At 61.7% G+C, this 115343-nt stretch carries 81 protein-coding genes, 1 tRNA gene and 4 pseudogenes (1 of these 86 only partly in view); 51 read left to right on the top strand and 35 right to left on the bottom strand.

Annotation, left to right across the window (positions count from 1 at the left end):
- Nucleotides 1-274 carry the 3' portion of a DUF2784 domain-containing protein gene (locus V2B23_RS24865; RefSeq protein ID WP_430952741.1) on the top strand. The gene continues 116 nt to the left of window position 1, outside the view, so 274 of the gene's 390 nt are visible here — the last part of the coding sequence; its start codon lies off the left edge, out of view; it ends in the stop codon at nucleotides 272-274.
- Nucleotides 275-282: 8 nt separating this feature from the next.
- Here V2B23_RS24865 and V2B23_RS24860 read toward each other — a convergent pair whose 3' ends face one another.
- The 3 genes from V2B23_RS24860 to V2B23_RS24850 all read right to left on the bottom strand — a co-directional run bounded on the left by V2B23_RS24860 (nucleotide 283) and on the right by V2B23_RS24850 (nucleotide 2059).
- Nucleotides 283-894 (bottom strand): glyoxalase, encoded by a 612-nt coding sequence (locus V2B23_RS24860; protein WP_430952812.1) that lies wholly within the window; start codon nucleotides 892-894, stop codon nucleotides 283-285.
- 147 nt (nucleotides 895-1041) lie between these two features.
- On the bottom strand, nucleotides 1042-1608 hold the full coding sequence (locus tag V2B23_RS24855) for a DinB family protein (RefSeq protein WP_430952740.1): 567 nt from the start codon (nucleotides 1606-1608) through the stop codon (nucleotides 1042-1044).
- A 25-nt stretch (nucleotides 1609-1633) separates the two neighbouring features.
- On the bottom strand, nucleotides 1634-2059 hold the full coding sequence (locus V2B23_RS24850) for a nitroreductase/quinone reductase family protein (protein ID WP_430952739.1): 426 nt from the start codon (nucleotides 2057-2059) through the stop codon (nucleotides 1634-1636).
- A 102-nt stretch (nucleotides 2060-2161) separates the two neighbouring features.
- On the opposite strand from V2B23_RS24850, the gene V2B23_RS24845 reads away from it, so the two are divergent.
- The 4 genes from V2B23_RS24845 (at nucleotide 2162) to V2B23_RS24830 (ending at nucleotide 8361) form a co-directional block, all read left to right on the top strand.
- Nucleotides 2162-2575: an ArsR/SmtB family transcription factor gene (locus tag V2B23_RS24845; RefSeq protein WP_430952738.1), complete on the top strand. Its 414-nt coding sequence runs from the start codon at nucleotides 2162-2164 to the stop codon at nucleotides 2573-2575.
- Nucleotides 2572-3597, top strand: coding sequence for a cation diffusion facilitator family transporter (locus V2B23_RS24840; RefSeq protein WP_430952737.1), 1026 nt, complete (start codon nucleotides 2572-2574; stop codon nucleotides 3595-3597). The genes V2B23_RS24845 and V2B23_RS24840 overlap by 4 nt, the downstream gene beginning before the upstream one ends.
- 145 nt (nucleotides 3598-3742) lie before the next feature.
- Nucleotides 3743-6841, top strand: a complete 3099-nt coding sequence (locus tag V2B23_RS24835) for a multicopper oxidase family protein (protein ID WP_430952736.1) — start codon at nucleotides 3743-3745, stop codon at nucleotides 6839-6841.
- A gap of 131 nt (nucleotides 6842-6972) precedes the next feature.
- The gene (locus V2B23_RS24830; protein WP_430952735.1) at nucleotides 6973-8361 is read left to right on the top strand and encodes a DUF222 domain-containing protein; all 1389 of its coding nucleotides are present in this window, start codon (nucleotides 6973-6975) and stop codon (nucleotides 8359-8361) included.
- Between the two features lie 371 nt (nucleotides 8362-8732).
- Here the strand turns inward: V2B23_RS24830 and V2B23_RS24825 are convergent, their stop codons facing one another.
- From V2B23_RS24825 to V2B23_RS24815, 3 genes are read right to left on the bottom strand one after another with little or no spacing between them, the layout of a single operon-like run.
- Nucleotides 8733-9704, bottom strand: a complete 972-nt coding sequence (locus tag V2B23_RS24825) for an antibiotic biosynthesis monooxygenase (RefSeq protein WP_430952734.1) — start codon at nucleotides 9702-9704, stop codon at nucleotides 8733-8735.
- Nucleotides 9701-12394 (bottom strand): molybdopterin-dependent oxidoreductase, encoded by a 2694-nt coding sequence (locus tag V2B23_RS24820; protein WP_430952733.1) that lies wholly within the window; start codon nucleotides 12392-12394, stop codon nucleotides 9701-9703. Before V2B23_RS24820 ends, V2B23_RS24825 begins: the two co-directional genes overlap by 4 nt.
- Nucleotides 12391-13215, bottom strand: a complete 825-nt coding sequence (locus tag V2B23_RS24815; RefSeq protein WP_430952732.1) for an FAD binding domain-containing protein — start codon at nucleotides 13213-13215, stop codon at nucleotides 12391-12393. Before V2B23_RS24815 ends, V2B23_RS24820 begins: the two co-directional genes overlap by 4 nt.
- Nucleotides 13216-13411: 196 nt before the next feature.
- Here V2B23_RS24815 and V2B23_RS24810 point away from each other — a divergent pair, with 196 nt between their 5' ends.
- From V2B23_RS24810 to V2B23_RS24800, 3 genes are all read left to right on the top strand, one after another.
- A complete protein-coding gene (locus tag V2B23_RS24810) occupies nucleotides 13412-40345 on the top strand; it encodes a non-ribosomal peptide synthase/polyketide synthase (RefSeq protein ID WP_430952731.1) in 26934 nt (8977 codons plus the stop codon).
- A gap of 113 nt (nucleotides 40346-40458) precedes the next feature.
- On the top strand, nucleotides 40459-41502 hold the full coding sequence (locus tag V2B23_RS24805) for an alpha/beta hydrolase (protein WP_430952730.1): 1044 nt from the start codon (nucleotides 40459-40461) through the stop codon (nucleotides 41500-41502).
- A gap of 101 nt (nucleotides 41503-41603) precedes the next feature.
- Nucleotides 41604-42434 carry a helix-turn-helix domain-containing GNAT family N-acetyltransferase gene (locus tag V2B23_RS24800; RefSeq protein ID WP_430952729.1) on the top strand — a complete coding sequence of 277 codons (831 nt, stop codon included), beginning with the start codon at nucleotides 41604-41606 and terminating at the stop codon, nucleotides 42432-42434.
- Here the strand turns inward: V2B23_RS24800 and V2B23_RS24795 are convergent.
- A complete protein-coding gene (locus V2B23_RS24795; RefSeq protein ID WP_430952728.1) occupies nucleotides 42428-42907 on the bottom strand; it encodes a carboxymuconolactone decarboxylase family protein in 480 nt (159 codons plus the stop codon). The two genes, V2B23_RS24800 and V2B23_RS24795, sit on opposite strands and share 7 nt — an antisense overlap.
- Before the next feature lie 424 nt (nucleotides 42908-43331).
- Nucleotides 43332-43496 (bottom strand): hypothetical protein, encoded by a 165-nt coding sequence (locus V2B23_RS24790; protein WP_430952727.1) that lies wholly within the window; start codon nucleotides 43494-43496, stop codon nucleotides 43332-43334.
- Nucleotides 43497-43741: 245 nt separating this feature from the next.
- Here V2B23_RS24790 and istB point away from each other — a divergent pair.
- Both istB and V2B23_RS24780 read left to right on the top strand, forming a co-directional pair.
- Nucleotides 43742-44559: pseudogene (istB, locus tag V2B23_RS24785) on the top strand (IS21-like element helper ATPase IstB).
- A gap of 142 nt (nucleotides 44560-44701) precedes the next feature.
- Nucleotides 44702-45550 (top strand): DUF5995 family protein, encoded by an 849-nt coding sequence (locus V2B23_RS24780; RefSeq protein ID WP_430952726.1) that lies wholly within the window; start codon nucleotides 44702-44704, stop codon nucleotides 45548-45550.
- A 16-nt stretch (nucleotides 45551-45566) separates the two neighbouring features.
- Here the strand turns inward: V2B23_RS24780 and V2B23_RS24775 are convergent, their stop codons facing one another.
- The gene (locus V2B23_RS24775; RefSeq protein WP_430952725.1) at nucleotides 45567-45869 is read right to left on the bottom strand and encodes a hypothetical protein; all 303 of its coding nucleotides are present in this window, start codon (nucleotides 45867-45869) and stop codon (nucleotides 45567-45569) included.
- Nucleotides 45870-45998: 129 nt separating this feature from the next.
- On the opposite strand from V2B23_RS24775, the pseudogene V2B23_RS24770 reads away from it, so the two are divergent.
- Nucleotides 45999-46398 (top strand): annotated as a pseudogene (locus V2B23_RS24770) (helix-turn-helix domain-containing protein); the annotation flags it as partial.
- A 42-nt stretch (nucleotides 46399-46440) separates the two neighbouring features.
- On the opposite strand, the gene V2B23_RS24765 reads toward V2B23_RS24770, so the two are convergent.
- The 4 genes and pseudogenes from V2B23_RS24765 to V2B23_RS24750 all read right to left on the bottom strand — a co-directional run.
- Nucleotides 46441-46923: a transposase gene (locus tag V2B23_RS24765; RefSeq protein ID WP_430952724.1), complete on the bottom strand. Its 483-nt coding sequence runs from the start codon at nucleotides 46921-46923 to the stop codon at nucleotides 46441-46443.
- Between the two features lie 71 nt (nucleotides 46924-46994).
- Nucleotides 46995-47507 carry a VOC family protein gene (locus V2B23_RS24760; protein ID WP_430952723.1) on the bottom strand — a complete coding sequence of 171 codons (513 nt, stop codon included), beginning with the start codon at nucleotides 47505-47507 and terminating at the stop codon, nucleotides 46995-46997.
- Nucleotides 47504-47974: a nuclear transport factor 2 family protein gene (locus tag V2B23_RS24755; RefSeq protein ID WP_430952722.1), complete on the bottom strand. Its 471-nt coding sequence runs from the start codon at nucleotides 47972-47974 to the stop codon at nucleotides 47504-47506. The genes V2B23_RS24760 and V2B23_RS24755 overlap by 4 nt, the downstream gene beginning before the upstream one ends.
- A gap of 38 nt (nucleotides 47975-48012) precedes the next feature.
- Nucleotides 48013-48179, bottom strand: a pseudogene (locus tag V2B23_RS24750) (SDR family mycofactocin-dependent oxidoreductase); the annotation flags it as partial.
- A gap of 306 nt (nucleotides 48180-48485) precedes the next feature.
- Between V2B23_RS24750 and V2B23_RS24745 the strand changes: the two are divergent.
- The 3 genes and pseudogenes from V2B23_RS24745 (at nucleotide 48486) to V2B23_RS24735 (ending at nucleotide 51120) form a co-directional block, all read left to right on the top strand.
- Entirely contained in the window at nucleotides 48486-49265 is a 780-nt protein-coding gene (locus V2B23_RS24745) for an SDR family NAD(P)-dependent oxidoreductase (protein WP_430952721.1), read from the top strand.
- Nucleotides 49266-49840: 575 nt separating this feature from the next.
- Nucleotides 49841-50668 carry an SDR family NAD(P)-dependent oxidoreductase gene (locus tag V2B23_RS24740; protein WP_430952720.1) on the top strand — a complete coding sequence of 276 codons (828 nt, stop codon included), beginning with the start codon at nucleotides 49841-49843 and terminating at the stop codon, nucleotides 50666-50668.
- Nucleotides 50665-51120: pseudogene (locus tag V2B23_RS24735) on the top strand (AAA family ATPase). Before V2B23_RS24740 ends, V2B23_RS24735 begins: the two are co-directional and overlap by 4 nt.
- On the opposite strand, the gene V2B23_RS24730 reads toward V2B23_RS24735, so the two are convergent.
- Genes V2B23_RS24730 through V2B23_RS24710 form a run of 5 tightly spaced genes read right to left on the bottom strand, consistent with a single transcriptional unit; the run spans nucleotide 51101 to nucleotide 56211 of the window.
- Nucleotides 51101-52585: an FAD-dependent oxidoreductase gene (locus tag V2B23_RS24730; RefSeq protein WP_430952719.1), complete on the bottom strand. Its 1485-nt coding sequence runs from the start codon at nucleotides 52583-52585 to the stop codon at nucleotides 51101-51103. The pseudogene V2B23_RS24735 and the gene V2B23_RS24730 overlap by 20 nt on opposite strands.
- 6 nt (nucleotides 52586-52591) lie before the next feature.
- A complete protein-coding gene (locus V2B23_RS24725; protein ID WP_430952718.1) occupies nucleotides 52592-53023 on the bottom strand; it encodes a carboxymuconolactone decarboxylase family protein in 432 nt (143 codons plus the stop codon).
- A complete protein-coding gene (locus V2B23_RS24720; protein WP_430952717.1) occupies nucleotides 53020-53931 on the bottom strand; it encodes an NAD(P)-dependent oxidoreductase in 912 nt (303 codons plus the stop codon). Before V2B23_RS24720 ends, V2B23_RS24725 begins: the two co-directional genes overlap by 4 nt.
- Nucleotides 53928-54704 (bottom strand): SDR family oxidoreductase, encoded by a 777-nt coding sequence (locus V2B23_RS24715; protein ID WP_430952716.1) that lies wholly within the window; start codon nucleotides 54702-54704, stop codon nucleotides 53928-53930. Before V2B23_RS24715 ends, V2B23_RS24720 begins: the two co-directional genes overlap by 4 nt.
- A 40-nt stretch (nucleotides 54705-54744) precedes the next feature.
- On the bottom strand, nucleotides 54745-56211 hold the full coding sequence (locus V2B23_RS24710; RefSeq protein WP_430952715.1) for an aldehyde dehydrogenase: 1467 nt from the start codon (nucleotides 56209-56211) through the stop codon (nucleotides 54745-54747).
- Nucleotides 56212-56450: 239 nt separating this feature from the next.
- Here V2B23_RS24710 and V2B23_RS24705 point away from each other — a divergent pair, with 239 nt between their 5' ends.
- The 20 genes from V2B23_RS24705 to V2B23_RS24610 all read left to right on the top strand — a co-directional run bounded on the left by V2B23_RS24705 (nucleotide 56451) and on the right by V2B23_RS24610 (nucleotide 75813).
- Entirely contained in the window at nucleotides 56451-57308 is an 858-nt protein-coding gene (locus tag V2B23_RS24705; protein WP_430952714.1) for a mycofactocin-coupled SDR family oxidoreductase, read from the top strand.
- A 101-nt stretch (nucleotides 57309-57409) separates the two neighbouring features.
- Nucleotides 57410-57985: a TetR family transcriptional regulator gene (locus V2B23_RS24700; protein ID WP_430952713.1), complete on the top strand. Its 576-nt coding sequence runs from the start codon at nucleotides 57410-57412 to the stop codon at nucleotides 57983-57985.
- Nucleotides 57982-59187, top strand: coding sequence for a cytochrome P450 (locus V2B23_RS24695; protein ID WP_430952712.1), 1206 nt, complete (start codon nucleotides 57982-57984; stop codon nucleotides 59185-59187). The genes V2B23_RS24700 and V2B23_RS24695 overlap by 4 nt, the downstream gene beginning before the upstream one ends.
- Complete coding sequence (locus V2B23_RS24690) at nucleotides 59187-59993, top strand: SDR family oxidoreductase (RefSeq protein ID WP_430952711.1); 807 nt, start codon at nucleotides 59187-59189, stop codon at nucleotides 59991-59993. Before V2B23_RS24695 ends, V2B23_RS24690 begins: the two co-directional genes overlap by 1 nt.
- Nucleotides 59990-61420: a cytochrome P450 gene (locus tag V2B23_RS24685; protein ID WP_430952710.1), complete on the top strand. Its 1431-nt coding sequence runs from the start codon at nucleotides 59990-59992 to the stop codon at nucleotides 61418-61420. The genes V2B23_RS24690 and V2B23_RS24685 overlap by 4 nt, the downstream gene beginning before the upstream one ends.
- A gap of 3 nt (nucleotides 61421-61423) precedes the next feature.
- Nucleotides 61424-61618 carry a ferredoxin gene (locus V2B23_RS24680; RefSeq protein ID WP_430952709.1) on the top strand — a complete coding sequence of 65 codons (195 nt, stop codon included), beginning with the start codon at nucleotides 61424-61426 and terminating at the stop codon, nucleotides 61616-61618.
- A 16-nt stretch (nucleotides 61619-61634) separates the two neighbouring features.
- Nucleotides 61635-62186 carry a nuclear transport factor 2 family protein gene (locus V2B23_RS24675; protein WP_430952708.1) on the top strand — a complete coding sequence of 184 codons (552 nt, stop codon included), beginning with the start codon at nucleotides 61635-61637 and terminating at the stop codon, nucleotides 62184-62186.
- A 5-nt stretch (nucleotides 62187-62191) separates the two neighbouring features.
- On the top strand, nucleotides 62192-63439 hold the full coding sequence (locus V2B23_RS24670) for a hypothetical protein (protein WP_430952707.1): 1248 nt from the start codon (nucleotides 62192-62194) through the stop codon (nucleotides 63437-63439).
- A 26-nt stretch (nucleotides 63440-63465) separates the two neighbouring features.
- On the top strand, nucleotides 63466-65103 hold the full coding sequence (locus tag V2B23_RS24665) for an acyl-CoA synthetase (RefSeq protein WP_430952706.1): 1638 nt from the start codon (nucleotides 63466-63468) through the stop codon (nucleotides 65101-65103).
- Nucleotides 65104-65150: 47 nt separating this feature from the next.
- Nucleotides 65151-66404: a cytochrome P450 gene (locus V2B23_RS24660; RefSeq protein ID WP_430952705.1), complete on the top strand. Its 1254-nt coding sequence runs from the start codon at nucleotides 65151-65153 to the stop codon at nucleotides 66402-66404.
- 36 nt (nucleotides 66405-66440) lie between these two features.
- Nucleotides 66441-67181: an MlaE family ABC transporter permease gene (locus tag V2B23_RS24655; RefSeq protein ID WP_430952811.1), complete on the top strand. Its 741-nt coding sequence runs from the start codon at nucleotides 66441-66443 to the stop codon at nucleotides 67179-67181.
- A gap of 5 nt (nucleotides 67182-67186) precedes the next feature.
- The gene (locus V2B23_RS24650) at nucleotides 67187-68038 is read left to right on the top strand and encodes an MlaE family ABC transporter permease (protein ID WP_430952704.1); all 852 of its coding nucleotides are present in this window, start codon (nucleotides 67187-67189) and stop codon (nucleotides 68036-68038) included.
- 9 nt (nucleotides 68039-68047) lie between these two features.
- Nucleotides 68048-69217 carry an MCE family protein gene (locus V2B23_RS24645; RefSeq protein ID WP_430952703.1) on the top strand — a complete coding sequence of 390 codons (1170 nt, stop codon included), beginning with the start codon at nucleotides 68048-68050 and terminating at the stop codon, nucleotides 69215-69217.
- Nucleotides 69214-70236 (top strand): MCE family protein, encoded by a 1023-nt coding sequence (locus V2B23_RS24640; protein ID WP_430952702.1) that lies wholly within the window; start codon nucleotides 69214-69216, stop codon nucleotides 70234-70236. The genes V2B23_RS24645 and V2B23_RS24640 overlap by 4 nt, the downstream gene beginning before the upstream one ends.
- Nucleotides 70233-71255, top strand: coding sequence for an MCE family protein (locus V2B23_RS24635; protein ID WP_430952701.1), 1023 nt, complete (start codon nucleotides 70233-70235; stop codon nucleotides 71253-71255). The genes V2B23_RS24640 and V2B23_RS24635 overlap by 4 nt, the downstream gene beginning before the upstream one ends.
- Complete coding sequence (locus tag V2B23_RS24630; RefSeq protein ID WP_430952700.1) at nucleotides 71255-72475, top strand: MCE family protein; 1221 nt, start codon at nucleotides 71255-71257, stop codon at nucleotides 72473-72475. The genes V2B23_RS24635 and V2B23_RS24630 overlap by 1 nt, the downstream gene beginning before the upstream one ends.
- A complete protein-coding gene (locus tag V2B23_RS24625) occupies nucleotides 72472-73557 on the top strand; it encodes an MCE family protein (RefSeq protein ID WP_430952699.1) in 1086 nt (361 codons plus the stop codon). The genes V2B23_RS24630 and V2B23_RS24625 overlap by 4 nt, the downstream gene beginning before the upstream one ends.
- Complete coding sequence (locus V2B23_RS24620; protein WP_430952698.1) at nucleotides 73554-74852, top strand: MCE family protein; 1299 nt, start codon at nucleotides 73554-73556, stop codon at nucleotides 74850-74852. The genes V2B23_RS24625 and V2B23_RS24620 overlap by 4 nt, the downstream gene beginning before the upstream one ends.
- Nucleotides 74819-75349: a hypothetical protein gene (locus tag V2B23_RS24615; RefSeq protein ID WP_430952697.1), complete on the top strand. Its 531-nt coding sequence runs from the start codon at nucleotides 74819-74821 to the stop codon at nucleotides 75347-75349. Before V2B23_RS24620 ends, V2B23_RS24615 begins: the two co-directional genes overlap by 34 nt.
- Nucleotides 75346-75813 carry a hypothetical protein gene (locus tag V2B23_RS24610; protein ID WP_430952696.1) on the top strand — a complete coding sequence of 156 codons (468 nt, stop codon included), beginning with the start codon at nucleotides 75346-75348 and terminating at the stop codon, nucleotides 75811-75813. Before V2B23_RS24615 ends, V2B23_RS24610 begins: the two co-directional genes overlap by 4 nt.
- Before the next feature lie 7 nt (nucleotides 75814-75820).
- On the opposite strand, the gene V2B23_RS24605 is transcribed toward V2B23_RS24610, so the two are convergent.
- Both V2B23_RS24605 and V2B23_RS24600 read right to left on the bottom strand, forming a co-directional pair.
- Nucleotides 75821-76408 carry a TetR/AcrR family transcriptional regulator gene (locus tag V2B23_RS24605; protein ID WP_430952695.1) on the bottom strand — a complete coding sequence of 196 codons (588 nt, stop codon included), beginning with the start codon at nucleotides 76406-76408 and terminating at the stop codon, nucleotides 75821-75823.
- A gap of 53 nt (nucleotides 76409-76461) precedes the next feature.
- On the bottom strand, nucleotides 76462-76971 hold the full coding sequence (locus V2B23_RS24600) for a MarR family winged helix-turn-helix transcriptional regulator (protein ID WP_430952694.1): 510 nt from the start codon (nucleotides 76969-76971) through the stop codon (nucleotides 76462-76464).
- A gap of 160 nt (nucleotides 76972-77131) precedes the next feature.
- Between V2B23_RS24600 and V2B23_RS24595 the strand changes: the two genes are divergently transcribed.
- Nucleotides 77132-77914, top strand: coding sequence for a dioxygenase family protein (locus V2B23_RS24595; protein WP_430952693.1), 783 nt, complete (start codon nucleotides 77132-77134; stop codon nucleotides 77912-77914).
- A gap of 3 nt (nucleotides 77915-77917) precedes the next feature.
- Here the strand turns inward: V2B23_RS24595 and V2B23_RS24590 are convergent, their stop codons facing one another.
- Nucleotides 77918-78376 (bottom strand): peroxiredoxin, encoded by a 459-nt coding sequence (locus V2B23_RS24590; protein ID WP_430952692.1) that lies wholly within the window; start codon nucleotides 78374-78376, stop codon nucleotides 77918-77920.
- Between the two features lie 57 nt (nucleotides 78377-78433).
- On the opposite strand from V2B23_RS24590, the gene V2B23_RS24585 reads away from it, so the two are divergent.
- From V2B23_RS24585 to V2B23_RS24535, 11 genes are all read left to right on the top strand, one after another.
- A complete protein-coding gene (locus V2B23_RS24585) occupies nucleotides 78434-80020 on the top strand; it encodes an anthranilate synthase component I (RefSeq protein WP_430952691.1) in 1587 nt (528 codons plus the stop codon).
- Nucleotides 80021-80082: 62 nt separating this feature from the next.
- Nucleotides 80083-80733 (top strand): TIGR02234 family membrane protein, encoded by a 651-nt coding sequence (locus tag V2B23_RS24580; RefSeq protein WP_430952810.1) that lies wholly within the window; start codon nucleotides 80083-80085, stop codon nucleotides 80731-80733.
- A 131-nt stretch (nucleotides 80734-80864) separates the two neighbouring features.
- Nucleotides 80865-81674: an indole-3-glycerol phosphate synthase TrpC gene (gene trpC, locus V2B23_RS24575; RefSeq protein ID WP_033230856.1), complete on the top strand. Its 810-nt coding sequence runs from the start codon at nucleotides 80865-80867 to the stop codon at nucleotides 81672-81674.
- A gap of 99 nt (nucleotides 81675-81773) precedes the next feature.
- A complete protein-coding gene (gene trpB, locus V2B23_RS24570; RefSeq protein WP_430952690.1) occupies nucleotides 81774-83090 on the top strand; it encodes a tryptophan synthase subunit beta in 1317 nt (438 codons plus the stop codon).
- Nucleotides 83087-83890, top strand: coding sequence for a tryptophan synthase subunit alpha (gene trpA / locus V2B23_RS24565; protein ID WP_430952689.1), 804 nt, complete (start codon nucleotides 83087-83089; stop codon nucleotides 83888-83890). Before trpB ends, trpA begins: the two co-directional genes overlap by 4 nt.
- On the top strand, nucleotides 83887-84906 hold the full coding sequence (gene lgt, locus V2B23_RS24560) for a prolipoprotein diacylglyceryl transferase (RefSeq protein ID WP_430952688.1): 1020 nt from the start codon (nucleotides 83887-83889) through the stop codon (nucleotides 84904-84906). Before trpA ends, lgt begins: the two co-directional genes overlap by 4 nt.
- An 86-nt stretch (nucleotides 84907-84992) precedes the next feature.
- Entirely contained in the window at nucleotides 84993-85814 is an 822-nt protein-coding gene (locus tag V2B23_RS24555; RefSeq protein WP_430952687.1) for an NINE protein, read from the top strand.
- A 138-nt stretch (nucleotides 85815-85952) separates the two neighbouring features.
- Nucleotides 85953-90449, top strand: a complete 4497-nt coding sequence (gene gltB / locus V2B23_RS24550; protein ID WP_430952686.1) for a glutamate synthase large subunit — start codon at nucleotides 85953-85955, stop codon at nucleotides 90447-90449.
- On the top strand, nucleotides 90442-91947 hold the full coding sequence (locus V2B23_RS24545; RefSeq protein WP_430952685.1) for a glutamate synthase subunit beta: 1506 nt from the start codon (nucleotides 90442-90444) through the stop codon (nucleotides 91945-91947). Before gltB ends, V2B23_RS24545 begins: the two co-directional genes overlap by 8 nt.
- A 74-nt stretch (nucleotides 91948-92021) precedes the next feature.
- The gene (gene pyk / locus V2B23_RS24540; protein WP_430952684.1) at nucleotides 92022-93440 is read left to right on the top strand and encodes a pyruvate kinase; all 1419 of its coding nucleotides are present in this window, start codon (nucleotides 92022-92024) and stop codon (nucleotides 93438-93440) included.
- A gap of 1 nt (nucleotide 93441) precedes the next feature.
- The gene (locus tag V2B23_RS24535) at nucleotides 93442-94323 is read left to right on the top strand and encodes an acyl-CoA thioesterase (RefSeq protein ID WP_430952683.1); all 882 of its coding nucleotides are present in this window, start codon (nucleotides 93442-93444) and stop codon (nucleotides 94321-94323) included.
- Between the two features lie 52 nt (nucleotides 94324-94375).
- Here the strand turns inward: V2B23_RS24535 and V2B23_RS24530 are convergent, their stop codons facing one another.
- A complete protein-coding gene (locus V2B23_RS24530) occupies nucleotides 94376-94879 on the bottom strand; it encodes an SRPBCC domain-containing protein (RefSeq protein WP_430952682.1) in 504 nt (167 codons plus the stop codon).
- Nucleotides 94880-95180: 301 nt separating this feature from the next.
- On the opposite strand from V2B23_RS24530, the gene V2B23_RS24525 reads away from it, so the two are divergent.
- Nucleotides 95181-96323, top strand: coding sequence for a GNAT family N-acetyltransferase (locus tag V2B23_RS24525; protein WP_430952681.1), 1143 nt, complete (start codon nucleotides 95181-95183; stop codon nucleotides 96321-96323).
- Nucleotides 96324-96343: 20 nt separating this feature from the next.
- Here V2B23_RS24525 and V2B23_RS24520 read toward each other — a convergent pair whose 3' ends face one another.
- From V2B23_RS24520 to V2B23_RS24490, 7 genes are all read right to left on the bottom strand, one after another.
- The gene (locus tag V2B23_RS24520; protein ID WP_430952680.1) at nucleotides 96344-97594 is read right to left on the bottom strand and encodes an amidohydrolase; all 1251 of its coding nucleotides are present in this window, start codon (nucleotides 97592-97594) and stop codon (nucleotides 96344-96346) included.
- Nucleotides 97595-97729: 135 nt separating this feature from the next.
- The gene (locus V2B23_RS24515; protein ID WP_430952679.1) at nucleotides 97730-98182 is read right to left on the bottom strand and encodes an AMIN-like domain-containing (lipo)protein; all 453 of its coding nucleotides are present in this window, start codon (nucleotides 98180-98182) and stop codon (nucleotides 97730-97732) included.
- Between the two features lie 208 nt (nucleotides 98183-98390).
- Complete coding sequence (locus V2B23_RS24510) at nucleotides 98391-98558, bottom strand: hypothetical protein (protein WP_430952678.1); 168 nt, start codon at nucleotides 98556-98558, stop codon at nucleotides 98391-98393.
- Between the two features lie 54 nt (nucleotides 98559-98612).
- Entirely contained in the window at nucleotides 98613-99215 is a 603-nt protein-coding gene (locus tag V2B23_RS24505; protein WP_430952677.1) for a methyltransferase family protein, read from the bottom strand.
- 30 nt (nucleotides 99216-99245) lie between these two features.
- On the bottom strand, nucleotides 99246-99938 hold the full coding sequence (locus tag V2B23_RS24500; protein ID WP_430952676.1) for a cation transporter: 693 nt from the start codon (nucleotides 99936-99938) through the stop codon (nucleotides 99246-99248).
- Complete coding sequence (locus V2B23_RS24495; RefSeq protein ID WP_430952675.1) at nucleotides 99938-100267, bottom strand: ArsR/SmtB family transcription factor; 330 nt, start codon at nucleotides 100265-100267, stop codon at nucleotides 99938-99940. The genes V2B23_RS24500 and V2B23_RS24495 overlap by 1 nt, the downstream gene beginning before the upstream one ends.
- A gap of 438 nt (nucleotides 100268-100705) precedes the next feature.
- Nucleotides 100706-100779 (bottom strand) — tRNA-Leu (locus tag V2B23_RS24490).
- 107 nt (nucleotides 100780-100886) lie between these two features.
- Here V2B23_RS24490 and V2B23_RS24485 point away from each other — a divergent pair.
- The gene (locus tag V2B23_RS24485) at nucleotides 100887-101504 is read left to right on the top strand and encodes an ANTAR domain-containing response regulator (RefSeq protein ID WP_138868910.1); all 618 of its coding nucleotides are present in this window, start codon (nucleotides 100887-100889) and stop codon (nucleotides 101502-101504) included.
- 195 nt (nucleotides 101505-101699) lie between these two features.
- Nucleotides 101700-103028, top strand: coding sequence for an ABC transporter substrate-binding protein (locus V2B23_RS24480; RefSeq protein WP_430952674.1), 1329 nt, complete (start codon nucleotides 101700-101702; stop codon nucleotides 103026-103028).
- A gap of 62 nt (nucleotides 103029-103090) precedes the next feature.
- Here V2B23_RS24480 and V2B23_RS24475 read toward each other — a convergent pair whose 3' ends face one another.
- From V2B23_RS24475 to V2B23_RS24460, 4 genes are read right to left on the bottom strand one after another with little or no spacing between them, the layout of a single operon-like run.
- Entirely contained in the window at nucleotides 103091-103897 is an 807-nt protein-coding gene (locus V2B23_RS24475; protein ID WP_430952673.1) for an ABC transporter ATP-binding protein, read from the bottom strand.
- Entirely contained in the window at nucleotides 103894-104922 is a 1029-nt protein-coding gene (locus V2B23_RS24470) for an ABC transporter ATP-binding protein (RefSeq protein ID WP_430952672.1), read from the bottom strand. Before V2B23_RS24470 ends, V2B23_RS24475 begins: the two co-directional genes overlap by 4 nt.
- Nucleotides 104915-105904, bottom strand: a complete 990-nt coding sequence (locus V2B23_RS24465) for a branched-chain amino acid ABC transporter permease (RefSeq protein WP_430952671.1) — start codon at nucleotides 105902-105904, stop codon at nucleotides 104915-104917. Before V2B23_RS24465 ends, V2B23_RS24470 begins: the two co-directional genes overlap by 8 nt.
- Nucleotides 105905-105910: 6 nt before the next feature.
- Nucleotides 105911-107221, bottom strand: a complete 1311-nt coding sequence (locus tag V2B23_RS24460) for a branched-chain amino acid ABC transporter permease (protein ID WP_430952670.1) — start codon at nucleotides 107219-107221, stop codon at nucleotides 105911-105913.
- Between the two features lie 280 nt (nucleotides 107222-107501).
- Between V2B23_RS24460 and polA the strand changes: the two genes are divergently transcribed.
- Complete coding sequence (polA, locus tag V2B23_RS24455; protein WP_430952669.1) at nucleotides 107502-110249, top strand: DNA polymerase I; 2748 nt, start codon at nucleotides 107502-107504, stop codon at nucleotides 110247-110249.
- A gap of 67 nt (nucleotides 110250-110316) precedes the next feature.
- Here polA and trxA read toward each other — a convergent pair whose 3' ends face one another.
- On the bottom strand, nucleotides 110317-110688 hold the full coding sequence (gene trxA, locus V2B23_RS24450; protein WP_430952668.1) for a thioredoxin: 372 nt from the start codon (nucleotides 110686-110688) through the stop codon (nucleotides 110317-110319).
- A gap of 422 nt (nucleotides 110689-111110) precedes the next feature.
- Here trxA and V2B23_RS24445 point away from each other — a divergent pair, with 422 nt between their 5' ends.
- Nucleotides 111111-111629, top strand: coding sequence for a C40 family peptidase (locus V2B23_RS24445; protein WP_430952667.1), 519 nt, complete (start codon nucleotides 111111-111113; stop codon nucleotides 111627-111629).
- Nucleotides 111630-112007: 378 nt separating this feature from the next.
- Here the strand turns inward: V2B23_RS24445 and V2B23_RS24440 are convergent, their stop codons facing one another.
- Nucleotides 112008-115322, bottom strand: a complete 3315-nt coding sequence (locus V2B23_RS24440; RefSeq protein ID WP_430952666.1) for a protein kinase domain-containing protein — start codon at nucleotides 115320-115322, stop codon at nucleotides 112008-112010.
- Nucleotides 115323-115343 lie beyond the last annotated feature (21 nt).

Genomic DNA, 115343 nt, shown 5'->3' with positions numbered 1-115343 from the left:
CGTCGCAGTCGTGTGGGGTGCAGGTTCGGTCCTGGTCGGATATGACTGCCCGCTCACCCATCTCGAGAACTGGGCCCGTCGGATGGCGGGAATTTCCGAATTACCGTCCGCAGGGTTCATTTCCCACTACATCGCCGGCGTTTTCTATCCGGTCGGCATCGAAGCGATTGTCCAGGGCGTTGCCGCGGCAATGGTCGTGGGTTCCTGGGTGGGATACGTGCTGCTCGGACGGCATGTGCGGTCTGCGTCGGTGAGGGCGCAGCCGCGCCGTTGACGGTGTTTTCAGGCGAGGCTGTTCTCCCATGCGAAGCCGTCCGGATCGGTGAACGGGGCACCGTCGCCCGTGATGATGATTCGACTCGATCCGCTGCCTTCGGGCGCGACGCCCCCATCCTTGGCCAGAGCCTTTCGGCCGTACAGGGCAACCGTGAGCTTTTTCGGGGGAGCTGTGAACTGGACGTACTTGCGTCCGTAGCTTTTCGACACCTCGAGACCGTGATCGACGTAGTACTGCTTACTGGCCTTGACGTCCTCGACACCGAGCAACAGCACGAGATCCTCGATCTCCCGGGTCGCTGGGCCAGTGTTCTTCTTTGACGACGTTGCCACTTTCCAGATTGCGCCGTCCGGAGCCTGTACAACACCGCCGTAGCCCCAGAAAGACTTCTTGACGGGCTTCAACACGGTGGCGCCGGCTGCGAGTGCCGCATCGACGAAGGAGTCGACGATGTTCGGCTGCGACACAACAAGCGACAGCGTATAGCCGCGGAACCCCGTTGTCGGTGTCTGCGACGCTCGTACGCTCACGCGGTCTCCGACGCCGAAGGCATCGTAAAAGGACTGGGCGGCTGCGGTGTCGGGGACTTCGAGGATCACGGACTCTGCGGTGGTCATCTTGGCACTTCTCGTTGATGTGCGAGCGGACTGGGGATCACGTGGTGAATTCATGTCTGTAACGGTAGTTTCGGCGCGGCAACCGACGCTTCTCGATTCCTGATCGGTTTTGTGTGCGCTCCGGGGTGCTACGGGTTTGCCTGGAAATCAACAGATCTGGTGTGTGTAGAGGTCGCGCAACAGGGCGACCTCGGAAAGATGATGGATCAGCTCGCGGTGGATGTGCAGCACCAGATCGGCCATCGCCAATTCGGGGTATGGCTCCTTCGCTCCCACTGGTTCCCGTAGACCGCTCTCGCCGAGATTCCGCACTCCGGCGAGCCAGATATCGAGCTGCGTCTCGAGTTGCTCGAGCGCCTCGGCCCCAGTTCCGGCGTACTCCCAAGTCTCGTACGACGCGGCAGCAGCGCCGAAGTGTGAAGCATTGCGCGCAGCAAGCACACCGACAATGACGTGACCGAGTCGCCACGCGATTGTCGTGAAAGGTGGCGGAACCGGCTCGGGAAAGGCGTAGTCGATCGTGAACTCTCCAGCGCCGACGTGCATCGGTGCGGTGGACTGGCCGCGAGGAAGGACACTCCAGGCATTGGGTACCGGGGACCAGAAGTACTCGTCATCGGTGAGACCGTCGAGTCGAGATTTGATCTGGTGGTTCCAATGGAATTCCCACTGCTCGCGGAGTGTTCGATTCCAGTCGATATCACTTGCGTCCATGTACCCACTCTGCCAGCGTCGCTAGCTACGTGCGTCGGAGAGCAATCACGGGAATGGTGCGGATTCCAGCCGTCTTCTCTGCGTACTCTGCAAATCCGGGGTACCGCTGGGCTTGCTCGTTGAAGATCTTGTCACGTTTGTCGCCGGTCACTTCGCTGACGGCAACCGAGTACTTTTCGGTGCCGACTTCGATTTCGGCGTGGTCCGTTGCAGTGAGGTTGTAGTACCAATCCGGATTGGTGGGAGCGCCGGCTTTGGACGCAAAGACGTAGATGGTATCGGGATCTTGCTCATCCGCCAGGTACATCATCGGGCTGACGAATTCGCGTCCGGACTTTCGGCCCCGATGGTGGACCAACACCATCGGCGCGCCTTCGAAGGGGCCGCCCACATGACCTTGGTTTTCTCGGAATTGGGCAATGATGTCTGCGTTCCAGTCGTCAGTACTCATCGTCGTCTCCTGGTTGAGTCTGTGGGGTTCCGGCACCAAAATCTTGGCACATCTCGGAGTGCGCGGGGTTACGTTCGGAGATAGTTGATCTATTATCTACGCATGAACGCAGATAGTCAGATTTGCAGGCGGAAGCTTCCCGACGATCAGGTGGACCTTGTCGTAGAGGTGTTTCGGATGCTCGCTGACGCGACGCGTGTACAGATTCTGTGGGCGTTGGTCGATCGAGAGTGCTCGGTGAATGAACTGGCGGAGCGCGTCGGAAAGCCAACACCGTCAGTGTCGCAGCACCTGGCAAAACTACGGATGGCTCGATTGGTGCGCACCCGTCGTGAAGGCACTACCGTGTTCTACCGCCTCGAGAACGACCATGTGCGCCAACTGGTTACCGACGCAGTCTTCAATGCCGAGCACGCCGGTCCAGGCTTGCCGGGGCATCACCGTACTGCCGGAGAACTCCGCGAGATACACCCTGAGCGCGTCCCGCCTGGTAGTGCGGAGGAGGGGGCGTCATGACGCACGAACCCACTGTCGGTCACGCGCATGGTCACGGCCACGGTCATGGCCATTCTCGCGGTGGATTCCGGTCTGCTGTGCGGGATGTGTTCGCCCCACACAGCCATGACACGGCCGACAGTGTCGACGACGCTCTCGAATCGAGCAAGATGGGTATCCGAGCAGTCAAGATCAGCTTGGTGGCGTTGGGAATCACTGCTGCGGTGCAAGTGGCGATCGTTGCGATCTCCGGATCGGTGGCGCTGCTGGCGGACACCATTCACAACTTTTCCGATGCGCTCACCGCGATCCCGCTGTGGATTGCCTTTGCACTTGGACGACGAGCGGCAACGCGTCGGTACACGTACGGATTTGGCCGTGCCGAGGACTTGGCGGGCCTGTTGGTCCTGGCCATGATGGCCCTGTCTGCAGTGATTGCCGGTGTCGAGGCGGTCAGGCGGCTCATCAACCCGATCGAGATCGATCATCTGGGATGGGTCGCTGCCGCAGGTCTGGTGGGCTTCATCGGTAACGAACTTGTGGCGTTGTACCGCATCAGGGTCGGTCGGCAGATCGGATCCGCGGCTCTCGTCGCCGACGGATTACATGCTCGGACAGACGGATTCACGTCGTTGGCCGTCCTGCTCGGGGCCGGGGGAGTTGCGTTGGGGTTCCCGCTCGCAGACCCGATCATCGGACTTGTCATCACCGCTGCCATCGTTGCCGTGCTCCGCAGCGCTGCGCGTGACGTGTTGCGGCGTCTCATGGACGGCGTCGAACCGAAGTTGGTGGACGATGCTGAAACCGCTTTGCGTGCGGAACCCGGCGTTCTCGGGGTTCGCGGCTTGAAGATGCGGTGGATCGGTCATCGATTACACGCAGATGCAGAACTCGATATCGATCCTTCTGCCAGTCTTGCGGAGGCCCACGCGATTGCGCACAGCGCCGAACACACATTGACGCACGCGGTTCCGAAGCTGTCGTCAGCGTTGGTCCATGCCTACCCCGCCCACACGACGCTCGACAGGCACACAACAACATGACCACTTTGTTCTGAATATCCTGTTCACTAGGGGTTTCCTCGGTACGCTACGAAGCGTCGATCGGACGTATCTCACGCCGCACGGAACGGGGAAACCAGTGATCGCTCGGTGCAGAAGGTCGCTCGTCGCCCTGGTAGTGGTGTCAATGACGGTGGCTTTGGCTGCCTGCGCAACTGGTGATCCGGTATCCGGTGCAGGCGGTAATTACGGATCGGACGGGGCTCCGGCCGACTTCAGGGAGCCGGTCAAACTCAGTAGCGTCGACGGTGTTCTCGAGGTGCGTTTGTCTGCGCATCAGGGATCGGTGCCGCTCGATACAGCGTCGGGGACTGTGTCAGACTTTCTGCTCTTCGGATACGACGTCATCCGTGGCGCAGCGTCCGACGGGTCGAGTTCCGGAACCGATGTGTATCCGGCGCCGACATTGCGAGTCAATCCTGGCGAGCGCTTGATCGTCCACTACGACAACGACTTGCACGATCTCACAATCGAGGACTTCTACGATCCCGCGTTCACTCCGGCGGGTGGTGATGTTCCGATCTATCCACCGGCGCTGACGTCAGCGCCGCTCAATCTGCACACTCATGGCGTGCACGTCAGTCCCGACGGTAATGCCGACAACGTGTTGCTCAACATTCCCGCTGGGCAGGGGAATGTCTACGACTACGCAATTCCTGGGTCCATGCCCAACGGTTTGTACTGGTACCACAGCCACCGTCACACGCTCACTGCTCAACAGACATACATGGGACTCGCGGGACTGCTGGAAATCGGCCGACCCGATGGGAATCTGCCGATCGTGACGGCCAACGACATACCGGTGCGCGATATGGCGCTGCAGTACAACTTCGTCTTCGACCGCAAAGGCCAAGGCCGGAAACTCAATGACGCGATGTGGCCACAATTTGTCAGCACTTTGGATCCGCCGACAGGTCCGGACCTTGTCGACGGCACCTACCGCCCGAGTCTCGCGCCGGTGAATTTCTCGGAAACTACGGAAGGCTCACAGTACTTCACCAACTGGTACAGCGGGCCGTTGTCGCCGGCCAACCATCGTGGGCAAAATCAATTTGTCCCCGCTAATTTGCAGAGCTTCGTGGGCGAATCGACCAGCGTTCCGGCCGATCCGTCGCTGCCGGACAATCAACGCGATGTGCAGTACACCGTGAACGGGCAGTTCCAGCCTTCGCTGAAACTGAAGCCGGGCCAGACCGAAATCTGGGTGCTCGCCAATATCAGTGACTTCGCGTACATGCCGGTTACGTTGACGGAAACCGCGACAGGCAACCATCCGCGCTTCGCGATAGTGGGTCAGGACGGAAACCCGTTCTCCGAGGTCAGGCCGCCGGTAGACGGTGACGGAACCAGGCTCGTAATTCCTCCGGCGTCTCGATACGCGATCGCGGTGACTATGCCGGAGTCCGGTGATCTGGTGCTGGAAATGCCACCGCTCGACGGCGCAAAACCGGTGAGCAATCCTGGCATTCTCTACACCAACAACGGCACCGATAATCCGCCTGCTGAACTGGGAACCGTCACCGTCGATCCGTCGGTGATCAGTTACGCCGACGGATTCTTCACCTTCCCGACCCAGCAGTTGATCCGAGCAACGCCGGACGAAGGTGAAGGCAAGACAACACCTTTCGAGTTCGGTCAGAAGCTTGATGCTTATACGTCATTCGTGGATACCGCAGCAGTGAGTCCCGATGTGACCCGCAACCTCACTGTCTCTGGTGGATTCGGAAACAACAAGGCCAGCAGCAGTGACCCGAAAGCCTTCACGTATGAGTTCGCCGACAACACTTTCCCGAATATTCCCCTGATTCAGCCCCGGCTGAACTCGGTCGAGGAATGGACAATTACCAACCTCAATAATGACGAGCATCCAATGCACATCCACGTCAATGACTTCCAAGTGATGGAGGTTGTGGATCCTGTTGCCGGGACCACAACTGGGGTGCAGCAGTGGGGGATCGACAACGTCAACGTGCCTGCGCCGGTTACAGACGAGAATGAGAACGCGCTCGTACCGGCATCGGTGACACTGCGAACCAAGTTCACCGAATACACGGGGACCTTTGTGATCCACTGCCATCGGCTCAATCACGAGGACAACGGGTTGATGGCGACGGTGAACGTGATTCCCGAAATGTCGACGTACGCGGTTGCCGTGCCTGGCTCGTCCGGCGTGCCTGCGACAGTGCAGATCTTCGACGCGAACGGCGATACGTTGCTCACAACCGTGACACCATTCCCGTCGTTCGAGGGAACTCCCAGCGTGGCGATGGCAGACGTCAACGGTGACATGGTGCTCGACCTGATCGCTGGAACCGGCGGTGGCGTGGCACCAGAAGTGGTGGCGTACAACGCGGTCGACGGGCCAGCGTTCACCGACGAACTGGCACGATTTGCTCCCTTCGATGCGGGTTTCCGTGGTGGCGTCAACGTCGCCGGCGTCGATATCGACGGAAATGCTTTGGCGGACAACATTATCGTTGCCTCCGGCCCGGGTATGGAATCGAAGGTCAAGATCTACTCCACCGTGTTGCCGACTGACAAGAAATCGGCGCCGGCAGAATTCGGATCGTTTGCTCCGTATCCGGGATCGAGTAGCGGAGTGACAATCGCGACGGGGATGGTCGACGCGCACTCTGGCCGGGCGAGCATCGTGACTGCTCCGGGACCCGGCGACGAGCCGTGGGTGAAGACGTTCCGATACGACCTGTACGCGCCCACAGCAGCTGCCGGAAAGACCGACGAACATGCAGGTCACGCTGATGGGCCGGTGACGACCTCGCAGTTCTTGGCGTTCGATCAGAGCTATCGAGGTGGGGTATCACTGTCAACCGGTTGGGTGGCCGGTGCGGAAGGCGGCGCGAAATCCATAGTTGCCGGGATGAGCGGAGGAGACGGATTGGTGCGAATCTTCTCGAGCGGATCACGACTCGACGGATCGCCGGAGATGTATCTCGAAAGCCCCGACCACCACTCGACCGATGTTGCATTTCGGGAGATCGCGTCCTTCGACCCGTTCGAGGGTCCCGCCGGCGTGGGTGTTGCGACTACCAGCACCACAACGGGGGCGGATTTGCTGATCAGCGGTAGCAGCGGAACCAGTGCCGACGTTCGGAAGTTTTTTTTGGGGCGTGCAGATCCGTCTGCGACGACGCTGACGCCGACCCTGATCGGAACATTGCCGCCCTATGTGAATGGGATCGGAGTGTTGCAGATAGGAGGTCGTTAGTACCTGTCTTGAACGTTGAATGTTGTTGTATGTCAGAAGTTCTCGAGCATTATTCTTCGGAATCCTGTCTGAAATGCCCCTTGAATCGAATAGATGTTCGAGTATAATTCAGTCAGGGTGGGGAGGCCTTGATGACTACGGTGAGCGATTTCGTTTCGGTAGGGGATGTTGTAGCCGGTCCGGCTGTGGGTGTGCGCGGCGGGTTGTGGCGGTTGCGCCCGTCCGACGTTCGGGACGTCGCAGTCAATGTGTCTGCGGAAATCCTTCGATTGGAAGCGATTCGGGTTGCCGCGGTCGACGCGTTGGCACTCAATCCGGATGAGCAGGTGCTCTGCTACCGCGGTGTGGGGCGCTGGTTAGCGGCAAACACGATGCTGCAGAACGCGGCCGGTAACAAGATCGCGGCCCTCGGTGCCGCACTGCGAGGTTTTCCGGACATAGCTGCTCAATTCGAGGCCGGTGACCTCTCGGTCGATCATGCGGCAATAATCGTCGCGTTCTGCGAATCACCGCCAAAAGGTATGCCTACGACTGCTTTACCGTCGTGCGTGGCAACACTGCTCGCTGCCGCGTCGGGGGTGGAGGCCACCACTATCAAACTGCGGTATGCGATTGCGGTTTTGGAGCGGATTTTCGAATCGGATGAGACCCCAGCTGGTGAGGACGACGATCTCAATGTCTTGCGGATTTCGCCGACGCTCAATGGTCGGGTTGCAATCAAGGGCGATTTCGACGCGTTGACCGGCGAAATGTTGTTGTCGGCGCTCTCGAAGTTGTCGATGCCGAAGCCAGCCGCTGACGGAACCCCCGATCAGCGCTCGGCAGCTAAACGCACCGCCGACGCCTTCACCGAACTGATTCGCCGGTATCTCGATAATGCTGTTACCGGTGTTGATGGTGGTCAGCGTCCGCATGTGAACGTGCACATCACCGCGAAAGATCTTGCCGAGCATCGGGAATGCGCCACCACGCGCAGCGATACCGCATCAGGTAGCGATGCCAACGTCAGCGATGCCGAGTTCTACGGCAGTGCGTTCGATGACGACGAGCCTGATATCGAGGACCTTGACGTCGGCTACATGCCGTGGATGGGGCCGCTCAGTGTGAGCCTGACCCGGATGCTCGCGTGCGATTGCATGCTCTGGACCGTTTTGATGGACGGCAACGGTGCACCGCTCGATGCAACTCCACACAAGCGATTGGTGACGGCAGAACAGCGGACGGCGCTGATCGCCCGGGACAAGGGTTGCGCGTTCCCGAACTGCGATGCGTTACCCGCTTGGTGCGACGCGCACCATATTCAACCGTGGTCGGTCGGCGGGCTGACGGTGATGGACAACCTCACCCTCCTGTGCCGGAATCATCACCGGTTGATTCACAGCACCAGTGGGTTCCGCGGCATCTGGGAAATCAAGATGGGCGATGATCACAAACCGTGGTTCATCCCACCGACGGCGATCGATCCGAAACAACGACGCCGCCGCTCCACCACCCGGCAGGGCCCAGTCCACCGAGACTGAAACCGGCTGCGCCGGAACTACATACCGTGTGAGAGCTTCGCATCACCAGCAAGACGATGCGAGGCCCACACGCATGCGCGGGTCCTGAAGCAAACATGCACGGGTTCGCACGGCATAGTCGCAGCGATCAGTGCGGTTGGGTGGTGTTGTGCGTTTGCCACGTTGCATGTCTTCTGGGCTCTTGGCGGTTCGCTAGGTTTGGCGTCGTCGGCGGGGAGTGACCTGGCAGAACGACGACCGGATGGGACTCGAGTCGCCTAGCTTCGATGCGAGGTAGCAGGAAGATGCACAGAATCAGATTTCTTGCCCGACACAATAATCGGACCCTGACATCTCGAACCGGAACCTACTCCAGCAGAATGAACCTCGAATCAGGGCAGCGACCAGATCTGTGTAGTGACCAGATAGAAGACCACAACCCAGAACACCGTCACCGCTGCGACAATCGCCAAACCTCGAGCATTTGTCCTTGCCGCGGGAACGTCGGCCGGCGGACGCAACCAGCGACTCAGTAGGCGGTTCACGTAGTAGGGCATCGTGAAGAAACTCATGATGAAGCTCGAGAGAAGGTTTCCGACCAGCAAACCTAGCCAGAGTGGCATTTTCAGTGGTGACAAAACCAAGGTCAGCAGAACGACAGTCGGGTACAGGCCAACCCACACCGCGATTGCCGTCTTGGTGTCCGACGGTGGTGGGGCTTCGTTGCCGTTCTCGTCGAACGCAAACCAACTGCCGAACGAATTGTCGACGGTGCGCAATTCGAAGTCGTGGAACCGACGCCCTTCGGCGAGGAGTTCCTGACGTTCGGGGGAGGTCAGCCAGGTATCGAGATGGGCGGCGCTGTCGAAGCGGTAGAGAGTGGTCCATTCGTCCTGAACACCGTCGACGGGTCGGAAAAGTTCGGTGCCGCGGAATCCCTCGAATGTGCTTTCCACCTCGCGAAGGCGGTCCTGCCAGGCAAGGAATTCCTCGATGTTGTCATCACTGACCCGGTGTGACACAACAACGGTGAGGAGTGGATCGGGTGGTTTGATTCCGCCACTCACTACTTGTTGGGTGCCGGGTCCGTCGAAGAATTGGCGTCCTCGTTCCAGGAAATCCTGACGTGTCGCGCTGTTGATCCAGGCCTGAACATGGGCAATGGAGTCGAAGCGATACACGATGACCCACTCCGGGTGGATGGCCGTCGGCGCGGACACTTCGGTGCCCAGAAATCCGGCGTAGCCGGCGGCAGCCCGGTTGAGGTCCTTCTGCCAGACTTCGAACTGCTCTGCCATTCCGGGGTGTACCCGTTGACCGATGATGACTGTGGCGATGTTGTCGGCGGATGTTTCCGCGGTCATCGGTTCAACCCCGTGTAGATCCGTTCAGGAGTGAGGGGTAGTGAACGGAATCGGGTGCCGGTTGCGTTCTGCAGAGCGTTCGCCAGCGCGGGGGCCACCGGGTTGATGCAGCACTCCGCCATGCCTTTCGAGCGGAGTGGGCCGACGGAATCAGCCGAGTCAACGAGTATCACCTCGGTGCGAGGCACATCTGCATACGTGGGAATGCGATAGTTTCGCAAGTTCGGGTTCATCATTGCGCCGGCAGCGTCCACATGAAAGTTCTCGGTGAGAGCAAAGCCGATTCCCTGTGCGACACCACCTTCGATCTGCCCTCGAACTTGTGCGGGATTGATGATCACACCCGCGTCGGTCGCATGAACACTGGAGAGTATCCGGATTTCGCCGGTTATCCGGTGCACCGCGATTCGGAAGCCGTGAGTGTTGGACACCACGCTGCGCGGAGATCCGTAGGCCTTGCGGGCCACGGTAAATCGGATCCCGCGTTGCCTCGCTGCGCCGAGAAGTTCCTGCAGAGTCAACCGTGTACTTGCACAGACGATCTTGTCGTCATCCATCGAGCACTGATCGACGGCAACGCCGGTGTGGTGAGCGGCAAAGGCAAGTAGGCGATCTCGCAACGCATTCGATGCTCGCAAGACGGCGTTTCCGGCAACAAACAGGCCGGCGCTGGCAAAAGCCCCTGTGTCGAAACCGGTACGGTCGGTGTCCGACTGGATGATTCGTACCCGGGACGGTGTGGTTCCCAACTGATTTGCGGCGATCTGGACGTGAGCGGTGGACGTTCCTTCTCCGAATTCGACTGTGCCGATTGCAAGTTCGTATATACAGTCGTCGCCGAGCGTGAGCCAGGCCTCCGAGATGTGCTCAGTGGGTGGGGCGGTTTCGTGTAATGAGCTGGCTGTACCGGTGCCGATGAGCCACTCTTCGCCCAGAGTTGGGACCGGCGCGCGGCCCAGAGCGGTGTCCACCAGATCGATGCACTGGCCGAGCCCGTCTTCGGTGAAAATGACGTCATCGGGTCCGTCCTCGAGCGCCACAAGTGAATCGCCTGGCCGCACGATATTGCGTCGACGCAGTTCCAGCGGGTCCATGTTCAACGCGAGAGCGAGTTCGGTCATCGCGGACTCCACGGCAAACGCGGGCTGAGTCATCCCGTAACCGCGCAAGGCTCCACTCGGAACGTTGTTCGTGTAGACGGAATACGCGTCGAACTTCTTGTTTGCGCATCGGTACAGCGAGACTGCAGCCCCGCCGGCGAACAACGTTTCACCGCCGTGGTTTCCGTAGGCGCCGGTGTTGGAGATGTTTCGGTACTGAAATGCGGTCAGCGTCCCGTCCGCGGTGGCGCCCAATTTGATAGTCAATTTCATCGGATGGCGCGGCGACGCGGTGGTGAACTCCTCCTCGCGCGTGAACTCGAGGCTGACGGGTCGTCCCGTGTCCAGTGTTGCCAGTGCAACGAGGTCTTCCGTGATCACCTCTTGTTTTCCGCCGAATCCGCCGCCTACCCGTTTGCAGAACACGCGAAGCTGATCCGGGCGCAGATCGAAGAGGTGGGAGAGTTTGACCTTGGCAATCGACGGGGATTGCGAACTGGTGCGCACGTGCAGGCGTTCGCCGTCCATCCAGGCGATGGAACCGTGTGTCTCGAGGTGCGCATGTTGGACCCGGGGCGAGAAGTATGTGCCTTCGTGGATAACGTCCGCCGCTGCGAACCCCGCGTCGACGTCGCCGACATGCCCATGGATCTCGAGCAGGATGTTGTGCTCGGGGTCGCGGACAAACGGGTCGTCCGATCCGTGCAACGCAGGGGCGCCATCGGCCATCGCCTCCTCTGGATCGAAGACAGCCGGGAGAACCTCGTACTCGACCACAACTTTGCGACGACCTTCCTCGGCTGCGGCAATGGTGTCGGCCAGCACGGCCACCACACGTTGTCCGACGAAGCGCACCACATTGTCGAGAATGTAGGTGTCATCGGGATCCACAAGGTGGTCGGTATGGATAGCCGTCGTGAAACGCTTGCGCGGCACGTCTTTCCAGGTATAGACGCGGTGCACTCCGGGAACGGCGAGGGCAGCGGAAGTATCGATCGAGACGATGCGCGCGTGGGCGTGCGGTGAATGCAGCACCTTCAGATGCAGCGTTCCCTCGATCGTTGTATCCATTGTGAACTCGGCGCGGCCGGTCACGACATCGGTAGCGGCGGGTGCGCCGACGCTTGTCCCCACTGCTTGCCCGGGTAGTGCAACCTCGATCGCGCTGACTCCGTTGACCGCGTCCTCGATCGATCGATAACCGGTGCAGCGGCACAGGTTTCCTTTCAGGGCGCGCGGCAGGTCGTCCTTCTGAGCGTCGGTCAACGCTGCCGACGTCATGATCATGCCGGCGGTGCAGAAGCCACACTGAAACCCTGGAGCATCGCGGAACTGCGCCTGCATCGGGTGCAGATTCTCTGGAGTGCCGAGGCCTTCGATAGTCGTGACATCCCGACCTTCGGCTCGAAAGGCGGGGGTGATGCAGCTGTGAATCGGTGCGCCGTCAAGCCAGACGGTGCAGGCTCCACAATCGCCCCCGTCGCATCCCTTCTTGACGCCGTGATGACCGAGCGTCCGGAGGAATGTGCGTAGACACTGCCCGGCAAAGGGCTGTTCACTGAAGTTCCTGCCGTTCACCACGTAGCTCATGACCGGTCCTCGCTCAGTTCCAGGCGCAGCTCCTCGGCGTAGTGCCGGGCGAGGTGAAGGCGGTGGTCAGGGGTGCCGTTCGGGTCGTCGAACCAGGCAGCTTCAGGAATGGCATTGATGACGTGCTGCAGCGAGGCGCGGTCCGGGAGGGTGGCAAATGACAGTTGGATCGGTCGGGTTGTTCCGGCGGTGATGGTGAGCAGGAGATCAGTAGTGCCCGGTGTCTGAGTGGCGATCATGAAGATGGTGGAACGGCCTAGATGCGTGAGACTGAATCGGCGGTGGGCGTGACGCTTTGTGAGCGCGTGAAGCGGAATGTCGATGCTACGAAGCACCTCGCCCGGTTCAAGGATGTTCTGGTGGTCTCCGATCACAAAATCGGCGGCGTCGACGGTTCGCAGAGTTCCGTCGGTGGACCACAGCGTGTATGTCGCCTCGAGTGCGACGGACAGCGTGATCATCGGGCCTGCGGGCAGCGACATGCAGATGTTGCCGCCCACGGTTGCGCTGTTCCAGATCTTGAATGAGGACAGGAAGTACTCACAACTGATACGAAAGAGTTGGGCGCCCGGCCAATCACCTGGCGCTACAAACGTATACAGGTCATGGATCGTGCAAGTGGCTCCGATAGTGAGACCGGTCGCGTGAGTTTCCAGCGGCGTCCAGCCCAGTGTTGTCAGGTCCAGAAGGCGATCCAGATCGGGCTGTTCCGCTGAAAACAGCCATGTCCCACCGGCAAGCCACGCGTCGCCGACCCGCCAGATCGCACCGGGGCGTTCCGGTGGTCGCCGAACTACGTCACTGATGGTGGTGAGGTCCATGCGTCGTGCTCCCCTCGGGGAAGTGACATACCGGACTGCGACGTTACCGAGTACACGAAGCGCATTCACATGTTTCGCCTATTTCCGACAAATTGGAATTAAGTCCAACTGGTCGGTGCATGTGATTTCAGATTTTGGGTACGTCTGAGTACGGGGCGGGTTCCGCCTCTTGCATTTTGCGAGCTCGGATATGGACGTGGCTACGCATTCGGCGGCTGCGGAGACCCAACAGGGTGGCACTATTGTGAAACGCTTCGATGTCAGGCAACAGCCCACTCGAGTTTCGGACGTAGAGCTGTTTCCTCTCTCCGCTGCGCAGCGTGCGACCTGGTTCGCGCAGCAACTCGAGCCGAAGGTGCCGATTTCGATAGCCCACTACGTCGAGTTGCGTGGAGCTCTCGATGTTGACCTGCTGCGCAGGGAAACCCGGACGGTCGCGCGGGAGTTTCAGTCGCCCTTGCTCAGAGTGCTCGAGGTCGACGGTCAGCCGATGCAGTACGTCGACAACTCGATGGAGATCCCGGTCGAGCTCATCGATTTCCGTGGCTACGACGATCCGATGGTCGCTGCGCACGAGTGGATGCAGCGGGATTATCAGACCACACTTGATCTCGGAATTGATCGACTGGTCGAGACCTCGGTGCTCTGCGTGGGTGAGCTGCACTACTTGTGGTACAGCCGAATTCATCATGTCGCACTCGACGGATTTGGTGCGATGACGCTGATGAATCGTATTGCGCACCGATACTCGGCAGCGGTGTCCGGGAGTGAACCGGATCCGAATCGCGCTGCGCCACTGCGCAAGCTGTACGACATCGACAGTCGCTACCGGTCGTCGGACCGGTTTGCCACCGATCGAGAATACTGGGCGGAGAGGAACTCAGGCGGCACCGGTTCGACCTTGGCGGCCGGACACGAACCCGCAGTCGCTGCGAGCAAACTCCAGAGTGCTGTGCTGTCAGGGGAATCGTCTGCCGGTCTCCTGGAATCCGAAGGTCAGGCGGCTACGATCATCGGAGCGCTGGCTTGCTATCTGGCACGACTCACCGCGAAAAACACTGTACTGGTGCAAGTTCCGATGTCGGGCCGGACGACGGCGGTACTGCGCGAGTCCGGCGGAATGATGGTCAACGTTGCGCCGCTGTCCATTTCGGTCGACGAAGGGGATACCGTCACCGAACTCGTGTCCCGGGTTCAGCGTGAGTTGATGGGCGCACTACGGCATCAGCGCTGCAGCCTTGAAGACATTCGCCGCGACATCGGCGTGATCAACGGTGTCAGTACAAGTGGTTCCAGTACAACCGGTGTCAGCAGCGACGACGCATTGGCCGGGCCGATGGTCAACGTCATGATGTTCCGACAAGAAGTCGAGCTCGGCGCGATGGTGGGTGAATACCACATCGTCACCTCGGGACCGGTGGAAGATCTCCTGGTCAATGTGTATCCGAGCGCGGATCAACTGTTCGTCGACTTCCGGGCGAATCCGAACAGGTACGAGGATTCGGGCTTGCGTACGCACCACGGTCAGTTCGTCGAACTGCTGGAAGAACTGATCGCGGCGGCTCCGGACGCGCGGCTTGCCACCATTCACGACCGCTCATTCCGCGCCGGCATGAAACTGCGTCGTGAAGCCGGGCAAGTCGAGTACTGGAAGAACCAGCTCGCGGGGATGCCCGAATTGCTGAGTCTCCCGTCCGACCGAATTCGACCCGCGGCGCAGTCGTTGAACGCCGATCGCGTTGACGTTCGGATCAGTGCTGACACACATCAGCACCTGATCGCGCTGGCCCAGGAACACAACACCACCACGCTTGAGGTATTGCACGCCGGGTTCGCGCTCGTGACGAGCCGTCTGTCCGGTGTGCTCGACGTAGCGGTCGGGACGCCGGTGTTGGCAGGATCGAACATCGTCGTGCTGCGCAACCAGGTGGAACCGGATAAGTCCTTCACACGACTGTTGGGCCACGTTGTCGGGGTCGACGCGGAAGCGTTCGAGCGCGCCGATATACCGTTTGATCGGTTGGTGGGGGAGCTGGAGGTCAAGCAATCCCCTGCGTATTCGCCTGTTGTCCAGGTGTTGTTCGAGGCCGGCCTCGAGAGCGGCGCTGTTGCGGAGGGGACTGGCAACGGTATCGGCCGATTCGACCTTCGGGTATCTGCGGAAGAAATGTTCAGCGACGACGCCGCGCCGTCCGGCATCAATGTGACGCTGGGGTTTGCCACCGATCTGTTCGATGCCGACTCTGTGGCTCGTCTCGGAATTCGATACCGAACAATTCTGGAGGCTGTCACCGCTGACCCCGAGCGGGTAGTCGGCGACATCGATATTCTCTCCGACGACGAACGGGGAGCGCTCCTTCCGGTCCACACCGCGCCGGGACGTTCGCAGCTCACCCTGCCGGAGTTGTTCGATGCGGCTGCGCGGGCACATCCCGACGGTATTGCGCTCTCATATCAGGGCGCCTCGGTGACCTATCGAGAACTCGACGAACGTTCGAACCAGTTGGCGCACGTGTTGGCAGCCCGCGGCATCGGATCGGAAGATCGTGTGGCGCTGGGTATGACACGCTCGGTGGAGTCGGTCCTGGCCATGCTCGCCGTGACGAAGTCCGGTGCGGCATTTGTTCCCGTGGATCCGACGTATCCGGCTGAACGAATCCAACACATGCTGGTGGACTCCGGCGCTGTCGTGGGGCTGACAGTTTCCGCTGAGCAATCGTCATTGCCGAATTCGATTCCGTGGATGACTCTCGATGACAACAGTTTTCGTGATCATTACGCGGCAATGCCGATTTCGGCAGTCACCGACTCCGAGCGAGCGCGTCCACTCCGCCGCGAGAATCCCGCGTACGTGGTCTACACCTCGGGTTCCACGGGGCGACCGAAAGGCGTGTCGGTCTCCCACAGTGGACTGGACGGCTTTGCTGCTGAGCAACTCTCACGGTTCGGGGCCACACCGAACTCTCGGACGCTACATTTCTCGACCCCGAGCTTCGACGCGTCGATCTTCGAGTATCTGCAGGCGTTCGGGGCCGCAGCCACCATGGTGATCGCGCCACGGACGATCTACGGCGGCGAGGAGTTGGCCCACTTCCTGAAAACCGAACGGGTCACCCACGGATTCATCACCACCGCCGCACTCGGATCAACACCCGCCGACGGCCTTCCCGACTTTCGAGATGTTGTGTTCGGCGGCGAGGCATGCCCGCCGGAGCTTGTGCAGCGGTGGGCCCCTGGTCGCAGGTTGTGCAATGCCTACGGGCCGACCGAGGCCACCGTCATGGCGAATATCAGTACGCCGATGTCGTCGGCGGGACCGATCACTCTGGGTGGCCCGCTTCGCGGGTGTGTCGAAGTTGTCCTCGATTCGAGATTGAATCCCGTCCCGGACGGTGTTGCCGGTGAGCTCTACATTTCCGGTGAATCCCTCGCTCGCGGGTATCACGGAAAATCGGCATTGACCACAGAACGGTTTGTGGCCAACCCCTTTGGCCATCCTGGTGACCGGATGTACCGAACTGGAGATGTGGTGCGCCGCCGCGGCGGCACGCTCGAATACGTCGGTCGCAGCGACTTCCAGGTGAAGGTCCGCGGGTTCCGCATCGAACTGGGTGAAATCGACGCTCTCCTGCTTGCTCATCCGCGGGTGCGGACTGCTGTAACCGTGGCACGAACCGCGCCGTCAGGCGATACCGTGCTCGTCTCGTATGTAGTGCCCGCCGACGGGCAGGTGCTGTCGCCCGCCGACTTGACGGAATACGTGGGGGAACATCTGCCCACGTATATGGTGCCGGCGGCGATCGTGTTGCGCGACGAGTTGCCGATGACGCCGGTGGGGAAGCTTGATCGTGCGGCGTTGCCTGCGCCACAATTTCTGCGCGCCGCCGGCGAATTCCGTGCTCCGCTCGACCCGCTCGAGCAGGTTGTTGCACAGATATTCTCCGATGTCCTCGGGATTGAACGGATTGGATTGGGCGACAGCTTCTTTGATCTCGGCGGAAACTCCCTTGTGGCAACCAGGCTGATCGCTCGGGTCAACGCGGCAGAGGGGGTCGACCTTGGCGTACGGAGTCTGTTCGAGGCGCCCACCGTTGACGCGTTGGCCGTGGAAATTCGCAGTGCGCGGAGCGCCGCTCGCTCCGGCCGTCCGAATCTGAACGTGCAACCGCGTCCCAGCAGAGTCCCTGTTTCGCTTGCACAACAACGTATGTGGTTCGTCAATCAGTTCGACGTATCGTCGGCCGCGTACAACATTCCGATGGTGGTGCGGCTGGCTGGAACGTTGGATGTAGATGCGCTCCGGGCCGCAATGACAGATGTGATCAACCGCCACGAGTCGCTCCGCACCGTGTATCCGGCGTCGGTGAACGGTCCTCTTCAAGTTATTGTTCCGCCGGCGCCGGTGATCCCGGATTTGATTCCGCTTGTCGACGCCACGCGCTCGACGTTGGATGCACGGATTTCCGAACTTGCCAGTCGGGGTTTCGACGTGAGTGCCGATGTGCCCGTTCGCAGTGCGTTGTTCCGGATCAGTCCCGATGAGCATGTCCTGGTTCTTGTGGTACACCATATTTCGGCGGACGGAGCGTCATTGGCGCCTCTCGCCCGCGACCTCACGGCGGCATACGCGGCGCGAGCGGCGAATCAGGATCCGAATTGGCTCCCACTACCGGTGCAGTACGCGGACTACAGCCTGTGGCAACAGGGCGTTCTCGGCCTCGCCGAAGATCCGGGCAGCGTCATGGCCGCGCAGTTGGGGTACTGGAAGTCGAAGCTGTCCGGCGTTCCCGCTGTTGTCGACTTACCGCTGGATCGGCCGAGGCCGGCGCAGCGATCGCTGCGCGGTGAGACCGTCGAGTTCTCGGTTCCCGCCGAATTGCACAGTGATGTCCTGGGGCTTGCTCGTCGGTATAACGCCACAGTGTTCATGGTGATGCACGCGGTGCTTGCGGTGATGTCGGCGCGGATGAGCGGATCGGCCGACATAGCAATCGGCACACCGACCGGAGGGCGTGGTGAGGAGGCACTCGACGACTTGGTCGGGATGTTCGTCAACACACTGGTGCTGCGGACGGCTGTACATTCTGCCGCGACTTTCGAAGAAACACTGGCGGGCGTCCGTGAGGTGGATCTAGCGGCGTTCGGCCACACCGAGGTGCCCTTCGAGAGTGTCGTCGAAGCATTGGCGCCGGAACGCTCGACGTCGTATTCACCGCTCTTCCAGATCCTGTTGGAATTCCAGAACACGGTCGCGCCTCACCTGGAGCTGCCCGGCCTCTCAGTGGACGTTGTACCGGTAGATTCCGGTGTCGCCAAATTCGATCTGCAGTTGACGCTTGCGGAACGCCGTGACGACATGGGCGCGGCAGCAGGATTCGCGGCGTCGTTCACGTACGCGTCGGACATCTTCGATCGGGATACGGTCGCCGGCTTCGGGGAGCAGTTCGTTCGAATTCTGAGCGCGGTAGTCGCGGATTCGAACACCCCCGTCGGTGACCTGGAGGTGGTCGATTCGCGTGAGCGTGATGTGGTTGTGGGGGTGTGGAACGAGACGAATCGACCGATTCCGCCGGTGACTTTGGTCGATCTGTTCGATCGGCAGGTGTCACGGACACCGGATGCGCCAGCTGTTGTGTGCGATGGAGCGGTGTTGTCGTATCGGGAGTTCGATGCGCGGGTGAATCGGCTGGCCAGATTCCTGATTTCGGTGGGTGTTGGTCCGGAATCGCGAGTGGGTGTCGCCATTTCTCGTTCGGTGGAGTTGTTGGTAGCGGTGTATGCCGTGCTCGAAGCGGGTGGGGCGTACGTCGCGATCGATCCGGATCAGCCTCCGGACCGGGTCGGGTTTGTGGTGGGCGCCGCGGATCCCGTGGTGGTACTGACAACTTCGAGTGAAGGTTCGGTATTGCCCGCTGGTGTGTCCGTGGTCGAGCTGGATCATGTTGATGTGAGTGAGTTTTCGAGTTCGCCGCTGACGGATTATGACCGGCTCACTCCACTGCGGCCGGAACATGCGGCCTATGTCATGTTCACGTCAGGATCGACGGGTCGGCCTAAGGGTGTGGTGGTTCCGCACGCGGGCGTAGTCAATCGTTTGCTGTGGATGCAGGATCGCTACCCGTTGGATGCCAGCGACGTGGTGCTACAGAAGACGCCGGTGACGTTCGACGTCTCGGTGTGGGAGTTGCTGTGGCCGTTGCAAGTTGGTGCTCGGTTGGTCATCGCAGAATCGGGTGGGCATCGTGATCCGGCCTATCTCGCGGACGTGATTGTCGACCAGTCGGTGACGGTTGTGCATTTTGTTCCGTCGATGTTGGAGGTGTTTGTTGCCGAGGCGTCGGCGGCGCGGTGCCGCGGTATCCGGCGAGTGTTTGTTTCGGGTGAGGCGCTGCCGCCGGGAACTGCGCGGCGGATGCGTGAGTTGATTCCCGGTGCCGGGCTGCACAACTTGTACGGTCCGACGGAGGCGTCGGTGGATGTGACGTTCCATGAGGTCGGACCGGACGATGTCGGGTCCGACGCAACCGGTGTGCCGATCGGTTCGCCGGTGTGGAACACCAGGGTTTACGTGCTGGACGGGCGCTTGCATCCGGTTCCGGTGGGGGTTGTGGGGGAGTTGTATCTCGGTGGTGTGCAGTTGGCTCGGGGGTATTTGGGTCGGGCGGATTTGACTGCGGATCGGTTTGTGGCGGATCCGTTCGGGGCGACTGGTGAGCGGTTGTATCGGACTGGGGATTTGGTGCGGTGGGTGCGGAGTGGTAGTGCGGGGTCGAGCGGAGTGAGGGGGAATGTTGCGGGGTCGAGCGGAGTGAGGGGGAATGTTGCTGCTTTGGGTGAGTTGGAGTATGTCGGGCGCAGTGATTTCCAGGTGAAGGTGCGGGGCCAGCGGGTAGAACTCGGAGAGGTCGAGGTAACGCTGGCCCGGTACGACGGGGTGGCGCAGGTGGTCGTGGTACTTCGGCCGGGTGCCGCGGGCGACTATCTCGCTGGGTTTGTGGTTCCCCAGCCAGGGGCGACGGTGGACGAGCGAGTGATTTTGGAGCGGGCCGCGGCCGAGCTTCCTGGGTTCATGGTGCCGTCCGTGCTGGTGGTGATGGACGAGCTGCCGGTGACGCCAAATGGAAAGTTGGATCGGAAAGCGCTGCCGGATACAGATTTCGAATCCGGTGCTGCCGAATATCTTGCGCCTCGCAATCCGATCGAGGACATTGTTGCCACTGTTTTTGCCGATCTACTCGGAGTCGCGAAAGTAGGTACGCACGACAATTTCTTCGACCTCGGCGGGAACTCGCTGATCGCCACGAGGTTGGTCGCGAGGATCAATGCCGTTGTCGGGGACAGGATAGGTGTGCGGGACGTATTCGACGCTCCGACCGTCGCGGATTTGGCGGCATTGGCGCACTCGAATGACGGAGTGGAATCCAGACCGCCGTTGAAGCCACGGGGTGGCACTGCGGAAGTTCCACTGTCGCTGGCGCAGCAGAGGATGTGGTTTGTCAATCAGTTCGACACGTCGTCGTCGGCGTACAACGTCGCGTTTGCGTTGAGATTGGACGGCGCGCTCGATATCAGTGCGCTGCAGGCGGCATTTGGTGACGTCGTCGAACGACATGAGGCAGTGCGCACAATCTTTCCGCTCACCGATGACGGCCCACACCAAGTAGTCGTGCCTACCGCCAGTGCAGTGCCTGATCTTGATCCCATCGCTGTGTCCGGTGACGCAGAGTTTCGCGAGAAGTGTGTGCAGGTGCTGGCCGAAGGCTTCGACGTGACAGAGCAGGTCCCGCTGCGTGCCGGTTTGTTCCGGCTCGAAGGAAAGGTGGCCTCTCATGTCCTGGCAGTAGTGGTGCACCACATTGCTGCCGACGGTTTCTCGATGGCGCCGCTGGCCCGAGATGTCATGGGCGCGTATTCGTCACGTGTGCAGGGTTCGGCACCGGGCTGGGCGCCACTCGACGTTCAGTACGCCGACTACACGTTGTGGCAACGCGAGTGGTTGGGTTCGGAATCCGATGAGCAGTCGCTGATGTCGACGCAGTTGGCGTATTGGGGCACCACACTCTCTGGTCTACCCGAGGTGTTGGAGATACCCACCGACCGCCCGCGTCCCGCTGTTCGTTCGCTTCGCGGCGGACACGTCCCCTTCTCGATAGATCCCGAGGTTCATGCGCGCGTGGTGGCCCTGTCACGGGAATACAACGTCACGGTCTTCATGGTTGTGCATGCGGTGTTGGCGGCGATGTTGGCGCGGTTGAGTGATTCCAACGATATCGCCGTGGGCACGCCGATCGCGGGCCGTGGTGAGCGGGAGCTCGACGACGTCGTGGGCATGTTCGTCAACACGCTTGTCCTGCGCACCGCAATCGACGCGGACGCGACGTTCGCCGAGTTGCTCCACACCGTCCGGGAAGCTGATCTGGGTGCATTTACGCATGCGGAAGTTCCTTTCGAACGTGTTGTGGAAGTGGTGAATCCGTCACGTTCGACCGCACATTCTCCGCTCTTCCAGGTCATGTTGGAGTTCCAAGACATCGAGCGTCCGACGTTGGAGTTGCCCGATCTGCAGGTGACCAGTGTCGATGTCGAGATCGATACCACCAATTTCGATCTGCAATTGACAGTGTCGGAGCGTGTGGACGCGGACGGTAACCCGGCCGGCATGGATGCAGAATTCGGTTATGCTACAGACCTTTTCGACAGTGACTCTGCCTTGACGTGTGCGCGGCGGCTGCAGCGAATCCTCGAGTGTGTCACCGCTGATCCATATGTGATGGTCGGAGATATTGATATCCTCGGCGCCGGTGAACGCGACGACCTTACCCCGGTTCGAGGTAAGGAGGGAGCGGCCCCAAGCGCGCTGCCGGATCTGTTGGCAGCCGCAACCGCTCACGATCCGAATGCTGTTGCGCTGATCTACGGCACGCGTGAGGTCCAGTACCACGAACTCGACAGGCGCTCGAATCAATTGGCCCGCATGCTGATCGAGTACGGTATCGGGCCCGAGAATGTAGTTGCGCTGTGCGTGCCGCGATCCGTCGAGTCCATTCTGGCGCTGTGGGCCGTGGCCAAGACAGGGGCCGCATTTCTGCCTGTCGATCCACATCATCCCTCTGCGCGCATCGAATACATGCTCACCGACTCCGGCGCAGTGTGGGGCGTGACCGGAGCAGCGCACCACGCCACACTTCCTGCGGTAGTGCCGTGGTTGGTACTCGATGAACCGGGCTTCGGCGAACGACTGTCGTCCTACCCGTCGACGGGGATCACCGATGAGGAGCGGACATCGACGCTTCGGATCGATAATCCGGCGTACCTGATCTATACCTCCGGGTCGACCGGCACACCCAAGGGCGTCGTCACGACACATCGCGGTCTGCACAACTTTGCCCTTCAGGAGCGCGAAACATTCGGAACCACAACGGGATCGCGGACACTGCACTTTGCGTCACCCAGCTTTGACGCATCTATTCTCGAATTGTTGTTGGCGACTGGTGCCGGCGCCACGATGGTGATTGCGCCGCCGTCCGTGTACGGCGGATCCGCCTTGGCGGACCTGCTCGAATCGGAGCGGATCACGCATTGTTTTGTCACTCCGGCGGCACTGGCGTCGGTTGAACCGGCAGGTCTGTCTTCGCTCGAATGCGTGGTGACGGGTGGGGAGGCCTGCCCACCCGAATTGGTGGCACGATGGGCGCCGGGCCGGCGGATGTTCAACGCCTACGGACCGACCGAGACGACAGTGGTGTCGAGTATCAGTGCGCCCCTTGCGCCCTCGGACCCGGTCACCATCGGTGCGCCCACCCGCGGTTTCACTGAAGTTGTGCTCGACTCTCGGCTACAGCCGGTACCGGTTGGTGTCGCCGGCGAGTTGTATCTTGCCGGTCCGGCTCTTGCACGTGGTTATCACGGGCGGTTCCGCCTGAGTGCCGAACGTTTTGTGGCCGACCCCTTCGGCCCGGGCGGAACGCGCATGTACCGCACCGGTGATCGGGTGCGGTGGTCGTCAGACGGGCAGTTGGAGTACCTCGGGCGTACTGATTCACAGGTGAAGATCCGTGGTTTCCGCATCGAACTCGGCGAAGTCGAATCGGCTCTCAGTGCACACGGCGACGTTGCTCAGGCGGTTGCACACGTATGGAACGGTGACGGTAGTGGTGACCGGTTGATCGGTTACGTGGTGCCCGAACCTGGCGCGATAATCGACTCGAGAGACGTTCTCGATGTTGCCGCTGCGCGACTGGCGTCGTACATGGTGCCGGCGACGCTGGTGATACTCGAATCTCTTCCGCTCACGGTTCACGGGAAACTTGATCGCGCGGCGCTGCCTGCGCCTGACTTCTCTGCCGCGGTGACACCGGATCGACCACCGCGAACCGAGACCGAGGCGTTGCTTGCCGGACTGTTCAGCGAGGTACTCGGACTGGAATCGGTGGGCGTCCACGATTCGTTCTTTGCGCTCGGAGGGGACAGCATCATGTCGATTCAGTTGGTTGCCCGCGCAAAGGCTGCCGGTGTGATTCTGAGTCCCCGAGACGTTTTCGATCACAGAACCGTTGCGGCGCTTGCCGAATCGGCGCGCTTCGACGGTGACGACGTGGACACCCTCGACGAGTTGCCCGGTGGCGGTGTCGGTTTCCTGCCCGTGACCCCGGTCGCGTCGTGGATGCTCGAACGCAGCGGCGGCCAACTCGATCGGTTCTCTCAGGCCTTGCTACTGGCAGCACCCGCCAGCCTCACGCCGGACGTTCTTGCTCTCGCAGTCCAGGAAGTGCTGGACCACCACGATATGCTTCGGGCGCGTCTGATCGTGGACAACAGTGCACACCGGGACATGGCAAGCCCTGGCATGGACGTGCTGCCGCCAGGTTCGATCCCAGCGGATACGGTGATCAGTCGGGTGCCTGTCGACACGGTTGACGGGGATAATTTTGCCGCGTTGGCATCCGCGGAACTCGAGGCCGCTGCCGACCTTTTGGATCCGGCCGCCGGCGGGCTGGTGCGCATCATCTGGTTCGACGCCCCGAATACCAACGGCCGACTCCTTGTGGTGATTCATCACCTCGCTGTGGACGGCGTCTCGTGGCGCATCCTCGTCTCGGATCTTGCGTCGGCAGTGGGACAAGTCCAGGCCGGTGAGATTCCTTCGCTCGCACCGGTCGGAACGTCGATGCGTCGCTGGTCCCACGGCTTGCGTGAGAGCGTGCGAAGCAGTGAACTCGACCTGTGGCGAAGCATCCTGGCCGGCCCCGATCCGTTGATCGGTTCACGGCCACTGGATCCCACGATCGACGTCGACGCGAGTGTCGGCACCGTCACCGTCGATGTACCGCCAGCCGTTACCAGCAGTCTGCTCACCACGTTGCCCGCGGCTGTTCACGGAAGTGTGGGCGACGGGTTGCTTGCCGCCGCGGCGCTGGCTCTCGTCAGTTGGCGTCGTCAACGGGGAACTGATGCGGCAGACGCCCTGATTACGCTCGAGGGACACGGCCGCGAGGAAAATGCAGTCCCCGGCGCAGACCTCTCCCGCACAATCGGGTGGTTCACCACCGTGTATCCGGTCCGGCTGGATCTCACCGGAATCGATGTCGACGATGCGCTGGAAGGTGGTCGTGCTGCAGGGCAGTCGGTCAAAGCCGTCAAGGAGCAGCTGCGTGCGATCCCGGATCACGGCATCGGCTACGGAATGCTGCGATACCTCGATGACGAGGGATCGTCGCTTAGCCAATACGGTTCTCCTCAAGTCAGTTTCAATTATCTGGGACGAGTGAGCACCTCTGACGGAACGCAAGACTGGCTACCGGTTGCGGGCAGCCGAGAGCTCGGTGGGACACAGAACCACGCCATGCCGGTCGCCTCCGTGATCGACATAAACGCTGCCGTCGAGGACGGTCCGGACGGTCCGCATCTGACCGCGACGTTCACCTACCCGGCCGGTGTCATCGATGAGGACGATGTCGCGGCGTTTGCCGATCTGTGGAGTCGTGGCCTCGAAGGACTTTCCACCTACACGTGGCTGCCGGGTGCGGGTGGGCTCACCCCGTCCGACGTTCCACTCGTGTCGGTGAGCCAGCAGCAGATCGAATCGTGGGAGGAGCGATTCCCAGCAGTGCGCGACGTATGGTCGCTCTCGCCGCTGCAAGAGGGGTTGCTCTTTCACGCCGCGGTGGCAGCAGAAACCGTGGACGTGTATACCGCGCAGCTGTGCATCGAGTTGGAAGGTTCCGTCGATGCAGGACGCATGCGTTCCGCTGCAGCAGGTTTGGTTGCCCGTCACCCGAATCTGCGTACCGCGTTTGTCTACGGAAGCGACGGCGCTGCCGCTCAGGTAGTTGTCGATGACGTGGAGATTCCCTGGCGGGAGGTGGATCTGACCGGATACAGCTCGGCTGCCGACGAGGAATTGCGACGCTACCTCGACGAGGATCGCAGCGCCAAATTCAATCTCGACTCACCTCCGTTGTTGCGTCTGACACTGCTGCGAACTGCACCCGGGCGATCTGTGCTGGCGGTGACAAACCATCACATCGTCCTCGACGGGTGGTCGATGCCCCTGCTGGTGCGCGAACTTCTGACGCGGTACGCCGCCGACGGAACCCCAGTGGATCTTCCGGAATCGCCGCCGTACCGCAATTACCTGACCTGGTTGGCGCATCGGGATTCCGAAGCGTCAGCCCAGGCCTGGGAACGCTCGCTGGGCGGTGTTACCGAGCCGACCGTGCTGGCGCCTTCCGCGCCTGGCGCACACCGGGCTGTGCCGGCCGAAGTTGACATCGACCTGCCCGCTTCGGTGCTCGATGCCCTCACTGCCACGGCCCAGCGCAGCGGGGTCACGATGAACACGGTGATTCAGGTGGCGTGGGGTGTTCTACTGTCCCGCTTGCTTTCTCGTGACGATATCGTATTCGGCGCCACTGTCTCGGGGCGATCACCGGAACTGCCCGGTGTGGAAAACATGCTGGGGTTGTTCATCAACACGTTGCCCGTGCGAGTGCAGATCGATCCGGACGAGACGTGCGCGCAGTTGCTGGTTCGGATACAGGAGGAGCAGGCCGCTCTCCTCGATCATCACGAGCTGGGACTCGGTGAGATTCAGGCCCGTGTCGGAGTGGGAAACCTGTTCGACACGTTGTCGGTATTCGAGTCGTACCCGGTCGATACGTCAGGGCTGGACGACGATGTAGATATCGCCGGTATGCGGGTGAGGGGTCTCGATGCTCGCGACGCGACGCACTACCCACTGACCCTGCTCTCGATCCTCGAACCCCGGTTGCGTCTGAGCGTGCGTTATCAACCGTCGATCTTCGATGCCGCGACAGTCCACCTGTATGCCGATCGGTTGACGCGGATTCTCGAAACGATTGCTCTCGACGCCTCGACGCCGGTCACTGAAGTCGACATCTTTGCCGACGGTGAGCGCGAGTTGGTGCTGGATTCGTGGAACGCGACGGGTCACCGCGTACCCGCTACGACTGTGGTGGATCTGTTCGATGCGCAGGTGGCGCGCACTCCGGAAGCCGGCGCGGTGGTCGTAGACGGTGTTGTGTTGACGTACGCGGAGTTCGATGCGCGCGTGAACCGACTAGCGCATCTGCTGATCAGTGCGGGCGTGGGTCCGGAGTCGCGGGTGGGTGTTGCGGTTTCTCGGTCGCTCGAGATGCTGGTGGCAATCTACGCCGTGGTGAAGGCCGGCGGGGCGTACGTTCCGATCGACCCCGATCAGCCTGCAGAGCGCGTCGCCTATGTGGTGGGAGCGGTCGACCCGGTGCTGGTGCTGTCCACGGCTGCCGAGCGGGCTGTGCTGCCCGGGGGTGTGGCGGTAGTGGAAATGGATCATGTTGACGTATCGGAATATTCGTCGGGTCCGGTGCGCAACTGCGAGCGGATCGCGCCACTACGGCCGGAGCATCCCGCGTATGTGATGTTCACGTCGGGTTCCACGGGTCGGCCGAAGGGTGTGGTGGTTCCGCACGCGGGTGTGGTCAATCGTTTGCTGTGGATGCAGGATCGCTACCCGTTGGATGCCAGTGACGTGGTGCTACAGAAGACGCCGGTGACGTTCGACGTCTCGGTGTGGGAGTTGCTGTGGCCGTTGCAGGTTGGTGCTCGACTGGTGATTGCGGAACCTGGTGGGCATCGTGATCCGGTGTATCTCGACCGGGTGATCCGCGACGAGTCGGTCACGACGGTGCATTTTGTGCCGTCGATGCTGGAGGCGTTTCTTGCCGGCACAGATGTCGGCGGTTGTGACTCTCTGCGGCGGGTGTTCACCAGTGGAGAGGCGCTGGCAGCATCGACGGCGGCGCGTCTGCTGCGGTGCAGTGATGCAGAATTGCACAACTTGTACGGTCCGACGGAGGCGTCGGTGGATGTGACGTTCCACGAGGTTGTTCCAGCCGATGTCGGGTCCGACGTAACCGGTGTGCCTATCGGCGCGCCCGTGTGGAACACCCGCACCTATGTCCTGGACGGGCGCTTGCATCCGGTTCCGGTGGGGGTTGTGGGGGAGTTGTATCTCGGTGGTGTGCAGTTGGCTCGGGGGTATCTGGGTCGGGCGGATTTGACTGCGGATCGGTTTGTGGCGAATCCGTTCGGGGCGACTGGGGAGCGGTTGTATCGGACCGGGGATCTGGTGCGGTGGGTGCGGAGTGGCAGTGCGGGGTCGAGCGGAGTGAGGGGGAATGTTGCTCCTTTGGGTGAGTTGGAGTATGTCGGGCGCAGTGATTTCCAGGTGAAGTTACGGGGCCAGCGCATCGAGTTGGGGGAGATCGAGGCAGTATTGGCGCGCCAGGATGGGGTGGCGCAGGCAGTGGTGGTTCTCCGAAGCGGGGCCGCCGGTGATTTCCTGGCTGCATATGTTGTGGCCGCGGAAGGGATAACGGTGGTCGAGCGAGAAGTGCTCGACTCGGCAGCGCAGGATCTGCCCGAGTACATGGTTCCGTCGGTAGTGACGGTGTTGGCGGCATTGCCGGTGACCGAGAACGGCAAGCTGGACCGAAAAGCCCTGCCGGAACCGGAATTTGCCGCAGCGGTATATCGAGCCCCGAGTACACCGGTACAGGAAGTGGTCGCGCAGGCATTTGCCGATGTGATCGGTGTTGATCGCGTCGGCGTCGACGACAGTTTCTTTGCGCTCGGCGGCGACTCGCTCAGTGCTACCCGTGCAGTGGGACGGATCAACAGTGCCTTGAACACCGATTTGGGTGTAGCCGGGCTGTTCGACACACCGGTGGTGTCCGCGCTTGCCGCCAGGCTCGAGTCGGCTGCAGGAACAGAACTCACCCAACCCGCACTCGCAGCGAGGCCGCGGCCCGATCGAATCCCGCTGTCCCTTGCCCAGGCCCGCATGTGGTTCGTCAACCAGTTCGACACGTCCTCATCGGCTTACAACATTCCGGTTGTAATGCAGTTGGACGGAGCACTGGATGTGGCGGCCCTGCGTGAGGCGCTCGGCGATGTGCTGGACCGGCATGAGTCCTTGCGGACGGTGTTCCCGGGCTCGGCAGACGGACCGCGTCAGCTGATTCTCGAACCCTCGGATGTCGCGCCGGACCTTCGTCCGATTCCCGCACTCGATCAGGAACTTCACGATGTGATCGAGGGCTTCATCGGCACCGGATTTGACGTCACCACGGACCTTCCGATCCGCGCGCAGCTGCTGAGACTGGCTCCTGAGCGACACGTTCTTGCCATTGTCGCTCACCACATCTCGGCTGACGGATTCTCGATGACACCGCTTGCGCGGGATGTCATGCACGCGTACACCGCCCGCGCGCACCATCAGAGTCCCGCGTGGGCGCCGTTGCCGGTGCAGTATGCCGACTACAGCCTGTGGCAGCGGGAGGTTCTGGGCACGGAGCAACAACCGGAGTCGGTGGTCGCCGATCAGCTCGAGTATTGGACGGCAGCGTTGTCCGGCATCCCCGAGGTCCTGCCGTTGCCGTTGGATCGCCCGAGGCCGATTCAGCGGTCCACCGAAGGTTCGGTGGTCCCATTCGACATCTCGCTCAGCTTGCACCGTGAACTGGCCGAGATTGCGCGCCAGAGTAATTCGACGTTGTTCATGGTGATGCATGCTGCGCTGGCAGTGCTGTTGGCACGTTTGTCGGGCTCGGGTGACGTCACGGTGGGCACGCCGGTCGCAGGCCGGGGTGAAGCGTTACTCGACGACGTGGTGGGGATGTTCGTCAATACGCTGGTGCTTCGAACACCGGTATCGCCGGGAGCCACTTTTACGGACGTGTTGAATGCGGTGCGGTCGGTGGATCTCGGTGCCTTCGGGCATGCGGATATCCCTTTCGAACGGTTGGTGGACGAGCTTGCACCAGAACGGTCTACGTCGCACACACCTCTGTTTCAGGTGGTCATCGAATTCCAGAACGCCAGCCACCTGCGACTCGAACTACCTGAGCTGACTGTCCGCGAACTCGACGTCGATCTGGACGTGGCAAAATTCGACCTGCAATTGAGTCTCATCGAGCGGGTCGACGAGAACGGTTCGCCGGCCGGAATCAGCGCCGGGTTCCGCTATGCGAGTGATGTTTTCGATCACACATCGATTGAACATCTGGCGAAGCGATTTGCGCGCGTGATCGAGTCGGTGGCCACGGACCCGTCGGTGTCGGTGGGTGATATCGACGTATTGCTCCCGACAGAACGTGAGCGTGTGCTCCTTGAACCGAACCGGCCGGGCGTTGATGTCGAACCGATGTCGCTGGTGGATCTGTTCGATCAGTCGGTGGCGTCTGCGGGTGACGCCGTTGCGGTGAGCGACGGCGGCAGTGCGGTGACATATCGGGAACTGGACGAGCGGGCGAACCGCCTCGCGAGACTGCTGGTGGCGCGAGGAGTGGGTGCGGAAACTCTGGTCGCCGTGGCTATGACGCGTTCCGTCGATCTTGTTGTGGCGCTGGTGGCTGTAGTGAAGGCGGGTGCGGGCTATCTCCCGGTGGACGTGGCTTCTCCGGCGCAGCGACTGGAATTCCTGCTGAGCGATGCCGCGCCGGCCTGCGCGCTCACCACGGTCGAAGACAGCGATGCACTGGAGTCTTCGATTGTCCCCACGATCGTGGTCGACAGTGAAGAAACTGTGACTGCGCTGCACCGGTTCTCGCCACTTCCGGTAACGGATGCCGACCGCCTTCGTCCGCTGCACCCCGATTCGGTGGCATATGTGATCTATACGTCGGGTTCTACCGGACGGCCGAAGGGCGTGCAGGTAGCGCACCGCAACGTGGTCACATTGCTCGCAAACACCCAGGCGCTGTACAAATTCGGCGAAAATGACGTGTGGACGATGTTCCATTCCGCCGCGTTCGATTTCTCGGTCTGGGAAATGTGGGGTGCCCTTGCCCACGGTGGCCGCTTGGTATTGGTCGACTACTTCACCGCCCGTTCACCCGAGGCATTCCTCCAACTCCTGCAGCGCGAGCGCGTGACCGTGCTCAATCAAACTCCGACGGCCTTCTACCAACTGGCCCAGGCCGACCGCCTGGCCGGCGAACCCGACTTGTGGTTGCGGTATGTGATCTTCGGCGGGGAAGCCCTCGACTTCGGGCAGTTGGAGCGCTGGTACTCGCGACGTGGCGACAGTGCCCCGACCCTGGTCAACATGTATGGCATCACGGAAACAACGGTGCATGTCAGCTACCTACCGCTGGATCACGACCTTGTGTGCGACGAATCCGCATCGGTGATCGGCCCGGCATTGCCCGGCCTCCGCGTTTACGTGCTCGATGATCGGCTTCATCCGGTGCCGCCGGGTGTGGCCGGAGAGATGTACGTCTCGGGCACGCAGATCTCGCGCGGGTATCTCGGCCGGTTCGGGCTCACGTCGGCACGATTTGTGCCGGACCCCTTCACCCCCGGGGCACGGATGTACCGGTCCGGCGACCTGGCGCGATGGAATGCGCAGGGCCAGTTGGAGTATCTCGGCCGCAACGACCAACAGGTACAGGTGAAGGGCTATCGAATCGAACTCGGCGAGGTCGAGTCGGCTTTGCTCGCCGGCGCGCGGGTGGCGCAGTCTGCCGCGGTGGCACGCGGTGACCGGTTGGTGGGTTACGTGGTGCCGGAGGCCGGCGCGGTCATCGATCCTGTTGCGCTCCTCGACGAGGTCGGTGAGGGTTTGGCATCTCACATGGTGCCGTCGGTCGTTGTTGTCCTCGGCGAACTACCCTTAACCGGGAACGGGAAGCTCGACCGAAAAGCGCTACCGGAACCAGACTTCGGTGGACAGGTCAGAGTGAGTCGAGCTCCGGTTTCCGAGAACGAACGCATTCTCGTCGACCTGTTTGCCGAGGTTCTGGGACTGGGCACAGTAGGCGTCGACGATTCGTTCTTCACCTTGGGCGGCGACAGCATCATGTCGATCCAGTTGGTGACGCGGGCCAAGGCAGCCGGAGTTCTGATCACACCGCGAGATGTGTTCGAGCGTAAAACCGTTGCGGCGCTGGCGCAGACTGCGCGAACGAGCGGCGGCGAAGTTGTTCTGGACGAGCTGCCAGGCGGTGGCGTCGGTGAGATTGCGTTGACACCGATCGCTGTGTGGATGTTCGATCGTGGCGGTGATTTCCGCCGTTACTCGCAGTCTGCACTCTTCACGGTTCCGGGCAACATGGATGAAGACACTCTGACGACGGCCGTGCAGGTAGTCCTTGACCGGCACGACGTATTGCGGTCGCGGCTTCATCACACCGAGCACGGCTATTCACTAGAGGTGACGGGCCAAGGTTCGGTAAAGGCATCCGCCGTGGTGCGGCGGGTTCCGATCGTCACCGATAACAGCACGACGGATACCGCAAGGGAACTTGATGCGGCAGTAGGGCGGTTGGACCCGGAGTCGGGCGTCATGGTGCAGATTGTGTGGCTCGACGCCGGTCCGGATCGAGAGGGCCGCTTGTTGTTTGCTGTTCATCATCTGGTGATGGACGGCGTGTCCTGGCGAATATTGATCCCCGATCTTGCCCTGGCTTGTGCTCAGGTTCAGGCCGGTGTCGAGCCGGCCGCAGCGCCGGTGGGAACGTCGATGCGTCGGTGGTCGCACGCACTGGTCGACGCGGCCCACGATCCGCACCGCGCGGCTGAACTCGACTTCTGGCGGCAGACGCTCACCGGTCCCGATCCGGCGCTGGGTACGCGGGCACTGACGCCCACCGACACCGGAGCCTCTGCAGTGGACATCGAGGTGCGAGTTCCCACCGCGTTGACCGAGAACCTGCTCGTGGCAGTGCCGCGGGCATTTCACGGCAGTGTTGCCGACGGACTGTTGACTGCGCTGAGCCTGGCGTTGGTCCGGTGGCGGCGTGATCGCGGGATCGATCATGCGGACGCATTGCTGAATCTCGAGGGTCACGGCCGCGAAGAGCAGGTCGTGCTCGGTGCAGATCTTGCCCGCACTATCGGATGGTTCACGACGATCTTCCCGGTTCGTGTGGATCTGAACGGCGTGGATCTAGACGACGCGTTTGCCGGCGGTCCGTCCATGGGCAATGCGATCAAGACGGTGAAGGAGCAGCTTCGCGCAATTCCCGAGCGCGGTATCGGTTTTGGGTTGCTCCGATATCTGAACAGTGAAACGGCGCGTCAGCTTTCTCCGCTACCCGATCCGCAGATCAGCTTCAACTACCACGGACGGCTGGGCAGTGCCGGCATGGACAGTTCAGCGGGTTGGGCGCCGATCGACGATGGTGGACTGCGCGACGCTACAACGGCAGACCTGCCGCTCGCTGTTGTCGTCGATATCAATGCCATGACGATCGACACCGATGACGGTCCGGTACTGAGCTCCACATGGACGTACCCCCCTGGTGTTCTCACCAGCGAAGACGCGCAACAGCTTGCCCAGCTGTGGTTGGAAGCGCTTGCAGCGCTCGGCGCGTACGCGCAATCACGTGGTGGGTTCACGCCGTCCGACTTCGATCTGGTCGACCTTCGGCAGGATGCGATCGAAGACCTCGAAAGCCGTTTCGCGGATCTGGCTGACGTCTGGCCGCTCTCACCATTGCAGTCGGGCCTCCTGTTCCATGCCGAACTGGCGGACGAGTCTGCCCACGACCACGAATCTGTCGATGCCTACCTAGTGCAAGTGGCGCTCGACCTTGTCGGAGACGTGGATTCCGATCGGTTGCACCTCGCCGCTGCCACACTGGTCGACAGGCACGCCAACCTTCGCACCGCTTTTCTGCACGACGTGGACGGCCAAGCAGTGCAGGTTGTCAGGCGCCATGTGTCCCCGCCGTGGCGAGAGGTTGATCTCACGGCCGGTGGCGAGCAGAACGTCGACCAGGTTCTGGCGCAAGACAGGTCGACGCCGTTCGACATGACACAACCGCCGCTGATCCGGTTCACACTGATCAAAATCACGGCGAGCACGTACACGCTCGTGGTCACCAACCATCACATCCTGCTCGACGGCTGGTCGATGCCGTTGCTGGTCAAGGAACTGTTGACGTTGTACGCCGTCGACGGTGACGCGTCGGTACTGCCACGTACCCGCGGGTACCGTGATTACCTCGAGTGGATGAGTCGCCGCGATCACGGTGACGCCCGAGACGCCTGGGCCCGGGCTCTCTCCGGGGTGGACGGCCCGACCCTGCTCGCTCCTGTGGATCGGGCGCGTCGGCTGTCCACCATTACGGCGGAGTGGGAGTTCGATGTCGGCGAAGAGGGGACTACGCGTCTGCGAGATGTTGCGCGTTCGCGCGGACTGACAGTAAACACGCTGGTGCAGGTGTCGTGGGGGATCGTGCTCGCCGCGATGACCGGTCGTGACGACGTGCTGTTCGGCGCCACAGTGTCGGGCCGACCACCCGAATTGGGTGGCATCGAAACGATGATCGGACTGTTCATCAACACACTTCCTGTCCGGATCAGTCTGCGCACCGATGAGACGTTGGGTGAATTGCTCGATCGGGTTCAGGTTGAGCAGGCGGCGTTGTTGGATCATCACTACCTCGGACTCGCGGAGATCCAGGATGTCGGTGGTCCGGAGATCGGATTCGACACGTTGACCGTGTTCGAGTCGTATCCGGTTGACCGCGAAGGATTGTCGACCGACACCGACATCGCCGGAATGAGAGTCGCCGGTGTAAACGCCAAGGACGCCGCTCACTATCCGCTGAGTCTGGTGGCCTCGGTCGACACCGGGTTGCACCTCAAATTCGAATATCTTCCCGACGTTTTCGGTGCGGGCGCAGTCGAATCCATGGCGCGGCGCCTGCACCAGGTGCTCGACGCGTGTGTTCGCCCAGACCTACCTCTGGCCGCCGTGTCGTTGTTGTCCGACAGCGAGCGCCGCGAACTGGCGCCGGTCCGTGGCCCCAGCGGCGGTTCGACTCGCACTTTGCCCGAGATCTTCGACGACGCCGCAACGCGTGATCCGGACGCGATCGCCGTCGTCTCGGAGGACGGCGACATGAGCTTCGGGGAGTTGGACCGGCGATCGAATCGAATTGCCCGAGTGCTGATCTCGCGCGGCGTGGGCCCGGAGAATTCTGTGGCGGTGGGGATTTCGCGCTCTCTCGATTCGGTGCTGTCGATAGTGGCGGTGGCAAAAACCGGCGCCGCGTTTGTGCCGATCGATCCGAACTATCCGGACCAGCGCATCTCCCACATGCTGGCAGATTCGGGAGTAATCCTCGGAATCACCACAACCGATCACCACGATCGTCTCCCGGGAACCGCGCGTTGGCTGGTTCTCGACCACCCCGATTTCGTGGGCGAATGCGAGGAACACTCCGGGGCGCCGGTGAGCGATGACGACCGAATCCGTCCGATCAGGATGGATAGCGCCGCGTACGTCGTGTACACCTCAGGTTCCACGGGCCTGCCCAAAGGCGTGGTGGTCACGCACCGGGGTCTCGACAACTTCGCCCGTGATCAGATCGACAGGTTCTCGGCGAGCGCCCGATCTCGAACCTTGCACTTCTCCACACCGAGTTTCGACGGGTCGCTTTTCGAATATCTGCAGGCGTTCGGCGCCGGCGCGACGATGGTGATTGCGCCACCAGACGTGTACGGCGGCGAGGAACTCGCCCGTCTGTTGCGCGAGCAGGACGTCAGCCACGCATTCATCACCACCGCGGCGCTGGCATCCCTCGATCCGGCTGGGCTCGAAGATCTTTCGGACCTCGTGGTCGGCGGCGAGGCGTGCCCGCCCGATCTGGTCACCCGTTGGGCGCCGGGGCGCCGGTTGCACAACGCGTACGGGCCGACCGAAACGACGATCATGTCCAACATCAGCGCACCGATGATTCCTGGCGACCCGATCACCATCGGTGGGCCTATCCGCGGCGTCAGCGAACTCGTACTCGATGCTCGGCTGCAACCGGTGCCGGTCGGCGTGCCCGGTGAGCTCTACCTGGCCGGGGCCGGGTTGGCGCGTGGATATCACCGCCGGCCCGGGCTGAGCGCCGAACGCTTTGTTGCCAATCCCGCCGTTCCGGGAGCGCGCATGTACCGCACCGGGGACATCGTGCGTTGGACTCCGCAGAAGCGCATCGAGTACGTGGGTCGCAGTGACTTCCAGGTCAAGGTTCGTGGTTTCCGCATCGAACCCGGTGAGATCGACAGTGCTCTCATGGCGCAGCCCAATGTCGGGTTTTCGGCCACGATCGCTCACCGTGGCCCAGCCGGCGACACCTTGCTCGCGTCCTACGTCGTACCTGCGGCAGGAGGAGTGCTCGACGGCGAGGAGCTCACGAGCGCGTTGTCTGCGCGCTTGCCCTCGCACCTGGTTCCCTCCTCGATCACTGTGCTGGAGCGCATTCCGCTGACAGCAGTGGGCAAGCTCGACCGTTCGGCGTTGCCTATCCCCGACGTACTGTCACGGACCCGTCCTTTCCGAGAGCCGACGGGGCTGGTTGCTCAATCAGTCGCAGAGGTCTTTATCGATGTATTAGGCCTCGAACGGGTAGGCGCCGACGACGATTTCTTCGAACTCGGCGGCAATTCGCTCAGTGCAACTCGGGTCACAGCCAGACTCCGGACTGTACTCGGTGTCGAGTGCGCAGTGCGGGATCTCTTCGAGGCGTCGACCGTCGACGGCCTGGCCTCGCGCATCGAGCAACTGCGCACAACAGAGAAACTGGGTAGAACAGAGAAACTGGGGACAACAGAGCAACCCGGTACCGGAGAATCCGGGCGTTCGCCCCTCGCTGCCCGCACCCGGCCGGAAGACATTCCACTCTCGTTCGCTCAACAGAGAATGTGGTTTGTCAATCAGCTAGACACCAGCTCTCCCGCGTACAACATTCCGATCGTGGTGCGGTTGAGTGGCAAACTCGATGTGGCGGCGCTGGATTCGGCGGTGTCCGATCTGGTCGCCCGGCACGAGTCGCTGCGAACGATGTTCCCCATCCGCGGGGCTGCACCCGTCCAGCAGATACTCCCGACCGAGAGTGCGGTGGAATCTCTGCTGCCTCATCGTGTTGCGGACGAGCACGAACTGCATGACGAGCTTGCCCGACTGGTCTCGGCGGGTTTCGATGTCACCGCGCGTATTCCGTTGCGAGTCGCGCTGTTTGCGCTCTCCGACACCGAACACGTTCTGGCTGTTGTGGTACATCACATTTCGGCTGACGGTTTCTCGATGTCCCCGCTTGTTCGGGATGTGATGACGGCGTATCAGGCGCGTACCAGCGGCGCCGCGCCGGACTGGGCGCCGTTGCCGGTGCAGTACGCCGATTACGCGTTGTGGCAACGAGAGGTACTCGGTGACGATGACGACCCGGAGTCGGTGATCGGAGAACAGCTTGCCTACTGGCGCGACGCGCTGGCCGGTACTCCGGATCTTCTCGAACTGCCGCTCGATCGGGACCGGCCGGCGCAGCAGACCTTCCACGGCGCTCGTGTGCACTTCAGTGTTGGACGTGACCTTCATCGCCGGATCCGGGAACTGTCGCGTCGGCATCACTCCACCGAGTTCATGACCGTGCACGCCGCGCTCGCGATTCTGCTGGCGCGTCTCGGCAGCACTGACGACGTGGTGATCGGGACGCCCATCGCCGGCCGGGGGGATCGCGCTCTCGACGACCTGATCGGCATGTTTGTCGGCACGCTGGCCCTGCGAACGAGAGTCGAACCGGCACACTCGTTCCGCGCGCTGGCGGAGCATTGCCGCGAGGTTGATCTCGGGGCCTTTGCCCATGCCGATGTCCCCTTCGAGCGAGTGGTCGACACGATCGGTCCGAACAGGTCGACGGCGTATGCGCCGATAGCCTCGGTGTCGCTCGAATTCCAGAACAACGATCGGCCGGTGCTGACACTGCCGGAGTTGGAAGTCGGAGGACTCGACCCTGAACTCGACGTAGTCAAGGTAGACCTCGAATTCCTGCTGGCGGAGGAATTCGATGACGATGGTGCGCCGGCGGGGATGAGCGGTGCCGTCGACTTCGCCACAGACCTTTTCGACACGGAGACAGTTGCCGGGTTTGCCGACATGTTCGTGCGCGTTCTCGAATCCGTCACCGAGAACCCCGAGCGGCCGATCGGCGACATTCCGCTGCTGGGCGAGATGGATCGTCGCACGATGGTGCCGGCGCTCGGAGAGCCGGCAGTGCAACCTGAGTTGTGGCCCGAGTTGCTCACGAGCGCCGCGGCGTTCGACCCGGATTCGGTGGCGTTGACCTACGAAGGTCGCCACGTCAGCTATCGCGAACTCGACGAATGGTCCAACAGAGTGGCCAGGGTCTTGCGAGCGCGTGGAGTTGGTCCGGAAACCTTTGTGGCATTGGGGATGCCGCGGTCGATCGAATCCGTCGTGTCGATCTGGTCGGTCACAAAGGCAGGGGCAGCGTTTGTGCCTGTCGATCCCGCATACCCGCGCGAGCGGATCGACTACATGCTCGCAGATTGCCGTGCTTCGGTCGGGCTCACCGTAACGGGCAGTCGAGGTCAATTACCCGATACGGTTCCTTGGCTGGTACTGGACGACGTGGATTTTGCGGAGCGGGTGGCCGCGGAGTCGGCGGCCGAGGTCACCGACCAGGATCGGACGTGCCCACTGCATCTCGAACATCCGGCCTACCTCATTTACACCTCGGGTTCGACCGGAAAGCCGAAGGGTGTCAACGTCACTCATCGTGGGTTGGCGAACCTCACCGCGGAAACGCGCGAACGATTCGACGTCACTCACGATTCGCGGGTATCGCAATTGGCTTCCCCGAGCTTCGACGCGTCGGTGTTCGAGTTGATGATGGCGTTCAGTGCGTCGGCGCGTGTGGTGATCGTTCCGCCCGCAGTGTACGGCGGCAGTGAATTGGCCGACCTGCTTCGCGACGAGCAGGTCACCCATGCCACCATCACACCCACGGCGCTGGCGGCATTGGGTGACAACGGATTCGAGTCGCTGCACGTCCTCGATTTGGTGGGGGAGGCCTGCCCACCGGATGTGGTGGCGCAATGGGCGCCGGGGCGTAGCCTGCACAACGGGTACGGACCGACGGAAACCACAGTTCAGGCCAGTGTCAGCGCACCGATGCGGCCCGGAGAAGGGGTGAACATCGGGGCGCCGGCGCTAGGGTTCGGCTTCCTTGTCCTCGACGAGCGACTGCAGCCCGTTCCGTTGGGTGTTCACGGCGAGTTGTACATCATCGGTCCCGGCATGGCGCGCGGTTACCACAATCGAATGGTCCTGACTTCGGAACGGTTTGTCGCGTGCCCGTACGGCGAGCCGGGGCGCCGGATGTACCGAACCGGCGACGTGGTCCGGTGGCGCGAGTCGGCAAACAGCGGGACGGGAAATAGCGTTGGCCACACGCTCGAGTACATCGGACGTAGCGACTTCCAGGTCAAGGTCCGTGGTTTCCGTATCGAACTCGGCGAAATCGACGCCGTTCTCGTTCGGCATCCGTCGGTGGACTTTGCCGCTACCATCGGCCATACCGCTCCATCGGGTGACACTGTTCTCGCGTCGTACGTGCGAGCAGTGGACGGAAACAAGGTGGAGCCCGCGGACCTACGCGCTTTCACGGCGGAGCGGTTGCCTTCGCACATGGTGCCGGCAGCAGTGGTGGTACTCGATCGCATCCCGATGACACCGGTAGGTAAGCTCGATCGAAAAGCTTTGCCTGCACCCGAATTCGGGTCGATCGGTGCGGAATATCACGCGCCAACCACCAAAACCGAACATGCTGTCGTGGACGCTTTTGTCGAAGTTCTCGGAGTAGATCGGGTAGGCACCGCCGACAGTTTCTTCGACCTCGGTGGCAATTCGCTCATCGCGACCAGAATAGTTACCGCCCTCCATGCCCGATTGGATCGGAGGATTCCGCTTCAATGGATGTTCCTCGACCCCACGCCGGCGGGAATCGCCAGGCGCCTCGACATCCCGACAGCGAGCAGCGATCTGGAAGAGGCTCTTGCCGTGGTTATTCCGCTACGCGCCGAGGGGAGCGGACGGCCGTTGTTCTGTGTGCATCCGGGAATCGGATTATCTTGGGGTTACGCGGGTTTGGTGCAGTACTTACCACCAGATCGGCCCGTGTACGGGTTGCAGTTACCGACGATCAGTGACGACGGCGACTACCGGTCGATCGAACAACTCGCGAACCGCTATGTGGAAGAAATCGAGGCCATCGCGCCTAACGGTCCGTACGATTTGCTCGGCTGGTCGCTCGGCGGCGTCATCGCACACGCCATGGCTGTCGAACTTCAATTGTCTGGTCGTGAGGTCGCCACATTGGCTGTCATGGACAGTTATCCGGACAACGGTGAGGCAGCACCGCAGGGCGGACTCGACGTTCGAGATCTGTTGCGAGGACTCGGATTGGAGATCGAATCGGGAGGTGAGATGACCTTCGAACACGCCGCTGCACTGCTCGACGAATCCCTCGGGACCGAGACCGGGATAAGGGGGAAAGACCTCGAACGGATTGCTGCGGGATACGAGAACTCGCAGCGGATCGGTCACCAATTCGTTCCGCAAGTATATGACGGGAACCTGCTCATATTCCCGGCCACACGCGACGGGGACAGCGATACTCGGGAGCGGTCACCGCAAGAGTGGAAACCACTCGTGACCGGGAGGGTCGATGAGATACCCGTCGACTGCGCCCATAACGAGATGATCGAACCGCAGGCTATGACCATCATCGGACCGGCACTTGCGCGCGCGCTGTCCACTGACTTCTGAACCTGTGTGCACACGGTACCGATCAGGTGATGTTTTCGGATTGGACTGTGGGGGAATGACACAAGAGCGACCATCCCGTTTTCGGGCACCGCAATCGAGCACGAGGAGCGGCAATGAGAAGGATCAGACACAGTCGGGCGCTACTGGTTGGCGCCCTCATCGCGTCGACGGGATTGTTCGGTGAAGTAGCGCTGGCGTCTGCCGATCAGTCTCGATCTCTTCCCCCCGGCACACCGACATCGGCGGACGGATCCGCGCTCGATCGCATCGAAGTTGTCAACGATCGCCAACTGACGATGTACGTCCGCTCGGCGGCGATGAACAAAGTGATACCGCTCGAAGTGATCCTCCCAGCAGATGCGAGCGCGCCGCGGCCGACGCTCTATCTGCTCAACGGCGCCGGCGGCGGCGAAGACTCGGCAACGTGGCAGACCCGGACAGACGTCGTCAATTTCTTCGGTGACAAGAACGTGAACGTCGTCAATCCCATCGGTGGTGCATACAGTTACTACACCGACTGGCAGCAACCCGATCCCGTTCTCGGACTCAATAAATGGACTACCTTCCTGACCGAGGAGCTTCCTCCGATCGTCGACGCGACGCTCGGGACAACAGGGGAGAACGCCGTCGCCGGTCTGTCCATGGCCGGCACATCGGTTTTGAGTCTGGCCGAAGCGGCGCCGTCGGTGTATCGCGCTGTGGGAGCGTTCAGTGGATGCGCTGAGACGAGCACCCAACCGGGTCAGGACTATGTGACCTTCGTGGTCAGCTTCCGCGGCGGCGACGTCAACAACATGTGGGGTCCGCCCGGCAGTCCGGCCTGGGTGGCCAACGATCCGGTTGTCAACGCGGAGAAGTTGCGCGGCATCGACCTGTACATCAGCAACGGAACCGGTCTGCCTGGCCCGCACGAAACCCTGGCGGGGCCGATGGTGAACGGAGATCCGGGTGTCCTCGCCAATCAGGTGATCGTGGGCGGCGTGATCGAGGCGGGGACAAATCAGTGCACGCAGCGCCTTGCGGATCGCCTCAATACCTTGGGAATTCCGGCTACGTTCGACTTCCGGCCGACCGGCACTCACTCGTGGGGTTATTGGCAGGACGATCTTCACAACTCCTGGCCCATGATCGCCGACGCGATCGGTACCCAGCGATAGGTGTGGCAAACGCGATGTGCCGGTGAGTTATTGCTCACGTCGCACGCATCGACCGATATCTGACTAACCTAGATGCTGGTCAGCGCGGTTATCATCACCGGGTGAGTTCCGAAACGCGTGGCGCCGCCGCAGCCGAAGACACCGATGTTCTTGCCCGTCGATTTGCCTGTCTGGGAGATCCGGCAAGGCTCCGAGTGTTGCAACTCGCCGCAGTGGGACCAGTCGAGATTGCGGCACTTGCCGGTGAAACCGGCATCGAACCGTCGACACTCGGAACTCATCTCGAGGCGCTCGTGAACGTGGGCTTCATCGATGTCGATGTCCAAGGCGGGACCTCCGTGGTCCGCGTCTCGGGCTCGGCGTATGCCGACCTCGTGGACGCGGCAAAGATCGTCTCGCCGCCGGCGCAGGTGCGCGACACACTGGGTGCCTTGCCGACAGACGTCACGCTGCGCCGTATGGCCGAGGGTGACTGGGACGGCGTGCGATCGATCTACCGCGAGGGAATCGACACCGGTACAGCAACATTCACCACGTCGGTGCCTTCCGTGCAGAAGCTGGACGAGCAATGGTTGCCCGATCATCGGTGGGTAGCCGAGATCGACGGCCATGTCGTGGGTTGGGCGACCCTCAGCCCCACGTCATCGCGTGACTGCTACCGGGGCGTTGCCGAGAACTCCATTTATGTCGGCGGCGCAGCGCGTGGCCGTGGCGTCGGGAAACTGCTCCTTCGTCAGCAAGTTGAGGCCGCTGACGCCAGTGAGATCTGGACAGTCCAATCATCGATTTTCCCCGAGAATCGGGCGAGCGTTGCTCTTCATCAGGCCGTCGGATTCCGGGTTGTCGGCACCCGCTCACGGATCGCCCAGTTGGGTGGACAGTGGCGTGACACGCTGTTTCTGGAACGACGCCGTGAGTCCCAGCTTCACTGACCGGGGAGTGCGCAGACCGTGTCGAGTCCGAGAACGTGATTGAGCCGACCGGACGTGATCCACGATCCGATGCTGATCGAGAGTTCGACGATCTCCGCTTGGCTGTACTGCGCGCTCATCCGTTCCCAGAATGCGTCGTCGAGGCCGTGATGGTCCAATGCGTACCGCTGCGCGTATTCGGCGGCCAGGCGGGTGCGGTCGTCGAAAGCGTCAGTGGTGTCCCAGTTTTCAACGGATTCGGCAAAAGTATCTTCAACTTTTACACCGTCGCGTTCGGTGCGCCAGTCCATGCACACGATGCAGCCGTTGATTTGTGCGATCCGCAACCGTGCGGCCTCGAACTCGCGTAAGCCGAGAGTCGACTTCGTGGTGACTGCGTGGGACAGTCTCGACGCCGCGCGCCCGATCTCGGGAACCAGGTCACCCCACACGTATTCGATGGGATCTTTGCCCTCGGGCACAGTGATGTTCATCGTCGACTCCATCTCGTGTGGTTTCTTTCTCCGACGATAGCGGCGCGAACCTGCCAGTCCGCTGACCGAGTCCCACTGGTCGGCATGAGAACCATGTTGTGAGCATGTGCCCGTTAACCCTTGGCTGCACTGATCCCGGCGCGGCGGCGTGGAGGTATGCCACTTCGTTGGGGCTCGATCGCCGCAGTCGATGCTCGAGGCGGGTGATGTGTGGGGGTGAGATCCAGTTCACGGGGTGTGCGGAGAGTATCGCCAGGGCGGCCCAGGCGACGTTGCCGTTCCAGGGGGCAGCTTCGGTGTCGGGTGGTGTGTGCCATGCGGGGCACCGAGGCGGCGCCGAGGAGTACCGACGAGGAGGATCAGAGTCTGCCCAGGATCTGCCTGTACTGCGTATCGCCCGAGGCTTCCTCGAACTTTTGTAACCTCAACTCTCACCGGTGGACGGGTCTTCGGGGAGGACGACCTCGAGCGGTCCGCAGCCGGGAGCCGACCTCGAGCGGTCCGCAGCCGGGAGCCGACCTCGAGCGGTCCGCAGCCGGGAGCCGATCTCAGATTGGTAGTTCATGACCATCAGCGCTCTGCGTGACATCGCCTGCACTATCGATACGACCCCGGGTACGAGACCGATACACGCGGGCGTTTTCGTCGACATCGCTGACCGTCACCGATCCACTACACGTGAAATCAGCCGCCAGGCTGCGAGAACAATTCCAACACCCCGATGCCGGCTGCCGCCGGCGAGGACCGGTTGATGCGGGACCTAGGCGACTACGACCGAGCATTCGGAGTTGAATTCCCTTGTACTGCATCATGTAATGATGATTGGGTGCAGTGATGGGCGCTGTGGATCCACTCAAGGACATCGAGCACTACGCCCAGGCAATGAAGGCGCCGCGCATACGGGAATCGGCGCCGCGGCTAGCCGAGCAGGCCCGCAGCGACGGATGGAGCCACGAGGACTACCTCGCCGCCGTGCTGTCGCGAGAAGTCACGGCGAGGGAATCGTCCGGCACTCAGAACCGGATCCGATTGGGCGAGTTCCCGACACCAAAATTGTTGGAGGAGTTCAACTTCGACTATCAACCGTCACTCAGTCGAGAAATGGTGGCATATCTGGGAACTGGAGTCTTCTTGACGCAGGCACGCAATGTGGTGCTTCTGGGGCCGCCGGGCACTGGCAAAACGCATCTGGCGATCGGGTTGGGGATCAAGGCCGCTCAGTCCGGACATCGGGTTGCATTTGCGACGGCGGTTGATTGGACCGCCAGACTCAAAGCCGCGCACGCCGTAGGAAAGCTACCAGCAGAGTTGGCGCGACTACGGCAAATAGGGTTGATTCTCGTCGACGAAGTTCGGCTACATCCCGTTCGAACAGGACGCCGCGAACGGGGGTCCCTCCCTGCAGGCAGTGCTTGGGGGCGTTTTCCAGTTGGTGTCGAGTCGCTACGAGCATGCCTCACTGATTCTGACATCGAATCTGCCGTTCGGCCGATGGGGTGACGTGTTCGGCGATCAGGCAGTCGCCGCCGCGATGATCGACCGAATCGTCCATCACGGAAGAGGTTTTGACATTGAAAGGGGCGAGTTACCGACTCAGAAACACCGGGATCGATACATTGCCGTCCGTGAGAGCAGACAACGCGGCACAATGAATACATCGGCGTGGTCTAGTTTCCGTCCGTCGGGAATGGACTAGGTTTCGACCGTCGTTCACATGGAGCAGCAGCGTGAACTCCTGGAACCGGTCCACCTTCTGCCTTGCTGACAGCGCACAGCACGCGTTAGTGTCCGGCTGTGATTCTCACTACGACACTTCGAGCCGCAGTCGTGACGGCTGCGCTGGTTCTCGGGTCCGCGACGTTGACCGCTCCCGCCGTCGGCGCGGCACCTGCGGCGTCGGCGTGTGTACCCCTTTCGACACCTGAGTTCGACGGCACACTCGCCGCCCTGACGGACCCCACCGGTATCGACACCTTCGAGCAGGCTCGAGATCGCATCGCCGCCCTGCGTGGCGAACTCACCCACTCCGACGACTATCGGGGCACCTTCCCGTTGGCGTTCGACGAGATCCTGAGTCTCGTCGGCCCGAGTATCGATTCGGGGGTGTACGACGATCCGGTGTGGGCCGGCGATCTTGCCGTGGAGGTGGTCCGGTTGTACCTGACCGACCTGCACAAGTTCGTCACCGGCGGGACTCCGTCACCACACTGGGCCGCTGCGCTGGCGCTCACCGAGGACTGCGACCGTAGCCCCGGACGGGTTGTCACGGGCGCCATCTTTGCGCACCTGATCATCGATTTCCCCAAAGCGCTGGTCAACATCGGCACCACCGCGGACAACACCAAGGATTTCTACACCTTCGGTGGTGCGTTGGTGGACGCGACACCCGGGATCGTCTCTGGCTTCGAGAAGACCTACGGCACCGACCTCGAGGGGTTGTTCACGGGCTGGTTCGTCGGCGACATCTTCGGCGATGAGTTGGCCACCACGTTGATGTTCCAGTCGGTACGGACTGTGGCGTTGGTCAACAGCTTCGGTTTGCAAAATCCTGCCACCCACGACGCCACGGTCGGTGAGATGAACCTGCTGCTGGGTACGGCCAACGTCGCCCTGGACGGACTCGAGGTGACCGGCCTCATCTGATCGCCGAACCCCCCGTCTACTGGGGCGTGTGTCGTTGGCCGGGGGCCGGAGCATCATCGACGTGCCGGGCCGGTTCTTCGCCCCGTGAGACGTTGCCGCCGCGGACCGGATTATCGGAGTGGACCGGATTGCCGTCGTCTCCGTGGCGCTCATGTCGGCCGGCGTGCGGCACGTCGGGATCGATTTTGTCGGCGTGTTCGAACTCGGCCTGCAATTCCTCACGTGAGGACGCTGCGACACCATGATGGGTCTGGGCTTCGTGCGACAGGCGCTTGGTCTCGGACGCCGATGCTCTCCAGTGAGAATTGGGGTGAGGCATCGAGATTCAGATAGCGATCGAATGTCGACGGCAGGTGAAAACTGATCAAGGTACGGCACGGCGGTTTCTATCGATCGTCGCAACACTTCTCCCTAGAATCTGGAGGTTGTGTTGTCGTCATCTCGTCGTGTGAAGAAGGGGCCGGGGCGTCGTCCGCAGTCGGCCAAGCGTCAGCGGTTCATGGAGCTCCGCGGCCGCGGGTGGAGCATTCTCGCGGCTGCCCGCTAGGTCGGCGTATCCGAAAACCACCGGTAACAACTGGTCGCGCGGCTACAAGACGTACCGCAACGGTGCGGCCGCTGCCTTGGAGCAGCTGGCGGTACGTGAGATCAGTGCCCGGTTTCTGTCCCAAGACGAACGCATCGAGATCGCCGATCTACGCCGTGCGGGACTGAGTATCCGAGCGATCGCAGGCCGGTTGGGGCGGTCGCCCTCGACGATCTCGCGCGAACTTCGCCGGAACGCAGTCACGGGCAACGATTATCGGCCGTTCGAGGCCCACCGACGTGCCACGGCCCGGCGAGCCCGACGGAATCGACCGATTGGTGACGCTATGGGTTGCATGATGCTCCTATGGTGTCAAATCGGTGTTTCGGAGCCATGTTTCGTAGGTGGTGAGGAAGGTAGCGTCGTGGACTCGTCCGTTTTCCGCGAGTGAAATTTGGGCGATGCTGACGCCCAGGGCTGCGGCTGCCTGGAGTTGGATGAGTCCGCGTTCTTGGCGGAGCGGTCGAAGCTCTCGGTGATCGACAACGGGGATGGGGTTGGTGATGAGTGTGAAGACTTCTCGAGCGATCGCGCGTTTGAGGCAGCGGAGGATTTCCTTGGTTCCCTTGCCTTCCTGCTGCTTACGTTGAATGTAGTCGCGGGTTCGTTGGTCGTAGGTCATTCGAGAGAGGGCGATTTGATGGAGGGCGGAGTTTCCATGCCGGTCGCCGCCGCGACCCCGTCGGTGACGAGTGGTCTTGCCACTGGAAGTCGGAAGAGGGCTTGTCCCGCAGAGTGCTGCGAAAGACGCTTCCGACTTCAGTCGATCGGTGTTTCCACCGGCCATGTCCAACCTCCGCAGAGTGCATCGCGCTCCCAGTAAATGAGAACCGTCGTCCAGGGGAAGTGTTCCTACATTCAACGAATCAGATTGAGGCCATTCCAGTTTCGAGTGAACTCCACGCCCTCGGCCAGCATCGCCGGCATGCTCGGATTCTTGATGTACTCGATGATCGTGCCCGGCATAGCCGCGGACTCGATGTAGGCCACGCTCGTGGATGACGTAGCCCCGGTGAAAACCACGGACAATCCACGCTCGGTGGCTTGGGTCAACTCCGCATCCAAGTCGTCGGTCAATCGCGCAACATGATGCAAGCCGATAAATTTCGTACCGTCGGCATTGTGGTAGGGCGAGGGACCTTCGCTGAGTACCTCGATCAACTCGACCTGAGTGCTTCCCGAGTACGCGAAGGCCGCGTTGATGACGATGTCGATATCTTGACCGCGATGGTTGCCTGCCATGTCGAGGTTGCGATAGATCTGCCATGGTCCGACACCGCTCTCTTCGAACCACGCGTGTACCGCTTCGTCCAGGTTCGACACGAGATACCCAATTTGCATGAACGGTTCGATCGCCTTGTCTTGTGTCATAGCGAGCCACCTTCGTGCCCTTCCTGGTTTGCCGGTGCGGTCATGAGATGGCCCCTGAAATCGCCGACCAAATCGAGCAGCGAGTAGTCGCGGGACGTGAAACGCCATATCCCGCCTGTGCGCTCGAACTCGTCGTGGTACCGCCCGGCGGCGACTACCTGCAGCGGCAGTGTCGAAGTTGCTTGCAGCACAGTGTAATAGGAACGGCACGTCGCACGCCCGGCCTCGTCGTCGATCTCGAGGATGGGATTGGTGATGACATGTTTGGTGCGCGGCGTACCGTCGGCATGGATCTTTATGTTGGTACGCCACAGGTTCAGCAGGCCGGACTCGTCGAGTGCGTCGCCGCTACGGGTACGTATGGTCGCGTGCTGGAATAGCGCCGCGGCTTCTTCGAGGCGACCCCGGTCGATGTTCTCGGCGTATCGGTACAAGAGGTTCGTTATCTCAGTGGCGGAGTTACTCAATTTCCAGCCAGCTCTCTGGTGCAGTGTTGATGGTGTCAGTCGAGGTCCTCGACTGTTGCCATCGGGTACGTGACGGTCTCAAGGTTTTCGCACCGATCGACAATGATGATGTCGGCACCTCTTCGGCAAAAGACACTGCGTGAGACCGTCCTTGGTCTCGTGTGGCTCCGGCGATCAGTGCAACTTTGCCCTCGAATTCGTCCATGAAGTTCCCTCTTTGTCGTGTGTGGCAGTGAGCCGTACTCGAATCAGTAAGCCAAAGGCTGTGGTTGGAGAGTCGGTGCATCTCGACTATCGAGATTGAGCAGAGGGGCGTCGACCCGTGCCGTGGTCATGGGGATCAAGGCCCATCGGAACCGTTGCCACGGGTTTAACCCGTTTGGGCAGACGCAGTGCAGGCGCACATGTTGATGCGAGTCCCCGATGCGATATCTCGTTCATCGAGATGGCGCGTCTGGCCGTTCAGTTGCGGGCCCAGTATGTCGTAATCAGCTGAACCGGCCGAGAGGACATGATGGACCTGAGTGTGGAGCAATTTCGACTCGATGGGCGCACTGCTTTGGTGACCGGTTCGGGCCGAGGGGTAGGAGAAGGTATCGCCCGCGTTCTCGGGGCCTGCGGAGCAACAGTCATAGTGAACGATTTACACGCCGACAGGGCTCAGTCGGTCGCCGATGCCATCATCGCCAGCGGAGGATCGGCATTTTCGTCGGTGTTTGACGTGACAGACGCCGCCGCAGTGGAGCAGGCGATAACTGCGCTGGCCGACGACGGGGCCTCCGTCGATATTCTTGTTCACAATGCGGGCATCCCTGACATCGGCGCACGCCCGAATCAATTTGTCGACATGCCGGAGGCGGATTGGCAGCGACAGATCGACCTCAACCTGTCCGCAATGATGCGAGTCGTCCAGGCGGTACTCCCTGGTCAACTCGCGAACGAGTGGGGCCGCATCATTCAGATATCCTCGGGTGCATCAACGCGAGGTCTTTCCATCGGGGTCTCCGCGTACGGTGCCGCCAAGGCAGGTTCGGAAGCGTTGATTCGACACCTCAGTGTCGAGTGTGGTTCGCGCGGAGTAACTGCGAATGCGTTGGCGTTGGGGATGATGGAGGGGCTCGGTGATGTTGACGACCCCGCGCTGGAGAGGATGATCCGTCAGATTCCGATCGGCAGGCTCGGTCGTGGCGCCGATGTCGGTGCAGCGATCCTCTGGCTTTGCAGCGAGGCAGGGGGCCTGGTCAACGGGCAGGTTATCCACCTTAACGGTGGAACGGTATTTGGACGTTAAACGCATCGTCCGTTCGTTAGGCGAAGTAGTGCGCGTCACGTCGCCGGCCGTAGCGCGCCGGACCTGTTCGGCAGCAACAAGTCCGGTCGCTTCTTTCATGACGTAATCGGCGTTGGGACAGCGGCGACGATTTCATTGTGAACCTATGTCGTCCGAAGTTCGAGTCCTCTGCGCTGGGTGTAGTTTACGGCGTTGTGCAGCTCGAGAAATCTGGGAGTGAACTGCAATACGCATAGGGCCACTTTGGGGTCTGCACTGCGGCGTACGAGCTGATGCTGAGTTCTTCGGTATGCCCGTGGAAGTCGAGGGGCTCGATACCGCGTGGTGGGCCGACCCGTCATGTTCAGGAGGGTGCGTCTTTCACCGCCGGGACATGTAAGAAGTCATCGAGGCTCACAGTATCGACAGGCGAATCGGGGTCGGCAGCCCGCAAAGGGAAGCGCCGCCAATCAGGCGACCTCATATGTCGTTAGTCATGGCTTGCGCGACGACGAAGTGCTCGGGTTACGGCGCCATCGTTTCGCCGTGAAATGGAACGAAATATTTACCCTGCCAATGAAATGAAGGAGAGCGAGATGCCAAGACGGTTCGAAGGCAAGCGTGCAATCGTCACTGGATCCAGCCGAGGAATCGGGGCGGGTGTTGCCGAACGGCTGGCAGCGGAGGGTGCCGACGTGGTTCTCACGGCCCGCACGCTCAACCCAGGCGGGCAACTTCCTGGCAGTTTGGAGCAAACCGCGGAGCGGATCAGGAAGTACGGGACCACAGTCGAGATCGTAGTTGCGGATCTTACCGATGAGGAGCAGCGGAATCAGGTTGTGGTGCAGGCTGTGGAGAAGCTTGGTGGGACTATCGACATCCTGGTCAATAATGCTGCCGCAGCGATCTATCAACCTTTATCCGGTTATCCACTGCGTCGAAGGCGACTCATTTTCGAGGCAAACGTCCACGCCCCGCTCGATTTGATGCAAGATGTGGCACCGGCGATGATCGCATCGGGAGGCGGATGGATCGTCAACATCTCGAGCGGAACCACCAAGCCTTGGCAGGGGCCACCATTCACTGTGATCGAACCGGGTACCTCGATGAGTGTGTACGGTGCCTCGAAGGCTGCCTTGAACAGGATCAGCAATGGAATGGGGGTCGAACTCTACGGCCGGGGCGTTCGCGTCAACACGATCGAGCCCCGGGCAGCGGTGCTCAGCGAAGGCGCTGCCGCACTTGTCGGCGATACTATTCGCCCTGATCAGGTGGAATCGATGGAAGAGATGGTGGAAGCTGTTGTTGCGCTATGCGACTGCTCACCCAACATTACCGCGCAAAGCTATGTCAGCCTCGATCTGATCGACGAATGGGCTCTGGCCGTTTACGGATTGGACGGACTGCCCATGATGGTCCTGTGAGACGCATCGATCTAGTCGTCGGACCGAGTGGTGCCGGCAAGTCGACATTCGTCGAGCAACGCCTCGCGCCCCTGCCGACGAACAACGTTGTAGTCAACGCCGATGTGATCGCCAAGGATCTATGGCCCGAGGCGGTCGAAGAACACTCCTACGCGGCAGCCGGATCGCAGGGACCATTCGAGACGCCCTAATCGAACAGGCTGCGTCGTCCTGGTGCGAGTCGAGGTTGTCGGTTGCTCATGTCACCGAGCGGGTTATCGAGGGTGGGCATTCGGTGCCGGGGAAGAAGATCCGCGAGCGATTTATGGCCGCTGGTCGTCGACGCGATCGACCGAGCCGACCGCGCAACCGTCTACGACGACACCGCCGCGGACGTCACATCGATCGTCGCAGGGTTCGTCGACCGGGACGCGGTCGGTGAGAGTGCCCCCGCTAACCCTTGGCTGCGCTGATCCCGGCGCGTCGACCGTAAAAACTGCCGTCACCGAGTGAGGTTCCCGACGCATATCCGCCGGCACAGACTCCGGCAGTACAGCGGCCCGCAGCAAACAATCCGGGGATCGGTTCGCCGGAAACGTGCAGTACCTCCGACTGGATCGACGTTCGCAGGCCGCCGAGGGTGAAGCCTGCCGTGAAGCCCCGAAGGTCCAGGGCGGCAATCGGGGATCCGATCGGCTTGACCCATTCGGATTTCTTGCCGAGCACTGGATCCTCGCCCCGTTCGGCGTGGCGGTTGTAGACCTCGACCGTGGACTGCAGGGTGCCCTCGGGCAAACCCATGTCCGATTCGAGTTCCGCGGCGGTCTCGGCCACCCACTTGGGGCGGAAACGGAAGAACGGTGTGGAACTGTCTGCGCCGGCGCCTTCGTCGTACGCGGCTTCGTCGATGATCAGATAGGCCTCATTGTTGTTGCGGAGCAACGTTTCCTGGCCGATGCGCCCCGGGTAGGTGTCCTCGTTGACGTAGCGTTGTCCGCGGCCGTTGACCAGGATTCCGCGCACCATCAGCTGCGGATCGCCGAAAAACGCGACCTCGGTGGCGTCCATGTGCGCGAGGTCGGCGCCCAGAGCTTGAGCCATCCGGATGGCAGTACCGTCGTGCTCCTCGATCGCGGCACCTGGCCGCCCGATCAGGCGCGGCGCATACGACGCGACCATCGACTCGTTGTAGGCAAAGCTGCCCATTGCGAGAACCACACCGGTGCGAGCGCGGACAGCTACTTCCTTGCCGTATCGCTTCGCGATGATCCCGACCACTCGATCACCGTCGACGACGAGGCGTTGCACCCGCATGTCGTGCTCGGCCCGCACTCCGAGTTTCTCGGCCGTTTCGACGAGCGGCTTCATCAGCATGAACCCGCCGCCCTTCTCGCCGGTGCGTTTGCCGCTCATCTGCGGCACGTGCCCGCGCGGGGCGGGGGTGGCGATGGTGTTGAACGGTGCGGAGTTCTCGCCGCCGGAGTACATGAGACCGTCGTCGTACGGAGTTTCCCAGCCGGGCTGGCCGTAGAAACTCTCCTTGAACGGCACTCCGTTGTCGACGAGCCAGTTGTAGTGCTCGACACTGCCGTCGCAGTAGTCGGTGATCTTTTCCTCGTCGGCACCTGGGCCGAGAGCGGCCATCATGAATGTCTTCATGTTCTCGGGGGTGTCTTCGAAACCGAGTGCTTTCTGCAGCGGTGTACCGCCGCCGAGGTAGATGAACCCGCCGGCGAGCGCGGCGGCCCCGCCCCACCCGCTGGTGCGTTCGAGGACGAGCACGTCCGCACCGGTTCGGGCGGCTTCGATGGCGGCGCTGACTCCGGCAATTCCATATCCGGCGACAACGACGTCGGCCTCGAGATGCCAGGTGTCGACATCGTCTACCGCGGTGGGCCGAATCGAGTGCGCCGATCCGGTGGAGTTCGCTGGGGCCATCGCGGGTCAGTCCTTTGCAGGAGTTGGTTCGGTTGCGGCCTTTTCGGCAGCTCGGGCAGCCTTACGCCGGTCGGCCTTGACCGAGATCAAGGCATTGTTGAGGCCGGTTGCCAATGGCCACCCCGTGTAGTGACACAGGAAGATGGCAGCCTCTTCGATCTGCTGCTCGGTGAGTTCTTCGTTGAGGATCGCCGCATTGATCTGGATTTTTGCGACGTCGGTTTGCCCTTGGGCGGTGATCGCGCCGAGGAGGAGCAGCCGTCGATCACGCATCGACAACCCTGGCCGAGTCCAGATATCGGCAAACAGATGATCGGCTGTGACCGCAAAAAAATCTCCGGGAACGTCGGCAGGCAATTCCCAGCCGTACACCTCGTTCATTTTCGACACCCCACGTGCGCGCGCCTCGGAAATGGAGTGTCCGTTCTGGTCGGTCATGATGGCTCCTTCGTGGATGACCCGGAGAGCGTGGTGTGTTCCGACTGGCCGCCAACCCCGAGGCCGGGGCCGAGTCCGGTCAGCGCAAGGTGCGCGAGGGGGAGTTCGACGCCAAGGCGGTCACCCAGATCGAGCGCCAGGCTCAGATCTTTCTCGCCCAGGTTGCGAACGTGACCGAGGATCGAGAACCAAGGATCACCCTCGTCAACTGGCGCGGTGGTTGTCCGCAGCATGATGGCGCCGGCCCCACCGGTAATGGCGTCGGTGTGGCGCACGACCTTGCCGAGAGTGCGGATGTCGAGTCCGGCCGCTTCGGCCAACCTCGAGGCTTCGGTTGCAGCGGTGAAGGATACAAAGTGAAGAAGGTTGCGTGCCAGCTTCATTCGGGTCCCGGCGCCGATGTCTCCGGCGTGGACCACCAGTTCTGCCCAACATTCGAACGGCTCACGGACCCGTTCGAATGCTTCCTTCGGGCCGCCGATCATCACGGCGAGCTTGCCCTGTGTGGCGCCGGGAGCCCCGCCACTGACGGGCGCGTCGATCAAGGACACACTGCGCTCTTCGCAGATCCGGGCCAACTCCACAGCCGTGGTGTCTGAGATAGTCGAGTGAACGGCGATGACGGTTCCGGGCCGAGCTGTCGTGAGAATGCCATCCGGCCCGTTGATGACGTCACGCACTTGAGCGTCGTCGAGCACGGTCACCGAGATGACACTTGCCGTGGCTGCGACGTCGGCCGGCGTTCGTGCTGCACGTGCGCCCGCCGCGGTGAACGGTTCGAGCGCTTCGGCTCGCGCATCGCACACCACGAGTCCGGCCGGCCAATCGAGGAGACGAGTTGCCATGGGCGCTCCCATATTGCCCAGTCCGATGTAGCCGAGCGTGGGCTTGTCGGCATTCTCGGTCACGATCGGAACACCTGCCCGCCGTCGACGTTGAAGATCTGGCCGGTCACCCAACCAGCGTCGTCGGAGAGGAGGAACAGGCACATCCCCACCAAGTCTTCCGGTGTTCCCATGCGCTGCAGCGGAATCCGTTTGACCATGTCCTTGACGATGTTGCCTGGTGTGACCGTGCGGGTGGCCTCGGTGTCGATCGGTCCTGGGGCAATCGCGTTGATCCGGATCTTGGACCAGCCGAGTTCGGTGGCCAATTGCTGAGTCAAACCGTTGATCCCCACCTTGGCGAGGCCGTAGAAACCCGAGTACAGCCAGGCGGCAGTGGACGATTGATTCACGATCGAACCACCGTTGGCGCGCATGTGAGGCACCACTGCTCGGCACACCTGCAGTGCGCCGTCCATGTTCACACTCATGAACGTGCGGTAGTACTCCCAGTCGACAGTGAGTAGCGAGTCGATTTTCATGCCGCCGTAGATGGCAGCATTGTTGACCAGGTGTTCGATACTTCCGAATTGCTCGATCGTGAAGTCGGCAAGCGACTGAGTGGAAGCGCCGTCGGCAACGTCGACCGCCTTGAACACCGCGCTGCCACCATCGGCCGAGATCTGCTTGGCCACCGATTCGCCGAGTTCGTGATTGAGGTCGGCGACAACAACATTGGCACCCTCGGCTGCGAGTGCGCGGGCGTACGCCTCGCCGATTCCCTGAGCAGCGCCGGTGACGATTGCAGTGCGTCCCCTAAAGCGTTCGGTACGTTCTGTAGGTTCTGTACGTCCCATGTCGATCCTGCTTTCGTGGTGACGGAGGTGTATGGGGTGCTTATGCGGGGGATGCGACGAGCTTTGTCTCGAGGTACTCCTCGAAACCCGCCAGGCCCATCTCTCGGCCGATCCCGGATTGTTTGTAGCCACCGAACGGGGCGTCGGCGGAGTACCACACTCCGCCGTTGACACTCAAGGTTCCGGTCCGTACGCCAGCGACGACGCGGTTGACGCGATCGGGATCGGTGCCCCACACCGAACCTGACAGGCCGTACGGAGAGTCGTTGGCGATGCGCACGGCATCGTCGTCATCGTCGAACGGGATGATAACCAGTACCGGTCCGAAGATCTCCTCCTGGGCCACTCGTGACGAGTTATCCAGTCCGGCAATCAAAGTGGGTTCGATGAAGTACCCGATCGGCTGATCGTCCGGTCGGCCGCCGCCGGTTACTACTGTGCCCCCTTCGATCTGGGCCAGCTTCAGATAGCTTTCGACGCGTTCGCGTTGACGTGCGGAACTCAACGGACCGCAGATAGTTCCGGCACCCGACGGATCAGCAGCGCGAATGCCGGCCATGGTACGGGTGGCGGCGGCAAGCGCTTCGTCGTATCGGCTACGCGGCACCAGTAGTCGCGTGCTCAAGGCGCAACCCTGCCCGGCGTGAACGCACACCGAGAAGGCAGCGACGGAACTGGCGGATTTGATGTCGGCATCGTCGAGGACGATGAAGGCAGATTTGCCTCCAAGTTCCAGGAACACCTTTTTCAGGGTTTCCGACGCGGTCGACATCACCGCGCGCCCGGTTGCGGTGGAACCGGTGAAGGAAATCAGGTCGACGCGGGGGTCCGCGCACAGTTGTGTGCCGAGCGAGTGGTCCGTGGAGGTGACGATGTTGACGACCCCGGCGGGGATGTCCGTCTCCTCGGCGATCACCTTGCCTACCAGTGCGGCACACCACGGTGTGTCCGGTGCGGGTTTGAGAACAACGGTGTTGCCCGCGGCAAGGGCCGGTCCCAGTTTCGCAAAGTTGATCTGGTGCGGGAAATTCCACGGCGTGATGGCGCCGACCACTCCCACGGCTTCCTTGAGTAGCCGGCGGTGGGTGGGGACTCCCATCGGCGACGCGTTCCCGAGATCCTGTTGCCACGAATAGGATTCGATCAATTGTGCCCAATATCGGAGGTCGTCGATCGGTCCTTCGAGTTGGGGGCCGCCGGTCAGCATCCGCGGTGCCCCGACCTCGGCGATCGTGATGTCGCGTAGCTCTTCGATGTGAGACTCGAGAGCGTCGCACAGTTGGCGAAGGCAGTGTGCGCGAAATGTGTGATTCCGAGCCCAGTCGGTGGTGTCGAAGGCGCGTCGGGCCGCGGCAATTGCGGCGTCCATGTCGACGGATGTGCCTTCGGCTGCTTGGCCGAGCACTTCCTCGGTGGCGGGATTGAGGATGTCGAAGGTGCCGCCGGAACCGGGGACAAGTTTGCCGTCGACAAGAAGGGCGGAACTGTCTGTGGGTCGAAGGTTCATAGCGTGAACTCTTCCTTTCTGGACATATGTCTGGACTGTAGTTCACGCAATCGTCCATGGCAATAAGTTTCGGGCATAAGCGATTTGGGTACCGAGAATTCGAAAACTGTCCTGGTTGGTCGGTTCGGGCGCTACGGTTCTCCACCAGATATCCCCGATCCGGCGTCCCGATGTTCGGTGACTTTGTGTGGGCCTGGGCGGTTCCCTTCGTGTGTCGATCCGAGTGCAGGAGTATTCCGATGAACAGAGTTGCTGGAAAAGTTGTCCTGGTAACGGGCGCCGCCCGCGGCCAGGGGCGCAGTCATGCGGTGCGTCTGGCTCAGGAAGGTGCGGATGTCATCGCGTTCGACATCTGTGCCGACATCGCATCCAATGAGTACCCACTGGCAACTCGAGATGATTTGGAAGAGACGGCGAGGCTGGTCAAGGAAACCGGGCGCCGCGTCGTTACGGCGCAGGTGGACGTTCGTGATCGGGCCGGTATCGAAGATGCCCTGGCAGAGGGGGTCGGCACGCTCGGTGGGCTACATGTGGTTGTTGCCAATGCCGGGATCTGCCCCCTGGGTAAGCACGTGTCCAATTCCGGCTTCGTCGACGCGTTCGACGTGAACTTTCTTGGTGTCGTGAACACCGTCCATGCGGGTTTGGAATACCTGGGCGAGGGCGGATCGATCATTGCGATCGGTTCCGTGGCCGGCCTGGTTCCGCAGACTGGATTCAACGGTCAACAGGCGCTGCAAGGGCCGGGCGGTGACGGATACGGCTTGGCCAAGAAGATGATTCAGACGTACACCATGTCGTTGGCATTGACACTGGGGCCGAGTTCGATTCGGGTCAATGCGATCCATCCGACCAATGTGAACACGAACATGCTGCAGAGCCTGCCCATGTATCGGACCTTTCGTCCGGATTTGGAAAACCCAACTGCCGAAGACGCCGCTGTGACGTTTCCCTTCATGCAAGCAATGCCGACCCCCTGGGTGGAACCGGAGGACATCTCGCACGCGGTGGTGTATTTGTCGTCGGACGAGTCGCGATTTGTCACGGGCCAGCAGCTTCGGGTTGATGCGGGCGCGGGTATGAAGATCGGCCTCTGAGGTGCGATTTTCGGCTGTGACCGGCGTGAATGACTGGCTCGTTAACACTGAAATTTCGAATTCATTGCCCTGGACAGGTACCTGTAGTAACGTCCAGACATGTGTCCAGTCATGGTTACGAATCGACTCGCCGACGCCTCAACGGTAAGCAGGCAGACACTGTCTCCAAGCTCACCGAAGCCGCCGTTGTCGTACTTCGTGAGCATGAATATTCAGGGTTGACTGTGCGAGCCGTCGCTGCCGAGGCCGGGGTGGGAGCAGCAACCGCCTATACCTACTTCTCGTCGAAGGAGCATCTTGTTGCCGAGGTCTTCTGGCGCCGGCTCCGAGCGTTCCCGAGTCCGGACGGCACCGGTTCGGACTCCACCGACCGAGTGCTGGCCGTATTGCGGAACATTGCGTTGCTGCTGGCCGACGAACCGCAGGTGTCGGCGGCCGTGACCAACGCGTTGCTGGGCACCGATCCCGAGGTGGAGCATCTTCGTGACCGGATCGGATTCGAGATTCACAGCAGGTTGGTCGCGGCAATGGATCCGGTGGTAAATCCACATCGGATCGAGGCAATTGAAATGCTCTATGCCGGTGCACTTTTGCGGGCCGGAATGGGATATGGGACTTACGAGTACATTGCCGGACGCCTGGAGGCTTCCGCACGACTGATCTTGGAGCATCCATGACCGAAGCATTGATCGAACCGGTGATGTTCAATCCGTACGACTATCACTTTCACGAAGACCCGTATCCGACCTACGCGCGATTGCGGAATGAAGCTCCGATCTACCACAACGACGACGTCGGATTCTGGGCGCTGTCACGGTATTCGGACGTTCTAGGTGCATTCAAGGACAACAAGCGACTCTCCAGTGCAAACGGGGTTTCGCTCGACCCGGCAGCATACGGGCCCCATGCGCACTACGTGATGTCCTTTCTTGCCATGGACGATCCGCGGCATATGCGTCTGCGGCAGTTGGTGTCTCGCGGTTTCACACCCCGCCGTGTTGCCGAACTCGATGCACAGATTCTCGAACTCACCACGGCGCACCTGATTCCGGCCCTTGCCGCCGGAGGATTCGACTGGATCTCCGAAGTGGCCGGCAAACTGCCGATGGACGTGATCTCCGAGTTGATGGGCGTTCCCGAACCGGACCGCGCGGAACTGCGAAGAAAAGCAGACCTGGTGGTGCACCGCGAAGACGGCGTCCTCGACGTACCGCCGGCGGCCGTGGAAGCGTCGATCAGCCTCATGAACTACTACAAGGACATGATCGCCGAGCGTCGTCGCTCATCTACAGACGATTTGACATCAGCACTGCTCGAGGCCGAAATCGACGGAGACAAACTGTCGGATGCCGAGATTCTGGGCTTCATGTTCCTGATGGTCGTGGCCGGAAACGAAACCACCACCAAACTTCTCGGGAACGCCCTGTACTGGGGTTCGCACAATCGCAACGAGATTGCAGCGGTTCTTCGTGATCCGGATCTGGCATCGGAGTGGGTGGAGGAAACGCTGCGCTACGACACGTCGAGTCAGATTGTGGCTCGCACGACGACCGTCGATCTCGAGTACTACGGCACTACCGTTCCGGCGGGGGAGAAGATGCTGCTCCTGATCGGTTCGGCTAATCGAGACCCGGACGTCTTCGACGATGCAGACGTGTTTCGCCTCGGACGTAATTCCGCCAACAAGTTGGCCAGTTTCGGTGCGGGCGTTCACTTTTGCCTTGGCGCTCACCTCGCGCGACTCGAAGCGAAGATCGCTCTTGCCGAATTTGCCCGCCACGTGCGCGATTACGAGGTGGACGAGGCGGGTATCGAAAGAGTTCATTCGACTAATGTGCGGGGCTTCGCGGCCCTGCCGGTGAAGGTGCAGGTGCGCTGATGCCTCGTTTCGAACCCAACCCAGCCCGGCGGACGGCATTGATCAGCGGCGCATCGTCTGGGATCGGCACCGCTACCGCCTATGCCCTGGCTGAGCTCGGACACCCCGTCGTTCTCGGGGCCAGGCGCGAAGCCGAGTGCGAGGCGATTGCCGAGAAGATCCGCAGCAACGGCGGCGAAGCCCTGGCTCATTTCCTCGATGTCACCGACGGCAGTTCGGTGGATGCGTGTGTCACTGCCGCCGAAAAAGCAATGGGACCAGTGGAAATCGTCGTATCCGGTGCGGGTGATCTCGAATTCGGTGCCGCCGATCAAATGGAACCCGAACGGTTCCTGCGTCAGGTCGAAGTCCATCTTGTGGGTGCGCAACGGCTTGCTCACCGAATCCTGCCCGGTATGCGTGAGCGGCAACGGGGCGATTTTGTGCTGATCGGATCGGACTGCGCCGACCGGCAACGTCCGCTCATGGGTGCATACGACGCGTCGAAAGCCGGCCTCGAAGCAATGGGTCGTCAGATGCGAATGGAACTCGAAGGCACCGGCATTCGCGCCTCGATAGTGCGGCCGGGACCGACTTTGACCGGGATGGGAATGGACACGACGCCGGAGATCATCGGCCCCGTCGGCGAATCGTGGACCAGGTGGGGCTTCGCGCGGCACGGCTACATGCTGCGGCCATCCGACATCGCAAACGCCATTGTGACCGTCGTGACCGTGCCCCGAGGCGCGCACCTCGTACTGGTGGAGGTTCAGCCCGAAGCTCCACTCGATCCTCGTCCCACTCACACTTCACAGGAGACGACATGACTCACGGTGTACAGGAGAATCCGCGCACGCTGCCGCAGCCTCCGCGGGTGTCCGGCGGCGAACTCGAACACGGGCATCTGGAAGAACTGCGCACCGACCCGATCGCGTTGATGCGTCGGGTCCGCGGCGAGTGCGGTGACGTGGGATCCTTCCAGCTAGCCGATCGCACGGTGATCCTGCTGTCCGGCGCCGAAGCAAATGAATTCTTCTTCCGCTCCAACGACGAGGATCTCGACCAGCAAGCTGCGTACCCGTTCATGAAGCCGATCTTCGGTGAGGGGGTGGTGTTCGACGCCAGTCCCGAGCGGCGCAAGGAAATGCTGCATAATTCGGCACTGCGCGGCGAGCAGATGAAGGGCCATGCGTCGACAATCGGCACGGAAGTCGAAGCGTTGGTGGCAGAATGGGGCGACGAGGGCGAGATTGATCTGCTCGATTTCTTTGCCGAGTTGACCATCTACACGTCGTCGGCCTGCCTGATCGGAAAGAAATTCCGCGACGAACTCGACGACAGTTTTGCCAAGCTCTATCACGAACTCGAACAGGGCACTGACGCGCTCGCCTTTGTCGATCCGTACGCGCCGATCGAGAGCTTTCGCCGACGCGACGAAGCGAGACTGGCTTTGGTTGCACTCGTTCAGGAGATCATGAACGGGCGGATTGCGAATCCTCCCCACGGCAAGGACGACCGGGACATGCTCGACATCCTGGTTTCGGTCAAGGACGAGAACGGTGAACTGCGCTTCAGTGCGGACGAGATCACCGGAATTTTCATTTCGATGATGTTTGCCGGTCACCACACGACGTCCGGGACGGCCGCGTGGTCGTTGATCGAGTTGCTTCGTCATCCCGCCGTCATGACCGAGGTCGTCGAGGAACTCGACAGTTTGTACGCAGACGGTGCCGACATCAGTTTTCATGCACTGCGCCAGATCCCGGTTCTCGAAGCCGTGGTGAAGGAAACGCTGCGACTGCACCCGCCGCTCATTATCTTGCTTCGGGTGGCGCGGGGAGACTTCGAGGTGGGTGGTTTCGAGATTTGCGAAGGTGACCTGGTGGCGGCCACCCCGGCAATTTCCAATCGCATTCCCGAAGACTTCCCGAATCCCGACGAATTCGATCCGGGCCGCTACATCGACCCTCGCCAGGAAGACATCGTCAATCGGTGGACGTGGATTCCGTTCGGAGCGGGCAGGCATCGATGCGTGGGCGCGGCGTTTGCTCAGATGCAGCTCAAGGCGATATTTTCGATTCTGCTGCGCGACTTCGAATTCGAGATGACCCAACCGCCCGAAAGTTATCGCAACGATCACAGCAAGATGGTCGTGCAATTGGAGCAACCGTGCTCGGTCAGATATCGGCGTCGATCCGGTACGAGCAGTCGATCCGGTACAAGCAGTCGATCCGGTAAGAGCAGCGGGGCGTGAGTCATGCGTGTCGAGGTCGACCTGGATCTGTGTCAGGGCCACGCCGCGTGCGAATTGGAAGCGCCGGACGTTTTTGCGGTTCCGAAAAGGGGCAAGGTCGAAGTGTCCGATCAGCCGCTGCCGGACAAGCAGCGACACGAGGTGGAAATGGCAGTGCGTTACTGCCCGACAGGCGCACTGAAAATTGTCGAGGACTGACCAGGGAGAGGTTCACATGACCGGATTCGACCGCGCCGAGCTCGACGACATGGTGCAACGCTGGATTGACGCGAACAAGAAGGCCGAGGCCGCCGGCGACTGGAAGCCGTTGGCGGACATGTACACCGAGGACGCGACCTACGGCTGGAACTACGGCCCCAAACAGGATTTCATGGCGATCGGACGGGAAGAGATCCGCACCGTCGCGCTGGGTCTCGAGATGAACGGCCTCGAAGGCTGGGAGTATCCCTATCAAGACTTTGTGATCGATGAGCGCAGTGGCAACGTCATCGGACTGTGGAAACAGATCTCCGACGCCAAACGAGACGACGGCAGTAACTACTCCGTCTACGGCATCGGCGGTAGTTGGTTCCGGTACGGCGGAGATTTCCAATGGTCCTGGCAGCGTGACTTCTTCGATTTCGGAAATGTCTCGGCACTGTTCATGGAGATGATCCAGAACAACGCGCTGTCCAAGGGTATGCAGGCACGCATTCAGCGATCGATCTCCGGCGAACCACTGCCAGGTTGGTATCGCGTCGGTACCTCGCCGGTTCCGTTGTGGTGAGTCCGGTGACCGTCGGTGGATCCTTCGAGACGCTCTCGCGCGGCGACCTTGCTGTGTTGGTGCCCGAACTCCTGCTCTGTGGTCAGCTGATCGACAGATCCGGGATGGCGCACCTGATCGTGGAGTACGGGCGCGAAGGGATGGCGGAGGTTGCGATCGCGGAATGGGAATCCGCCAGTCCTTGGTACACCCGCCGGATGCAGAAGGCGCTGGGTTATCAGGGCGATGACGTCGTGACCATTTTCAAAGGACTGCAACTCGACATCGGAGCGCCGCCGCAGTTCATGGATTTCCGCTATCGCGTCGACGACCCGCAACACGGTGAGTTCTGGCTCGACCATTGTGGCGCTCTGACGGACGTCGAACCGCTGGGGGACGAGTTTGTCACCACCATGTGTCATGACATCGAAGACCCGACATTCGACGCGACGGCGATAGCAACCAATGCGCATGCGCAGATCCGTCCGATCCATCGGCCGCCGCGCAAACCTGCTGACAGGCACCCACACTGTGCCTGGACAGTCGTAATCGACCCATCGCATGTCCCGCCGGTCATGACGGCCCACACCGAGCAGATCGGCCGAACCGCTGCGGTGTCGGTGGAGTTGAGTCCGATCGACGGCAGCGACGACGGGGCGGCCGACTATTCGGGACCGCTGCTCTCGGATCTTCGTTTCTCCGACTTCTCGCACTCCGCGCTGGTTCGCATCGCGCAGGAAGTGTGCCTGCAACACCACCTCCTTGCACTGGGGTTTCTGCTCGCGGTGCGCGGGCGCAGTGATGCGGACAAAGCGCGAGAAATTACGCTCAAGCAACTCACCGGAATTGCGGGCGTCGCTGCGCAGCGCATCCGCGACGCATTGGGTCTGCCGCCGGATCTGGAAGGCCTGTCGGTGGTGCTGGAGCTACATCCGTTGCTCAATCCGAAGCAGTATGTCGAGCGTGAAATTCGCTGGGACGGAGAGAGTCTCGAGATCTTGATTTCGAGGACCGGTCTGGTTGACGCCGACGGTGGTTGGCCCACTCTGATCGACGGTGGGCATCTGGATCCGCTTCAGGCACTGGTACGCGGCGTGAATCCACATTTCACAGCCCGGGTGCTCGACGATACCGAGGCCGGGCTTCTGATCACGGTCGATACGACGGCGGAGGCTGCGCCGGAATGTGTCGAGGTCGCCATCACCAAAGTGAGCAGCGGCGCAGCATTTGCTTTCGAAGATCGTGGAATTCCGTTGCCTCTCTTCGTGGTTTGAGTGGCTGACCCTGAATAGGATCGTTCATGGCCTACACCTTTGCAGACCTGTTCGAGCATTCCGTCGATGCGATGCCTGATCGACGTGCGCTGATCGTGTCGGGGGAGGAAGTGACGTATCGCGAACTCGACTCGCGGGCCAACCGTCTGGCACATCACTTCTTATCGGTGGGTTTCGGGCACGGCACCCATATCGGAATCCAGATGCACAATTCGATCGAGACGATGGTTGCGGTCCTCGCGTCGTTCAAGATTCGCGCCGTTCCGATTACCGTGAACTACCGGTACACCACCGACGAGTTGGTGTACCTCTACGACAACGCGGATCTCGAGGCGCTCGTGTTCCATCGGGGGTACTCCGCGCGAGTAGCTGAGGCCCTGGAATCCACGCCTCGGGTGAAGCATGCGGTGATCGTGCCGGACGAGCTTGCCTCAGGCGGCGGACCGCCCGTGCCAGGGGCGTTGGCGTACGAGGACGCACTGTCGCTGCAATCTCCGGAACGCGTCGGCGGCGACGCGTTCGACGAGCGGAGCGGAGACGACCTGTACATCCTGTACACGGGCGGAACCACCGGACGACCCAAGGGCGTGGTGTGGCGTCAAGAGGACATCTGGCGAGTTCTGGCCGGTGGCTACGATTTCTACACCGGTGAGCCTATCGCCGACGAATACCAGCAATCCCGTGGCGGCGCAGCAGCTGCGGAACCTATGCGATGGTGCATGCTGCCACCACTCATCCACACGTCGGCGTTGATGCCGACGTTCAACGCACTGTTCTCGGGTAACACCGTGATCTTCGAGCCACGGTTCGATGCGGCACACGTTTGGACAGTTGTTGCCGAATACCGGCCACAGGTCATGGTGATCACCGGCGACGCGATGGGGCGGCCTCTGGTGGAAGCGCACCGCGAACTCCAACCAGATGCGTCCAGCTTGGCGGTTCTCGCGTCCGGGGCGGCACTGTTCTCCGGTTCGGTGAAGGACGCCTTCTTCGAGGTGTTTCCGAATCTGATGATCTCCGATTCGGTGGGATCTTCCGAAACAGGCTTCGGCGGTATCGGATTCGCAGCCAAAGGGTTGAAGCAGCGCGGTGGACCCAGGGTGGGTTCCAACCGGTTCACGGTGGTAGTCGACGATGACAACCGGATTCTTCCACCGGGTTCCGGCGCCGAGGGGTGGCTGGCAAAACTCGGCAACGTCCCGCTCGGCTATTACAAGGATCCGGTGAAGTCGGCGGAAATCTTCCGAACGGTGGACGGCGGACGGGCAGTGGTCACCGGAGACCGCGCCCGGATCGAGGACGACGGTTCCATCACGCTGCTCGGCCGGGGCAACATGGTGGTCAATACCGGTGGCGAGAAAGTGTTTGTGGAAGAGGTCGAGGCCGTCGTCAAGGCCCATCCGGATATTTACGACGCCACCGTGATCGGGCTACCGGACGAACGCTGGGGAAGCCGAGTTTCGGCCGTGGTTCGGGTGCGCGATGGCGTTGTTCCGGATTTCGAGTCCATCGAGAAACACACTCGGAGCCAGCTGGCCGGGTACAAGATTCCGCGTGCGTTCTGGATTGCACCCGAGGTGGTGCGCGCACCCAGCGGAAAACCCGACTACCGCTGGGCGAAGGAGTATGCGCTGGGTACGGAGCCGGTTCACCGCATCGATTAGTCCGTCTCGGCGCGCGCGGCGCCTTGCCTGTTAGAGGAGCAACCGAAATGCCCGAGCTGAACCTTCCTGACGGCTTCGACGTCACCGACCCTCAGATGTACGGCAAGCGCGTTCCCCTTGCCGAGTTCGCGGAACTACGCCGCTGCGCTCCGGTGTGGTGGAACGCGCAGGAGCCGGGAACCGGCGGTTTCCACGATGGCGGCGCCTGGGTAGTGTCGCGGCACGCGGACGTGCGTGACGTGTCGTTGCGTTCGGAGGAGTTCTCCAACAACGTCAACGGGTGCGTCCCGCGCCATGAGGACAACATCACGGCAGAAGAACTGGAAGTCAGTAAATATGTTCTGATCAACAAGGACGCGCCCGAGCACACCCAGTTGCGCAAGTTGGTGGCGCGCTTGTTCACACCAAGATCCGTCGAAGCGATGCGAGCCGGACTCGAAGAGCGAGCCGAAGAAATCGCGAAAGCCGCAGCGGCGTCGGGTACCGGTGATTTTGTCCAGCAGGTTGCGAGTGAGCTACCGATGCAGGCGATCTCGGACCTGATCGGCGTTCCGCAGGAGGCTCGGCGGCAGCTCTACGAATGGTCGAATCAGATGACCGGATACGACGACGAATCCATGGCCGGGGAGTCCAGAATGGCGTCGGCTCAGATTCTCGGATACGCCTATCAGCTTGCCGAGGCGCGCCGCGACGAACCGCTCGACGACATCATTTCGCGATTGGTCCAGGCCGACATGGACGGTGAGGCTCTCACACCGGAACAGTTCGGCTTCTTTGTCATCATGTTGGCGGTTGCGGGCAACGAGACAACGCGTAATGCAACAACACTCGGGATGATGGCGTTCCTGCAGTACCCAGATCAGTGGGAACGCTACAAGCGTGAGCGTCCACGCACGGCGGCCGACGAGATCATTCGTTGGGCGTCGCCGCTGACGTCGTTCCAGCGGACGGCGTTGGTGGACACGCAGATTGCCGGAACTCCGATCAAGAAGGGGCAGCGTGTTGTGCTGCTGTACGGATCGGCGAACTTCGATGAATCTGCGTTCGAGAACCCGGACGTCTTCGATATTCTTCGTGATCCCAATCCACACTTGGCTTTTGGTGGTACCGGGCCGCACTACTGCGTTGGCGCCAACCTGGCCCGGATGGAGATCGACCTGATTTTCAACAAGATTGCCGACCACATGCCGGACATCAGCAAACTTGGTGATCCCAGCCGGTTGGCATCCGGATGGATCAACGGAATCAAGGAGTTCACGGTCGATTACGGCAACAACGCCACGTGTCCCGTGGAGCACTGAACCGTGTACACCGGGAGGGTCTCGCTGGCAGCGCCGATGCGTCAACTCGGTCAGTTCTACAGAATGGGCGCCGATGTTGCGGTGGGCCTGGTACGCACACGCTTTCAGGTGCAGGAGTTTCTCGAACAAAGCTGGATGATCGCGCGGGTGTCGCTGGTACCGACGGTTCTGGTGGCAGTGCCGTTCACGGTTCTGGTGAGCTTCACTCTCAACATCCTGCTGCGCGAGATCGGTGCTGCCGACCTCAGCGGAGCCGGCGCGGCACTCGGCGCCGTCACCCAGGTCGGGCCAGTGGTCACGGTCCTCATCGTGGCGGGTGCGGGCGCCACCGCGATAGCTGCAGATCTCGGGTCTCGGACCATTCGCGAGGAGATCGACGCGATGGAAGTGCTCGGGATCGATCCGATCAATCGCCTGGTGATTCCCCGGGTGGTCGCGTCGACGGTGGTTGCGTTGCTGCTCAACGGACTTGTGTGCGTCATCGGCATCACCGGCGGCTACATCTTCTCGGTGTTCCTTCAAGGCGTGAATCCCGGTGCGTTTGTCGACGGCATCACGTTGCTCACCGGATTACCCGAAGTTGCCTTGTCGATGGTGAAGGCCGCACTGTTCGGCATGCTCGCCGGACTGGTCGCGTGTTACCGGGGACTGTCCGTCCGTGGCGGTCCGAAAGGTGTAGGCGAGGCCGTCAACGAGACAGTGGTCTACGCATTCATGGCGCTCTTCGTGGTCAACACCATCGTGACCGCGGTGGGCATCAGGCTGACGGCGGGGTGAGCGGCGTGGCACTGGCGGAACTCGGAAAATTCGGGGCGACCCGAGCACGGATGGCGCGAGTGTCGCGAGCCGTCGACGATGTCGGACGGCAAGCGGTGTTCTTCGTCAGAGCTATTGCCTTCATTCCGTGGGCACTGCGCAAACACCCGAAAGAAGTCTTGCGTCTAGTCGCCGAGATCAGCATGGGAACAGGTGCGTTGGCGTTGATCGGCGGCACCGTCGCGGTCGTCGGCTTCCTGACGCTGGCATCAGGCGGAACCATCGCGATTCAAGGTTTCAGTTCGCTCGGAAACATCGGTGTCGAGGCTCTCACCGGGTTCTTCTCCGCGTTCATCAATGTGCGCATTGCTGCGCCGGTCATTGCGGGAATCGGGCTGTCCGCGACCATCGGAGCGGGCTCGACGGCGCAGATCGGGGCAATGCGCATCAGCGAGGAAATCGACGCACTCGAATCGATGGCGATCAGTTCTGTTCCGTACGTGGTGAGTACGCGCATCGTGGCCGGGATGCTCGCCATTCTGCCGCTGTACTCGTTGGCGCTCGTCGGATCGTTTCTCGCGGGACGGTTCACCACGGTGGTGCTGTTCGGTCAATCGTCCGGACTCTACGACCACTACTTCACGACCTTTCTCGATCCCGTCGACGTCGCGTGGTCCTTTGTGCAGGTACTGGTAATGGCGTTGCTCGTCATGCTGATTCACACGTACTACGGCTACAGCGCCGTAGGCGGACCCTCGGGGGTGGGCACAGCTGTCGGGCGCGGCGTCCGACTGTCACTGATCTGTGTTGTAGCGGTGACCCTTCTGGTCTCGCTGGCGCTGTACGGCGGTTCCGGCAACTTCAACCTGTCCGGATAGGGGGAGCGAGTGGAGCGATACGGATACAAGCTTGCGGCATTAGGCTTGGCGTGCGCGATTATTGCCGTGGTGGCGCTGGCGGTCGCGTCGTTCAATCAGTCGTTCACCACCCGCGTTCCGATCACAGTTGTTGCCGAGCGGGCCGGGCTTGTGATGGATCCGGGTGCGCGAGTGAAGATGGCCGGTGTCACCGTCGGGTCCGTCGAGTCGATCACACCGACCGACGATTCCACCGCGGCGTTGTCACTACTCCTCGATCCTGATGCGCTCGAGTCGATTCCCGCCAATGTCGATGTCGCGATCACTTCGAACACCGCCTTTGGAGCGAAGTTCGTCAGTATGTCGCTGCCTGCGAAGCCGAGCGCCGAGCGGTTGACGGCCGGTGCCACCATCGACGCGAATCACGTGACCGTCGAAATCGATACGGTATTCGAGAAGCTGACGGCCGTCCTGCGGACAGTTGATCCCGGAAAGCTCGATCAGACGCTCGGAGCGATTTCCACCGCGCTGCAGGGTCGTGGGGAAAGGTTGGGTGTCGCACTCGGGAAGGCCGATGCATCACTGGCCGAATTCAACAGTGCTGGCGACGCTTTCGACGAGGTTCTCACCGACCTCCCGGTGGTGTCCGGGACGTATCGGGCGGCGGTACTCGATTTGATGGATACCCTCGGCTCGCTCACTGTCACCGGCACGACCGTCCTCGACCAGCACGAGAATCTGGATCTGCTGCTACTCGACGTCATCGGATTGGCGCGCACCGGAGAAGATGTCCTCGGAACCAATGCCGACGGCGTCGACACAGTCCTGTCGCTCATGCGCCCCACCACCGAACTTCTCGAGGAGTACTCGCCGGTGATTCCGTGCATGTTCCACGGACTCGAGGAAAGTAAGGCAATCGGCGACGGCGCGTACAACGGGCAACCGGGAATCAAGATGTCGATCGGATTGATCGCAGGCACCGAACCGTATCGCTATCCGGATGATCTGCCGAAGGTCGCAGCAACGGGCGGACCCCAGTGCATGGGACTTCCGTTGCGCGATCCGAATGTCAACGCGCCCTACCTGGTGACGGACACGGGTGTGAATCCCTTCGAACCGGAACGTCAGTGGAACGGCGGCCAGCCGATAGACGACATGCCGAGTCTGCTCAGCTACCTGTTCGGAACGGAGATTCGATGAAGCGTCGCGGCTACGGCGTCAAATTCGGCATCTTCGTGGCGGTGATGCTGGTGGTCAATGCAGGACTCGTTCTTGTCTTCGGGCAGATGCGGGGCGGCGACGAGCACAGTTACGCAGCCCAATTCGTCAATGTGTCCGGGCTGAAATCCGGTGACAAGGTGCGGATCGCCGGGGTGCCCGTGGGAACGGTGAGCACCGTCGAATTCGGCGACGACCACTTAGCTCACGTGAGATTCAGTGTCGATTCGGTGGAAACTCTGACGGAGCAGACCCGGGCGGCGGTGCGCTATCAGGATCTAGTGGGTAACCGCTATCTCGAATTGCTCGACAGTCCGGGCGCCGCGCAACCTTTGGCCGTAGGTGCGACCATCCCCACCACCAGAACTGCGCCGGCCCTGGACCTCGACGCGCTGCTCGGCGGCTTCAAGCCGCTGTTCCAGGCGCTCGACCCGGCTCAGGTCAACGCGCTGTCCCTGTCGCTGCTCGAGGTATTTCAAGGGCAGTCGGGGACAGTGGCGTCGGTGCTCGCTCATACCGGATCGATTACCAACACACTTGCCGATCGTGATGTGCTCATCGGCCGGGTCATCAACAACCTTGACGGCGTATTGAGTGAATTACGTGGGCGAGGTGGACAGTTCACCGACACGCTCGACCATCTGCAACAACTGGTCAGCGGACTTGCGTCGGACAAGGAACTGATCGGCACTTCGGTGACGAGCATCGATACCGCTGCACAGACTTTCGCAGATCTCTTGGCCGGGGTCAGACCCGACATCAGTGGCACACTGTCACAACTGGACCAGAGCTTGGACCCGTTGGTCGAGCAACAAGGGGAGCTCGACCGAATCCTCGCGTCGATGCCGTCGAACTATCGACAACTGATCCGAGTTGGTGCCTACGGGTCCTTCTTCAACTTCTATCTCTGCGGTATCGCGCTCAAAGTCGACGGAGCCGACGGCATGCCGATGACGGTCGACCTGATCGACCAGACGACCGGAAGGTGCGCACCACGATGAGAGAGATGGCGCAGAAGCAGGCGGTGCGAGTAGGCGTTGTGGGCATGGTGATGACCGCATCGGTAGTGCTCGCGTCACTGCAGTATCAAGATCTGCAGTTCGTGAAGAACGGGGTGAGCTACAGCGCTGTATTTACCGACGCGAGTGGTGTGACTGCCGGCGACGAGGTAAACGCGGCCGGGGTGAAGATCGGTACCGTCGACAAAATCGCTGTCGAAAAAGGCCGTGCTCGAGTTGATTTCACGCTCGACGGTTCCGTCGCTCTCGGTGAGAGTACGTCGGCGGCGATCACCACGATGTCTCTGCTCGGTAAACGTGCGCTCTCGCTCGACCTGGGTGGAAACGGACGGATTCCCGTCGGCGGACAGATCCCACTCGAACGCACCCGATCGGCGTATTCGTTGCCCGACGTACTCGGCGACCTCACCACCACGGTCGAGGACATCAACCTCGACCAATTGTCCGCGTCGTTGGACGAAGTCGGTGCAGTGATGACGGACAGCGCACCTTCGCTGCGGCCCGCGCTCGACGGGGTAGCCCGCCTGTCGGACAGTATCAATCGCCGCGACGAGACACTGAAGCTTCTGCTCGCCGACGCGAACCACGTGGCCGGTCTCCTTGCGGAACGGGGACCGCAGGTCAACGCGCTTCTTGTCGACGGCGATGCCCTTCTCGGTGAATTGGTCCGCAGGCAGGATGCATTGGGCAACGTCATCACCGACATCTCGGCTGTCTCCACTCAACTCAGTGGGTTGGTGCACGACAACGAGGCGCAACTGGGCCCGGTCCTGAGCAAGCTCGACACGGTGCTCGGGATACTCCAGAAGAACAAGGACAACCTGGCCCAGGGCATCGACGGACTCGGAACGTACGTGGGGACGCTCGGCGATACCGTCGCGAGCGGACCGTTCTACTACTCGTACATCCAGAACCTTCTTCCCGCCCAGTACACCCAACCGTTGATCAACGCGATTGTCGGGCTTCCGCCTGCGCCGCTACCGATACCGGAGGTTCGCTGATGGTCGCGAAACGTATTGTCGCCGCGGTCGTGGTACTCGCGGTGGCTGTGGCGGGATACTTTGTCGTACAACACTTTCGGTACTACTCGGTGACTGCCTATTTTGCATCGACGACGGGACTCTACGTCGGCGACGACGTCCGTGTTGTGGGCGTCGACGTCGGGAAGGTCACCTCGATAACCCCGCAGGGGGAGAAAGTGCGAGTCGAACTCGAGCTTGCCCGATCCGTGCCCGTCGCAGCGGATGCGCACGCGGTGATCGTTGCTCAGTCCTTGGTCTCCGCCAGGTTTGTCCAGCTGACCCCGGCCTTGACGGAGGACGGGGGAGACGCGTTGGCGCAGGGAGCTGAGATCGGAATCGAGCGGACCGCGGTGCCCGTGGAGTGGGATCAGATCAAGGAGCAATTGGGCCGGGCGGCAGACGCTTTGGGGCCGTCCGAGGGGACCCGCGGGTCGGCGGCCGAATTCCTCGACGGCGCAGGGACGGCCTTGAACGGGAACGGCGAGGCGCTGGGACGTTCGATCGCCGAACTGTCCTCGGCCATGAGCACTTTGAACGAGGGAGGTGAGGATCTTTTCGGAACGATCCGAGGACTGCAGACTTTCACTACGGCGTTGGCGGCAAGCAACGAACAAATAGTGAGCTTCCAGGGCCGCCTGGCAACAGTGACAAGTCTGTTGGCGGACAGTCGGACACAATTGGCGCCTGCCCTGGTTGATCTGGATGCGGCGATCGGCGATGTCCACCGATTTGTCGAACAGAATCGCAGCGGGCTTACCGCGCAGGTAAACACTCTGGCTGATGTCTCCCAAGTGCTGGTGGACAAACGCGATGGCATCGAAAAGCTTCTGCATCTGGCGCCGACGGCGTTGTCCAACTACTACAACGTGTACCGCCCTGCCCAAGGCGCGATGGTCGGGGTGCCTGCCTTCCAGAACATCGGCAACCCCATCGACTTCATCTGCGGCGGAATCGCGGGACTGGCAAACGAAACCTCTGCGAAAGGTGCGGAATTGTGCGCCGAGTACCTCGGGCCGTACCTGAACACCATCAGAGCGAACTATCCGGATCTGAACATCAATCCGACCCGCGCGCTTGGTGCGGCGCCGGATCAGTTGGTGTACAGCGAACCGGATCTGAAGCCGGCTCCCTCCCTCCCGAGCGTGAGCGTTCCCGCAGGGCTGGGTCAGTTGCTGATGCCGGAGGTGGGGACACGATGATCCGGAGAATCTGTTGCGTCGGTGTTGTTGTGCTTGTGTCGGGCTGCGGGTGGAACGGCCTGAATTCGGTGCCCCTGCCCGGTGCTGCCGGCCGCGGTGCCGACAGTTTTTCAGTAGTCATCGAGATGCCGGACGTCGCGTCGATCAGTCCCAACTCCCCGGTGATGGTGAACGATGTGACGGTCGGCAGTATCAGTGCCATCGACTCTGATAACTGGCACGCGAAAGTGACAGTGTCCTTGGATGGCTCGGTAGTGTTGCCCGCCAATTCCACGGCCAAGATCGGACAGACCAGCCTGTTGGGTTCCAAGCATGTTGCCCTGGCGCCGCCGGTCGGTGTCGAACCGGAAGGGACGCTCGCTGAGGGCTCGGTCATTCCACTGGCGTCGGCGGGCGTGTACCCGACTACGGAGGAAACACTGACAGCGCTGTCCATAGTGCTCAACGGCGGTGGACTCGCGCAAATTCACACCATCACCACCGAGTTGAACAATGCACTCGGCGGACGCACCGGATCAGCACGTGACCTACTCACGCAGATGGACACATTGACCGAGACTTTGGACCGGCAACGCACCGCCATGGTGACCACGATGGAGAACCTGGATGTGTTTGCGGGGGAGATCAACGCCCAACGTGACGTGTTGGGGCAGGCGCTCGACGTGCTGGCTCCGGCCTTGGCGGAACTGGAAGATCAGCGAGTGACCTTGACCACCGCGCTCGATTCGGTGGGCCGATTCGGAGACGTCGGCACCGACCTGGTCAATCGCACGCGAGATGATCTGAGCGCAAATCTCGCGGCGATCGAGCCGACATTGCAGCAGGTTGTCGCGGCAGGTCCGGACCTGATCAACAATCTCGGAAACCTGACCACCTTCCCGTTCCCGCAGACCACCATCGACGACGGGATGCGTGGCGACTACACCAATCTGTGGGCGCTGATCGACCTGACCACCAACCGATTGCAGTCCGGACTCGGTTTCGGCACCCCGTTCGGTGCTCCGCAAGCGGGCGGCGGCCCGGTCGACCCGATGACTGCGCCGCTGACCGCAACGGGCAATGCAGGGGAGGGAGGACGATGATCCTCACCAAGCTTGTTCGCCGGCAGTTGGTGATCTTTGCGATCCTTGCGGTCATCGGAATGACGGTGGCCGCGATCGCGTACCTCCGCGTTCCCACGATGCTGGGTATCGGGCGATACACGGTGACGCTGGAACTGCCCAACGCCGGTGGTCTGTACCGAAACGCGAATGTGACGTACCGCGGCGACACCATCGGTCAAGTACGGTCGGTGCAGCTCCACCCCGACGTCGTGAAAGCCGAATTGTCTTTGCAGAGTTCAGTTCCCGTGCCCAGTACCGAGCTGGTGGCGGCTGTGCGCAGCGTATCGGCGATAGGTGAGCAGTATGTCGATCTGCAACCGACCACCTCTGACGGTCCGTTTCTGGCCGACGGCGACGTGATCGACACCGAGTCTGTGGTGATATCTCAGGAGATCGGACCCGTTCTCGATCAGGCGCAGGCGCTGCTCGCCTCCGTCCCACAGGACAAACTGCGCGCGGTGATCGACGAGTCCGCCGCTGCGTTTGCCGGTGGCGGCGAAGATCTTGCGAGACTGCTGGATTCGACCACATCGTTTGTCGATCAGTTGTCCGACGCCACCACTCCCGCGACAACTCTTGTGCAACAACTCGCCCCGCTCCTCGAGACCCAAGTTGTGACGGGGGATCAAATCCGATTGTGGGCGTCGAGCGTCGCCCGGGTGAGCGGGCAATTGGAGATCGCGGACGGCACGATTCGCAACATCATCGACACGGGGCCGGGGTTCGCCACCGAAGCGGAGCTCTTGTTCCAGGATCTGCGTCCAACCCTGCCGATTCTCCTGGCAAACCTGACCAGTGTCGGGCAGGTTGCGCTCACCTACAACGCGTCACTCGAACAGGTACTGGTGGTACTGCCGCCGCTTGTTGCCGCTCAGGAAACCGTCGTGCAGCGCGGGCAGGCCGACGGCGCCGCCAACGTCAATTTCCATCTGCAGGCCCAAGACCCGGCTGCCTGCTCCACCGGATACCTGCCGGCGGATCAGCGCCGGGACCCCACGGTGACCAGTGTTCCGGACACGCCGCCTGATCTGTTCTGCAAAGTGCCGGCGGATTCGGTTTTTGCCGTGCGTGGTTCGCGGAACATTCCGTGCATGGAAGTTCCGGGCAAGCGGGCGCCGGACCCGGTGACGTGCCGGAGCCCGGAACCCTACGTGCCGTCGGGAACCAACGCTCCCGACGAGTTGTACACCGGGCCGGACGGGATTGCCTACGGGCACACCGATATCGGAAAGGGGGATTCGTGGCAGCAGTTGTTGACGACACCGAATCCCTGACAACCGAGGATGTTTCGCGGCATGTGGTCACGCGTGAACGCGTGCTTGTCGCGGTGGTCATTGCAGGTTTGGCGGCAGTCGTGGTGACCGGCGCTGTGTCGATGCGCGGCGATAATGCCCGCGACGCGCATCGGCAGGAACTGGTGGACGGGGCGGCGGCGGGAGCGCTGGCATTGGTCGACATTCACGTCGATACCGTGGACGAGGATGTGGCCCAGTTGCGAGCGCTCAGCACGGGCGAGTTCGCAGAGGAGCTGGTTGGTGATCAGTCCGGGTTCGTCGACGCGATCCGTTCCGCCTCGGTCAACTCCGACGCAAGGATCGATGCTGCTGCACTGTCGTCGGAGACAGGGTCGTCGGGAGTAGTTCTGATTGCGGCGTCTGCGCAGGTCGCCAATTCTGCGGGCGAGCCGACGTCGCGGACATATCGACTGCGCGTCGGTGTCGAGGATGTCGACGGGAAAATCCTGATGTCGAGTGTGGAGTTCGTACCGTGAGGCGGGCGATCTCTGTCGTGCTGGTTGCGGTTCTCGCGATTGCCGCGTGTGCACTGCTGTGGATCCGCCGCGACACCGCTGCACTCGAATCGGTGCGAGCGGATGCGATGGCACAGGCACCCGCGTTGGTGGAGGACTTGCTCACGTACACCAGTGAAATGGTGGACAGAGACCTCGCTGCCGGAGCTGGCGGTGCCACCGGAACATTCAGGGACGAATTCGTCGAGTTTTCCGCGACAACCGTTGCGCCCCAATCGAAAGTGCAAGGAATCAGTACCAGCGCCCGGGTTGTGGATGTCGGGTTGCTCGATACCACGCGCGATCGCGTCGAATTGCTGATGTTCGTCGATCAGATCACCACCAGTTTTGCGCAGCCGGCACCGGCGTCGAGTTCGAGTCGCGTGCAGGTCGCCGTCGAACGCGTCGGCGATCGGTGGTTGGTGAGTGAACTGACACCGATCTGAGTTCTGCTCAGCCCTTGTCGTGCCCCGCCATGATCAGCTTCGCCGTGATCTCGAGGCGATCCGCGATCTGCGAGTAGGACTCGTACCCCATTCCAGCCCGCACCAATGCACCTGACCAGGCAATTTCAAGGGCTTCGAGGACGTCGGCGTCGTGTTCCGGTCCCAATGCCTCGACAAGGCGTTCGCGAATGTTCTTCCCGATCCGGGCGCGGAGGTGTTCGACATCCGGGTCGTCGGCCATCATCGCGGTGGTGACTGCGGCGGCGAGTTCAGGTTCATCGGACACCAGGAGTGCCACACTGCGCAGGACCGAACAGACCTGAGTCTCGCGGTCCTGCTCTGCGTTGGCCTCATGAGGGAGCGCGTCGAGGCGTCGCCAGAACAGTTCTGCGACAAGGTGACTCTTGGACGAGAAGTAGGTGTACGCGGTTGCCGGCGCGACCCCTGCTTCGCCTGCGACCATGCGAATGGTCAGGGTCGAAAACCCATGCGTACGCAGAATGGCCACAGCTGCGGTGGTCAAACGATCGACAGTTTCGGCCTGTTGCCCCGACAGGCGCCGGCGGGTGGACTCGAAGTTGGCCTTACCAGACATGTGTCCAGACACTACGGGAGCCGGGGAAGTTGTGCGCGGTGTGGGTCGTCGAGTCAGGCTTTCCCGAGTCCGCCGGCAATTCCCTTGTCGAGTTGGTCGACCATGGCGGCGCCCAATGCGGAGAGTTGGGCGACCTGGCTGTCGTCGAGGCCTTCGAACACCAAGGCTTGGACCAGCCGAACGTGGCCTGGCGATGCCTCGATGACTTTTGCCATTCCGGCATCGGTGAGTACCGCGTTGGAGCCTCGGCTACCACGGATCACTTCACGCTTGACCCAGCCGGCCTTCTCCATCTTCGTGACGACGTGGGAGAGGCGTGACAGAGACGCATTGGCTTGCTGTGCCAGGAGGGAGAGTTGCAGCTTGTGGTCGGGTACTTCCGACAGCGCCGACAGTACGAAGTACTCGAAATGTGTTAGTGCTGAATCGCGTTGGAGCTGGGTGTCGAGAGCCGCCGGTAGGCGGGTCACCAAGGAGATGAGGGTGCGCCAGGCCTGCTGCTCCTCGGTGGTGAGCCACTTGGTCTGAACCGGCGACTCGGCCTGGCCGTTCGATGCACTCATCGGTCATTACCCCTTCGAAGCACTGTGCGGTACCACTACAGGGTTGCAGACGAGTGTCCAGTCGGTGCAGGCAGGGAATAGTTGCGCGTTTCACGCGTTGAGTTCTATATTAGCTTGAAGCTTCAACTTAAACCGCTCGGTGAACTCACGAGGAGCCGCTATGTCCGCCACCACAATGCCCGCGCTGTATCTCAGCCACGGTGCCCCGCCGTTGGTGGACAGCGCTCTCTGGGTGAAGCAACTCGGCGCGTGGGCCGGTGACCTGCCACGGCCGACGGCAATCCTGATCGTGTCGGCGCATTGGGAATCAGCACCGCTGACGATCGGGTCGACGACCACGGGAACCCCGCTGATCTACGACTTCGGCGGATTCCCCGAGCGGTTCTATCGAGCTCAGTACAACTCGCCGGGCGCGCCGGACTTGGCCGCGCAGGTGGCAGCGTTGATGCCCGACAACGAGCAAGTTGTCCAGCAACCCAACCGTGGCCTCGATCACGGCGCCTACGTTCCGTTGACGGTGATGTACCCGGACGCGGACATCCCCGTGCTGCAGATCTCCCTGCCGACTCTGGACCCCGAACGTCTGCTGCACCTCGGCCAACGATTGCGTCCACTGCGCGAGCAGGGTGTGTTGATCGTGGGATCCGGATTTACCACCCATGGTCTGCCATTTCTGCGTGACCCGTCGCCCGAGGCAAAGGCGCCAGGATGGTCTGCCGAATTCGACGCCTGGGCCGGGGAGCGGTTCGCAGCCGGCGATATCGATTCGCTCATCGATTTCCGGGCGCAGGCTCCCGGTATGCCGTACGCACACCCGACCATCGAGCACTTCGCGCCGCTGTTCGTGACTCTCGGTGCGTCGTCCGATCCGGAGCAGGTGCCCACCCAGGTCATCGACGGTTTCTGGATGGGACTTGCGAAGCGCTCGATTCAGGTCGCGTAGCGGTCAGGTGCGGCTGCGGAGAAACTCGAGTGCCTGATCGCCATGAGTGCTCGCGCGGAATTCGCTCGAGATGACCTTCAATACGGTTCGATCCGTGTCGATCACGAACGTGGAACGTTTGACCGGCATCAACTTGCCGAGCAGTCCGCGTTTGACGCCGAACTGCTCGGCAACGGTGCCGTCGGTGTCGGCGAGCAGGGGATAGTCGAAGGACTGGGCAGTGGCAAACGTCGACTGCGCTTCGACGGTGTCGGTGCTGATGCCCGCACGAGCGGCGCCTACCTCCGCAAAATCCTTGCCGAGGTCGCGGAAGTGGCACGCTTCCGCGGTGCACACCGGCGTGGAGGCTGCCGGATAGAAGAACAGTACGAGGGGCCCCTTCTCCAGCAGGCTGGTCAGCGAACGGGGCGTTCCGTCCTGATCGGGCAGAGTGAAATCGGGAGCAAGCTGACCTGGTTTCATTCGGCTGAGGTTACCCGCGAACGCGGCCCGCACGGGTGAGCCTGGGATGATGGAGTCATGCACGGCGAGCCCACCTCCAAGTCCGCACCCTCGTCCGACACCGCGATCGTCGATGCGGCGTCCGATTCCACCACCACGCGAGAGCAGTTCCGTGCTCTCGCCGCCGAGCATCGGGTAGTTCCGGTGACGCGAAAAGTGCTGGCGGACTCCGAAACCCCGCTCTCCGCCTATGAGAAGTTGGCCGGAAACCGTCCGGGAACCTTCCTTCTCGAGTCTGCGGAGAACGGCCGGTCGTGGTCACGATGGTCCTTCATCGGCGTCGGCAGTCCCGCGGCGCTGACCGTCATCGACGGTGAAGCTGCCTGGTACGGCAACGTCCCCGCCGGCGCACCGTCCGGTGGCAACCCCGTCGACGCGCTCGGTGCCACTCTCGAACTGTTGCGCTCGGAGCGTCTGCCCGACCTGCCGCCTCTTACCGGCGGGATGGTCGGATTCCTCGGATACGACGCCGTCCGGCGGCTCGAAAACGTGGGCAACTCGGCAGTCGACGACCTGCAGATCCCCGAGATGGTCATGCTGCTGGCCGCGGACATCGCCGCCGTCGATCATCACGAGGGTGCGATCACGCTTATCGCCAACGCGGTCAACTGGGACGGTACCGAGGAGCGTGTCGAGGAGGCATACGACGACGCTGTCGCGCGACTCGACGCCATGACGCGGGCGCTTTCGGCACCAGCCAAGTCGACGGTCTCCACGTTTGCCAAGGTCACCCCGAGCTATCGCCGTCAGCGCACGACGGAGAGCTTCGGCGTCGATGTGAAGAAGCTGATCGGCGATATCGAAGCGGGCGAGGCATTCCAGGTCGTGCTCTCCCAACGATTCGAGATCGACTGCACCGCAGCACCTATCGATGTGTACCGAATGTTGCGGGCCTCGAACCCCAGTCCGTACATGTATCTGCTCAACGTCCCGAACGGTGACGGCGAGACCGCTTTCTCCATTGTCGGCTCCAGCCCCGAAGCGTTGGTTACCGTCTCGGAAGGTGTCGCAACCACCCACCCGATCGCCGGAACCCGGTGGCGCGGTGCAACCGAGGAAGACGACATCCTCCTCGAGAAGGACCTCCTCGCGGACGAGAAGGAAAACTCCGAGCACCTGATGTTGGTCGACCTCGGACGCAACGACCTCGGTCGTGTCTGCCGACCCGGCACGGTCAAGGTGCACGATTACCGCCACATCGAGCGATACAGCCACGTGATGCACCTGGTTTCTACTGTGACCGGGCACCTCGCGGAGGGCAAGCACGCGCTCGACGCAGTCACGGCCTGTTTCCCGGCCGGCACGCTCTCGGGCGCTCCCAAGGTCCGGGCAATGCAGTTGATCGAAGAACTCGAACCCACCCGCCGCGGGGTCTACGGCGGCATTGTCGGGTACCTCGACTTCGCCGGTGATGCCGACACTGCGATCGCGATTCGCACCGCACTCATCAAGGACGGCATCGGATACGTCCAAGCCGGGGCGGGCGTGGTCGCCGACTCCGATCCGGTCTACGAGGACACCGAGGCGCGGAACAAGGCGATGGCCGTGCTCAGCGCGATCGCATCGGCACACACGTTGCGCACCATCGGAGGTGAAGGTAAGTGAGCGAACAGGCTTCGGGCACCGGCGCGGACTCGCCGACACCACGTTCGGGCCGCAGCACCACGATGCTGACCACGCTCTTGCTGGGTCTCGCTGCCATTGCGCTGTGGGGAAGCTCGCGGATGACGTGGGTACAAGTAACCTCCAGTGACGGTAAGACATTGGCGCGCACCACGGATCTCGACGGTGGCACGTGGGCTGCGGCGATGACTCCGCTCGCTCTCACGCTTCTTGCTGCTGTTGCGGCGTCGTTCGCGGTCCGTGGGTGGGCGCTCCGAGTTGTGGGCCTGCTGGTGGGATTGGTCGGCATCGGAGTCGCAGTTCCAGCTGTCCAGCTGCTGGTTTCGGGAGCAGATGACGGCCGCGCGGCAGATCTTGCCGAACTGTCCTCGCACCTCGAAGAAGTGTCAGCTGAGGCATCGGTGTTACCGCCGCTGCTCGCGCTCGCCGGAGCCGTTGCTGCGCTCGCTGCCGGTGTTCTGCTCATGCGAAAGCCCAAGGCGCGTGCCGGTCTCTCGTCGAAGTACGACAACCCTGCGGCTCGCCGGGAGGCAGCGGCCAAGCTCGGACAGGGAAGCAAGGATGCGCCCGACGAGCCTGTGACACAACGGATGCTGTGGGACGCGCTCGACGCCGGGGAAGATCCGACGCTCGATTCCGATGGCGCTAAACCTGACGCGGACGGCAATGAGCCGGGCAAGGATTCACGATCGTGACCTCGATTGCGTCCGAACTCCCACGCGCGTGGGTACCCGGGCGGAGTAGCAAAAAATCGCCCAACTAGGCTGACACCACCCCGATGACGTATCTCACATCGGGCACTTGCCCAGAAAGGATTCGGGCCACGATGACCGTACTCGACTCGATTCTCGACGGGGTGCGCGCTGATGTCGCCGCCCGCGAAGCCGTACTCGACTTCGCTGCAGTCAAGGCTGCCGCGGCCACTGCACCGCCCGCCCTCGATGCTGTAGCGGCACTTCTGGAACCGAGCATCGGCGTCATCGCCGAGGTGAAGCGAGCCAGCCCGTCCAAGGGTGCACTAGCCGACATCGCAGACCCCGCCGAGTTGGCAGCTGCCTACCAAGCGGGCGGCGCTCGAATCATCAGTGTTCTCACCGAAGAGCGTCGCTTCCACGGATCGCTTGCCGATCTCGATGCCGTCCGCAAAGCCGTCACTATTCCGGTGTTGCGCAAGGACTTCATCGTGGGTCCGTACCAGATTCACGAGGCACGCGCGCACGGTGCCGATGTCATCCTCCTGATTGTCGCGGCACTCGAACAGCAGGCACTTGCCTCACTGATCGATCGCACCGAATCCTTGGGGATGACTGCACTTGTCGAGGTGCACACCGAGGAAGAGGCCAACCGCGCGCTCGAGGCAGGCGCCAAGGTCATCGGAGTCAACGCTCGCAACCTCAAGACTCTCGAGGTCGACAAGAACACCTTCGGTCAGATCGCCCCCGGACTTCCGACAGAAACCATCAAGATCGCCGAGTCCGGCGTTCGTGGCACCGCTGATCTGCTGGCGTACGCCGGCGCAGGCGCAGACGCAGTTCTGGTTGGCGAAGGCCTCGTGACCAGCGGTGATCCGCGTAAGGCCGTTGCGGATCTGGTCAACGCCGGAGCGCATCCGTCCTGCCCTAAACCGTCACGCTGAATCGCATCACCGCTCGGGAGCAATTTGCCCGCACCCGAGCGGTGACAATTGCCCGTACCCGGGCGGTGACAGGCGACACGCTTGGGGCAGACTGGTGGAGTGACTTCACGTACTCAGGGACCAGTCTTCAAGGGCGGCAATCTGCCGCCGGCCAGTGCCGGACTTGCCGAGCGCACCACTCATGATCCGGACGCCGGAGGGCACTTCGGTGTCTACGGCGGACGGCATGTGCCCGAGGCGCTCATGGCGGTTATCGAGGAAGTTACCGCCGAATACGAGAAGGCCCGCAGCGACGACGCTTTCCTGAACGAACTCGACCGACTGCAGCGCGACTACACCGGACGCCCGTCGCCGATTTTCGAAGCAACGCGCATGAGCGAATACGCGGGCGGCGCTCGCATCATCCTCAAGCGTGAAGATCTGAACCACACCGGTTCTCACAAGATCAACAACGTCCTCGGTCAGGTGCTTCTGGCCAAGCGAATGGGCAAGACGCGCATCATCGCCGAGACCGGAGCGGGACAGCACGGCGTCGCCTCGGCCACCGCCTGCGCGTTGCTCGGCCTCGAGTGTGTCATTTACATGGGTGCGGTCGACACCGAGCGTCAGGCGTTGAACGTCGCCCGGATGCGTCTGCTGGGCGCCGAGGTCGTCTCGGTCGAAACCGGTTCGCGCACACTCAAGGATGCGATCAACGAAGCTCTCCGCGATTGGGTTTCCCACGCTGACGATACCTACTACTGCTTCGGCACCGCTGCCGGTCCGCATCCGTTCCCGACCATCGTTCGCGATTTCCAGCGGGTCATCGGTCTCGAGGCCCGCGCTCAGGTTCAGGCATTGACCGGTCGGCTTCCCGACGCCGTCACGGCTTGCGTCGGTGGCGGTTCCAACGCCATCGGTATTTTCCACCCGTTCATCGACGATCTGTCCGTGCGGTTGGTCGGTTACGAGGCAGCGGGCGACGGCGTCGAAACCGGTAGGCATGCAGCAACATTCGCAGGCGGAACGCCAGGCGCATTCCAGGGTGCGTACTCGTACCTGCTGCAGGACGAAGATGGTCAGACCATCGAATCGCATTCCATCTCCGCAGGTTTGGACTATCCGGGTGTCGGACCGGAACATGCGTATCTCAACGACATCGGTCGGGCCACCTACGAGCCCGTCACCGACTCCGAGGCAATGGATGCCCTCCTGCTGCTCTCGCGGCGCGAAGGCATCATCCCGGCCATCGAGTCCGCGCACGCGATTGCCGGCGCGCTGCGCCTGGGCAAGGAACTCGGCGAAGGCGCCATCATCCTCGTCAACCTGTCCGGTCGTGGCGACAAGGACATGGATACTGCCGCGAGTTGGTTCGGTCTGTTCGACAACGCAGACCAGCCCGCAGACCAGAACAACACGGAAGGCTCGGACAAGTGAGCGAACGACCATCACGCCTCGCATCCACGTTTGCGGCATGCAAGGCGGAAAACCGAGCTGCGCTCGTCGGATACCTGCCCGCAGGCTACCCAACGGTGTCCGAATCCATCGACGTCTTCAAGACGATGGTCGACGGCGGCTGCGACATCATCGAGGTCGGGGTCGCGTACTCCGACCCCGTGATGGACGGACCGACCATTCAGCGTGCCGCTGAAACTGCCCTGAGCAACGGCGTCCGCTTGCACGACATCTTCACCGTCGTCGAGCAGATCAGCTCGGTCGGCGGCAAGGCCGTAGTCATGACGTACTGGAACCCGGTCATGCAATACGGCATCGACAAGTTCTCCCGCGACCTTGCTGCCGCAGGCGGACTCGGACTGATCACCCCCAACCTCATCCCAGACGAGGCCGCCGACTGGATGGAGGCGTCCGAGAAGCACCACCTCGATCGGATCTTCCTCGTGGCACCGTCGTCTACCGAAGAGCGTCTGGCAATGACACTTGAGGCAAGCAGCGGGTTCGTGTACGCGGCCTCCACGATGGGTGTCACCGGAGCGCGCGACGCAGTGTCGTCGATGGCGCCGGAACTCACCGCACGGATCCGCGCGCATTCCGATATCCCGGTCGGTGTCGGGTTGGGCGTTCGCTCCGGCGCCCAGGCAGCAGAAATTGCCGGCTATGCCGACGCAGTGATCGTCGGGTCTGCGCTGGTCTCGGCGGTGGAAAACGGACTCGGAGCTGTCCGCGCCCTCACCGAAGAACTCGCTGAAGGTGTCCGCTCGGCTAACGTGGCGTCGTGACGTCAACTGTTGAACTACTGGCCTACATTCCCAGTCCTCCACAAGGTGTCTGGTACATCGGGCCCGTAGCACTGCGCGCCTACGCGCTCTGCATCATCGCCGGAATCATCGTCGCCATCGTCTGGGGCGACCGGCGGTGGGTCGCGCGAGGCGGCGAGAAGGGCACCGTTCTCGATATCGCAGTCTGGGCCGTGCCGTTCGGATTGATCGGTGGCCGGCTGTACCACGTGCTCACCGACTGGCCGCAGTATTTCGGTGAAGGCGGCACACCGATCGACGCACTCAAAGTGTGGAACGGTGGCCTCGGAATCTGGGGCGCAGTCTTCCTCGGCGGTGTCGGCGCATGGATCGGGTGCCGCAGGCGTGGGATCCCCGTCGCGGCGCTGGGCGACGCCATCGCGCCTGGTGTGCTGCTTGCGCAGGCGATAGGCCGGTTCGGCAACTACTTCAACCAGGAGTTGTACGGGCGCGAAACGACAGTGCCGTGGGGCTTGGAAATCTTCCAGCGTGTGAACTCGTCAGGTCAGACTGATGCGTTGTCCGGTGTATCGACCGGCGTCGTCGAGAAGGTCGTGCACCCCACCTTCCTGTACGAGGCCGTGTGGAACGTCCTCATCGTCGTCCTGCTTGTCGTGGTCGACCGTCGATTCAAGATCGGCCATGGGCGTCTGTTCGCCCTCTATGTGGCGGGCTACTGCGCCGGTCGGTTCTTCGTCGAACTCATGCGCGACGATCCGGCGTACGAACTTGCAGGCATTCGCGTCAACTCCTTCACCTCGGTGATCGTGTTCGTGGCGGCAGTTGCGTACTTCCTGCTGGCCAAGAAAGGTCGTGAAGATCCTTCCGAATTGAAGTCCAAGGACTACGTCGAGAACGCGTCTGTCGAGAACTCAGCTTCGGGGGCCACCGACAGTGATACCGACTCGGATGACGGTGTCGCAACGGCAAAGGCAGCCGATTCAACCGGCGTGGACGCAAAGCAGGACGTTGATCTGAAGAAGCCGGACAAGCCATGACTGGTCCGTATCGCACCCAGTTCGAGGTATAAAGATCACTTGCCTCAACGATTTGCCGGACCGTCGTCGACCCGAAGGAATGCACGTTGCCTGACTTGAACAAGTATCCGGATCCAGCAGAGTCGGGGGACTCCTCGAACTCTCAGTCCCCGGTTCCCCCACAGTTCGGTTCGCCCTTCGATTACGAGGCAACCGCTGATGCTTCCCTGAGTGAAACCTCGGCGCCCACGGAGAAGACTCCGTCAACCGAAACGACGGGCACCGGTCCTGGCTGGGACACGTATGCGGGAATGGGTAACGGCCCGGGCTGGGGAAGTCATCCGATTTACCCGCCGCCGGCGGGGTCAGAGCCCACCACTGCTTTCCCGGCCTCATCTGATCCCACGGCTGCAAACCCCACGGCCGCCTATCCGCTCTCGGAGCCCGCGCCGCCGAACTACCAGCCGCCGAGCAACGAGCAGCCGACTTATCAGCAGTCGTACCAGCAGCAGAGCTATCCGCCTCCCGCGGATGGTCCGGTGTACGGAGTCCCAGCCGATCAGAGCGCAAATCCGTATGCAGCGCCACCGGTTCAGGGGTACACCGCTCCGCCGCAGAACCCTGGTTACGGGCAGCAGCCCTATGCCCAGCCTTTCGGTTATGTCGATCCTTCGGCGCCGTTCGGTCGTGATCCGATCACCGGGCAGCCGTTCTCCGACAAGTCGAAGGTGACGGCCGGCCTGCTCGGCATTCTGCTCGGCGGATTCGGAGCCGGCCGGTTCTATCTCAATCAGCCCGGTACCGCGATCGCACAGATTGCGGTGACCTGGTTGACGTGTGGAATCGGTGGAATCTGGCCGTTGGTCGACGGCATCATGATGCTCACGGGAAGTGTGAAGGACAAGTACGGGCGACCACTCCGCAGCTGACCCGCTCGCTCGTCTCACCGTGGCACCTCGATACCGGGGTGCCACGGTTTTTTCTTTCGCAACCTGCACATACCGGCTGTAAACTGACCCTTGCCGGTTGCGGGTTCGTGTGGCGGCCCCGCATGGTGGAGGGCACGCATGCTGTTTTCTCAGATGCCTGGTCCACAGGGGCTGTACAACCCCGATCAGGAAGCAGATTCGTGTGGTGTCGCCGTTGTCGCTGACATCTACGGCAGACGCTCTCATTCGATCGTGCGAGACGGCTTGTCTGCACTGCGCAAGCTGTCCCATCGCGGCGCCATCGGAGCAGATTCCACTACAGGCGACGGAGCGGGGATACTTCTTCAGTTGCCCGTCGAACTACTGAGGGCGGCCACCGACTTCGTGTTACCGGATGTAAACGGGCGTGGTGAGAGTAGGTTTGCGGCCGGTATCTGCTTCCTTCCCCGAACTGCGCAGCCCCGGCGGAATGCGATCGAGCGGATCGAGCGGTGTGCGAGTTCTGCGGGATTGGCGGTACTCGGCTGGCGAGAAGTTCCTGTCGATTCGGAGGTCTTGGGTACATCGGCTACGGAATGCGCGCCGTTCATCAGTCAGTGCTTTGTCGCGGACATACGTGGGGGCTCGGCGGGTATCGCTTTGGATCGCCGTGTCCTCGAACTACGTAAGCAGGCCGAACGGATCACCCCAGATGTTGTGGACGAGGGTTCCGGCGCCTACTTTCCATCGTTGTCCGCGCGAACGATGGTGTACAAGGCGATGGTGACGCCGTGTCAGTTGCCGCTGTTCTACCCGGACCTGCAGGACGAGCGGATGCGTAGCGCACTGGCCGTCGTACACAGCAGGTTCTCGACCAACACCTTTCCGTCGTGGACGTTGGCGCAACCGTTCAGATTTGTTGCACACAACGGCGAGTTCAATACCATTGTGGGAAACAGAAATTGGATGCGCGCGCGCGAGCCGCAACTTCGGAGCGAGCTCTTCGGCGGCAACCTCGACGGGCTGACGCCGATCTGCACGTCCGGGGTGTCGGATTCTGCGTCGTTCGACGAGGCGCTCGAGCTCTTGTCCCTCGGTGGGCGCAGTGTGCCCCATGCTGTGGCGATGATGATTCCCGCTGCCTGGGAACAGGATTCGGCCATGTCGGCCGAGTTGCGTGCATTTTATCAATTTCATGCATGCCTGATGGAGGCATGGGACGGGCCTGCTTCAGTGACGTTCACTGACGGCACCGTGGTAGGAGCTGTCCTCGACCGCAACGGGCTTCGGCCGGGGCGCTGGTGGCGCACCCGGGCGGGTCTGGTCGTATTGTCCAGCGAGAGCGGTGTGTTCGATGTGCCGCCGGCCGACGTGATTGCAAAGGGACGACTCGAACCCGGTCGAATGTTCCTGCTGGACACGTCGCAACAGCGCATTGTTCCAGACGACGAGGTCAAGTCCGAGTTGGCCGGAGCGGCGCCCTATCAGCGCTGGCTCGACGCGAACCTCACGCTGGTCGGCAACACACCTGATCCGCCCAGATCCCGTGGTGACCCGGCGGTATTGGTGCGGCATCAGCAGGTCTTCGGGTACACCGAGGAAGAGTTGAGTGTAGTTCTGACGCCGATGGCCGCCACCGGTCACGAGCCGGTGGGATCGATGGGAACCGATACTCCGCTGGCAGTGCTCTCGGCGCGTCCCAGGTTGCTGTACGACTACTTCGTTCAACTGTTCGCGCAGGTCACCAATCCACCGTCGGATGCGATTCGAGAAGAAGTTGTCACCACGTTGTCGGTAGTTCTGGGCTCCGAACAGAATCTCCTCGACCCGGACGAATCATCGTGTAGGCGAACCCTGGTGCACAGGCCCGTGGTGTCCCGGGCTGAACTGGCGGAGATCGTCCGCGTATCCGGCGCTGGTTGTGTGACGACACTGCACGGTGTGTTCGACATTGCCGCCGGCGCAGAAGGTCTGGAAGCGGCGCTCGACGAGCTACGCGACGAAGCCGGTGCAGCAGTAGACGCCGGGCGCCACATCCTGGTCATCTCCGATCGACCGTGGGACCGTGACCACGCGCCGATTCCGTCGTTGCTCGCAGTTGGCGCAGTCCATCACCACCTCGTACGGAAGCGTCGGCGCAGCAAGGTCTCGTTGATCGTCGAGACCGGCGACGCTCGGGAGATTCACCACTGCGCATTGCTGCTCGGATACGGCGCTGCCGTTGTCCACCCGTATCTGGCACTCGAGTCGGTTGCGGAATGTGGCCTGGACGGGGTGGATTCGGAAACTGCGGCGACGCGTTACCTGGACGCGGCCAATCAGGGCGTGCTCAAGGTGATGTCGAAGATGGGAATCTCGACTGTCCAATCCTATACCGGTGCACAGGTATTCGAGGCCTTCGGACTGAGTGCACGGCTTGTCGACGAGTACTTCTGTGGCACCACGAGCAAGCTCGGCGGCATAGGTATCGCGGAGCTTGCCGAGGACGTGTTGGTGCGCCATTCCGCCGCGCATGCCGGTCGACGTCAACTCGACTTCGGCGGTGAGTACCACTATCGCCGGGATGGTGAGATGCATGTTTTCACACCGGAATCGGTGTTCTTCCTCCAGCACGCCACACGGTCCGGCCGTGCGGACGTGTTCCGTCGGTACAGCGACGAGGTCGATCGAAGCAGCGCGCAGGGCGGAACACTGCGGGGGCTACTCGGTTTCCGAAGCGGAATTCGGCCTGCAATCAGCGTCGACGACGTGGAACCTGCCGAGGCGATTCTGCGCCGATTCAACACCGGAGCCATGAGCTACGGCTCCTTGTCCGCGGAAGCCCACGAGACGATGGCGATTGCGATGAATTCCATGGGCGGGCGATCCAATTCGGGAGAGGGCGGCGAGGAACGGGATCGCCTGTACGACCGTGCGCGTCGTAGCGCCGTGAAACAAGTTGCCAGTGGCCGGTTCGGCGTGACCAGCGATTATCTGGTCAGTGCAAGCGATATTCAGATCAAGATGGCGCAGGGAGCCAAGCCGGGCGAAGGTGGGCAACTACCGGGCAGCAAGGTGTATCCGTGGATTGCCCGGACGCGATATTCGACGCCGGGTGTCGGTCTCATCTCGCCGCCGCAGCATCACGACATCTACTCGATCGAGGACCTCGCACAACTGATCTACGATCTGCGCCAAGCCAACAACAAGGCCCGGATTCACGTCAAACTTGTCAGCGCTGTCGGCGTCGGAACCGTTGCAGCAGGCGTGGTCAAAGCGCATGCTGACGTGGTGCTGATCTCCGGTCACGACGGCGGTACCGGTGCGGCCGCGTTGACATCGATCGAACACGCCGGGACGCCGTGGGAGCTCGGGCTCGCGGAAACTCAGCAGACATTGGTGCTCAATGGGTTACGGGAAAGAGTTGTGCTGCAATGCGACGGTGGGATGCGCACGGCCCGTGATGTTGTCGTGGCAGCGTTACTCGGCGCGCAGGAATACGGTTTCTCGACGGCGCCGTTGATCGCCTCCGGTTGCGTCATGATGCGAGTGTGCCATCTCGACACCTGCCCGGTCGGGGTGGCGACGCAGAATCCGCAGTTGCGGGCGCGGTTCACCGGACGCCCCGAGTACGTCACCAGTTTCTTCCGGTTCATCGCCGACGGTGTGCGGGAGATACTGGCCGACATCGGTTTTCGAAGCCTCGACGAGGCGGTGGGGCGTGCTGACATGTTGGTGCCCTGCACCGAAAGTGGTAATCGGAAGAGTCGCCACCTGGACTTGGCGCCACTCCTGTCGGTTCCGGTCGCGGCAAGGCGCGGCGCCTCTGGTCCGGCGCGGCCCGGCATCGGTGATCTCAACAGGATGCTTGTCGAGCGCGCTACCGACGCACTCCACAATGCGACACTCGTTCGGATCGACTGCCACGTCCATACCGGGGACAGGGCAGTGGGTACAGCCCTCGGCGCCGAGGTGACCCGGAGATACGGGGCACCAGGGTTGCCGGACAACACCATTCTGGTGCGGCTCCACGGAACAGCCGGTCAATCGCTCGGTGCATTCCTACCGCGAGGGATCACGCTCGACTTGACCGGCGACGCCAATGATTATGTGGGAAAGGGGCTTTCGGGAGGTCGGATAGCCCTCCGTCCCGACGCTGACGTCGGCTTTCGCCCCGAGGAGCAGGTGATTGCCGGCAACACACTCTTGTACGGGGCCACTGCAGGGGAACTGTTTGCGCGCGGCCGGGTGGGGGAGCGCTGTGCTGTGCGCAATTCCGGCGCCGACGCAGTTGTCGAAGGGGCAGGTGATCACGCGTGTGAGTACATGACCGGCGGGCGGGTGGTGATCCTCGGTGCAACCGGTCGAAATCTCGCAGCGGGGATGTCCGGCGGTATCGCATTTGTTCTCGACGTCGATCCGAACAACGTGAACCTGACGTCGGTCACGTTGCAGGAACCGACGCCCGACGATCTCCAGTGGTTGAAGATGATGATGACCGCCCATGTCGAATGGACGAGGTCCTGCGTCGGGGCCCGTCTGCTTGCGCATTGGTCGTGCGAGTCGGGGCGATTCACCAAGGTGATGCCGGTGGACTACGAGCGAGTAATCGAGGAACAAAAACTGGCAGGCGTAGCGGAGGCCGGCGACATTGTGACGGAGCGGGCCAGTGCCTGATCCGCGGGGTTTCCTCGGTGTCGCGCGAGCTGCGACGCCGATGCGCCCGGTGCCGGAGCGAACAGCTGACTGGAGTGAGGTCTATACCGAGCTTCCCACCGATCAGCGCAAGCGCGAGGTGTCCGAGCAAGCATCGCGCTGCATGGATTGCGGAATTCCTTACTGCCATTCGGGTCTGTCCGGGTGCCCTTTGGGGAATCTGATTCCGGACTGGAACGACCTTGTGCGGCGCGACGACTGGTCCCTTGCCGCGGACCGATTGCACGAGACCAACAACTTTCCGGAGTTCACCGGACGGCTGTGTCCGGCACCCTGTGAAACTGCCTGCGTACTTGCTCTTTCCAGTCACTTGACCAGCGGAAGTGTGGCAATCAAACGCATCGAAGCGGCGATTGCCGACACCGCGTGGGAAGACGGTTCGGTGCCCCCGCAGATCCCGACCGCGGATTCCGGTGCCCGGGTGGCCATCGTCGGGTCGGGACCTGCGGGTCTCGCTGCGGCGCAACAGCTGACGCGTGTAGGTCACCGAGTGACGGTGTTCGAGCGGCATGACCGCGCCGGCGGGCTGCTGCGATACGGCATCCCCGATTTCAAGATCTCGAAGCACCACATCGACCGCAGGCTTGAACAGATGCGCGCCGAGGGGACCGAGTTCGTGACGGATTGTGATGTGGGAACCGACCTCGCGGCGGGCGAGCTCCTCTCGATCAACGACGCCGTTGTTCTGGCAGTCGGTGCCGGGAGAGCACGCGACGTCGAGGTTCCTGGCCGTCACCTGAAAGGAATTTATCCGGCGATGGACTACCTCGTGCCGGCCAACCGCGAATGTGCTGGTGACGGGCCGAGCAGGATCAGTGCAGCGGGCAAGAATGTCGTCATCATCGGCGGCGGTGATACCGGTGCCGATTGTCTCGGAACCGTTCACCGTCAGGGAGCTGCGTCGATTGTCGAATTGGATTTCCACGAACAACCCCCACTCGAACGCGACGACGGCGCAGACCCGTGGCCACTCTGGCCGTTGGTGCTGCGGAGCGCTCCCGCCGACGCCGAAGGGGGAGTGCGTGAGTTCGAGGTAGCCGCTCAGGAATTCACGGGTAAGAGTCACGTCCGGGCAGTGCGCGTCGCGCCTGTTCACGTGTCTCGGGATGAGAGTGGTCGACGAATTGCCGAACCGGTGGGGGCTGTCTTCGATGTGCCGTGTGACCTCGTGTTCTTGGCCGTCGGGTTTACGGGCGTCGAGCGCAGCGGCTTGCTGCGCGGCTTCGGGCTCGAGCCGAATTCACGAGGGGTGATCGCCTGCGGACGCGACTGGCAGACTTCGTGCCCCGGCGTCTTCGTGTGCGGTGACGCACACCGGGGTGCGTCGTTGGTGGTGTGGGCAATCGCCGAAGGACGCTCGGTTGCGCGCGCGGTCGATCGGTATCTGACTGGGGCATCGACACTTCCGGCTCCCGTGCATCCTGGTGCGTTGCCACTCGTGATCAGGAACCGAAACTGAATCGAGTAAGAACAAAACATGCACGTCGGACGCGCCGGATAGAACTGCGCACTGCGAGCGACTAGGCTCGAGCCGTGAACCGACGGACAAAAATTGTATGCACCCTGGGACCCGCAACAGCTACCGGTGACCGGATCCGTGAGCTCGTGGAGAGCGGCATGGACGTGGCCCGGCTCAACTTCAGCCATGGCGAGCACGCCGATCACGAAGAGAACTACATCCGCGTCCGCGCAGCGTCAGACGCGACAGGCAAGGCCGTCGGCGTCCTCGCCGACCTGCAGGGCCCAAAAATCCGCCTCGGTCGATTCAAGGACGAGCGGACCGTCTGGGAAAGCGGTGAAGAGGTTCGTATCACCGTCGACGACGTCGAGGGCACTCACGACCGCGTCGGAACCACGTACAAGGAACTCGCGCGCGACGCCAAGGCCGGCGATCGATTGCTCGTCGACGACGGCAAGGTCGGTCTTGTTGTCACTGCGGTCGAAGGCAACGACGTCGTTTGCACGGTCACCGAGGGTGGACCGGTCAGCAATAACAAGGGCCTTTCGCTTCCCGGCATGAATGTCTCCGTTCCGGCATTGTCGGGCAAAGATATCGCCGATCTGGAATTTGCCCTGAAGTTGGGTGTCGACTTCATCGCTCTGTCCTTCGTTCGTTCGCCTGCGGACGTCGAACTGGTTCACGCCATCATGGACCGAGTCGGTCGCCGCGTTCCCGTTATCGCGAAGCTCGAAAAGCCGGAAGCTATCGACAATCTCGAAGCTATCGTGTTGGCATTCGACGCTGTGATGGTTGCCCGTGGCGACCTCGGCGTGGAGTTGCCTCTCGAGCAGGTACCGCTCGTACAGAAGCGTGCCATCCAGATCGCCCGCGAAAACGCCAAGCCCGTCATCGTGGCAACGCAGATGCTCGAGTCGATGATCGAGAACTCGCGCCCCACCCGCGCTGAGGCTTCCGACGTTGCCAACGCTGTCCTCGACGGCGCCGACGCGGTCATGCTTTCCGGTGAGACATCGGTTGGCAAGTACGTCATGGAAACCGTCCGCACGATGGCACGCATCGTCGAGGCAGTCGAAACCGAATCCACTCGCGTTCCTCCGCTCACCCACGTGCCGCGCACCAAGCGAGGCGTGATCTCCTACGCTGCGCGTGATATCGGAGAGCGTCTCGACGCCAAGGCCCTTGTTGCCTTCACCCAGTCCGGCGACACCGTGCGCAGGTTGGCGCGTCTGCACACCCCGTTGCCGCTGCTCGCGTTCACACCGTTGCCCGAGGTGCGCAGTCAGCTGTCACTCACCTGGGGAACCGAAACATTCCTCGTCGACTCGGTGTCCACCACCGATGAGATGGTGCGTCAGGTGGACAGTGCGTTGCTGTCGCTCGGGCGCTACGCGAAAGGCGATCTTGTTGTTATCGTTGCCGGTTCGCCTCCGGGAACTGTGGGCTCCACCAACCTGATTCACGTTCACCGCATCGGCGAAGAACTCCACTAGCGTGAGCGACGCGGACGCGTCGACAGACCTGGAAACACTTCTCGGTCTGCTCGATCTCGAAAGTATCGGAGACGACGCGTTCCGCGGTCATCACCCGGCGCAGGTAAGTTCGCGGACGTTCGGCGGTCAATTGGTGTCTCAGGCACTGATGGCCGCCGGCCGTACCGTCGACGGTGATCGACCGATCCACGCGATCAACGGCCATTTCATTCGCGGCGGAGATGTCAAGGCGCCCATCGAATATCGCGTCGAGAGGCATCGCGACGGGCGCGCGTTCGCAAACCGTCAGGTCACCGCGTATCAAGGCGACAACGAGCTGTTCGTGATGCTCGCAGCGTTCCAGGATTCCGGTAAAGGGCTCGAGCATGCCGTCGAAATCCCGGACGTTCCGTTACCGGAGTCGTTGCCGCCCTTGGGTGATCGACTGTCCGGCTACGAGGCGACGCTTCCGCATTTTGTGGGCGCACTCAAACCGATCGACATGCGTTACGCCAACGATCCGGCGTGGATTTTGAAAGGCACGGGGGAGAAGCTCACCCATAATCGCGTGTGGATGCGACCGGACGGTGTGCTGCCGGACGACTCCCTGATTCACGCCGCTGTGTTGGCGTACTCGTCGGATACCACTGTGCTGGATTCCATCCTGACCACCCATGGATTGTCGTGGGGGCACGATCGGATTGTTGCAGCGACGGTGAATCATTCGATCTGGTTTCACAGGCCGTTCCGCTTCGACGACTGGGTTCTGTACGCGACGGAGTCACCGGTTGCCGCGGGTTCACGGGGATTGGCAACCGGGCGATACTTCTCGATCGAAGGCATGCTGATGGCAACGGTGGTGCAGGAAGGCGTCATCAGGCACTTCCCCCGGAGGGGGGAATAGGACCCAGCCCCCGGAGGGGGAAATAGGGCCCAGTCCCCGGAGGGGGGAATAGTCAGGCTGATTTGCGGTACTGCGATGCCAGTTCGTCGGCGCGATCCCAGGGCGACCAGTCGACTTCACGGCCGTCGAGTTGTGCCGCAACCACTTCCAGGCCGGCATGCCAGCCAGCTGCGTGCGCGTACGCGGACTCCTCGTCCTCCATCGTGTGTGTGAGGGTCAGCCAACATCCTCCCGTGCCGTCGGGGTGAAGTTCCCAGTGCAATGTGTCTGCGTCCCACAGGTACTCGAATATGTGGTGAGGATGGACGCTGATGACAGTGCCGTGCGTGCTGTGATCTGCGGGCAATCCGTACCGCTTGACCTGTTGTGGCGTCACTTTGAACAGTAGATCTGCGCCGGGAGTGAGTGGGAAATCGACGTCGGCGGGAAACCACATGTCGAGGAATTCGCGTTGAGTGATGACTTTCCATACTTTGTCCGGCGATTGTGGAACGGCGAGCCGGAAGTTCAGAGACACCCGACCGTCGTACGTCAGGTTGATTGTGCCGTTGTCCATCGGTGCCTCCAACGTTGGTGCCCGTGCGGTTGCCACTATCGTGCCATTTTTGTGGCGCGGACGGAATAACTGCAGGTCAGATCGTTGTAATGTGTTCATGTCGATGTTCTCGTAGCGAGCGGTTCTTCTCGGTCGGTGATGACACCAGAGGGGAAGAGGCAATTGTTTGGTTATCGTTCATTGTTGGCTTCCGGCGGATCGCCGTGCGTCTTGTGCTGGCGATTCTCTGCCTAGCTGTGCGGAGTGTGCCGAAAGTACTAGGCGTGGTGAACACTTAGTAATGTAATGGTAAGTTCGCGTCATGGTCGTAACGAAGGTGTCCCGGACGGAGTGTGTCGACGTCTCGGATCGCGCTGGTGTCGACACTGTGCGCTTCCACGACAACCCGGATGCGATCCGCGGGGACTGGGAGCGTTTGGCTGCCCGTGTCGGGACTCGAATGTCGTCGCGTTTCCTGTACGCCGTAGGCGCTCACCAAACCGACGGCAAGGGCTCATTCCTATTGGTCGCGGTGTACCGGGGCGCAGAGATGGTAGCGCTGGCACCCTTTGCGGTTCGTCGCATGCTCACTGTCGAGGTGGTTCGCCTTCTCGGGCATGGGCGCGGTGTGGTCGGCGAGATCCTTGCCGAAGACGCCGATGCTGCTCGGGTTCTCTGGCGAGCGGTCGCTGCCCGTGGATTAGTACTGCACGCCGATCTTGTTGTCGGTTCGGACACCGCGGTCAGTGTACTGTTGGACGATCCACGATGGAACTGCGTTGTGCGAGTACGGGATACCAACCTCTCTGTCGATGTCTCGGAAGGTACTGTTCCCGTGGATGTTCGGAGCGCCCGTTCGTTGAAGCGGCTGCGTTCCTATCGGGCGGCACTCGCTCGATCGGGGTCTTCACTGGAATTCGAGCAGTTGACAACTCCGGCCGATGTGGATCGGCGATGGTCCGACATGTGCACGGTTGCTGCCATCGGGACGACGGGCCGCGACCGCGTCAATTTCTTGGCATCGCCGAACGAGCCGTTTGTGCACCGATTCCTCCGGGCCGAAGCAGAACTCGGACGCCTCCTCATCGTCGGGTTGGTCATCGACGGAGTGTGGTGTGCCCACGATGTTTCCGTTCGGACCGGTCGTCGGCTCGAAGGATGGGTCACGCATTACCGCCCCGAATGTGCCCGGACTCAACCCGGACATCAAATGATGGAATGGCTTGTCGCGCAGAGCAACGAGCTTGCCGTCGACGAACTCGATATGGGAATCGGTCCCACCGAATTGAAATTGGCTTGGGCGAACAACCGCACCCCGGTTGTGACCATCAGCGCCGTGCGCTCGGGCAGAATCGGTGCACGGGCAATCGTTCGCGTCATCGAGACGTGGGAATCGGGATCGTTTGTCAGCCACTCGAGAAATCTGCGCGACAAGGCTCGGTCGGCTTGGCGCCGTGTGCGCTAGCCTCGGCGTTTGCCGTTCGATCAGGTCGGTGGCAACCACGTCCTCGTTGCCGTGACCAGTGCGGACACTCCGATGGTCAGTGTCGGTTCGATCACGGGCGCGTAGTGCGGAGAGTGGTTCGACGGCACGGTCCGTAGGGCCGGGTCGGTCATGTCACCCGTGGTGAACAGGGACGGGTCGGTACCGCCGAGCAGCCAGTACGACAGCTGTGCGCCCGAACTTGTCGCGAGGATGCCGACATCCTCGCTACCGGCTCCGGCCCCCGGATCGAGAATGTTGTCCTGGCCCAACCATGCGGCAAACGCGTCGAGGGTTTTGCCCAGAGCAGCCGGATCGTTCACGACAATGGGGAATCGTTCGATCTCGGTGATAGTGGGTTCTTCCGGGGCGCCGGCCGTTGCGGCTTCGCCTCGGACGATGCGGTCGACGCTGCTCAGAATGCGCTCCCGGACGGCAGAGTCGTAACTGCGGATGTTCAACTGCAGTTCGGCTTCGCCGGGAATGACATTGGCTGCGTCGCCGGCGTGGATCGACCCGACCGTGAGCACTGCGATCGCCGTGCTCGGTACCTCGCGGGAGACGATTGTCTGCAGGCGCAGAACGGTTTCCGCTGCCATCACCACGGGGTCGACGGAGTTCTCCGGCATGGATCCGTGCGCACCTTTGCCGACAAGTCGCACGCGCAGCGAGTCGGAACCCGCATACGACGGGCCTGCGTGGCCGGCGATCTTTCCGGCAGGCAACGGTGCTACGTGTTGCCCGAGTACAACGTCGGGTTTGGGGACCTTGTCGAACAACCCGTCGTCGACCATGGCTTGGGAACCGGCACCCAGTTCTTCTGCGGGTTGGAATACGAGTAGCAGGGTGCCAGACCAACTAGAGGTGTCCGTGGAGAGGATCTGGGCGGCGCCCAACAGACATGTCGTGTGGAGGTCGTGGCCGCACGCATGAGCCACCGGAACGGTTTTCCCGTTCTGATCGGTCGCGGTCACGGTGCTGGCATAATCCAGTCCGGTGTCTTCCTTGACTGGCAGTGCGTCCATGTCGGCACGCAGGAGTGCGGTTGGTCCGGGGCCGTTTTTCAGGACGCCGACTACTCCTGTTTTCCCGATGCCGGTGGTGACGTCGAAACCGAGTGAGGTCAGGCGCGTGGCAACTATTTCGGCGGTTCGATGTTCTTGGAAGCCCAGTTCAGGGTGACTGTGGAGGTCCTTGTACAGGGCGGCGAGCGTTGGATCTACGGTGATGTTCTCGTGCGCGGCGTGGGGCATGAGAGTCCTCTCGATCGAGAAAAGCAGACTAATCGGACGATTTTCACGGTAACAGTGTTGAGGCACCCGGGCGCCGAACGTTACCTGAATGAGTCGATGGACTTCAGCGCTGCAAAGTGGGGAGTGTCGTGGTACTCAGGCCGGCGCGTAGAAGACGTCGACAACAATGTGACCAGGCGATTCCGTTCCGGTTGCCTGGAACTCTGGACGCCCTGCGGCAGTGCCGACAAAAGACTGAACGATGTCACGACTCACCAGTGCGGTCTCGACACTCGAGATGGTGCCGCCATACGTTTCGATTGGTGGGAACTGTTGTAGCGCAGTAACTCCCACGATATCAACCTGAAGGATCGATGAGCCGTTCACGTCGACCACGTGATTGTCGCCGCCGCGAATCGCTTCGCTGACATACTCGACCTTCCATGTCACAGTGCCGGTTCCACTGAGGTGATACGTCACCCGCGAACGGTCGTGAAGGTGGTCGACGGCAACGGCGGTGACCTCAGCGATGGGAAGCGGTGCGTTTGTTTCAGTTCCGGGAACGACGAGACTGGGTCGCTCATCGGGTGCAGGGCTGCCGATTCTCATAGTTCCAGTCCGCGCCTCTGAACCTTCGACGGTTGAATATGTCGGCCTCGAGGGGCCGCCGGAATCTGGTTGCGGAGATTCGGATTGGCTTTGGCAGCCGGTTAGCGTCGCGGCGAAAAAGAGGGCTCCGTAGCACGCAATGAGATATCGGTGCCGCATGAGGGAAACTTATCGGCTCCGTGGAACATCCATACCGCGAATACGAATATCAGGTTCGGTGTACGTCGCGTACCGCCGGTAGGCCTTGGGTGAGGATGGGCGCGCTGAACGCGTCCACCGGCGTCGCGGTCTCCGTAGCTTTGCGGACGGCGTCGACGAACGGCTCAGCGGTGTTGTCCTTCAGCCCCTTCGGGAGGTATCCATCGACGTCCTCCATGACATCCTTCTGGTAGCCCACGCCGCCCAGGGGAGGAACCGCACCCAGTGTCCCTCAGGTGAGGCCGACCCTGGGTACGAATCTGCCGACATTGCGGCTGTAGGTGCGGTAGGTGTTGCCGTGGCAGTCGCGGAGGTAGGGCTCTTCGACGACACGGACCTGCAATTCTATGGTGGCGAGCAGCAGCACGAAGCCGGTAAGCGCGAGTGGGTTCGGTGTGAGGAGCGTGATGCCGGCACCGAAAACGAGCATGGCGGTGAAGATGGGATTGCGGACGAGGCCGAAGACCCCGGTCTGGACGAGATCGGTTGTCTCGGTGGGATCGACGCCGATGCGCCAGGATTCACCCATCTGGTTCTGTGCGTAGAGCGTGCCGAAGATTCCGGCCAGCGCGAGCACGATCCCCGTTGTCTGGACAGCGGGAGCGGTGAGGATACCGATCGGGTGCAGCATTGCAGCTAGCTGCAGTGCGGGCGCTGCGACGCCCACAGCTATCGCGACGAGAAATCCGGTGCCGGCGATCCATTCCATCGAGCCGAGTCGTCCGGTGACACCACGGAATCCGGTCGAGCCGGTCCGGTGGTACTGCAGCCAGCTGCGCCAACCGAAACCGAGGACCCCGAACAGGGCGTAGAACACGAGCGCGGTCACAGCCATGGCAGATCTTTCCTCGTTTGTAGTCGGTGGTCAGTCGCAGCAGTCCCGGCCCGCCGCAATGTTTGTGGTTGTTGTCGGTGTGGGGCAGCAGGTGTCGCCTTTCCAGGCGTTGAGGCCTTCTTTGGCTGCGAGAACGGCGATCACGAGGGCGGCGACAGGGTCGGCCCACGACCAGCCGAACAGGCTGTTGAGAAGTAGCCCGGCAAGCAGGACGGCGGACAGGTAGGTGCAGAGCAGGGTCTGCTTGGAGTCGGCGACCGCCGACAGTGACCCGAGCTCACGGCCGGCGCGGCGCTGCGCGTAGGACAGCACCGGCATGATCGCGAGACTGGCTGCAGCCAAACCGATCCCGATCGGGGAGTGCTGCGCATCGCCGAATCCTGTCAGGGCCCGGACGGCGTCGACGGCGACGTAGGTGGCGAGAGCGAAGAAGGAGAACGCGATGATCCGGAGCGCGATCTTCTCCCGCGCTTCGGGGTTGCGGCCGGCGAACTGCCAGGCAACCGCGGCGGCGGAGGACACCTCGATCACCGAGTCCAGCCCGAACCCGAAGAGTGCGGTCGACGACACGCGCGCCCCCTCGGTGAGAGCTATTGCCGCCTCGATCACGTTGTAGGTGATCGTCGCCGCGACGAACCACCGAATCCGACGCGACAGCAAAGCCTTTCGGTGCGGCGTAGGTATCGCTGATGTCCGGGACGGCATGCCCAGCGGGTTCTCCATCAGCAGCAGTCCTCGGCCTCGGAGACTGGACAGCAGTCCGGGTCGACGGCCAGGACCAAACCCACGAGGTCGTCAAGCGCTCTACCGATGCGAGGGTCGGCGAGCTCGTATCGGCTGCGTCTGCCTTCCGGGATGGCGACGACCAGACCGCATCCGCGCAAACAAGCCAGGTGGTTGGACAGAATCTGGCGCGACACCCCGATTTTTTCCGCCATTTCGGACGGGTAACCCGGAGTAGTGCGCAAGCTCAACAAGATCTGGGTACGCGTCGAATCCGATAGGGCGTAACCGAACCTCGACAGGGCATCGGCGTGGATTGCGATCTTCATCCTTTCGATAGTACAGAGAGTTCTGTATTCAGAAAAGGCTGTATTCCCCATGGCGCCAGGAGCGAGGGCGGAGGTTTGCTTGCGGATTTCGTCTTGCCATGGCGAGTGTGCGGCCGAGGTTGGCTGACACCTGGCAGTCCCGCATGAGCTACGTCACACTGCGGATCGTTGGCGACCAAGTCCGGTGTGAGAGTCACAGGTGTTCAAGGGGTTGCTGGGTATAGGAGCGCAAGGCTGAGATTGGGCCTATGCGGGCATATGTCTCGATGAACTTGGTGCATCGGCTTTTCAACTTGATGAAGATCGGATCAAGGCTTTAGCGAATCGGGTTTCTCGATGTGCTGCGGACTGAGATCCTATTACCCCGTTGGGATAACTGAGATCCTATTACCCCGTTGGGATATAAGACTAAATTTCGCGCTAGCCTGCACCTTTCGGTGCCCTCGGTGAGACTCGAACTCACACTGGACGGGTTTTGAATCCGTTTCCTCTGCCAATTGGGATACGAGGGCTTGTTGCGATGACTACATTAGAAGATGCGATTCGAATGTCAAACACCGGTACCCTCTAAATGTTCGCGCCTCGTGTCGGGGCGGTTCGATCGAGGAGGGTGGTGGCCATGAATTCGCTAGAGCTGCAAGGCAATCAGAGCAAATCACGTCGAGTTGTTGTTGCCGAGGACGAAGCGTTGATCCGGATGGATCTGGTCGAGATGCTCCGCGAAGAGGGCTACGACGTTGTCGGCGAGGCCGGCGACGGTCAGGTTGCAGTCGAACTTGCGGAGGAACTCAAGCCCGATCTTGTGATCATGGACGTAAAAATGCCCAGGCGCGACGGAATTGACGCTGCTTCGGAAATCGCAGCCAAGCGAATTGCTCCTGTGGTCATTCTCACAGCGTTCAGTCAGCGTGAATTGGTGGAGCGAGCGCGGGACGCGGGCGCTATGGCGTATCTGGTCAAACCTTTCTCGATTTCCGATCTTGTGCCGGCTGTTGAATTGGCCGTCAGCAGGTTTCGTGAGGTTACTGCGCTGGAACGAGAAGTCGCGGATCTGTCCGACCGCTTGGAGGCGCGCAAGCTGATCGAGCGGGCGAAGAGTGTGTTGATGGTGCGCCAGGCGCTCACCGAACCAGAGGCGTTCAAATGGATCCAGCGCGCTGCCATGGATCGTCGCTCCACGATGAAGGCCGTCGCCCTGGTCGTGATCGAAACCTTGGGCGGCGAACCTAACGCCTGACCCTGGTGCTCGTTTCCATCGGCAGATTAAACCGCGCATTCGGCACGGTTGTGTAAATTGTCGAGGCAATCAGGTAACAGTCAGGTCACAGGGCTTTCTTGTCGGATCGCGATACGGTTTCGAGGTCTAGCGTCTTTTCCCACAGCGAGCGTCGTTTCGGTGGACGCGAGCACCGGCTGATCTAAGGAGCGTGGGATGGCTAGACGAACACTTGTGCGCACTGCCGCAGTTCTCGGCGTTGCAGCGTTGGCATTGGCAGGCTGTAGCTCGGACGACTCCGACAGTTCGTCATCGGGCACCACCACGTCCGGCTCGGCAGCGGCAACAACCGTCTCGACGGATTGCACGCCGCAGCAGGCTACAGCGGGCGCTACACCGTCTACTGAACCTCTGCGTATCGGTACCTTGTTGCCGGACACGGGAAGTCTGTCCTTCCTGGGCCCGCCGATGGTTGCCGGTACGCAACTCGGTGTCAACGACGTCAACGCAGCGGGCGGTGTACTCGGACAGCCAGTTCAGTTGATCCCCGGCGATTCCGGCGATACGACCACGGACACGGCCACCACCACGGTCGACCGCGAATTGGCGGCAGGCACCCAGGTGATTGTCGGCGCGGCGTCGTCGTCCGTGTCACTGAAGGTGATCGACAAGATCGCAAGTGCGGGCGTCGTCATGTTCTCCCCGGCCAATACCTCCGACCAGTTTGTCTGCTACCCCGACAAGGGTATGTACTTCCGCACCGCTCCCACGGACGTACTGCAGGCTCAAGCAGTCGCACAGCTCATTTCAGACGACGGTGGACAGCGAGTAGCCATCTTGGCTATGAACGACCCCTACGGCACGGGTCTTGCCGACAACATCCAGAAGAATCTGATCGACTCCGGCGTTCCGTCGGATCAGGTCGAGAAGATCATCTACGACCCCAACGCGCAGTCGTTCAACTCCGAGGTCGATCAGATCAAGAACTTCAATCCGGACGCAGTGGCGTTGGTGGGCTTCGAGGAATCGGCGAAGATCATCACCCGTATGCACGAGGTGGGCATCGGACCGTCCGATGGAATGGCGCTGTACGGCGTCGACGGCAACATGGGTAACGCACTCGGCGAAGCCGTTGCGACACCGCTGCTCGACACCATGCAGGGCACTACGCCGCTGACGGATGTGGGAGCCGCGTTCCAGGATCGCCTGAAGGCTGTCAACAGCGCTTTGATCGACTTCAACTACGCGGGTGAGTCTTACGACGCCGTGGTGATCTCGGCCCTCGCGGCGGAGCAGGCAAAGTCGACGGCAGGTGTCGATATCGCAGCCAACATCAACAGCGTCACCGAAGGCGGCACCAAGTGCACGTCGTACGCGGAATGCCTTCCGCTCGTGAAGGCGGGAACCGACATCGACTACGACGGCATCACCGGTGAACTCGACTTCAACGACTCGGGCGAGCCGTCCATCGGTTCGTACGGCAAGTTGGTGTTCGGACCTACGAACACACTGACCACCGAAGGATTTGTGGTCGTCGGTAAGTAGGTAGATCAACACACGAAAGGTGGGCCAGGGTCTCGAAGACCCTGGCCCACCTTTTGCCGTGGTTACTTCTCTTTGTTGCCGGCCAGCGTTCCGAGGTACAACTCGATGACCTTGGGGTCGTTCATGAGGTTGGCTCCCGTATCGGTGTACGCGTTCTTGCCCTGATCCAGCACGTACCCCCGATCGCAGATCTGCAGGCACCGGCGAGCATTCTGCTCGACCATGATGACCGACACACCGGCCGCATTGATCTTCTTGCAGCGAATGAACACCTCGTCCTGGAACATCGGTGAGAGCCCGGCCGACGGTTCGTCGAGGAGCAACACCGACGGATCCATCATCAGGGCCCGGCCCATCGCGACCATCTGACGTTCGCCGCCGGACAGTGCGCCGGCCTTGACCTTTCGGCGTTCGCTCAGAAGTGGGAACAGGTCACTGACAAAAGCGAACCGCTCGGCGAAGGCCTTGGGCCGCAGATAGATTCCCATTTCCAGATTCTCTTCGATCGTCAAGGACTGGAAGACGTTCTGGGTTTGGGGAACGTATCCGACCCCCTTCTGGACGAGAACGTGCGCGGGAGCGGACGTGATGTTGTCCTCCCGGAGAGTGACCGAACCTTCGCGGACGGGGATAAGCCCGAACAGCGATTTGAGCAGCGTCGACTTGCCGGCGCCGTTCGGCCCGATGATGCCGACGATTTCGCCTTCCTTCAGGAAGAAGTTGCATTCCCGCAGAATGTTGACGCCGGGAATGTACCCGGCCACGACGCTGTCGGCGCGAAGCAGCGCGCCCGCCGACAGGCGTGCGTGTTCCTCAGGCGTTGCGGCGAATTCAGCTGGAGTGAGTGACCGTGCTTCGTTCTCGCTCATGGCTTCTCGTGCCTTCCGCGCGATTCCTCTGGACTGGATTCGAGCACCTCGACAACCTCGACCGGTAGGTTCCCCAGATCCGGCTCCGACAGATCACCTCCGGCTTCGAGTGTCTCGACTTCGGCTTCGGCCAGAGCGGCCGCGAGAATGGCGGTGTCACCCACAGGGTTGCCGTCGTCGTCGAATTCGAGAGCCTGATCGTGATGACTACCCAGATAGGCGTCGACGACTGCTGTATTCGACGACAATTCGTCCGGCGTCGACTCCGCGATAACGCTGCCCTGAGCCATTACGACCACCCAATCGCTGATGTCACGGATGACGTCCATGTCGTGTTCGACGAAGACGACCGTCATACCGTCGTCGCGTAGCGATTTGATGTGCCCGAGCAGACTCTGAGTCAGTGCGGGATTGACGCCCGCCATCGGCTCGTCGAGCATCACGACGGACGGTTCCGTCATCAGTGCCCGTGCCATTTCGAGGAGTTTGCGTTGCCCGCCCGACAGCGAACCGGCAAGGTCGTCGGCTTTGGTTTCGAGCTTGAATCGTCCGAGAAGTTCGTGGGCGCGCTCCGTGATCTCGCGTTCCTGCGCCTTCCAGGTCCAGGGCAGCAGCGAGGTGAAGATTCGTTCGCCTCGTTGCCCGGTTGCTCCGAGCCGAACATTGTCGAGCACCGTCAGTTTCGACAGCGCCTTGGTCAGCTGGAACGTGCGGACCACGCCTTTACGCGCCACCTGGTGGGGATACATGCGTCCCAAGGACTGACCGTCCATCGACCATGTTCCGGTGTCCGGTCGATCGAAGCCGGTGAGAAGGTTGAACAGTGTGGTTTTCCCGGCGCCGTTGGGGCCGATCAGCCCGGTGATACATCCGCGTTGGATTTCGAGATGGTCGACGTCGACGGCTTTGAGGCCACCGAACGTCCGTGAGACCTTGTCGGCCACCAACACCGGGTCGGGTTTGGCCGATCCCGGAACGTGGGGGACATCGGCAAAGATCTGTGCTCGTGTTTCGGCGTCAAGCATTGAGTTGCACCTCCCGCTTGTTACCCAGTATTCCCTGCGGCCGGAACACCATCAGGAGAGCGATCATCAAACCCAGTAGTACGTAGCGCGTCGCGCCGACCTGCTGTTCCGTCAGCGACAGCAGCGGGTTCTCGCCCGAGATCGCCTGACGGAGCAACGCGTCGGGGATGGCGAGGAGGAACCAGAACAGCATCGCCCCCACGACCGGGCCGAATACCGTTGCGGCACCGCCCAGAATCAACGCTCCGAACGCGAAGAAGGTCTGAGCCGTCGAGTAGAAATCGGGGTTGATGGATTTGGTCTGTAGCGCGTTGAAGACTCCGGCCATACCGCCGATCACGCCGCCGATAACCAACGCCTGCATCTTGTACACGAAGACGTTTTTTCCCAGCGACCGTGCCGCGTCCTCGTCTTCACGGACTGCTTTGAGGACACGACCCCACGGACTGTGGCTGAGCAGGTACACAATTCCACAGAGGACCAGTACGAGGGTCCACCCCACGACCATCGACCACAGGTCATCGCCGTAGAACTTCACGCCGAGGAACGAGTACTGCTTTGCGGAGTCGAATGGGCTCAGCGAAGTGAAGGGTTCGGCAAAGTTGAAGAGTCCGTTAGTTGATCCGGTGACGGAGTCCGATGCCGTCGACCGGAAGATCAGTCGCAGGATCTCTGCGGCGGCAATGGTGACGATGGCGAGATAGTCCGCGCGAAGGCGAAGCGTCGGTATACCGAGGACCAACGCGAGAAGGCCGGCGGCGGTCAGGCCGACGATGATTCCCAGCCACAGTGGTTGGTCGTATGTCACGGTCATGATGCCGACGCCGTACCCGCCGAGCAGGGCAAAGCCGATCTGGCCGAAGTTCAGCAGACCGGCATACCCGAAGTGCAGGTTGAGGCCGATGGCCAGCAACGCGTAGAAGATCGCCGACGGCCCGATGAACTGGGCGAAGGAGACCTGGAGTGCTCCGATGATGTCCATATCCACTCACCCGATCCGTTGTCTGGATCCGAGGATGCCCTGAGGGCGAACCACGAGGATCACGATCAAGACGAGAAGCCCGCCGATGTATTTGAGGTCGGGGTTGATGATCAGCGTCGAAAGCTGAACCAGCAGGCCGACTATGACGCACCCGAGAAGCGCACCGTAGGCGGTGCCGAGTCCGCCGAGAGTGATACCGGCGAACATCAGGAGCAGGAGCTTGAATCCCATCTCCCACTGGACGCGGCCACCGAGTTCGGAGATGCCGAACAAGACACCGCCGAGGGCAGCCAATCCGCCGCCGAGTCCCCAGACGAACATGATCACGCGTTCGACGTTGATACCGGACGACGCGGCGAGGTCGCGGTTGTCGGCGACGGCGCGCATCGCCTTGCCGATGCGCGTCTTCTGCAGAAGGAGTGCCACTCCGACCAGCACGATCAGACTGACGACCATGACAGCGGCATTGGCGTCGGTCAGCGCGATCGGCCCCCAGTTCTTCTCGACCTGACCTTGATAGTCGTCGAATGGTTCGGCGCGGTCGGAGAAGAAGATCAGAATCAGGTAGCGCAGGGCGATGGCGAGGCCGATCGAGACCACCAACTGCGCGATCAATCCGGTCTTGCGTTTGCGCAAGGGTTTCCAGACAATCCCGTTTGTCGCCAGTCCGATACCGATGCCGACGATGATCGCGAGCAGCGTCGCCGGTATGAGGGGGATGCCGACCGAGGTGTTGAATGCCCACGCGGCGACGGCGCCTAACGTCACCATCTCACCGTGCGCGAAGTTGGTCAGTCCGGTGGTTCCGTAGATCAGGCTCAATCCGACACCGGCGATGGCGATCACGAGTCCGAAGCGGAGACCGTCGACGGTTGTTCTGATGAGTTTTTCGCCGAAGCTCACGTTGGATGCGGTGCGCACTTCACCGAACGAAAAGATCACAGTGTTCGCGCGGCCGGCGATCACTTCGCGATCGACGGTGGCCTGCACGCTCACCCCGTCCGGCAGGGTGTCGGCAACAATCTCGAATGTGTAGACACCCGGCGCGACCGCCAATTCCCAGCGGCCGTTCTGGGCTGATTCGCCGGTGGCGACTTCGGTGCCGGACGAGTCGAGGGCGCGAACGGTTACGCCTTCGAGTCGTGTTCCACCGTTGTTGAGGTTGCCACTGACGGGAACGGCATTGTCCGGCACTACCGGCGCGGTGGATACGGTCGGAGATTCGGGGCTGGTGGTCGGTTCCTGCGCCGATGCGGTTCCGGCGAATGTCAGTAGAGCAACTATCACGAGCAGGGCAAAGGCCAGGATTCGGCTCAATGTGGCGAGGGTATGCCGTTGTACTACGGGTGGGGCCACGTACGTCCTCCGAGCGGGTCGGGACAAGGTTGCCGCGCAGCTATCGAGGTGTCAGCCCGATGCTGCGATTTCCGGACTCTAACGGCTCTGTTCGCTTCAGACGGGGTTCTGCGATTTCCGGCATGTTTCGGTTCCGTATCGAAGCCGCGCGCAGGGGCGATTGACCGGATTTCGGGCGTGTTCCCGCGTAAAGCACCGTGGGCGGCATGTGTGTCGGTCCGAATCCCTAGACTGATGAACCGTGAGCCCCGCAACCACGACTCGGTCCAGCACGTCCACCGCCGCAACCGGTACATCCGGCAAGGCAGACGATCGTCCCCTTTTGATGCTTCTCGACGGGCATTCTCTGGCATTTCGTGCCTTCTACGCGTTGCCGGCGGAGAACTTCAAGACGCAGAGTGGTCAAACCACCAATGCGGTGTACGGCTTCACGTCGATGCTGATCAATTTGCTCCGTGACGAACAGCCCACCCACTTGGCCGCCGCTTTCGACGTATCCCGTCAGACGTTCCGCGCCGAGCTGTTTCCGGAATACAAGGCGCAGCGCGCCAAGGCTCCGGACGAGTTCAAGGGGCAAATCGACATCACCAAGGACGTCCTCGGCGCCATGGGGATTCCGGTCATGGCCGAAGACGGTTTCGAAGCCGACGACGTCATCGCCACGTTGACGACGCAAGCCGAGGCGCTCGGGTACCGCGTACTCGTTGTCACGGGCGACCGCGACTCACTGCAATTGGTCACCGAGAACGTGACGGTGCTGTATCCGAAAAAGGGCGTGTCGGAACTCACCCGCTTCACACCGGACGCCGTCGAGGAGAAGTACAACCTGTCGCCCGCCCAGTACCCGGATTTTGCGGCGCTGCGCGGCGACCCGAGTGACAACCTTCCCGGCATCCCGGGAGTGGGGGAGAAGACGGCCACCAAATGGATTCGTGAATACGGAGACCTGCAGGGATTGGTCGACAACGTCGACAAGGTGAGGGGCAAGGTCGGCGACTCGTTGCGGGAAAACCTCGCCAATGTGTTGCTCAACCGTCAGCTCACCGAGATGATTCGCGACGTGCCGCTGCCGTACACACCTGAGCAGCTGGTTCTGGCTCCGTGGGATCGCGAGAAGATCCATGCGCTGTTCGACGACCTCGAGTTCAAGGTTCTCCGAGATCGCCTGTTTGCGACACTGTCATCCTCTGAGCCCGAAGCAGAAGAGGGCTTCGAGGTCTCCGGCGACGCACTCGCGCCCGGTGCGGTAGCCCAGTGGCTGGACACACACGCGCGTACCGGATCCCGCCACGGCGTCACCGTCCTCGGAACGCGCAGCACGTTCGCTGGAGATGTCACGGCACTGGCCATTGCTGCGTCCGACGGTGAGTGTGCCTACATCTCCACCACCTCGGCCACTGCGGAAGACGAAGCAGCGCTAGGTGATTGGCTCGCCGATGTGTCTGAGTCCAAGGCTGTGCACGAGGCCAAATGGGCAATTCACGCACTGCGCGGGCGCGGGTGGACCCTGGGTGGATTGACCAGCGACACCGCCCTCGCGGCCTATTTGGTGCGTCCCGGTCAGCGGTCCTTCAACCTCGACGATCTCTCGCTCCGTTACCTCAAGCGTGAACTGCGTGCCGAATCGTCGGGGCAGGAACAGCTTTCGCTGCTCGACGACACCGATCAGCTCGACGCCGAAGCGGCCGAGACGGCAATGCTCAGTGCGCAGGCCGTGCTCGACCTTGCACAGGCGCTCGACAACGAACTCGAGTCGATCGAGTCGACGTCGCTGCTCTCCGATATGGAGTTGCCGTTGACAATCGAACTCGCTCAGATCGAGGCAACCGGTATCGCGGTCGACACAGCGCATCTGCACGATCTCCAGAGCCGGTTTGCCTCCGAGGTCTCCGACGCCGCCAACTCGGCGTACGCCGTGATCGACAAGCAGATCAATCTCGGCTCCCCGAAGCAGCTGCAGGTTGTGCTGTTCGAGGACCTCGACATGCCCAAGACCAAGAAGACCAAGACCGGATACACCACAGACGCCGAGGCGTTGCAGGGTCTGTTCGACAAGACGGGGCACCCGTTCCTCGAGCACCTCCTCGCGCACCGCGACGCAACACGCATGAAGGTCACCGTGGACGGCCTGCTCAAGTCGGTCGCCGAGGATGGTCGGATCCACACCACGTTCAACCAGACCGTCGCCGCCACCGGACGCCTGTCTTCCACCGATCCGAACCTGCAGAACATCCCCGTGCGCAACCAGGCGGGACGCGAGATCCGCGACGGTTTTGTGGTCGGCAACGGCTTCGACGTTCTGCTGACCGCCGACTACAGCCAGATCGAGATGCGGATCATGGCGCACGTGTCGGGCGACGAAGGGCTCATCGAGGCATTCAACACCGGTGAGGACCTGCACAGCTTTGTCGGTTCGCGCGCCTTCGGTGTGCCGATCGAGGAGGTCACCCCGGAATTGCGTCGTCGGGTCAAGGCGATGTCGTACGGACTTGCCTATGGCCTCAGCGCATACGGTTTGGCGTCACAGCTGAAGATTTCGACCGAAGAGGCAAAGCAGCAGATGGATGCCTACTTCGCGCGATTCGGCGGAGTACGTGACTACCTCCACGCAGTGGTCGAGCAGGCGCGAAAGGACGGCTACACCTCGACGCTCTACGGCCGTCGTCGCTACCTGCCCGATCTCAACAGCGACAACCGCCAGCGCCGCGAGGTTGCCGAGCGCGCCGCGCTCAATGCCCCCATTCAGGGCACGGCAGCCGACATCATCAAGGTCGCGATGATCAACGTCCAGAAGGCGCTTGCCGATGCGGGACTCAAATCGCGAATGCTGTTGCAGGTTCACGACGAGTTGGTACTCGAGGTCGTGGCTTCCGAACTCGAGCAGGTTACAGCTCTGGTCAAGGACAAGATGTCCACCGCTATCGAGCTGTCCGTTCCGCTTGACGTGTCGGTCGGAACCGGCCGCAGTTGGGACAGTGCCGCACACTGAGGTATGCAATGAAAAGTGGCGCAGGGCAATCGAATTCGATTGCCCTGCGCCACTTTTGTTGTAGCAGTTACTCGGCGGAAGCGGATTGCTCCGCGATCTGCTTGCGAACCTCGTCCATGTCGAGTGCCTTGACCTGAGTGATCAGATCCTCGAGTGCGGGGGCGGGCAGAGCGCCGGCCTGGTTGAACACGAGGACGCCTTCACGGAAAGCCATGATCGTGGGGATGGAGCGGATGTTTGCCGCTGCCGCGATACCCTGCTCGGCCTCGGTGTCGACCTTCGCATGGACAACATCGGTGTGCTTGCCCGCGGAAGCCTCGAAAGTGGGAGCGAACTGGCGGCACGGGCCGCACCATGAAGCCCAGAAGTCCACGAGCACGACATCGCTGCCGTTGATGGTTTCGTCGAAGTTTGCCTGGGTGAGTGTCTGGGTGGCCACGAGGGTCCTTTCCATAGTTCGGTGCGCTGTGAAGCAGCAGCTGTTGGTGTGTGCAACGCCGGGGAATCGTCAATTCTTCCCTGCAGCCCCGACCGGACTGCACACGAGGCCGCGTGGACGGGGCCGAAGTACCCGGTCAGGTACCTACGTGTGCCTATCTGAAGAGTCTTGCCAGTGCATCTACCAGCGTAAATGCATATTTGTGCGGGGTTGAACGAACTCGCCGGTCTCGAGATCTGCGCCCAATTCGCGGCACCGGGTGACGCGCGGCACACAAATTACGTGGTTCCAGGCGGAAAGCCGAAACAGGTATGCCATGGGCAGTTCAGCGGAAGTCAGGAACGCGAACCGCCGACAGAGTTGTGGACATCGCCGCAACCCGATCGGGCAGCGGGACATCCTGAAGGGAAATTCACAAGCTCATGGCAGTACGCACAACCTCTCGAACCAACACCGCGCTGACCCGCATTCTTCGAAGCGCCATCATTATCGGTGCACTCACCGCAGGAGCTTTTGCCTCGACTACCGCCGGCGCGAGTGCTCAACCGCTGGCAGCTCCGTCTCAGTCGACGCACGTTCAGCAGGTCGCGTTCTACTCGTCAGCCGGATCGCAGGCCGCGAGCGCGGCGGAGTCGAAGATCGGGGCACCGTACGTGTGGGGAGCGACCGGACCTAGCTCGTTCGACTGCTCCGGACTTGTTCAGTGGGCATACGCGCAGGCCGGAGTTTCCGTTCCCCGCACGACCTACGCCCAGGAAGCCGGCGGTGTCCCCGTATCTCGAGGAGAACTGCAGCCGGGTGACCTGGTGCTCTACTACGGCGGCGACCACGTTGGTATCTACGCCGGCAACGGCACGGTAGTACACGCGCCGACATCCGGACAGTCGGTCACGTACGCGCCGGTCGACTCGATGCCTTTCCACGCCGCACGCCGGTACTGATCTAACGCCCACAACGTCGCGAGGTGCAGAGAGTGATGGACAGTCGAACTACAGATATTCGATGCCTGACAATTCTGCACTGCGATGGGTGCGGAAGGTTGTCTGCACCAATGACGCAGTCCTGCCCTGAATGTGGCTGTCGGTTTCTCCACTCGGTGCCGTGCTGCGGTACAGGCACCATTGTCTCCTGGCGATATGTGCAAGGCGAGAAGTGCACGTCAGGATCTGCGCGGATTCCGATCATCGCGATTGTCGAGTTGGACGAAGGTCCGTGGTTGTACACGCTGATCGATCCTGTCCGGCACACGATGCCCGACAAACAGTCGCGAGTGGCATTTCGGTGCAAGGAGCCGGGCGATCGGTTTCCCCACTTCAGCCTCACGTGACGTTGCGTGCCCGTTCGACAACCCATCCGGCGATCTGAGCACGCGAGCTGAACCCGAGCTTGGTCAGGATATGTTCGACGTGTCCCTGGGCAGTGCGAATCGAAATCACTAGTTTCGCGGCAATCGCTTTGTTCGTCAGCCCTTGGGCAACGAGGTCGGCGACTTCCGACTCGCGTTTGGTCAGGCTCGGGCCGTCTTGGTTCGACGGAACCGTGATCGGTGGATCCTCGTCGAGCGCCAATGCTGTTGCCTCCGAGATCTTCAGGTTCGCGCCCTTCTTGAACTCGGTGTCGAATTTTCGAGCACCGAGCTGGAGTTTGGACACTCGTGCGCACTCCTCGTGATTGGCAGTCATGCCGAGAACACGTATCGCCGGAGTATCGATCTCGTCCAATAACGTCTGCGTTGCGCCCATCAGCGCAGCGGCATGTCCGTAGCGCTTCGCGTCTGCCGCGATCCATGCCAGTACTTCCATGCACCATGCCGAACCGAATGGATCCTCCACGAGCCGCGCCAGTGTCAGCCCCTTCTTCAGCTGCGATTCCGCGCGCGCATGGTTGCCGTCCGACCACAATGCGAGCCCGAGATTCCAGCACGAACGTCCCCGGTACACGATCTCTCCCAGTGGTTCGGTGATCGCCAGTGACTCCTCGTAGCACGCGATGGCGCGACTGGTGTCACCAATCTGCTGGTAGGCCAGGCCGAGATGGTTCAACGCCCAGACATGCCGAAGCAGGTTGTCCTCGGGGCGGAACACCTCGAATGCACGTGAGATGTCCGTGACTGCCTTCTTCGAATTGCCGCTGAAGAGTGCAAGAACGCCGCAGGCGTACGACGCGAGCGCATCTGCGTCCGGACTTCCCAGCGACTCCGCGCTTTCGCGCGCTTCCTCGCCAAGAGCAGCGCCCGCCGCGGTGTCGCCTTGGATAGATGCAAGCCGACAGTCGGCGTAGAGCGCTTCCAATCGGGCGACCGTCGGTGTCTCGGAATCGCAGGCAAGAATTCGGTCGAACCAGTGTCTAGCTTCGCTGAACAGCCCTCGGGAGAACCAGAACGGAAAAATTGCCACGGCCATCCGAAGCCCAGCCTCGGTATGGTCTACGCCTGATTCCGAGATGCACAATTCCATGGCCTCGTGCAGATTTGGCTGTTCTCGTCCCAGCCGGTCGATCCAGTCCAGTTGATTGGGTCCGATCCACTCGGCTGCTGCCCGTAATGCCAACTGCTCGAACCACTCTCGATGCCGAAGACGCAATTGCGCGGCTTCGCCGGACTCGACCAGTTTCTCCGCACCGTACTCCCGGAGGGTCTCGAGGAATCGATACCGAACCACGGACGTCGGCTCCTCGCGAATGAGGATCGACTTGTCGATCAGCGACACAAGCACGTCCAGCACATCGGCCGATGTCAACGCGTCAGCGCAGATTCCCTCCACAGCATCCAACTCGAAGCCGCCGGTGAACACGGACAACCGGGCCCACAGCTTCTGTTCGAGCGGGGTGCACAGTTCGTAACTCCAGTCCATGCACAACTGCAGGGTTTGCTGGCGCGTCGGAGCCGTGCGGTTGCCTCCGGTCAGAAGCCGGTACCTGTCAGTGAGATGCTCGAGAATCTGAGTGGTGGACATCGAACGCAATCGGGCCGCCGCCAACTCGATGGGAAGTGGAAGCCCGTCGAGTTGATGGCAGATCTGCGTCACCGAGGCCCTGTTGTCCTCAGTGATCGCGAAGGTCGGAAGCACAGCGCATGCACGTTCGATGAACAACGTCACCGCGTCGTATCCCGACAATCCCTGCAGGGAGGGTGTTTGATCGTGATCCGGGACGGTCAGTGGTGACAGTCGGAGCACGCTCTCCCCGCCGATGCCGAGTGGTTCGCGGCTCGTGGCCAGGATTCGCAGCTCCGGGCAGGTCTGCAATAGTGCTTGTGCCAGTGCAGCAATAGCGTCGAGCATCTGCTCACAATTGTCGAGCACCAACAACGTTCGATGTGGACGCAGGTGCTCGACCAACGTCTGCTGTACCGGTCGGGCGGAGAGGTTCCGTAGCCCGAGGGAGGCGGTCACTGTTTCGGCCACCAGGGGCTCGTCTCGGATCTCGCCCAGTTCGACCAACCAGACTCCGTCGGGAAATGCTTGCCGGCAACTCCTCGCAACTTGCAGCGCAAGTCTGGTTTTACCGACACCGCCGACCCCGGCCAGTGTCACCAGCCTGTTGGCGGCCAGCGCCTTCTTCGTTTCGGTCAACTCGCGGCGACGCCCGACGAAACTGGTCAGATCGAGCGGTAGGTTCCCCATGTCGTCTCGGCCACGTGTCGAGGCGTTTCCGGACACGGGGTCGGTTCCACGTGGTGGCGAAAAGGTGGTGCGAGGCTTCGAGCTGTTCGAATTCGGGTCACCGAGTTCGGGATTCAACGCCATGTCGTCCAATGACCATCCGCGACGGCGTTGAGTGTGCCTGAGTTCCTCGCCGAATTCTGCGGCAGATGTGGGTCTGTCACCGGGATACACGGCCATCGCGTGTTCGAGGACTACCCGTAAGTCCTGGGGGAGGTCGGGTTCGGCGGCGACGTCCGGAACCTGCCTGCCGGAAATGGCTGCGAGCAAGGTAGCGCCGAGGCTGTAAATATCAGCAGCGGCATCCGACTGATCTCCGCGCAGGACCTCCGGAGCAGTGAACGCGGGAGAACCGGTGACGACACCCCTCGCGGTTTCGAAGGCGTCGACCACGTGCACATCAGACCGGTCGTTGCGATAGCCGTTCACATGAGCAATACCGAAATCGGCAAGTTCAGGTTCCCCGTAGTCGCTCAGAAGCACATTTGCCGGCTTCACGTCCCGATGGAGGATCCCCGCGCGGTGCGCAGTTTCCAGCGCGCCCGCGACCTTGATTCCCAGGCGCCAGGCCGCCTCGTATTCGAACCGGCCATTGGCGTGGATCCACGCTGCCATCGAACCTTGAAGGTGGTAAGGCATCACAATGTACGGCCGCCCACTGCTGGTCGCGCCCACCGACAGCACATTGACAATATTCGGGTGCCCGGTCAATCGGCCCATCGCACGCTGTTCGCGGAGGAATCGCGCGAGATTCTCACTGTCGAATTCGCCGGTCAACACCTTGACGGCCACGATGCGGTCCAGTGCGGGCTGGGAACAACGGAATACAACACCGAATCCACCGCGGCCGATCTCGCGGGCATCCGCGAATCCGGCCACCGTCAGTTCCGCGGCGGCCAGGGCCGCTCGTGTCGGGCCGTCGTGCTGTGTTATCTCGCCGAGCTGCGTCGGCGGTGGATGATTCTCGATCATCAGTTACTTCGATCCGGTGCG

The sequence above is a fragment of the Rhodococcus sp. 24CO genome (assembly GCF_050586165.1).
Lineage (GTDB): Bacteria > Actinomycetota > Actinomycetes > Mycobacteriales > Mycobacteriaceae > Rhodococcus_F.
Note: the sequence above shows the minus strand (reverse complement) of the source record. Positions and strands in the feature narration are given on the sequence as shown.

Bases quoted from the DNA above. Each gene is read 5' to 3' on its own strand.
- V2B23_RS24860 (WP_430952812.1), bottom strand. From the start codon at position 894: ATGACCACCGCAGAGTCCGTGATCCTCGAAGTCCCCGACACCGCAGCC.
- V2B23_RS24855 (WP_430952740.1), bottom strand. From the start codon at position 1,608: ATGGACGCAAGTGATATCGACTGGAATCGAACACTCCGCGAGCAGTGG.
- V2B23_RS24850 (WP_430952739.1), bottom strand. From the start codon at position 2,059: ATGAGTACTGACGACTGGAACGCAGACATCATTGCCCAATTCCGAGAA.
- V2B23_RS24845 (WP_430952738.1), top strand. From the start codon at position 2,162: ATGAACGCAGATAGTCAGATTTGCAGGCGGAAGCTTCCCGACGATCAG.
- V2B23_RS24840 (WP_430952737.1), top strand. From the start codon at position 2,572: ATGACGCACGAACCCACTGTCGGTCACGCGCATGGTCACGGCCACGGT.
- V2B23_RS24835 (WP_430952736.1), top strand. From the start codon at position 3,743: ATGACGGTGGCTTTGGCTGCCTGCGCAACTGGTGATCCGGTATCCGGT.
- V2B23_RS24830 (WP_430952735.1), top strand. From the start codon at position 6,973: ATGACTACGGTGAGCGATTTCGTTTCGGTAGGGGATGTTGTAGCCGGT.
- V2B23_RS24825 (WP_430952734.1), bottom strand. From the start codon at position 9,704: ATGACCGCGGAAACATCCGCCGACAACATCGCCACAGTCATCATCGGT.
- V2B23_RS24820 (WP_430952733.1), bottom strand. From the start codon at position 12,394: ATGAGCTACGTGGTGAACGGCAGGAACTTCAGTGAACAGCCCTTTGCC.
- V2B23_RS24815 (WP_430952732.1), bottom strand. From the start codon at position 13,215: ATGGACCTCACCACCATCAGTGACGTAGTTCGGCGACCACCGGAACGC.
- V2B23_RS24805 (WP_430952730.1), top strand. From the start codon at position 40,459: ATGAGAAGGATCAGACACAGTCGGGCGCTACTGGTTGGCGCCCTCATC.
- V2B23_RS24795 (WP_430952728.1), bottom strand. From the start codon at position 42,907: ATGAACATCACTGTGCCCGAGGGCAAAGATCCCATCGAATACGTGTGG.
- V2B23_RS24790 (WP_430952727.1), bottom strand. From the start codon at position 43,496: ATGTCACGCAGAGCGCTGATGGTCATGAACTACCAATCTGAGATCGGC.
- V2B23_RS24775 (WP_430952725.1), bottom strand. From the start codon at position 45,869: ATGCCTCACCCCAATTCTCACTGGAGAGCATCGGCGTCCGAGACCAAG.
- V2B23_RS24765 (WP_430952724.1), bottom strand. From the start codon at position 46,923: ATGGCCGGTGGAAACACCGATCGACTGAAGTCGGAAGCGTCTTTCGCA.
- V2B23_RS24760 (WP_430952723.1), bottom strand. From the start codon at position 47,507: ATGACACAAGACAAGGCGATCGAACCGTTCATGCAAATTGGGTATCTC.
- V2B23_RS24745 (WP_430952721.1), top strand. From the start codon at position 48,486: ATGATGGACCTGAGTGTGGAGCAATTTCGACTCGATGGGCGCACTGCT.
- V2B23_RS24740 (WP_430952720.1), top strand. From the start codon at position 49,841: ATGCCAAGACGGTTCGAAGGCAAGCGTGCAATCGTCACTGGATCCAGC.
- V2B23_RS24730 (WP_430952719.1), bottom strand. From the start codon at position 52,585: ATGGCCCCAGCGAACTCCACCGGATCGGCGCACTCGATTCGGCCCACC.
- V2B23_RS24725 (WP_430952718.1), bottom strand. From the start codon at position 53,023: ATGACCGACCAGAACGGACACTCCATTTCCGAGGCGCGCGCACGTGGG.
- V2B23_RS24715 (WP_430952716.1), bottom strand. From the start codon at position 54,704: ATGGGACGTACAGAACCTACAGAACGTACCGAACGCTTTAGGGGACGC.
- V2B23_RS24710 (WP_430952715.1), bottom strand. From the start codon at position 56,211: ATGAACCTTCGACCCACAGACAGTTCCGCCCTTCTTGTCGACGGCAAA.
- V2B23_RS24705 (WP_430952714.1), top strand. From the start codon at position 56,451: ATGAACAGAGTTGCTGGAAAAGTTGTCCTGGTAACGGGCGCCGCCCGC.
- V2B23_RS24695 (WP_430952712.1), top strand. From the start codon at position 57,982: ATGACCGAAGCATTGATCGAACCGGTGATGTTCAATCCGTACGACTAT.
- V2B23_RS24690 (WP_430952711.1), top strand. From the start codon at position 59,187: ATGCCTCGTTTCGAACCCAACCCAGCCCGGCGGACGGCATTGATCAGC.
- V2B23_RS24685 (WP_430952710.1), top strand. From the start codon at position 59,990: ATGACTCACGGTGTACAGGAGAATCCGCGCACGCTGCCGCAGCCTCCG.
- V2B23_RS24680 (WP_430952709.1), top strand. From the start codon at position 61,424: ATGCGTGTCGAGGTCGACCTGGATCTGTGTCAGGGCCACGCCGCGTGC.
- V2B23_RS24675 (WP_430952708.1), top strand. From the start codon at position 61,635: ATGACCGGATTCGACCGCGCCGAGCTCGACGACATGGTGCAACGCTGG.
- V2B23_RS24665 (WP_430952706.1), top strand. From the start codon at position 63,466: ATGGCCTACACCTTTGCAGACCTGTTCGAGCATTCCGTCGATGCGATG.
- V2B23_RS24660 (WP_430952705.1), top strand. From the start codon at position 65,151: ATGCCCGAGCTGAACCTTCCTGACGGCTTCGACGTCACCGACCCTCAG.
- V2B23_RS24655 (WP_430952811.1), top strand. From the start codon at position 66,441: ATGCGTCAACTCGGTCAGTTCTACAGAATGGGCGCCGATGTTGCGGTG.
- V2B23_RS24640 (WP_430952702.1), top strand. From the start codon at position 69,214: ATGAAGCGTCGCGGCTACGGCGTCAAATTCGGCATCTTCGTGGCGGTG.
- V2B23_RS24635 (WP_430952701.1), top strand. From the start codon at position 70,233: ATGAGAGAGATGGCGCAGAAGCAGGCGGTGCGAGTAGGCGTTGTGGGC.
- V2B23_RS24630 (WP_430952700.1), top strand. From the start codon at position 71,255: ATGGTCGCGAAACGTATTGTCGCCGCGGTCGTGGTACTCGCGGTGGCT.
- V2B23_RS24625 (WP_430952699.1), top strand. From the start codon at position 72,472: ATGATCCGGAGAATCTGTTGCGTCGGTGTTGTTGTGCTTGTGTCGGGC.
- V2B23_RS24620 (WP_430952698.1), top strand. From the start codon at position 73,554: ATGATCCTCACCAAGCTTGTTCGCCGGCAGTTGGTGATCTTTGCGATC.
- V2B23_RS24605 (WP_430952695.1), bottom strand. From the start codon at position 76,408: ATGTCTGGTAAGGCCAACTTCGAGTCCACCCGCCGGCGCCTGTCGGGG.
- V2B23_RS24600 (WP_430952694.1), bottom strand. From the start codon at position 76,971: ATGAGTGCATCGAACGGCCAGGCCGAGTCGCCGGTTCAGACCAAGTGG.
- V2B23_RS24595 (WP_430952693.1), top strand. From the start codon at position 77,132: ATGTCCGCCACCACAATGCCCGCGCTGTATCTCAGCCACGGTGCCCCG.
- V2B23_RS24590 (WP_430952692.1), bottom strand. From the start codon at position 78,376: ATGAAACCAGGTCAGCTTGCTCCCGATTTCACTCTGCCCGATCAGGAC.
- V2B23_RS24585 (WP_430952691.1), top strand. From the start codon at position 78,434: ATGCACGGCGAGCCCACCTCCAAGTCCGCACCCTCGTCCGACACCGCG.
- V2B23_RS24580 (WP_430952810.1), top strand. From the start codon at position 80,083: ATGCTGACCACGCTCTTGCTGGGTCTCGCTGCCATTGCGCTGTGGGGA.
- trpC (WP_033230856.1), top strand. From the start codon at position 80,865: ATGACCGTACTCGACTCGATTCTCGACGGGGTGCGCGCTGATGTCGCC.
- gltB (WP_430952686.1), top strand. From the start codon at position 85,953: ATGCTGTTTTCTCAGATGCCTGGTCCACAGGGGCTGTACAACCCCGAT.
- V2B23_RS24530 (WP_430952682.1), bottom strand. From the start codon at position 94,879: ATGGACAACGGCACAATCAACCTGACGTACGACGGTCGGGTGTCTCTG.
- V2B23_RS24525 (WP_430952681.1), top strand. From the start codon at position 95,181: ATGGTCGTAACGAAGGTGTCCCGGACGGAGTGTGTCGACGTCTCGGAT.
- V2B23_RS24520 (WP_430952680.1), bottom strand. From the start codon at position 97,594: ATGCCCCACGCCGCGCACGAGAACATCACCGTAGATCCAACGCTCGCC.
- V2B23_RS24515 (WP_430952679.1), bottom strand. From the start codon at position 98,182: ATGAGAATCGGCAGCCCTGCACCCGATGAGCGACCCAGTCTCGTCGTT.
- V2B23_RS24510 (WP_430952678.1), bottom strand. From the start codon at position 98,558: ATGGAGGACGTCGATGGATACCTCCCGAAGGGGCTGAAGGACAACACC.
- V2B23_RS24505 (WP_430952677.1), bottom strand. From the start codon at position 99,215: ATGGCTGTGACCGCGCTCGTGTTCTACGCCCTGTTCGGGGTCCTCGGT.
- V2B23_RS24500 (WP_430952676.1), bottom strand. From the start codon at position 99,938: ATGGAGAACCCGCTGGGCATGCCGTCCCGGACATCAGCGATACCTACG.
- V2B23_RS24495 (WP_430952675.1), bottom strand. From the start codon at position 100,267: ATGAAGATCGCAATCCACGCCGATGCCCTGTCGAGGTTCGGTTACGCC.
- V2B23_RS24485 (WP_138868910.1), top strand. From the start codon at position 100,887: ATGAATTCGCTAGAGCTGCAAGGCAATCAGAGCAAATCACGTCGAGTT.
- V2B23_RS24480 (WP_430952674.1), top strand. From the start codon at position 101,700: ATGGCTAGACGAACACTTGTGCGCACTGCCGCAGTTCTCGGCGTTGCA.
- V2B23_RS24475 (WP_430952673.1), bottom strand. From the start codon at position 103,897: ATGAGCGAGAACGAAGCACGGTCACTCACTCCAGCTGAATTCGCCGCA.
- V2B23_RS24470 (WP_430952672.1), bottom strand. From the start codon at position 104,922: ATGCTTGACGCCGAAACACGAGCACAGATCTTTGCCGATGTCCCCCAC.
- V2B23_RS24465 (WP_430952671.1), bottom strand. From the start codon at position 105,904: ATGGACATCATCGGAGCACTCCAGGTCTCCTTCGCCCAGTTCATCGGG.
- V2B23_RS24445 (WP_430952667.1), top strand. From the start codon at position 111,111: ATGGCAGTACGCACAACCTCTCGAACCAACACCGCGCTGACCCGCATT.
- V2B23_RS24440 (WP_430952666.1), bottom strand. From the start codon at position 115,322: ATGATCGAGAATCATCCACCGCCGACGCAGCTCGGCGAGATAACACAG.